The following is a 114,761-nucleotide window of genomic DNA, read 5'->3' as shown; positions in this document are numbered from 1 at the left end:
ATCCGCCAGCACACCAAGAATGATCACGTGTACCGATACTACTGGTGTCGGGGCGACCACCCAAAGGCGCATATCAAAGCAGATGTCCTAGAAAACTTGCTCGAAGAGACTTTTCTGAGCGAATGGGGGCACCTGCCTGTCAAAGAGAAGGTCTACATACCGGCAACCAATAATGGAATGGAACTGAGCGCCGCCAAGAGCGCCATCGAAGACCTGTCCGGGATGCTCGTCGGACTCAACTCCACCGCCGCCCGCGAACCGGTAATGCGCCAGATTGCCACCCTGGATGAAAAGATCACCCGACTAGAAAAGACGCCATCGCGCCCCGCATCCTTCGAATGGCGGCCGACGGGCAAGACCTACAGTCAAGTATGGGTAGCGTCCGAGTGGCCCGAGCGTCGTCAGCTGCTGCTTAAGTCGGACATTACCGTCCACGCGCGCAATATCAACGCCCTCGAATTCCATCTTTATGTACCTGCTGAGATCACAATGTCAAACAACGTAAAGACCCCTCCTATGGTGTGACTATATTACCGACTTTCGAACGGCAAGCTGCGCGCCCGCAAGGCGGGCCTACCGGCCGATGACATCACCACCGAGCAGGTTCTTAGCCGACTGGGAGCGCCGAGGCATCGCCTCGGACCGGTGCGCCTACTGCGGTGGCGCGTTCGATCACATCGAGCATATGCACCCGTTGAGTCGGGACGGCTCCCCTGGTCACGTCCTGGGGAACCTTGCCCCCTCGTGCGCCGGATGCAACAGCCGAAAAAGTCGATCACACTGGATCGAGTACATAGCAGACCGCGCCCGAGCGGCTGGTCGTCAATGAGCGACACGACGACCAGCCTCTCAGGAATTGATTATGCTGTCGCTCGAATAGTCAGGGGCACAACCGTTCCCGACTCACCCACTTCCACTACGAACGAGTGCCGCCCGCCGCCTACGAAGACAACCGGGATGGGAAGCCAATAGAAACTGTTCTCCCCGTTCGAAAAGTCCGCCGGAAGCTCGAAGTTGAGACCGCTTGCGATCTCGCCGGTTGGGGTTGCGACCTCTCGAATCCGACCAGCTTCGTCCGTGACGACGACGTTCACAGGAGTCGGCTGCCCCTCGTCGTCCGGCCCGCATTGAAGCAGCATCACCAAATTGATCATCACGGGCTGCCGCAGGGGCGCCACGAGGCCGTCAAAGACCCCGCCAAGAACATCTAGTTTGCCTTCCGCAACACGGACATGCTCGGCGAAGAAGGCTCCAGTAACTATCATGGTCCACCTCTCGAACGAAAGTGTGTCGGACCCTAACCTGGGCCATGCAGGCATGGCCCCAGGAGGCCCGGCCTACTTGAACTTCGTGGTCTTCGTGACAGTCGTGACCTTCACGGGAACACTGGTCGTCCGGGTGGAACTGCCGGTCTTGATCCGCACCGGCACGCGGACCGTGCGGGTGGACCGACTGGTGGAAGTGATACGAGTTGCCATGACGACAACCTCTCTAGCGCACGATCGCTATGACCTTTCCACCACTTCGGCACCTATCTGAGGCAAGCCGAAGCCACCATGGGTAACGTGGCGTGTGCATTGTAGGAGATGCACCACGTCAGCCCTCGATCGGCGGAAGACCTTCCCCCGGTTGAGGGCTGCGTCGTTCACCGAGACAGACACTACCCCTAGTGGGTGACAGACTCGAACACCACGACATGTTGCGAGTCACCTCAATGAAATTTCGTCACTGTAAGTCTTCCTAGGTCCAGACGGGTTAGAGCTTGACAGATTTGCTGACCCGCGAGGTGTGGCCGCCCGATCCGCCAGGAACCTGAAACGACCTGGGGTTAGGCTCAAGCTATGACAGTGGACGAGACGCGTACAACTAGGGTGATTGACCGGGTGTCGGCCATCAACTGGAATCGGGTGCCCGACGAAAAGGATGCCGAGGTCTGGGACCGGCTGACCGGCAACTTCTGGCTGCCGGAGAAGGTCCCGGTCTCCAACGACATTCCGTCCTGGAACACCCTGACCGCCGAAGAGAAGCAGCTGACCATGCGGGTCTTTACCGGGCTCACCCTGCTGGACACCATCCAGGGCACGGTCGGCGCGGTGAGCCTGATCCCCGACGCGCTGACCCCGCACGAGGAGGCGGTGCTGACCAACATCGCGTTCATGGAGTCGGTGCACGCCAAGAGCTACAGCTCGATCTTCTCCACGCTGTGTTCCACCCGCGAGATCGACGAGGCATTCCGCTGGTCGGAGGAGAACCGCAACCTCCAGCGCAAGGCCGAGATCGTGCTGGGGTACTACAACGGCGACGATCCGCTCCGGCGCAAGGTCGCCTCCACGCTGCTGGAGAGCTTCCTGTTCTACTCCGGTTTCTACCTGCCGATGCACTGGTCGTCGCGGGCCAAGCTCACCAACACCGCCGACGTGATCCGGCTGATCATCCGAGACGAAGCGGTGCACGGCTACTACATCGGCTACAAGTACCAGAAGGGCTTGGAGCTGGTCTCCCAGGCCGAGCGCGACGAGCTGAAGAACTACACATTCGAACTGCTGTTCGAGCTGTACGACAACGAGGTCGAATACACCCAGGACCTCTACGACGAGGTGGGCCTCACCGAGGACGTCAAGAAGTTCCTGCGCTACAACGCGAACAAGGCGCTGATGAACCTCGGCTACGAAGGTCTGTTCCCGAAGGACGAAACCGAGGTGAACCCGGCCATCCTCTCGGCCCTGTCCCCCAACGCCGACGAAAACCACGACTTCTTCTCCGGTTCCGGCTCGAGCTATGTCATCGGCAAAGCCGTGAACACCGAGGACGAAGACTGGGAGTTCTGAGACTTCCTCGATCTCACGCTGCCGGGCGACGGAGCAACCCGCCGCCCGCCGCAGGTCTAAAGACTTGGCAAGAACTCTGAAAAAGTTCAGAATAGTGGCATGGTTACCGAAGTGCAGTGGAGCGAGCTACAGCGCGACCCCAAAGAGGTCGCCAAGCTGGCGGATCAAGGCGCCGTCCGGGTACGGCGTCGCGACGGCGCGCCGCTGCTTCTGGTTCGCGAGGACAACGCGCAGGCAATGTCCGAAGGATCCGTCGCCGCAGCCCGCGCCCTGCGCAATATCTTTGTCCATCTTCCCCCCGATGTCGCTGCGGAATCCCTGCTGGATGAGTTTCCCTGGGTGGATGTGTTGCCGCTAAGCGCTCGAGCACGCTTCGTCACGGACTTCATCCGAGCCTTCACAGCCTCCGCGGAGCTCGGCCGCTGGTCGGTCCTAGCGCAGACCATCCAGGAATGGCGCAGCACAGCGGCGATCTACGCCGATCCTATTCTTGCCCAACAACTTTCCGAACCGATCGACGACGATTTCGGTCCGGTTCCCGAACCAGTGGGGGAATGACGAATGCCAGCCAAGCGGGGTGATCGAGTCGCGCGACCGTGACCAGGTCGAACACTTGATGGCCGAACTGATTCAGACCCAGGGAAACGTGACGACATGGCCGAAGACGAAATCGTAGATGTCTCCATCACCGCCGATGACCCGGTGTGGTTGGCCGAATTCACGCGCAGGCTCATCGCTGACGAACTGGCGGCGTGCGGCAACATCATTCCGGCCATCCGGTCGATCTACCGCTGGGAAGGGCGGATTCACGACGACGCGCAGGCGCTCGTCATCTTGCACACGCGCGCCGGCCTGGTGCCCGCGATCATCGAACGGGCCGACGCCGAGCACCCCGACGAAACTCCCCAAGTCCTCGCGGTTCCCGTAGCCAACGGCCACCCCGGCTACCGGCAGTGGGTGCTGGACTCCACGCGAGGCTGAATCCTAAAAACCCACGGCGGCAACTACGGTCGACGGCTGTGCCGGTCGCTGCTGAACCGGACGCAGCCGTCGCCCGGACGAGCGATCGGACATCGGGAGCGCGCCCGTCCGCTCAGATGCCGAGAACCAGTTTGGCCGTGGTGAAGTAGATGATCAGCCCGGTGGCGTCGACCAGAGTGGTGACCATCGGGGCCGAGACAACCGCGGGATCGATGCGCAGCTTCTTCGCCAGCAGCGGCATGGCGCCCCCGATGGTGGCGGCCCAGCCGCAGATCAGCACCAGCGTGATGCCGACGACCGAGGCGATGCGGGTGCCGACGAACACGGTGCCGATCCCCACGCCGACGGCGGCCAGCAGACAACCCAATACCAGGCCGACCCGGCATTCCCGCCAGATCACCCGGAACAGGTCCGACACCCGGACCTCGCCGACCGCCAGCGCCCGCACGCAGGCGGTGGCGGCCTGCGCGCCCGCGTTGCCGCCCGCACCGATCAGCAACGGGATGAACAGCGCCAGGTGCGCGGCCTGCTGCAAGGTGCTCTCGAAGAAGTCGGTGACGCTCACGGTCAGGGTCGCCGCGAACAGCAACAGCAGCAGCCACAGCGCGCGATAGCGGGCCAGCTGGAACACCCGGGCGGCCATGTAGTGGCCCTCCCACGGCGCGGAACCCGCTTGACGTGCGACATCCTCGCTGTCGGCGGCTTCGATCACCTCGACCGCGTCATCGATCGTGAGTAGCCCGACGAGCCGGTCCTCGCTGTCCACGACCGGGAGGTTGATGTCGTTGGTCTCGCGCATCAACCGGGCGGCCTTCTCCGCGGAATCGGTCGCGCGCGCGAAGGCGGGTTCGGTGACGACCAGCTCCGACACCATCGTGCCCGGCTCGCTGAGTACCAGCTCCCGCAGTTCGACGATGCCGGTCAAGCGCCTGCCCGCGTCGACGACGGGCAACGTGTATACCGTCTCGGCGTTGCCGCCCTTGGCCCGCACCATGCTCAGCGCCTCCGCGACGGTCAGATCGCGCGGAAGCGCCACCACCTCGGGGGTCATGTACTGCCCCGCGGACCCCTCGGGGTAGCCGAGCAGGCTCGCGGTCATCCGGCGCTCGCGTGCGCTCAGCCCGGCCAGTACCTTCTTGGCGACCTTGGCCGGCGCTTCGCGCAGCATGCGGGCCCGGTCGTCGGGTGCCATGCCCTCGACCAGCTCACGGAAACTCTGATCACGCAGACCCTGCAGAATCTGCTGCTGATCCACCGGCTCGAGCTCCTCGAAGACGGCCAAGGCCAGATCTTTGTCGAGCAGGCGGAACGCCATTCCGGCCCGCACCGCGTCCATGCGGGCGAGCTGGTCGGCGATGACGTGCGGCGGGTGGTTGCCGAGCCAGTCGAGCGCGGCGTCCACAGAACGGGTTTCGACGGCATCCTGCAGGGATTCGGACAGTGTCGTCGGACGTACTTCGATGATGTCGGTCTGCGACATGGGAGGACCTCAGCACATGCGGGAGTGAACAGGGAGCGCGAAATGCACACCGCGGGCGCGGCCCCCTGCCGTCGCAGATCAGCTAGGCATGCGAAGGGGCGGCGCCGCGCGGCATTCGACTGGGAGGTTCGCTGCGCATCGCAACCCCACCTCCTTCTCGTCGTCGCCGCGGACTCGGGTATCCGCACCATTCGAATCAACATCCGTGGGCGTCGAAAACGTCCTTGCGCAGCTTACATCGCTACGGAGGCAACGATCACCTCATAGAGGCAACGATCACCTCATAGAGGCAACGATCACCTCATAGTGAGCGCGATAACCGAATCGGTTTTCGCGCACCGTCGCCGGACGATGACTCATCTCCGTCGGAAGCGCAAGGTTTCACGCACCCGGCGTAGAACTGTTGCTCCCACGCCTGGGAACAGGGGACAGTGTGTGCCAAGCGGGCCCTCGAGTCGTAGCTCATGGGTCCTCGCCTACGCCCCAACACAGCTCACGGAGTCTCGAAGTGTCGACAGCCACAGCACTGATCCGCCGTCGCGCGATCGACCTCATGCGCATTCCGCACGGGATCTGTTGCCGCTGATGTAACGCGGCCCGGTTTCCACCGAGTCGCCGCGCCATCCCGACGCCGCCCTTCGCACCACCGTGTCCGGTGGTGTCGCCGCCGCACACCGAGTCCTCGAACTGCACGGCGCCTTCTCGTCTTCGAAAGATCGCAACATGGCCCACCCCTTATCCCCTCGGCGCGTCGCCCGCGTGCTCGCCGCCACCGTCGCCCTGTTCACCGGCCTGTCGGTGCTGACCGGTTGCGGCCAATCCGCGCCCGCCAAGACCGCCGACGGCAAGTCCGTGCTCCGCTATCAAGGCACCACGGGTCAGGTCAGCGCCTTCGAGCTGGCCGAAGATCTCGGCTACTTCTCGAAGATCAGTTTGCATTGGGAAGGTGATACCACCAGCGGCCCCGCCAATATCCAGGCCGCGGCGACGAATCAGGTCGAATTCGGCAGTGCGTTCAACGGCGCTGTGGTGAAACTGATCGCGGGCGGGGCGAAGGTCACCTCGGTGCTCAGTTCCTATGGCGCGGACGAGCAATCGTTCACCGGCTACTACGTGCGTGAGGACTCCGGCATCACCTCGGCACGCGATCTCATCGGCAAGAAGGTCGCCGTCAACACCCTCGGCGCGCACCACGAGTTCATCACCAGGGAGTGGCTGCATCAGCAGGGCCTCTCCGACGAGGAGATCAAGCAGGTGCAGCTCATCGTCGTGCCTCCGGTCAACACCGAGGACGCGATACGTAAAGGGCAGGTCGACGTCGGCGCCCTTGGCAGCGTTCTGCGCGACACCGCCCTCGGACGCGGTGGTCTTCGCGCCCTGTACACCGACAAGGCCATCTTCGGCACAGCCAGCTACGGCACCTATGTCTTCCGCGACGACTACATCGCCAAGAACCCCGAAGCGGTGCAGGACTTCGTGCAGGGCACCGCGCGAGCGACCCGCTGGCTCCAGGTGACGCCCCGCGATCAGGTGCGGGCACGCTTCAACGACATCATCGCCAAGCGCGGCCGCGCCGAGAACGCCAACCTGGTGCCGTACTGGCTGAGTTCCGGAATCCCGGCGCCCGGCGCGGTAGTCGCGGAAAAGGAACTCCAGATCTGGATCGACTGGCTGGTGCGCAACGGCGAACTGCCGAACGGCAAGCTGAAAGCCACGGATCTGTTCACCAACAAGTTCAACCCGTACGCGAACGGCACCTACCAGCCGCAGAGCGGGCCGACCGGCGAGGCGGTGGCGGCGAAATGACCACGACGGCACCGAAACTGTCCCTCACCGGCGTAAACAAGCAATTCGCGGTGCGCGACTCCCAGGAGGAATTCACCGCCCTCCAGGACATCTCGCTGCAACTGCGCGAGGGCGAGTTCCTGGTCCTGGTCGGACCGAGTGGCTCGGGCAAGTCGACCCTGCTCGACCTGCTCGGCGGTCTGAGCAAGCCGACCTCCGGTGAGATCCTGCTGGACGGCAAGCCGATCACCGGGCCCGGCCTGGACCGCGGCGTCGTCTTCCAGCAGTACGCGCTGCTGCCCTGGCGGACGGCACGGGCCAATATCGAGTTCGGGTTGGAGGCCAAGGGGTTACGCCGCAAGGCGCGGCGGGAGATCGCCGAGCACTACCTGGAGCTCGTGGGGCTCTCCGGTTTCGGCGAGCGCTATCCGCATGAACTGTCCGGCGGCATGAAGCAGCGCGTCGCGATCGCGCGCAGCCTCGCGTTCGACCCGGAGGTGCTGCTGATGGACGAGCCGTTCGCCGCGCTCGACGCGCAGACCCGAGAATCCTTGCAGGACGAGCTGTTACGTATCTGGCGGGCCACCGGCAAAACCGTCCTGTTCATCACCCACGGCATCGACGAGGCGGTCTACCTCGGCCAGCGGGTAGCTGTACTGACCTCACGGCCCGGCCGGATCAAAGCCATCGTCGATGTCGAGATCGATCGCGACGCCGGTGGTGACATCCGCTCCTCCGAACGCTTCCGGGACTACCGCCACGAGATCTGGACGCTGCTGCACAGCGAGGTCGAGCGGGCGGCCACCCTGGAACGGGAATCACTGTCGGATCACCCGGCCCATGTCGAATCCACCACCGAGAGGGCGGCCCATGTCTAGTGCAGTTCAGCTCACCGAGCGCCCGATTCAGCAGAGCGCGGCCGAACCGTCCCGTCCGGCCTCGGTGCGCCCGGCGCTCAGCGCGCCAACGTTCCTCGCGACGGCGGTGCGCGCGGTCGGCCGGTTCGCCTGGCTGCTGTTCAAACCGACGATCGTGATCGCGCTTTTCCTGCTGTTGTGGCAGCTCGCACCGACCTTGGGACTGGTGGACGAGGTGTTCCTGCCACCCTTCTCGGTGGTGGCGCAGGCATTCGCCGACCTCGTGGCGAGCGGGGAAATGTGGACGCACCTCTCCACGAGCCTGAATCGTTCGCTGGTCGGATACTCGATCGCGGTGGCTGCCGCTGTTCCGGTGGGTGTCTCGATCGCCTGGTACCGGCCGGTGGCGGACTTCCTCAACCCGATCCTGGAGCTGTTCCGCAACACCGCGGCGCTGGCCTTGCTGCCGGTCTTTATTCTGGTGCTGGGCATCGGCGAGACCTCGAAGGTGGCGATCGTGGTGTACGCGAGCTTCTTCCCGATCCTGCTGAACACCATCACCGGCGTGCGCACCGTCGACCCGCTGCTCATCAAATCGGCCGCATCGCTGGGGTTCTCGCCGCTGCGGCTGTTCCAGAAGGTGGTCCTGCCCGCGGCGCTGCCGGCCATCTTCACCGGCCTGCGGATGGCGGCCGCAAGCTCGATCCTGGTGCTGCTGGCCGCCGAGATGTTCGGGGCGAAAGCCGGACTCGGCTATCTGATCACCGCCGCGCAGCAGAACTTCGCGATCCCGAACATGTACGCGGGAATCGTGGCCATCTCGCTGCTCGGTCTCGGGTTCAACGGGCTGCTGGTCACCCTCGAACGCCGTCTGTCGCGCTGGCGCGTCCCGGCGAACGGGTAACCATGGCCGAACGTTTCGGTGTCCGCGCGCTCGGGACGCGGTCGCCATGACGCCGCTCACCAAGCGACGCGTCGTCGACTACATGCGGTTATACCGCAGCTCTTGTCGCCATGGCCGAATCCCACCGACTTCTTCGGTCCCCGCACCGATCTGATCCTCTATTCCGAAGCGAGTTCCAGCGATGACCGCCGTACACGAAAACCCCACCACCACCGACACCGTGCAGATCGTCCCGGTCGCCGGGTACATCGGCGCCGACATCTCCGGCGTCGATCTGCGCGAGCCACTGACCGCCCAGCAGGTCGAAGCGATCACCAACGCGCTGCACACCTACAAGGTGCTGTTCTTCCGCGATCAACACATCGATCACGCGCAGCAGATCGCCTTCTCCCGGCGGTTCGGCGCGGTCACCCCGTCGCACCCCTACGACGACGACGCGCCGACCGAGCACCCGGAGATCCTCGCGGTCGACAGTCGCCTGTATGAAAAGCGATTCGGCGTCCGGAAATTCAGCTACAACAATTACTGGCACACCGATGTCTCCGCGCTGGTCAACCCGCCCGCGGCCTCGATCCTGCGCGCCGAGATCGCGCCGGAGCGTGGCGGCGACACCGGCTGGACGAACCTCGTGGCCGCCTACGAAAACCTGCCGGAGTCGCTCAAGCGGTTCGCCGAAGGACTGCGCGCCGAGCACCGATTCGGCGGCAACCGGCCCGCCTGGGACTCCGATAGCGACTATGCGAAGAAGGTCGCTGCCGCACCGTTGGTGACCGAGCATCCGGTGGTCCGGGTGCACCCGGTGACCGGGGAGCGGGCGCTGTTCGTCAATCCGGGCTTCACCACACGGATCGTCGGGCTGTCCCCGAGCCAGAGCGACGCGGTACTGAAGCTGCTGTTCGACGAGGTGACCAATCCGGCCTACACGGTCCGGTTCCGCTGGGCGAAGGGCAGCCTCGCGTTCTGGGACAATCGCGCGACCGCGCACCTGGCGCCGAGCGACCTGAACCACCTCGACGTCACCCGGGTGCTGTATCGCACGACACTCGAGGGTGACATCCCGGTGGGTGTCGACGGCGAGCCGTCGAAGTCCATCGCCGGGGAGAAGTTCACCGGCGCGTAGGAAGCGGACCCGGGACCGGCCGAGCGGACGTGACGCGCTCGGCCGGTCTCGTTTCCCGCGGCTGTCATCCACACGCCGGAGTTGGAACCGGGAACAGTCCAACGATGCTCCAGTGGGCAAGCTGGGAACAGTTGGATTGGGAGCCGGGTTGTGCAATACGGCTCGACAAGGCATACACGCGAAGGAGATATCGTGCGCTTCGGCATTTTCATCCCACAGGGTTGGCGGCTCGATCTGGTCGACATCGACCCCGCGGATCAGTGGGGGGTGATACGTGATCTCGCCCAGCGCGCCGACGCGAGCGAAGCATGGGAATCGTTGTGGGTCTACGACCACTTCCACACCGTCCCCATCCCCACCGAGGAAGCCACGCATGAGGCGTGGACGCTGATGTCGGCGTTCGCGGCGTCGACGTCGCGCATCCGGCTCGGCCAGATGTGTACCGCGATCAGCTACCGCAACCCCGCGTACCTGGCGAAAGTCGCGGCGACCGTCGACCTGGTCTCGGGCGGCCGGGTCGAGATGGGCATCGGCGGCGGCTGGTACGAACACGAGTGGCGCGCCTACGGCTACGGTTTCCCGTCGGCCGGCGAACGGCTGGGCCGGCTCGACGAAGGCGTGCAGATCTTCCGGCAGGCCTGGACCACCGGATCGGCCACCCTCGACGGCAAGCATTACCAGGTGGACGGTGCCCTGGTGCGGCCGCTTCCGTTGCAGGAGGGCGGTATTCCGCTCTGGATCGCGGGCGGCGGCGAAAAGAAGACGCTGCGCATCGCGGCAAAATACGCGCAGTACACCAACTTCAGCGGCAAGCCCGAGGAGTTCACCCACAAGTCCGAGATCCTGCGGGCGCACTGCGCCGAGGTCGGCACCGATTTCGACGCGATCGTGCGGTCGTCGAACTTCAACGTCGCGATCGGCGCGACCGAAGCCGAAGCCGAAGAGCGCCTCGCGACCCTGGCCGCCCGCCTGACCCCCTTCATCGGCGCCGACCAGGCCAAGTCCCACATCGATGACCTCTACCGCGGCACCGCCACCGTCGGCACGCCCGAGCAGATCATCGAAAACCTCACCCGAGTCCGCGACCTGGGCCTGGGCTACGCCATCCTGAACTTCCCGGAGTCCGCCTACGACACCTCCGGCATCGAACTGTTCGAACGCGAAGTGATCCCCGCCCTGTCGACGCGGTAAGCGGAATCACCCCACTGAAGCGGGTGGCCTCCTGCCGGACGCCGCCCGCTTAACGGTTTGCTCCACCACCGCGATCGGGCCCACGTCGTCCGCCCGTTTGGATCAGCTGTGGCACTTTGTAGCACCAGATAGCACCCCGCTGATACGATGCGTTCATGAGTGCACAGCCTGAGATCACCCAGCGCGACCTGCGCAATCGGTCGAAGGAGATCATGGATGCCGTCCAGCAGGGTCAGGCCTTCACCGTCACCCGAGACGGACATCACATCGGTGAACTGATTCCGCTGCGCCGACGCCGGCGCTTCGTTTCCCGTGCCGAGTTCGCGGCTATGTCGCGCAGCGCGCCGGACATCTCGATCGACGCCTTCCGAGCAGACCAGGCTGCCACGGGCATTCAGGAGGCGGACGATCCGTATGCCCACTGAGTGGGAGCAGGGGCTGCTCGACACCAACATAATGATCCTGCGCCGATGGATCGATCCGGAGAAACTGCCCGAAGCGATGGCGATCAGCGCGATCACCCTGGCGGAACTGTCGGCCGGACCGCATGAGGTGCGTCGCAATGACGAACAAGACTCTTATGACGAGCACATCGAGCGCGCCCGCCGCCTGGATGTACTCCAGCGCGCCGAGAACGAGTTCGACCCGATTCCCTTCGGCGCGGAAGCCGCGCGCATCTACGGCAGAGTCTGCGCCGGCGTCGTCAGCGTCGGACGCAAACCGCGCCGCCGAGTCGCCGATCTGATGATCGCCGCGGTAGCCATCGCCGAAGAGCTGCCGCTGTTCACAACGAATCCGGATGATTTCCGAGGATTGGACGACCTACTGACCGTGGTCGCGGTGAAACGCCCCGAGGTGTCAACCGACCGCGTACTCCACCAGTGAAAGTGCGTTGACCGAGGCCGCCACCCGGGTGGTGGGCGCGACCATCGACGCCATCCGCAGAGGCCACCGACTTCCAGCGCGAAGACGGTGGCCTCCCACATAGCGGGAAGCCACCCCCTTCGAGAGCGGCACTACAGCATGCAGGACACGCAACCCTCGACTTCGGTTCCCTCCAAAGCCATTTGGCGCAGGCGGATGTAGTAGAGGGTCTTGATGCCCTTGCGCCAGGCGTAGATCTGGGCCCGGTTGAGGTCGCGGGTGGTGGCGGAATCCTTGAAGAACAGCGTCAGCGACAAACCCTGGTCCACGTGCTGGGTGGCCGCGGCGTAGGTGTCGATGATCTTCTCGTAGCCGATCTCGTAGGCGTCCTGGTAGTACTCGAGGTTGTCGTTGGTCATGTAGGGCGCCGGGTAGTAGACGCGCCCGATCTTGCCTTCCTTGCGGATCTCGATCTTCGACGCCACCGGGTGGATGGAGCTGGTGGAGTGATTGATGTAGGAGATCGAGCCGGTCGGCGGCACCGCTTGCAGGTTCTGGTTGTAGATGCCGTGCGCCATGACCGAGGTCTTCAGCTCACGCCAGTCGTCCTGGGTCGGGATGCGCACGCCCGCGTCGGCGAACAGCTGCCGCACCCGATCCGTCTTCGGCTCCCACACCTGATCGGTGTACTTGTCGAAGTACTCACCGCTGGCGTACTTCGACTCCGGGAACCCACCGAAGTAGCTGCCCCGCTCGATCGCGATCCGGTTCGACGCCCGGATCGCGTGATAGACCACGGTGTAGAAGTAGATGTCGGTGAAGTCGATGCCTTCGTCGGATCCGTAATGGATCCGCTCGCGTGCCAGGTACCCGTGCAGGTTCATCTGGCCGAGGCCGATGGCGTGCGAGCTGTTGTTGCCCTGCTCGATGGACGGCACCGAGTAGATGTGGGTCTGATCCGACACCGCGGTCAGCGCCCGAATGGCCACCTCGATGGTCTGGGCGAGGTCCGGTGAGTCCATCGTCTTGGCGATGTTCAGCGAGCCGAGATTACAGGAGATGTCCTTGCCCACCCTCGCGTAGGACAGGTCGTCGTTGAACTCCGACGGCGTGGACACCTGCAGGATCTCCGAGCACAGGTTGGAATGGGTGATCTTGCCCGCGATCGGGTTGGCCCGGTTCACCGTGTCCTCGAACATGATGTACGGGTAGCCCGACTCGAACTGCAGCTCGGCGATGGTCTGGAAGAACTCGCGCGCCTTGATCTTCGACTTGCGGATGCGCTTGTCGTCGACCATTTCGTAGTACTTCTCGGTCACGTCGATATCGGCGAACGGCTTGCCGTAGATGCGTTCCACGTCGTACGGCGAGAACAGGTACATGTCCTCGTTCTTCTTGGCCAGCTCGAAAGTGATGTCCGGGATGACCACGCCCAGCGAGAGGGTCTTGATGCGGATCTTCTCGTCCGCGTTCTCCCGCTTGGTGTCCAGGAACCGATAGATATCGGGATGGTGCGCGTGCAGGTAGACCGCACCCGCGCCCTGACGCGCGCCGAGCTGGTTGGCGTAGGAGAACGAGTCCTCCAGCAGCTTCATGATCGGGATGACGCCCGAGCTCTGGTTCTCGATCTTCTTGATCGGCGCGCCATGCTCACGAATGTTGCTCAGCAGCAACGCGACACCGCCACCGCGCTTGGACAGCTGCAGGGCGGAGTTGATCGAGCGCCCGATGGACTCCATGTTGTCCTCGATGCGCAGCAGGAAGCAATTGTGGACGACCGTACCGCGGATCGAGTAGGTGTGGGTTTCCTCGACGTGGAGGTTGTACACCTTCTCCGGAACCTCGGTGGTGTGCTCGACGGCGCGCACACCGTATACCTGGCGGCCGTGCACGACCTGGTACGTCGTGCGCTTCGCACCCTTGCGCCCGACGTAGTTGTACAGGTTCTTGCCGATGTCGAAGATGAAGTCCTCGTTGTTTCCCGGCAGGCCGGGCACGAACACCTGGCCGGTCACATTGCCTGCCTGGTTGACGTAGCTACGGACGACCGACACGATGCCGAGGCGGCGCAGGATCAGCTGCACCTGGTCGATGAGCCCGGGGTCGACCAGATCGAGCATCATGCCGCCCGAGGTGCTGCAACCATCGCCGCGGAACAGCCCAGCCAGCAGGCCGCGTTGGAAGTCCTCGTCGGCGGTGAGCACCTCACCGCTCAATTGTTTGGTGCCATAACCGGTCCCGGCCAACGACAACAGCAGTGATGCGACGACCTTACTGTTGCACACCATCCGCGTGGAGTGATCGAAGTGGTTGGTGTGCAAAGACAGGTCGACCCCGAACACCTGCTTGAATGCCATGCCGAGTTCGACGTGGTATTCGACGTCGCCCGCGCCGAGGGTGAAATGTACGCCGTTGGGCACGCTCACGTCGGTCGACCGCTTGGACACGTGGCCTTCGGCCACATACCACCCGAGAATCAGACCGAGTTCGTAGGACTCCTCGACAAAGCGGTTGACCGCGACGAAACGCTGGTTGTGGCGATGCTTCGCGTCGGTGTTCACCTTCCGGATCAGCCCGTCGACCTCTTCGTACACACCTTCGCCGGTGTGATCCATGAGGTCGAACCCGCGCCGGTCCCGCTCGTCCAATGGCGCGGTGGTCACGATGAAGTCGGTCGGGTGCACGTCCCGCGCGGCCAGCCACACGAAACCGTTGAACGGGTCGGCGCCGTCCGCGTCGATGAGCGTGTCGACCTCACGGGTGGTCCACACCAGGATCGGATGCTCAGGGGTGCATCGGATCGGTTCCTTGTGGCCGAAGTGCGAAATCTCGACCAGCGCTTGATCGTTGGGATTCTCGATCAGCGCTTCGACCGCATGATAGGAACCGTCGTGGGACAAGACCCGGTCACCTGGCTGCAGCGTCTCGATGGCGCGGGGACCGTCGATCGTGTCCACCGGCGTACCCGCCGGGAAGCAGGACACCGGCTCGCCGCGCTGCTTCTTCCCGGAGTTGAGGAAGGTCGGCGTGGCCGGCTGGAAACGCCCGTCGATGATCTCGTCCACCAACTGGGCGGCCAGCACCTCGTCACCGGCGGCGAGGGCGAGCGCGACCATGCAGACCCGGTCCTCGAACCGCTCCAAGTAGCGCTTGCCGTCGAAAGTCTTCAGCGTGTAGGAGGTGTAGTACTTGAACGCGCCGAGGAAGGTGGGGAACCGGAACTTCTTGGCGTACGCCTGCTTGAACAGTTTCTTGATGAACCCGCGGCTGTACTGCTCGAGAACCTCTGCCTCGTAGTAGTTCTCCTCGATCAAGTAGTCCAGCTTCTCGTCCAGGTTGTGGAAGAAAACCGTGTTCTGATTGACGTGCTGCAGGAAGTACTGGTGCGCGGCCTCGCGGTCCTTGTCGAACTGGATCGTGCCGTCCGGGCCGTACAGGTTCAGCATCGCGTTGAGGGCGTGGTAGTCCAGGACCTCGCCCGCTTCGGCGCCGCGGACCGGGGGCTGCTCTAAGCGAGCTGTTTTTCCGGTCGGTGCAGTCGTTGCTGTTGCCAAAACAATCCCAATCCCTCTCGGACGCGCTCGACGTCCTCAGCGGTTCCCATGAGTTCGAAGCGATACAGGTACGGCACCCCGCATTTCCGCGAGATCAGCTCGCCCGCATAGCAATAGGTCTCGCCGAAGTTCGTGTTGCCCGCCGCGATGACGCCGCGCAGCAGCGACCGGTTGTGCGGATCGTTCAGGAACTTGGCGACCTGCCGCGGTACGAAATCCTTCTCGGGACGGTTGCCCCCCAGGACGTGCCGACCGCCCCCGTAGGTGGGGACGATCAGCACGTACGGTTCGTCTACGCGCAGCGCGTCGGCGGTGTGCAGTGGAATGCGAGTCGCCGGGAGGCCCAGCTTCTCGACGAAACGATGTGTGTTCTCCGAGGCGCTGGAGAAGTAGACCAGCGCCGTCGTCTCCGACATGGTCGACTTCCTCCTCTCCGCCAGTGCCCGGCTGCGCCCCTCGGATGAACCGGAAACGGTGGACGCGCTCAGGCCGCCACGGTCGCGAGCGACTTGATGCGGTCGGGCCGGAAACCCGACCAGTGATCATCCCCGGCCACCACGACCGGCGCCTGCAGATATCCGAGGGCCATGACATAGTCACGCGCCTCGTCGTTCTCCGAGATATCGATGACCTCGTAGTCCACGCCGGCCTTGTCGAGGGCCTTGTAGGTGGCGTTGCACTGGACGCAAGCGGGCTTGGTGTACACGGTGACGGTCATTGATGTCCCTCTCTCCTTGTGCCTGATCCACAGCCTGTGATCCGTATGCAGTGCACGATCCGACATAGTGCGCAAACTCCTGGATCCGGACGCCGAGCCCCTGATCGAACCACTCGGGCGAAGCGAGGTCTCGTACCGTCTTCCAGTACCGGAGACACTACACCTAGTGGCCGACACATTCATACAACACGACATGTAGCGAGTCACAGTGATGAAATTCCACGGCGAGAAGTACCTGGATGCTCGATTCCGGCCCGAGCGTAAGAGTGATGCAGATCACATTTCAAAGAAGATGGCTAATCAATAGCAAACTCCAGAAAAGCGGCGAGGGCCGTCGCTACCGCAGTAACGACGGCCCTCGCCGAAGACCGGAAGTGGAGCTTACACGGCCGCCAGCTCGCCGCGCGCAGCCTCGGCCAGCGTGCGCACCGTAGCCGCCAGCTGGGTCAGCGCCTCCGCGTCGTCGCGCGGATGCGAGGAGCCGAAGCGCTCGCCGATGACGCCGAACTGCAGGTGCGCGGCCTCGACAACCTTCGCGCCGGCCACGCCCAGCGACTTGGCCGTGTCCCCGTTCGCCCACTGCCCCCCGTTGGGGCTGACCGACGCGCTGACCACGGCGGCGGGCTTGTCCTTGATGGACCCGGCGCCGTACGGGCGGGAAGCCCAGTCGATCACGTTCTTCAACAGCGCCGACACCGTGCCGTTGTATTCCGGCGTCACGAGCAGCAGACCGTCCGCCGCGGCGACCGCGTCCCGCAGCGCTTGGGCGGCGGCGGGTACGGAATCGGGACCGTCGATGTCCTCGTTGTAGAACGGGATGTCGGCGAGTCCGTCGAACAGGACGACCTCGGCACCCTCCGGGGCGGCCTGCACGGCGGCCTCGGCGATCTGACGGTTGATCGAGGCGGCGCGGAGGCTGCCGACAAGTGCGAGGATGCGGGTCTGGCTCATGACAACTCCTGATGTACTGAGTGTGGGTGCCTGTAGTATCACCCAGGTCAACCGGACTGCGGTCCGATTACTTCCCGCGGAGTGTGCGTGAGTGCTGTGAACTATCCCACACCGGACGCGCCCCTGCCGGGCCGGGGCCTGCTGCGGGTCGGCACGCCCCTGCCCGGCATATCAGAGCCTGCCGAACGTGCCGACGCGGCGCGCAACCGGCAGCTCCTGCTGGACGCGGCCCACGAGCTGCTGCGTGAACAAGGGGTCGACAGCCTCACGATGGACATGCTGGCCAAGCGCGCCGGGGTCGGCAAGGGCACGGTGTTCCGCCGGTTCGGCAACCGGTCGGGCCTGATGCTCGCGCTGCTGGATCACTCCGAGCGGAAGTTCCAGGAGGCCTTCATCTCCGGGCCGCCGCCGCTCGGCCCCGGCGCTGCTCCAGCGGATCGGCTCGTCGCATTCGGGCGGGCCCGGCTGCAGGACATCGAACTGGAGGGTGATCTGCACCGCGCTGCCGAAATCGGCGGGGCCGCAGAATGGTATTCCAGCCCACCCTACGGACTGCTGCGAGCCCACGTCACGATGCTACTGCGGCAGGCCGAGGCCGCCGGGGAGATCCCGCTGCTCGCCGACGCGCTCCTGGGGACACTCGCGGCGGCACTCGTGCTGCACCAGATGCACGTCCAGGGCTACACCCGCGCACAGATCGGCGACAACTGGGAGCGCCTGATCCGCCACGTTGTCACCCGTTGAGCCGCCAGTAGACTCGGGCGCCATGCGGAATGTGCGCGAACAGATCATCAGCGAATTGGGCGTCCAGCCCACGATCGAACCGAAGGCCGAAGTCCGGCGCCGGATCGATTTCCTCAAGGATTATCTGAACGCCACTCCCGCACGGGGTTTCGTCCTCGGTGTCAGCGGTGGGCAGGACAGCGCCCTCACCGGCCGGCTCTGCCAACTCGCAGCCGAAGAGCTGCGCGCCGAGGGCGCGGACGCGACGTTTCTCGCCGTCCGGCTGCCCTACGGGGTGCAGGCCGACGAAGCCGACGCGCGGATCGCGCTGAGCTTCATCCAGCCGGACCGCCAGGTCGCGGTGAACGTCCGTCCCAGCGCGAACGCGGCGGCCGCCGAGGCGGCCGCCGCGCTGGGTGTGCCCGAGCTGCGCGACTTCGTCCGCGGCAACATCAAGGCGCGCGAACGCATGGTGGTCCAGTACGCCTTGGCCGCGCAGGAAAATCTGCTGGTGGTCGGCACCGACCACGCGGCGGAGGCGGTCACCGGCTTCTTCACCAAGTACGGCGACGGCGGCGTCGACCTGACCCCGCTCACCGGCCTCACCAAACGCCAGGGCGCGGCGCTGCTGCAAGAACTGGGTGCGCCACCCAGCATCTGGTCCAAGGTACCCACCGCCGACCTGGAGGACGACCGTCCCGCGCTGCCCGACGAAGAGGCACTCGGCCTGCTCTACAGCGAGATCGACGACTACCTCGAGGGCAACGAGGTCACCGCGGAAGTCGCCGGCAAGGTCGAAGCCATCTATCTGAACACCCGCCACAAGCGGACCGTCCCGGTCACACCCCTGGACACCTGGTGGCGCCCGTAGTCGGCACACTCGCCGAGGTGGCCCCGGACGAGCCGGCCACTCACCCGCTGCGCCCCCAAAGCAACCACAGCTCAGCCGGCTTTCCGAGCGAGCAAGACCGAGCATCCCCTTGTTCGCGGCTCGGCTCGCGTCCGCGCGAACCCACCACGCCCGTGACGAAACCGGGGCCCGGGTCACCGCCCGCTACTGACCCCCGTACAGGCGAACTCTGGTCCCACGATCACGGCACAGCGCACTCGCGTCGGCCCAACTCCGACTTTCGAGCGAAGCGAGACCGCGCATTCCCCGTTCGCGGCCCGGTCGCTCGGACGCGAGCCATAAGGGGGGGCCGCGAACCCGCAGCGCCGCAGGCGCTGCAATAAAATCAGCCGCCCGCGAACGGCGGGAGTACGTCGACCCGGGCGCTGAGCACGGCTGAGGGGTCGCGGGTGAGTTCGTCGCCGATCAGGTAGGCGCACACCGCCAGCATCTTGTCCAGATCCGGGCCGTAGGTGGCCGCAAGGGTGGCGCGCAGGTCGGCCACCGTGGCGCCGGCCGGAAAGTCCATGGTCTCGATGTCCTTGCCGACCGCGTCGGCGATCGCGGCGAAGTAGCGGATCTCAACCACCGATGGCTCCCATCGTCCGCTCCGGCGGGACGAAGCCCTCCCCGTCGATGCCGTGCCCCGCCCACTTGTTCCACATCGCGCCGCGCCAGAGCGTCGCCAGTTCCTCGTCGTCGGCGCCGGAACGCAGCACCTGGCGCAGGTCGAACTCCTGATCGCTGAACAGGCAGGACCGCAGCATGCCGTCCGCGGTGAGCCGGGTGCGGTCGCAGGTGTCACAGAACTTGCGGGTGACCGTCGCGATGATGCCCACGGTGCCGGGCCCACCGTCGACCAGCCATTTCTCCGCCGGGGCCGCCGGATCGACACGTCCGGACGCGGTGAGCTCGAATCGCGCGCCGAGCACCTCGAGCAACTCGGCCGCCGTGACCATGTTGGTCCGGGCCCACTCGTGGTCGGCGTCGAGCGGCATCTCCTCGATGAACCGTAGCTCGCAGCCCTCGTCCAGGCACCAGCGCAGCAGATCCGGCGCGCCGGAGAGCGTCGCGCGCATCAGCACCGCGTTGACCTTGACCGGGGCCAGTCCGGCGTCCCGGGCGGCGCGGATACCGGCGAACACGGATTCGAGCCGGTCCCGCCGGGTCAGCTGCGCGAATCCGGCCCGGTCGACGGTGTCCAGCGACACGTTCACCCGGTGCAGGCCGGCCGCGGCGAGTCGGTGGGCGCGGTGCTCGAGCCCGATACCGTTGGTCGTGATGGCCAGCGGGATGTGCGGGACCTCCGCGTGGCACCCCGCGATGATCTGCTCCAGTTCGCGCCGCATCAGCGGCTCGCCCCCGGTGAAGCGGACCTCGCGCACCCCCAGATCGCGCACCGCGAGCCGCACCAACCGCACGATCTCGTCCACGGTGAGCAGTTCGTGCCGGGGAATCTCCGGCAGCCCCTCCTCCGGCATGCAGTAGGTGCAGCGCAGCGAGCACTTCTCGGTGATGGAGATGCGCAGGTCTCGGGCGACACGTCCGAAACGATCCAGCAAATAGGGGGTCTCGGGGCGGCCGTCGAGCGAGGGACGCCCGGAACGCACGGCGGGAATCCCGATCTCGACCAGAGTCACACGTCCATTATGACCGCCCCTTCCGATTTGTCGGCGAGCGGAATGGCCTCCGAGCGCTCACCGGGGTCCGCGCCGCCGGTAAACCGCACCCATCGACGACCGCGGCACAGCATCACTTCGGTCACCGGATCGGGCCGGCAGCGGAAGCTGGAAACGCGGAACGCCGGGCGGCTACCCCGCCTGCGCCCGGCCGACGCGATCCGGGCACGGACCCGCGGCTGTCTCTCTTCCGCTACCGCCTCCGCTCTCGTCCGCCGCGCCAGCTACGCCCCGGCCGCCATCCGTTCTATGGCCGTCACCTCCATACCCGACCCGGCGCAATCCAGGACGGCCCCCCGAGGGCGCCCGTGCCACGGCCACTACTGGCTCCCCGGCGCCCAGCGCGGCCGCCGGGCGGAGCGCGTCCGGGCACGCGGATTAGGCTGACTCGCATGAAACCCCGGCCCGCGAGCGTTTCGGCCAGGCCCGTCGACGACTACCGCGACCGCATCGAACAGCTGTTGCGGCCGCTGGCCGCGCGTGCGGTCGAGTCCGTCGCGGTGTCGCGGGCGCTGGGCAGGCAGCTGGCCGAGGACGTCCGTTCGCCGATCGACCTGCCGGTATTCCGCAATTCCGCGATGGACGGATACGCCGTGCGGGCGGAATCGGTCCTGGTCACACCGGTCACGCTGCCGCGGGCGGGCGTGGTCGCCGCCGGCGCGCCCGGCCGCACGCCGCTGCCGCACGGCGCGGCGGTCAAGGTGATGACCGGCGCACCGCTTCCACCGGGGGCGGACTGCGTGGTTCCGGTCGAGGACACCCATGCCGACGACGCCATGGTGACCATCGAACGTGGCCGCAGCACAGGCGAATTCGTGCGTGAGCCCGGTACCGACGTGCGCGCCGGCGACTTGCTCGCCCGCGCGGGAACCCTGCTGGCGCCCCGGCATGTCGCGGCGCTGGCCGCGGTCGGCCTGCCGACGGTGGCGGTGTTCGGTGCGGTGCGCGGCGCGGTGATCACCACCGGCGACGAGTTGGTAGCGGCGGGAACCGCGTTACGTCCAGGACAGATCTACAACTCCAACGGCACCGCCCTGGCCGCCGCGCTCACGGCGAACGGGGTCGAGGTCGTCTCGGTGGCGCACAGCCCCGATGATCCGGCGCGATTTCGCGCGTTGCTGTCCGCCGCGACCAAGGCTGCCGACGTGGTGTTCACCTCCGGTGGCGTGTCCAAGGGCGACTTCGAGGTGGTCAAGGACGTGCTCGAGCCGCTGGGCGGGCAGTTCGGCTCGGTCGCGATGCAGCCGGGCGGTCCGCAGGGGCTCAGTGTCATCGACGGGGTGCCGGTGCTCAGTTTCCCCGGCAACCCGGTCAGCACGATGGTGTCGTTCGAGGTGTTCGCCCGCCCCATCCTGCGCCACCTCGCCGGACTGCCCGAAGTGGACTGTTTCGAGCTTCCGCTGCTCGCCGCGGTGCCGCGCTCCCCGGAGGGCAAGCGGCAATTCCTGCGGGGCAAGTTGGTCCACGTCCAGTCGGAGCAATCCCCGCTGCCTCGGTACCCGAATGCGGTCGAGGCGGTATCGGGACCCGGCTCGCATCTGGTGGCGGGCATGGCCTGGGCCGACGTGCTGATCGACGTGCCCGCCGAGGTCACCGCATTGCCCGCGGGCGCACTTGTGCGAGTGTGGTCACTATGAGCGAGCGAACAAGGGACACCACTGGGCGCTCGCTCGTTCCGGAGCCGAACACAAGCGAGGCGCAGGGATGAGCGAGCGCAGCGACCGAACAAGGGAGACAGCCGGACTGTCCCACGTCGACAACGAAGGTCGCGCCCGCATGGTCGATGTGAGCGAGAAGAGCGACACCGCCCGGACCGCTGTCGCGGCGGGCGAGTTGCGCACCACGGCCGAAGTGGTCGCGCTGGTGCGGGCCGATGACCTGCCGAAGGCGGACGTGCTGTCCACCGCGCGCATCGCGGGCATCGCGGGGGCCAAGAAGACCTCGGAGCTGATCCCGCTGTGTCATCAGCTGGCGCTCTCGTCGGTGCGGGTCGAGTTCGAATTCACCAACACCGCCATCACGATCGAGGCCACCGCGAAGACCACGGGCCCCACCGGCGTCGAGATGGAGGCGCTCACCGCGGTCGCGGTCGCCGGCCTGACGTTGCACGACATGGTGAAAGCGGTCGATCCCGCGGCGATCCTCACCGATGTGCGGCTGCTCACCAAAGACGGTGGCAAGCGGGGACATTGGGAGCGTCCGGCCGCCGCGGAGCGGGTCGAGGCGCAGATTCGGCAGCCGGCTGACGAGATCACCTGGACCAGCAACGACGTTGCCGCCGAGGAAGACGCGGACTCCCCCGAGCGGGAACCCGAGGAGGCCGAACGCTCCGCGGTGGTGCTGGTCTCCTCCACGGGCGTCGCGGCGGGCACTCGCGTCGACACGACCGGCCCGGTCCTCGCGCAATGGCTTTCCGGTCTCGGCTTCTCGGTGCGTGGCCCACTGGTGTACGCCGACGCGGAGATCGAGTTCGGTCTGGCCGACGCACTGCGCTTCGAACCCGCGCTCGTGATCAGCACCGGCGGAACCGGCGCCTCCCCCACCGACGCGACTCCCGAGGCCACCCTCGCGTTGCTCGACCGTGAACTGCCCGGTGTGGCCGAGGCGATCCGGCAGCGCGGCACCGCGAAATTCCCGCTCGCCGCCCTCAGCCGCGGGGTAGCCGGCCTCGCGGGCCGCGCGGTGATCGTGAATCTGCCCGGATCGCCCGGCGGCGTCGAAGACGGTATCGCGGTGCTGGAACCGCTGCTGGATCATCTGCTCGCACAAGTAGCCGGAGGTGGTAGTCATGACAACGGCTGAGGCCACGGTCCGGCTCGCTCGGATCAGCGACCAGCCACTCGACCCCGCGGAGGTCGAGGCGGCGGTGACCGGACCGCACTACGGCGCGGTCGTGGTGTTCACCGGGAAGGTCCGCGATCACGATGGCGGACAGGCCGTTTCGGCCCTGGAATACTCCGCGCACCCACAGGCGCAGCGCTTTCTGCACACCGTCTGCACCGAACTCGCCGCCGCGCATGGCTTGCCGGTCGCCGCAGCACACCGCGTCGGCCCACTCACCATCGGTGATCGCGCGATCGTCGTCGCGGTGGCGGCGGCGCATCGCGGCGAGGCGTTCGCCGCGTGCGAGGAGCTGGTCGATCGGATCAAACACGAAGTCCCGATCTGGAAGCGGCAATTGTTCGCCGACGGCCTGTCCGAATGGGTGAACGCCTGCGGGTGATACCAGCACGGAGCGGGTCGCCGGCACTCGCGCCCCATCGACTCGCCTCCCTGCGCACCGGAACAGCGCGGTTCGTCATTTGCGCCACTGAGCGAATTTGGTGCGCTCAGTGGGGCGTGTATCGCCACACGCCGAGCATGCTCTGCGGGTCGAGCGGATCGGCGGCGTCGTGCACGGTCTCGTGCAGCCGGGCCAGAACTTGCTCCGTGTGCAGTCCTGCCCCGATGAGCACCAGCCGCGCCCCACGGGATTCACCCCGCGACCAGCTGCCCGGCTCGAACACGATGTGGCGGCCGACCATGTGCACGACGAATTTCCTGCGCTCGTCGGCGACGCCGAACGCGGCGAAGCCCTTGGCCCGGAACAGCCCGGGTGGCGGGTTCTCCAGAAAGCCGATCAACTTCCGTGGGTCCAGCTCTCGTCCACTGGCGAAGCAGACGCTGTTGTAGTCGTCGTGCAGATGGCGGTGCGCACCGAGATCGTCGTGGTCGTGGTCGGCGAGCAGTTCGTCGAAGCTCAGTTGTTCGGCCACCCGAGCCGTCTCCCGCGGTGGTTCGTCGAACAGCAGCCCCGGATCGATCCGGCCGTGCGTTGTCGTGTACACCGGCGCCGGACCGACGAGCGTCGCGACTTCCGCGCGCAGCCGAGCCAGCTGCTGTGCCGCCACCCGGTCGGCCTTGTTCACCACCACCAGGTCGGCCAGCCGCAGGTGCGCGATCAGCTCGGGATGGCGAGCACTGATCGCCGGGAACTGCTCGGCGTCGATCACTTCCACCAGGCCCCCGTAGCGGATGCGCGGGTTATCGCTTCCGATGACCATCCGGATCAGATTCCGCGGTTCCGCCAGGCCGCTGGCTTCCACCACGATCACGTCGATCTCGGCGCGCGGCTGCGCGAGGCGGGTGAACATCGCGTCCAGCTCGGTGACGTCGACTGCGCAGCATACGCAGCCGTTGCCCAGTGCAATCATCGCGTCGACCTGGCCCGCGACCAGCATGGCGTCGATGTTGATCGCGCCGAAGTCGTTGACCACGACGCCGATCCGGGTTCCCCGATTGTTCCGCAGCAGATAGTTGAGCAGCGTGGTCTTTCCGGAACCGAGAAAACCCGCGACGAGCAGAACAGGAATCCGGTCAGCCATTCCGCTCACCCTACTGCGCGGCGTGAACAGCTGAAAAAGCCGGACGCCATCCTCGATGTGGTGAGGATGGCGTCCGGTGGGTTCGGTGTGCGGACTATTTCGCGGGGCCCAGCAGCATTCCCGCCAGTGTGTAGGCCAGGTTGATCAACTCCGTGCTCACGGCGTCGTCGCCCATGCCGAGTGATTTCGCCAGCGGCAACAGCAACTGCATGATCGAACCCGGAGTGACGGTGAATCCGGGTACTTGCTCAGCGTTCGGTGCGTTCGGCGACTGACCGGTCCCCGGCACCTTCGGTGTCGCCGATGTCCCCGGCGCCGGCTGCGATTGCGTTGTGCCCGGGACCGACTGACCTGGCAAGCCCGGGTTGCCCTGGCTCTGCGGGTACCCCGGATTCACCTGGCTCTGCGGCTGCCCCGGACTCACCTGACGCTGCGGCTGCCCGGGGATCGTCGGGTTCTGCGACGTACCCGGAGCCGGCTGTCCCTGCGGAGTTTTCTGCTCCCCGGCTGGGTGGTCGGATGGCGTGCCCGGTTGCGGAATGTTCTGCACCGCCGACTGATCCGACGGCGCACCCGCGTACGGCGTGCCGAGCAGGTAGCCGACCAGTCCGGTCGTCAGAGCGATTGCGTGCTTCAGCTGGCCTTGCGGCGTCTCCAGCAGCCCGGCGTCCTCGGGATTGCCCCCGTTACCCATCTCCAGGAAAACGAGGGGCACCGCGGTCAACGCGGGCCCGGCGACATCCTTGCGGGTCTGCAGGCCGTCCACCACGCCGCCGTAGTTCGCCGAGACGAAGCCCGCCTGCCGGTACGCGTCGCGCACCGCCTGCGACGCGGCGAGACCCGCTCCGGATTGCACCTGATTGACGATCGCGTTCGGAACGGGCAGTTCGGGGACGATCAAGTGGAAGCCGTGATACTCCGCGGGCGCGCTGTCGGCATGAATGCTCACCGCCACGGCGGCCCCGGACTGGGTCGCCGCGTTCGCCCGATCATCGATGCAGCCGCCCCAGCCCGTGTCGTCCTGGCGGCTCAGGACCACGCGGGCGCCGAGTCCCTCCAGCGCGGCCTTGACGATCTGGCCGACGTTCCAGTTGATGGTGTGTTCCGGAACGCCATTGATCGTGGCCATGCCGGTTGTCTGGCAATCCTTCGTACCGCCACGACCATCGCTGACCGGTCTGGCAAGGTTTTCGGAGTGCTCCGACCCCTGATGTCCGGGGTCGAGAAATACGGTTCTGCCTGCGAGTTTGTTCGCCATATCCGGCGCGGCCGGTGCCGCCTGCGCGGTGCAAGGCAGCAATCCGGACAACGTCATCGTTACCGCGGCCGTGACGGCGGTACAGATTCCGGCCTTGATGATGCTTGGCTTCATAGTGCGGTCGGCGCCCCGGGACGGGGCACCCCTCCCTTCCCACTTGTAACACCAAACCCATGATTCACTCTGGCAACGCCTGTCTCAGCAAGGCAAGGCGCGTTATCGAAGTGTTACAGCCTGCGCGGCGCACATCCGTCAGGCGCGCTGCGGAAGTTTGCGCAGAGATCGCAGAGCGTAGTGGACCCGGGTCTTCACCGTGCCGACCGGCACGCCGAATTCGTCGGCAACCTCCTGGTAGGCGCGGTCGCGCAGGATCACTTCGGTCACCGCGGCCCGCTGCGACGCGGGCAGCCGCGCCAGTAGCTGGACCACCAGCACAGTGTCAAGCAGACCGTCGGTGAAGTCGGGGCGCGCGTCGTAGGCGGCGCCGAGTTCGCCGAGCTCCTCCCAGCCGCAATCACCCGGTCGTGCGGCGCGGGCGCGGTGCATGTCGACGACGACGTTGCGCTGAATCGCCAGCAGCCAAGTCCGGACCGCGCCCTTGGCCTCGTCGAACCGGGCGCACGAGCGCCAGGCCCGCAACAGCGTTTCCTGCACCGCGTGTTCGGCCAGGCCGCGGTCACCGAGCGCTTGCACGGCTCGCCAATGCAACAGCGCGCGGTCGGCGGCGAGCACGGCGGCGAGCCCGTCGTCGGTGCACAGACGCGCACATCGCGTACCGCATAACACCGACCGGCCGCGGCCGTCGGCAGGCCGAGCATCCTTCATATAGTGGATATCGCGGGGGCTCGGTCCGATGACAACATCGCGCGCGATTCGGTGCGGACGGTGGTTCGACGCTTTCCGGCCGGCGCTCGAGCCGACGGATGTCGCGTTCGGAACCGAGAACCGCGGCCCGTGCCAGTTGCCGCACACCGGATCGTCGGCGGCACAACCGCGCCGCGTACTGCGACGGCTACCGGCACGCGCCCTCCTTCACCAACGTGAACTGCATGACGTCGATATGCCCGCTACGGAAATTCGCCGCACTGCCGGTGAGATATTTCAGGTAGCGCTCATAGACCGCCTCGGACGCGATCGCGATCGCCTCGGCGCGATGCGCACGCAGCGCCTGCGCCCAGCAGTCGAGAGTCCGCGCGTAATGCAGTCGCAGTTCCTGGATCTTCTCCGTCCCGAATCCGGCGCGACCGGCGCAGCGCGTCACCTCGGCGGGCTGCGGCAGTTGGCCTCCCGGAAAGATCTCCCGCTTGATGAAGATATGGAAGAGCGCGTGTTCCCTGGTCACCGGGATATTCCGGCGCCGAAGTTCGTCGAGGGTGTAACCGACGATGGTGTGCAGGAGCATTCGGCCGCCCGGCGGCAGCATCCGATGACAGCGTTCGAAGAAGGTCGGGTAGCGCTCGCGCCGGAAATGCTCGAAGGCGCCGATGCTGACGATGCGGTCGACGTCGTCGTCGTATTCCTCCCAGCCCTGCAACCGAACCTCTACGTCCGCGAGGCGTTTTCGGTCGATCATGGTCCGGACGTGGTCGTACTGGTTGCGGCTGAGCGTCAGACCGACAACTCGGGCGCCGTACTCGGTGGCGGCGCGCACCATCGTTGCGCCCCACCCGCAGCCGACGTCGAGCAGCCGCATTCCCGGACGCAGATCGAGCTTTCGCAGCGCGAGATCGATCTTTGCGTACTGCGCTTGCTCGAGCGTCATATCGGGACGCTCGAAATAGGCGCAACTGTAGGTCATCGAGGGGTCGAGGAAAAGCGCGTAGAACGCGTCGGAGACGTCGTAGTGCGTCTGCACTTGCCGATAGAACGGCCGGAGTTCGGACATCGCGTTGCTCCTGTTCATCGGGTTCATGTCCTGATACCCGCGGACACGGCGAAGCGTTTCGGCCGAGGAATACCGATATCGAACCGACGCCGAGGTCTCCGTTGCGCAACGTCGCATCAGGGTGCCCACATCGTCCGCCGGTCGACGAGGGTGATCTCGTCCGAATCCCTCGCCCATCGGGCGTTGTCGTTGAAACCGGCGTCGCTGAAGCACAAGAGTCGCGTCCGGCCGGTGTCGTACCGGCCGGACTCAGTACGCGGGTTGGGCGGGCCGGGGTGGAACTGTCGGCTCGCCCGCATCGGGGACCTCGGTGCCGCGCAGGGAGGTTCCTGCGGTTTCCCGGAGGAAGGCCCAGGCGACCAGGCCGATGAGCGAGGCGCCCACCATGTAGAGGGCGGGGAACAGGGACCAGCCGGTTGCCTCGAGCACCGCTTCGTTGATCAGCGGGGCGGTGCCGCCGAAGGCCGCGGTGGAGACGTTGTAGGCCAGGGCGAAGCCCGCGTAGCGGACGTGAGTCGGGAAGATGGCCGGGAAAGTGGAACTGATGGTGGACAGCTGCGGCACGTAGAGCAGCCCCAGCACGATGAACCCCGTGATGGCCCACCCGGCGCCCTGCCCCATCAGCCAGTACATCGGCACCGCGAGCACCGCCAGACCCACCAATGAGAACAGCCACATGGGGCGTCGGCCGACGGCGTCGGACAAACGCCCGAAGAATGGCAGCACCAGCATCATCACGAGCTGCCCGACCAGCATCATCGCGGTGGTCGCCGACTCGCCCATGCCGATCGTGTTCTGCAGGTAGGTGGGCTGGTAGGTGAGCAGCGTGTAATTGACGACGTTGAGCGCGACGACAAGTCCGGCCAGCGTGAGGGTCTCGCGCCGATAAGTGGTCAGCACTTCGCGCAACCCGCCCGGCGGATGCTTGTGCTCGGCAACCTCGCTGAACACCGGGCTCTCGGTCAGCCTGGCCCGCAGGTACCAGCCGGTCAGCCCCAGCGGGATCGCGATCAGGAACGGGATGCGCCAACCCCAGTCGTGCATGGCGTCCGAGCCGAACGCGAGCTGGCAGGCCAGGACCGTCGCGGAGCCGCCGACGAAACCGGCGAGCGTGCCGAACTCCAAGAAGCTGCCCAGGAACCCGCGCCTGCGGTCGGTCGCGCACTCGGCCAGATACGTTGCGGCGCCACCATATTCACCGCCGGTCGAAAATCCTTGCACCACACGCAGGGTGATCAGCAGCAGCGGCGCCAGCACACCCACGGCCGCATGGGTGGGTAGCAGGCCGATGGCGCCGGTCGCGGCGGCCATGAGCAGAATCGTAGTGGCCAGCACGGCTTTTCGACCGATCCGGTCACCGAGCGGACCCCACACCATGCCGCCGAGCGGGCGGAGCACGAAAGAAATCGCGAAGCCGAGCATGGTGCCCAGCGTCCCCAGCTCGCCCGGGAAGAAGGCGTCGGTGAGGTAGGTCGCGGTGGCGGCGTAGACACCGTAGTCGAACCATTCGGTGGCGTTGCCCATAGCCGAAGCCGCCACCGAACGCCGCAGCGGGAAACTCGCCGATGCCTGATCGGTCACCGTGCACGTCCTCTCCAGCCCGTACACGGACCTCGAATCGTTCCCACCTCCGGCTCCTGACTTCCGGAGGTTCGGCACGAAATAGGGCGATACCCGCGTTTCTCATCAGGCAAACAGCGACGCCCCGGCATGACCTCGCCGACGGCGGTCCTGAACTGCCGATACCCAAAGAATGTGATGTCAGTCACAATTGATCCATCGGTGGTGCACAGCAGCAGCGCCGTTTCAGGGCCGACGACACCGTCGACAAGTTCCACATATCGGTCGCAGAATTCCGGGCCGTGCGCCGCGACGGACGGGATCGGGCCGCGAGTGGACGGCAGCGCGCGAGGGCGACCGCCGCGGTAGGGGCGCCCGAGAAGGCCGGTCCGGCGGGGGCTTGGACGCCGGCCCTACAGCGGCGTCACATACGCCCCCGCAATGCCGCCGTCGACCATGAACTGCGAAGCGGTGATGAACGAGGAATCGTCGCTGGCGAGGAACGCGACGGCCGCGGCGATCTCCTCCGGTTCCGCGAACCGCCCGAGTGGCACGTGCACCAGACGGCGGGCGGCGCGCTCGGGGTCCTTGGCGAACAATTCGCGCAGCAGCGGCGTATTCACCGGGCCGGGACACAGCGCGTTGACCCGAATGCCGTCGCGGGCGAACTGGACTCCGAGTTCACGGCTCATGGCCAGCACGCCTCCTTTGGAGGCCGTGTAGGAGATCTGCGAGGTCGCCGCGCCCAGCACCGCGACGAACGATGCGGTGTTGATCACCGATCCTTTCCCCCGCTCGAGCATGTGCCCGATCGCATACTTGCTGCACAGGTAGACCGAGGTCAGATTGACCTCTTGCACGCGGCGCCAGGCGTCGATGCCGGTGGTCAAGATCGAATCGTCCTCCGGCGGCGAGATACCCGCGTTGTTGAACGCGATGTCCAACCCGCCGTAGGTGTCGACCGCGGCCTGAAACAGCGCCTCGACCTGGGCTTCGTCCGTGACATCCACCTCGACGTACCGCCCCCCGACCTGCTCGGCGGCCGCTTCACCGCTCGCGGCGTCGATATCGGCGACGACCACTTTCGCCCCCTCCGCCGCGAAACGACGGACCGTGGCCAGTCCGATACCGCTGCCGCCGCCGGTGACGACGGCGACTCGATCCTGTAAGCGCTGCACCGTATCTCCTGTCGGATGTGCTGGGTCACCGCGTGGCGAGGAAGACGTTCTTGACCTCGGTGAACGCCAGCGCGGCGTCCGGCCCGAGCTCACGCCCCAACCCGGACTGTTTGAAGCCGCCGAAAGGCGTCCAATACCGCACGGACGAATGCGAATTCACCGACAGGTTGCCCGCCGCCACACCGCGCGCCACCCGCAGCGCCCGGCCCACGTCGCGGGTCCAGATCGATCCGGACAGGCCGTAGTCGGTGTCATTCGCGATCCGCAGCGCGTCGGCCTCGTCCTCGAACGGGAGCACCGCGACCACCGGACCGAAGACCTCCTCGGTGAGGACCCGGTCGGTGGGCGCGCCGGGCAGCACCACCGTCGGCGGGTACCAGAATCCGGGGCCACCGGGCGCGTTTCCGGTGAACGCCACCGTGGCCGACGGCGGCACGAACGCGGCGACGCGCTCCCGGTGCGCGGCCGAGATCAGCGGGCCCATCTCGGTGGACTCGTCGGACGGATCACCGACCCGAACGCCACGTACCGCCGGTTCCAGCAACTCGAGGAAACGGTCGAACACGCTGTGCTGCACCAGGATTCGGGACCGGGCGCAGCAGTCCTGCCCGGCGTTGTCGAAGACCCCGTACGGCGCGGTGGCCGCCGCCTGCTCCAGGTCGGCATCGGCGAACACGATGTTCGCGCTCTTGCCGCCGAGTTCCAGCGTCACCCGCTTCACTTGCCGCGCACAGCCGGCCATGATCTGCTTGCCCACCTCGGTCGAGCCGGTGAACACCACCTTGCGGACCGCGGGATGGGTGACGAACCGTTGCCCCACAACCGAGCCCTTGCCGGGCAGCACCTGAAAGACACCCTCGGGCAGCCCCGCTTCCAGCGCGAGTTCCCCGAGCCGCAGAGCGGTCAGCGGCGTGAGCTCGGCGGGCTTCAGCACCACCGTGTTGCCCGCCGCGAGCGCGGGCGCGAACCCCCACGCGGCGATCGGCATCGGGAAGTTCCACGGCACGATCACCCCGACCACACCGAGCGGTTCGTGGAAGGTGACGTTCACCCCGCCCGCGACCGGGATCTGATGGCCCAGCAGTCGTTGCGGCATCCCGGCGGCGTAGTGCAGCACGTCACGGACGTTGCCCGCCTCCCAGCGCGCGTTGCCGATGGTGTGCCCGGCGTTCGACACCTCGAGCCGCGCGAGGTGCTCCAGATCCGCGTCGACCGCTTCGGCGAACCGCCGCAGCAGCCGGGACCGGTCGTCCGGCGCCACCTCGCGCCACGCGTCCGAAGCGCGCTGGGCCGCGGCGACGGCAACATCGGTCTCCGCTGCGCCGACCAGCTCGACGGACGCGACGACTCGCTCCGTCGCCGGGTCGATCACTTGCGCTGTCGTCACTCGCGGCGCTCCCTTCGGTAGGCGCCCGCCGCTTCGACCAGGGCCCGGACCAGCCGGTGGCGGGTTTCCACATAGGTCGGCAAGCCGATCACGGGACGGGCTCCCGTGACTTCAGAGTCGTTCGAAACCACGGATACGCTCCCAGTCGGTGACCGCCGCGTCATAGGCGTCCAGCTCCACCCGGGCCGCGTTGCGGTAGTGCTGTACGACGTCATCACCGAACGCCGCACGCGCCACCGCGCTGTCCCCGAACAGCTGGGCCGCCTCCCGCAGCGTGCGTGGTATGCACGGCCGCTGCGAGCGGTAGGCATTGCCGTGGAATTCCGGCTCCAGCGGGAGCCGCCGATCGATGCCGTGCAGTCCCGCCGCGATCAGCGCGGCCACGGCCAGATACGGGTTCACATCCGCGCCCGGCACACGGTTCTCCAGCCGCAGCGACTGCTGCTGGCCCACCACGCGAATCGCGCAGGTCCGGTTGTCCCGGCCCCACGCGATGGCGGTCGGGGCGAAGCTGCCCGCGACGAATCGCTTATAGGAATTGATATTCGGAGCCAGCAGGTAGGTGAATTCGCGCAGGCAGTCCAGCTGGCCGGCGACGAAATGCCGCATCAGCGCGGACATTCCGTCGGCCCCGTCGCCCGCGAACACCGGCTCACCCGCCTCGCTACGCAAACTCAGATGGATGTGGCACGAATTTCCTTCTCGTTCATTGTATTTCGCCATGAACGTGAGGCTGCGCTCGTCCTGGGCGGCGATCTCCTTCGCACCGGTCTTGTAGATGCTGTGATTGTCACAGGTGACCAGGGCTTCGTCGTACCGGAACGCGATCTCGTGCTGGCCGGGATTGCATTCGCCCTTGGCCGACTCGACGTACATCCCGGCGCCGTCCATCTGTTGACGGATGCGCCGCAGCAGCGGCTCGATCCGCCCGGTACCGAGCAGGGAGTAGTCGACGTTGTACTGGTTGGCGGGTGTCAGCCCGCGATATCCGGCGTGCCAGGCCGCCGCGTAGCTGTCGTCGAACACCAAGAATTCGAGTTCGGTCCCGACGAACGCGCGCAGCCCACGCTCGGCCAGCCGGTCGAGCTGCCGGCGCAGCACCTGGCGCGGCGATGCGGCGACCGGCCGCCCCTGCGGCACCACCTGCTCCACATCGCACAACACCAGCGCCGTGGCGGGCCACCACGGCGCCATCCGCAACGTGCGCGGGTCCGGCCGAAGCACGACGTCGCCGTACCCGGTCTCCCAGGACGAGAGGGCGTAGCCGCCGACCGTCGCCATATCCACGTCGACCGCGAGCAAGTAGCCGCACGCCTCGGTCGCGTGCTCGAGCACCTCGTCCAGAAAATAGCGTGCCGCGCAACGCTTCCCCTGCAATCGGCCTTGCATGTCGGTCATCGCGACCAGCACCGTGTCGATCTCCCCCGCGTCGACCCGGTCGCGCAACTGCGCCGCACTCAGCATCCCGCTACGCATCCACGACCCCTCTCGGCACCAACCGTGCTCACGCTAGAGCAAAGCGGGCACCTTTGTGACGGGACACACAAATGCACTTGTGCCGAGCAGCCGATCGCACCCGAAACATTCGCATAGCGGACGGGCGCATCACGACCCCCACCGCTTGAATTCCGCAGATACGGAAACGAGCTGCCATCCATGTCGAATTCGCGGATCAGCGAAGCGGCCACGCTGCTCGGGGTCAGCGAGGTCCGCGCCACTGGCTCTGCGGTCACGCAGTGGTGTCGACACCGTCATCTCCCGCCCCCGACCGTGCGCGACGGGCCGGAGCGTCGTTGCCGGGCCGCGATCCAACCGGGAGGTTCGGTCTCGATGGCGAATACCGATCCTTGCGCGATATATCCGGATTCGGCTGGCGATAATTCGATTTCGAATTGCGGACGCCGTGCGGATACCGCGATCAAAACTTTCGCTATGAAATAGCTCGGCGCCTACCGCGTTACGCGGTAGGCGCCGGCTGACGCATCAGAGGTACGCGCCTCAGAGGTACGCGCCGCACACGGGCCAGGCGCCCGGGCCCTGGGTGGCGAGCACGTTCTCCGCTACGCGGATCTGCTCAGCCTTGCTCGCGCCGGATGGGCGGCCGCTGCCGCCATTGGCCTCCCAGGTGCTCTGGGTGAACTGCAGGCCACCGGAGAAACCGTTACCGGTCTCGGTGTTCCAGTTGCCACTGCTCTCGCACTGCGCGACAGCATCCCAGTTATGGGCCGACGCGGTGGCGGTGGACAGGCCGAACGGAACGGCGACGAGGGCGCCGAAAGCCGCGGTGAAGCCGAGGACACGAGTGGTGATTTTACGGTGTTGCGACATGTGGATTCCCGCCTGCGCCCACCGACTCGGCGAAGTTCGCCGCGTCCCTGCCCCCAGGTGATCTCGGGGATACTCGAACCACGGGACAGGGTTTCCGGCGTTCAGCGATTCGAGCTCGATCTCGGTGTTTATCCGAGCCGAGAACGACGTTAGCGGAAAATTCGCGACAGATCACGCACAGATAACATCCAATAGTGTTGACCACTGGTTGAGATCGAACGCCATTTCCGCTGGTCGATTGCGGGAAAAGTAGGCCACGGGAACACCCTGTTATGTACCCGTTATGTGTTGGAGATCACTCCGAAATGCTGAAACAGATTGCATTTGCCCTGGTCCGAGAGCTGCGCGTGCAGACCGATCCGCGCTCGTTCGCACACACTCACGGCGAAGCTTGCACCTGCGAGGTTCGATTCGTTATCTACGCTACCGATTCGGGGATAGTCCCGTGACCCTCTGCACCGGAGCCCGCGCCACGTGGGGACGGCTTCCTCGATCGCACCGCTGACCTGCCGCAACGAGCCCAACCCCGCGCATTTTCACACAGATCACGGCCCTGTTACGCAACGCGTTCATTCGCTTCGGCGAGCATCCCCGGGTCGCCGGACACCGAGCGCGCATCAGCGCGGAGGGCTCGCGCCCCAAGATCTCCGCGACGGTGGACAGGACGCGATTCATCGCCCCGCCTGTTCGGCGCCGTCGCCTCAGCGCGAGGCGGGAACAAGTTCCCGCGCGATGGCGGCGACGAAGTCCGGTAGGTCGCCCGGGTTGCGCGAGGTGAGCAATGTCCAGCCGCCCTCGGCGGAGCGGACCGCCGGTTCGTCGACCCACGCACCACCGGCGTTCACCAGGTCGGCGCGCAAGGAGAAGTACGAGGTCAGCGTCTTACCAGGGATCAGCTCGGCATTCACGAGCAGCCAGGGACCGTGGCAGATCGCGGCGATCGGCTTGCCCGCGCCCGCGAACTCCTCGGCCAGCTCGACGGCCCGGTCGGTGACCCGCAGTTTGTCCGCGTTCACCGTGCCACCGGGCACTACGAGCACGTCGAAGTCCTCGACGGAGACCTCGTGCAGCGACGAATCCGGTTGCACGACAGTATCTTTGTCGACATCGTGCCGGAACGTCTGCACTTGTTCGCGCTTCGGCGCGGCGTGGGTGACCCGCGCGCCGCGCTTACCCAGCTCATCGCGCGGCACCAGCAGTTCGTCCCGCTCCACCCCGGTGTTCGAGGTGATGATCAAAACCCTCGTGCCGTCCAGCTGACCGGCCATGAGCAATTCCTTCCCTTCGGAACGTTCCTCCTTCGGGCATGCCGCGCAACGCGGCGGCTAAACCTCGCCAGTTGCGCGTGCTGCGCCGTCACGCGGCGGCAACAACGTGCTGGACAGATGTTCCTGAGCCAAGCGGCGCAGCGCCGACAGCAGGGTGTCGCCGAGGATGGTTCCGACGATCGCGGTTTCGGTCATCCGCTCGAGGCCGGTCTCGCTGCCGACCAAGGCCAGGTCGGTAGCGGCGATGGCTTCGCTGGCGCCGGCGTAGTCGTCCATCGCCGCGACCACATCGGCGTGGCCCAGTTGTAGTAACGCGGCGCAAACGTCGATCAGAGCGCCCCGGGCAGGGCTGTCTTCATGGATACGCCAGGCGCGCCGCTCGAGCAGTGCCGCGACGTCTCGGGCGGCTGTCTCCCGCTGCTCGTCACCGACCGGCGACCGGCGCCCGCCGAGGGCGTACTGCATATGGCCGAGGGCCTCACGCGCGGACAGGCTGCCGCTATCGAGCAGTGTGAGCAATTCCTTGGCCGCCTCGATGGACACTCCACCGATATCGACCAGCGCCCGGATCAACCGGAGGCGGCTGACATGGTCGTCACTGTATTCCGCCTGGTTTCGGTGGGTTCGCACACCCGAAGGCAGCAGCCCCTCGCGTACGTAGTACTTGATCGTCGCGGGAGAAACGCCGCTGACGCGGCTGAGTTCGGCGATCCGCATCGGACTCCTCGGTGTCGGTCTCTTGACAGTGGAAAGTACAGCTATCCATAATGCATGCCGATAGCACAACTATCGATAGTTTAACTCTCACAAAGGCGGAACTCGTGACCTCCCTGCTCGAGCGCTATCCCGCGCTGTCCTGGCATCGCCCGTTGATGCTGCTCGCCGTCGCGATGACGGCGCTCGCCGGCTGGTCGCTGGCAGGCCTGGTGGTCGACGATCGCACCCTCACCGGGCTGCCGATCTGGGCCAAATCCGGCAAATTCGCCGTTTCCGTGGTGATCTACGCCGTGACCTGGGCGTGGTTGATCGCCCAGCTCACCCGCTGGCGACGGATCGCCTGGTGGGCGGGCACGATCGCGGCGCTCGGCCTCGCGCTGGAGTTGGTCATCATCGTCACTCAGATCGTGCGGGGCACGACCAGCCACTTCAATATCTCGACGCCGCTCAACGCGGCGCTGTGGACGACAATGGGCTCGACGATCATGGTGGTCTGGCTCGCCACCCTGGTCGTGTCGGCGGCGCTGTTCGTCAATCCGACGGCCGACCACGCCCGCAACGCGGCGATCCGATGGGGCACGGTGCTGGCGCTCGTAGGCGCCGCGCTGGGGTTGTCGATGACGCGGGAAACACCGCAGCAGCGGGCCTCGGGTGGCTCGATCAGTGGTGCCCACACCGTCGGGCTCTCCGACGGCGGACCAGGGTTGCCACTGCTCGGCTGGAGTACCGCCGGAGGCGATCTGCGGGTTCCGCATTTCATCGGAATGCATGCGTTACAGGTGATTCCCCTGGTTCTGATCGCGCTGGAGCTGGCGGCGCGACGCATTCCGGTGCTGCGATCGATGCAGGCCAGACGAACCCTCGTCGTCATCGCCGCGGCGACCTATGGCGCCGTGCTCGCGGTACTCACCTGGCAAGCGCTGCGCGGGCAATCGGTGGTGCGGCCCGACGCCGTGACACTGCTCGCCTTCGGCGCCATCGCAGTTGCCGCCATCGGCGTCCTGCTCTACCTGCTCATCCGAGCAACGAAAGCGCCGGTGCCCAACCGGTCCGTCCCCATGGAGGCATGATGGAAGCCCTGCTCGTTCTGCTGACCACGCTGCTCGTGTTGCGCGCGGCCGGCGCCCTCGGCGCTCGCCGGTTCGCCGATTGGCCCACCTGTGCGGCGTACGCCCTCGGCGTGATGCTGATCATGACCGGCACCACGCACTTCCTTCCCGAGTCATTCGCGGACACTCCCGTGCCGACACACGCGGACCTCATCCCCATGGTGCCGCCGTTCGTGCCGTTCCCGAGCCTGATGGTCTATCTGACCGGAGTTTTCGAACTGCTCGGCGCGCTGGGCCTTTTCCTCGGCAAAACCCGTCGACCGGCCGGGCTCGCACTCGCCGTGCTGTTCGTCGTGATGCTGCCCGCCAACATCTACATCGCCGTCGCCGACGTGCCGTTCCATGGCGCACCCGCGACACCGCTGTGGGCGCGAATCCCCGAGCAGGTGTTGTACATCGGCATCGCGCTGTGGGCGGCCGGAGCGCCGCGGTTCGTGCGACGAAGCGGCAACCGAACCGTCCACGCAGCCAACCACGGAATTGCCTGACGCCGTCGGCCCTTGCCTGTACCCGGCTGCCAGCGGGGACGCCACACTTCGCCGTGGTCGAATGCGCAGGCGCAGCCGAAGGGACCGGCCCGGGAATCGAGTCGGTCCCTTCGGTGATCGCCGATAACTCCCGCTCAGACCGAAGCCCGCGCGGGCGCTGCCATCAGCTGTAGGTGTAGGAGACCCCCGTGCCGATACCACCCGGGGTGGCGACCGTGACGGGTACCGTACCGAGTCCCACCGGAGTGACCGCGGTGATCTGCGTCGCCGAGTTGACCGTGAACGACGTCGCCGGAAGGATGCCGAAGAACACGGCGGTAGCACCCGCAAGGCCCGTACCGGTCAGCGTGACCGTGGTCCCCCCGGTCACCGAACCAGAAGCCGGAGCGATCGACGTCAATGTGGGAGCGGGCACGTACGTGAACGAAACGCCCGCACTCGTACCCACCGCCGTCGTCACCGTAACCGGCACCGTCCCCGCTCCCGCAGGAGCGATCACGACGATCGACGTATCGGACAACACGATGTAGAACGCCGCCGCGGTGGCACCGAAATGCACAGCGGTAGCACCCGTGAACCCCGTACCGGTCAAGGTCACCACAACACCGCCGGTCACCGGACCCGCGCTGGGGCTGATCGAAACAATTGTGGGAACGCCGACATAAGTGAACGGCAACCCATTGCTCGGACCCGACGCCGTAGTGACGGTCACCTGCACCGTGCCCGTCCCGGGCGGAGCGACTGCGGTGACCTGCGTATCCGACACCACCGTGAACGAAGTCGCCGGCGTAGCACCGAAATTGACCCCGGTGGTGCCGGCCAGACCCACACCGGTGAGAGTCACCACGGTGCCCCCGGCTTGTGATCCCACCAGCGGACTCGCGAAAAACAGGATCGGCGGCAGCACGTACGTGTAGGAGACCCCGTTACTCGTACCACCTGGGGTTGTGACGGTGACGGGCACCGTACCGAGCCCCACCGGAGAGACCGCCGTGATCTGCGTCGCCGAGTTGACCGTGAACGACGTCGCCGGAAGGATGCCGAAGAACACGGCGGTAGCACCCGTGAACCCCGTACCGGTCAGCGTGACCGTGGTCCCCCCGGTCACCGAACCAGAAGCCGGAGCGATCGACGTCAACGTCGGAGCGGGCACATACGTGAACGAAACGCCCGCGCTCGTACCCACCGCCGTCGTCACCGTAACCGGCACCGTCCCCGCTCCCGCAGGAGCGATCGCGACGATCGACGTATCGGACAACACCGCGAAGAACGTGGCCGCGGTGGCACCGAAATGCACAGCGGTAGCACCCGTGAACCCCGTACCGGTCAAGGTCACCACAACACCGCCGGTCACCGGACCCGAACTCGGACTGATCGAAACCACCGTGGGCACCCCCTGATACGTGAACGACAACCCATTACTCGAACCCGACGCGGATGCGACCGTTACCTGCACCGTGCCTGTTCCGGCCGGGGCAACCGCTGTTACCTGGGTATTCGAGACCACCGAAAACGAAGTCGCCGGTGTAGCACCGAAACTCACCCCGGTCACGCCGGACAGACCGGTGCCGGTAAGTGTCACCACAGTCCCGCCCGCGGTCGGGCCTCCAGTGGGACTGAGCGAGGTCAGGGCAGGAACCTGAACATAGGTATAGGGCACCCCGTTACTCGTTCCACCCGCGTTGGAGACGGTGACCTGCACCGTTCCCGAACCCGGCGGAGCGATCGCCGTTATCTGCGTCGAGGAATTCAGCGTGAAAGTGGTCGCGGTCGTGCCGAACCGGACGGTGGTCGGACCGGTGAACCCGGTACCGGTGATAGTTACGCTGTTACCTCCGGACGTCGGTCCCGAGATCGGCGAGAGAGAAGTGATAGTAGGCATGACGCTGCTGCCTCCTTGTTGCTGGTTTCTCTGCACCGGGGGGTGCGCAACCTTTTTGGTGGCCCGGCTCTACACCATTAACGGCTTTGACCAGCAGTCGGGGCAATGCGTGCGCTGCTCCGTTTTCGTCCGTTTTCGGATTTGCTGTGGGCATTGACGATACCGGAGCGGACGAGACGGACGTCCGATTCGCCCACCTAATCCGTTGCGGGACAACATTTTTGATGATCGACTCGACCAGATCGGACTGATCGCATTTGCGATGAAATGCGCTCCCAGCAGGCGCCACAGGTATGCCTGAACCCCGTTCCCCAGTGCATCTTTCGATGCGTGGGCGAACGGCTGCCGGCACGGTGGGCGGGCGCCGCCTGGTTCAAAGACCCTCGTCGAACGGGTATCGCGCACCGAGCGCGGACCGGTCGCCGAGGCCGAAGTTCATTACGAGGTCGTCGGCGACTTGGACCAGCACATCACGGCCCTCGACCACACTTGCCCACTCCATCGGCAGCGCGTAGACGCCATGGACCGCGCCGATCAGGTTGCCGGCAACCGCACCGGTGGAGTCGGAGTCACCGGAGTGATTGACCGACAGCAGCAACGCCCCGCGCACATCGCCGGTCCTCGCGGCGTAGAGGGCGCAGTACACCGCGATGGCCAGGCACTCCTCGGCGATCCATCCCGCGCCGACCTGCTCGACCTGTTCCGGGGCAGCCGGCTGCTCGGACAGCTCGACGGCTCGGCTCAGTGCGGCCACGGTTTCCGCACTCGCGGGAAAGGCGGCGAGCTGAGCGACCGTCTCCTGCACCGCGATCGGCAGCTCGTCCCCGCTCACCACGCGATCGATCAACGCAGCGAGCGCACCGGCGGCGAGATATCCGGTCGGATGCCCGTGGGTCAGCTGCGCGGCCCGTGCGGCCGCCGTGAACGCATGATCAGGTCCCACCCCGGCAAGTCCGAACGGTGCGGACCGCATCACCGTGCCGCATCCCTTCGAGTGCGGATTCACCGGGCCGGCAGCCCCGATAACATCCGGTGCCAGATATCCGTACGCCTGCCGGCCGAGCCCCGACATGCATGTGTCGCCCGGCGCGCGCACCGCGTACAGAAATGGCAGGCTCGCCAGCCAGCCATCCGCCTGTGCCGCGGGCTCCTCTTGAAGCTGGGTCTGCAACCAACGCAAATACGCTCGGCGCAGCGCCGGCACCGGGTCTGCGCCCGGTACCGACCGCAACAGCCCCTCCGCGGTGAACAACGTCATCTGGGTGTCATCGGTAATCTGCTGCGGCGCATCCTCGGCATGCTGCGGGAGAAAACCTGTCACTCCCTGCGCGCCATACCGTTCGCGAATCTTGTTCCAGCCGCAGGAATTCGATCGGCCACCCGAGCGCGTCACCGATCGCCCCACCCAGTAGAGAACCCCTGACCCGATCGAAAACCGCCGTGTAATCCACCACAAGACACCATCATCGCATCCAGCCGCAGGAGGAGATCAGCAGCCGTGCACGCCTCCGGCATCCTGGTTTCGGCATTGATACCCTGCCTCGGTCTCGGACAGGATCGCTTACATGACAACGCACAAGGACCGCATGTTGCGCGGAGAACTCTATCGTGACAACGATCCGGACCTGATCGCCGAGCGCCGGAGCTGCCAGGAACTTCTGGATCAGTTCAACGCGACGCGCGCGGGAGAGGATCAGCAACGCCGCGAGATCCTCGAGAAGCTACTCGGCGCCATCGGTGCGGGCTCCTGGATCATGCCGCGCTTCCAGTGCGACTATGGCCATCTGATCCGCCTGGGCCGCAACAGCTTTCTGAACTATGACGCGATCGTGATGGACTGCGCCCCTGTCATCATCGGCGATGACGTGTCCATCGGTCCCCGCGTCCAGTTACTGACGGCCCTGCATCCTATGCACGACCACGAACTGCGCCGCCAACGCTGGGAGTCCGCCGCTCCGATTGCCATCGGCGACAACGTGTGGCTCGGTGGCGGCGTTATCGTCTGCCCCGGCGTGACGATCGGCGCGAATACCGTCGTCGGTGCGGGAAGCGTCGTCACCAGGGATCTACCGGAGCATGTTTTCGCCGCGGGTAATCCGTGCCGGGTTATCCGGCAGCTGTAGGTTTCCGGCTGGGGGTGCACGGCGATGGAGAGGGCGAGTGCCGAGCAGTACCTCAGTCGCCGGCGGGCGCCAAAGCAGAACTCCTTTGCCGACGTGCCGCTGAAAGGCGCCGCCCGATCACACCCTGGCGGGGCGCGAACAAATACACCGCCGTGAAGGCGAGGCCCTGGACCACGACGACCATGCCGCCCGGCGCGGTGTCGAGGTGGTAGCTCACGTACAGGCCGGTCACGGCGCAGACTACCGAGACCGTCGGGGCGATGATCAGCATCCGGCCGAAACGATCGGTGAGCAGGTAGGCGGTCGCACCGGGGATGATGAGCATGGCCACCACGAGAACGACGCCGACCGCCTGGAGGGCCACCACGGCCGTCAAGGCCAGGAGGCCGAGCAGAGCGGTGCCGAGCAGCCGGGGACTGATACCGATGGCGTGCGCATGGGTGGGATCGAAGGCGTACAGCGTGAAGTCGCGGCGTTTGAGGATCAACGCGGCGAGAGTGATCGCGGCCAGGAGCACGACCTGCACCAGCTCGGCGCGGCTGACGCCGAGCAGGTTGCCGAACACGATGTGGTTGAGGTCGGTCTGGCTGGGCGTCACCGACACGAGCACCAATCCGAAGGCGAACAGCGTGGTGAAGACGATGCCGATGGCGGCATCCTCTTTGATCCGGCTGGTGTCCCGCACCACGCCGATCAGCGCTACCGCCAAAAAGCCGAAGACGATCGCGCCCACCGCGAACGGCAGCCCGAGGATATAGGCCAGCACCACGCCGGGCAGGACGGCATGGGAAACCGCGTCCCCCATCAACGACCATCCGATGAGCACCAGCCAGCACGACAGCACCGCGCACACCACCGCTGCCGTCACGGTGGTCGCCAGCGCGCGCACCATGAATTCGTAGCGCAGCGGGTCGACGAAAAATTCGGTGAGGTTCATTGTCCAGTCTCGCATTCCGCCGGATTCACACCCGGTCCATCACATCCAGGCCGAACGCCCTGGCCAGATTCTCCGGTTTCAGTACCGAATCGGGATCGCCGTGCGCGAGCACCGAGCGCATCAGCAGGACCGCCTCGTCCGCGAGGCCGGGAAGGGCGTGCAGGTCGTGCGTCGACACCAGGATCGTCGCGCCGTCGGCGGCGAGCTCACGCAACAGCGTGGTGATCGTGGCCTCCGAGCGTTTGTCGACGCCGGCGAACGGCTCGTCGAGCAGCAGCACCGTCGCGCCTTGGGCCAAGCCGCGTGCCACAAACGCGCGCTTCTTCTGCCCGCCGGAGAGCTGGCCGATCTGCCGGTCGGCGAGGTCGGTCAACTCCACGCGCTCCAGCGCGTGTGCGACGGCCTCGCGATCGGCCTTGCGCGCGCGGCGGGTGAACCCGAGGCGGCCATAACGACCGGTCATCACCACGTCGCGCACCGAGAGCGGGAAGCTCCAGTCGACGTCCTCGCTTTGCGGCACATAACCGAGGATGCCGGCCCGCCGCGCCGCCACCGGCGGACCGCCGTTGATCCGCACGCTCCCGCCGTCGGGCTGGACCAGACCCATGATGGTCTTGAACAATGTCGACTTGCCCGAGCCGTTCATGCCGATCAGACCGCAGACGCGGCCGGAATCCAGGGTGAGGTCGACCCCGTCCAGCGCCAGCACGTCGCCGTAGCGGACGGTGACGCCCTGCGCCTCGATCGCCGGCGTGCTCATGGCCTGCGTCCCGTCAGCGCGGAACCGATCGTCTGTGCGTCGTGACGCAGCAGCGCCAGATACGTCGGCACAGGGCCGTCGGCTTCCGACAGCGAATCGACGTAGAGCACGCCGCCGAACGCGGCCCCGGTGGCCTCGACCACCCGCCGCATCGGCGCGTCCGACACGGTGGACTCGCAGAACACGGCGGGCACCTGGTGCTGCCGGACGAAGTCGATCGCCGAGGCGATCTGCTGAGGCGTGGCCTGCTGCTCGGCGTTGACGGCCCAGATGTACTTCTCGGTGAGACCGGCATCGCGAGCCAGATAGGAGAACGCGCCCTCACAGCTCACCAACGCGCGTTCGTTCGGGGGCAGCGCGCTCAGGGTGCTGACGAGTTCATCGCGCACCTTGCCCAGCTCGGTCTTGTACCGCTCGCCGTTGGCGCGGAAATCGGCCGCGTGCTCGGGTACGAGTGCGCCGAAGGCACGCACCATGTTGTCGACGTAGATCTGCGCGTTCTGCGGCGACATCCACGCGTGCGGGTTCGGTTTGCCCTGGTAGGCGTCCTCGCGGATGCCGATCGGCGCGACGCCCTCGCTGACCACGACGTGCGGCACGCGCGCATCCGAGACGAACTGGGCGAACCAAGCCTCCAGGTTCAAGCCGTTGTCGAGGATCAGATCGGCCTTCGCCGCCTTCTTGATATCGCCGGGAGTCGGCTCATAACCGTGGATCTCCGCGCCCGCCTTGGTGATCGACTCGACGGTCAGGTGGTCGCCGGCCACGTTCCGCGCGATATCGGCGAGCACAGTGAACGTGGTGAGCACCACGGGGCGATCGTTACGCTCGGCCTCACCTACCCCGCAGGCGGTGAGGGCCAATGACAGAGCGCCCACGGCGGCCGCCGCGACCAACCGGCGCGGGGGCGGAGCAAGCAAACGGAACAGCCGAACCTTCATGCACCCAGATCATAATGTTCGCCTCGCCGAACTTTCAAGTTCGAAAGGTTGAAACCCGCAGCTTCCCCATCGGAGAGTGGCGGGGACCGCGGAAGGGCGACCCGGCCGAGCAGTCAGCGATCGGCGAACCATGCGTTGCATGGGCGGATCGGCTGCGCCCTCGAGGACGAAAACCGGGGACGGAAACGTCGCCATCCGAATTCCGAGCTTTCGGACAAGAACCCCTCTGAGGCTATACAGATTCCAGGACCTGCGTATCGCAAACGGCTCGAAGAAAGGGAACTCGTCGACGCCTACGCCGACCCACGGAATCCGGGCTTGCCGAGCCGAACCCGTCTCGCCACCATACCGCGTCCGGGCGCGCGGATTTGCTATAGAATTGCCAGATATTCGACTCGAATGCCTGATCGAAGGCTGATCGCACCCATTGCCGGGGGGATGGCGCCGAGGGGATGGCGCCGGGGGTGCGGCGCTTGGTGCGCGACCTGCGCGACCCACGGACGGCACCGCGCAGAACTCCAACACGAGGACGGCTTGCCATGACGGACGTCGACTATTGCGTGATCGGCGCGGGATTCGCGGGTTTGACCGCCGCACTGCGGCTGAAACAGGCAGGTCGATCGGTGGCTGTGCTGGAAGCGCGCGACCGGCTCGGCGGGCGGACGTTCACCGAAGTCCGTCCGGACGGGTCCTGGATCGATCGCGGCGGCGCCTGGATCGGGCCGGGGCAGGACCGGATCCAGGCCCTGATGACCGAGTTCGGAGTACCGAGCTACCAGCAGTACGCCGACGGTGCGGCCATGATGGTGGTCGACGGCAAGCAGCACCGCTACACCGGGACCATCCCCTGGACGATGAGCCCCTGGGCGGCGATGAATCTCGGCGCGGTGCTGCTCGAGCTGGGACATCTGTGCAAATCGGTTCCGCTCGAAGCTCCGTGGACGGCGAAGAAGGCCGACAAGTGGGATCAGGTCAGCCTGGCGCAGTGGCTGGATGGCAACGTCCTGTCCAAGCCCGCCCACGACCTTTTGGAGACCGCCATCTCCGGCTGCTATACCTCGGCCGCCTCGGAGGTCTCGTTGCTGTTCGTGCTCTATCAGATGGCCTCGGGCGGCGGCCCCGGCTTCGTCCTCGGCATCCGGGACGGCGCGCAGGATGCCCGCCCGGTCGGGGGCATGGGAGCCATCTACCGGCCGATGGCCGCTGCGATCGGCGACTCGATCCGCCTCTCGCAGCCCGTCCGGCGCATCGAGCAGGACCCTGACGGAGTCACCGTTCGGACCGATCAGTTGAGCGTGCGCGCACGTCGAGCGATCGTGGCCGTCCCCATGGCAGTCGCGAGCCAGATTCTCTACGAGCCGATGTTGCCGGTCGATCGATCGTTCCTGCACCAGCGCATGCCGAGCGGTTCGATCATCAAAATCGCCGTGGTGTACGACGAACCCTTCTGGCGCCGGGACGGGCTGTCGGGTCAGTCGGCCGCGCCGGGATCACCCGCGACCATCACCATCGACGCCTGCACGAATACCGGGCGCCCCGGAGTCCTGTGCGTCATCGTGGAGGGACCCATCGCGCGGCAGATCGGAAAGCTCGACGAGTCCGAACGAAGGACGGCGATTCTCAGCGAATTGGGCGACCGGTTCGGCGATCGGGCTCGCTCCCCCATCGACTACATCGAGCAAGACTGGAGCATCGAGCGTTACTCCGGCGGCGGGATGCTCAGCCACGCACCCACCGGCGTGCTCACCCAATTCGGCCATGCCCTCCGCGAACCGTGCGGCCGTATCCATTGGGCCGGAACGGAGAGTTCCGCCGTGATGTGCGGTTGGGTCGACGGCGCCGTCCGTTCGGGCGAGCGGGCGGCGAGCGAGGTGCTGGAACACGAATGGGCGGCGGTGGGCTGAGTGCTGTCAGTTCGAACCGTAGCTGTTGCTCCCGTATAGCAATCGGAAAGAATATGGCCGCTCTGGGCGTTTGCCTTTATTGAGAAGAAGTTTCGTAGCGAACGTGAGCGACCGGCGGTGTTCGGGTTCTACGACTCCGGTTATGTGCTGGCTCGGCTGGTCTTCGAGCGGCTGCTGGGTCTGGTGTACCTCATCGCGTTCATCTCGACCGTGGCCCAATTCCCGACGCTGTGCGGTGATCGAGGGTTGCTGCCCGCGCCGCGATATCTGCGGGCCGCGGGGTTCCGGCGCTCGCCCAGCCTCTTGCATCTGCATTACTCCGACCGGCTGGCCGCCGCTCTGGCCGCGCTGGGTGTGGTGCTGTCCGGCGCGGTCGTGCTCGGTCTGCTCGACAGGACGCCGCTGCCGGTGGCCATGGCCGCGTGGGCGGTGCTGTGGGTGCTGTACCTGTCGTTCGTCAATGCCGGGCAGGCGTTCTACGGCTTCGTCTGGGAAATGCTGCTTTTGGAGGCCGGCTTCCTGGCGATCTTCCTGGGAAACGCGGCCACGGCCCCACCGATCGCCGTCGTGTTGCTGCTGCGCTGGCTTCTGGTGCGGCTCGAGGTGGGAGCGGGCCTGATCAAGGTCCGCAACGATCCGGCGTGGCGCGACCTCACCGCGCTCTGCTACCACCACGAAACCCAGCCGATCCCGAACCGGTTCAGCTGGTACTTCCACCATCTGCCCAAGCCGATCCATCGCCTGGAAGCGGTGGGCAACCATGCCGTGCAGCTGATCGTGCCGTTCGGGCTGCTGTGTCCCCAGCCGGTCGCCTCGGTAGCCGCCGGGATCATCATCGTGACGCAGCTGTGGCTGATCATCAGCGGGAACTTCGCGTGGCTGAATCTGCTCACGATCGCACTCGCCACGCTGGCACTCGACGGGCGGTTCCTCGCGGCACTGCTCCCCATCGAGCCGACCCCGTCGCCGGACGGGCCGATGTGGTTCACGATCCTGGCGACGATCCTGACGCTCGCCATGATCGCGCTCAGCTGGGCGCCGGTCCGCAACATGGCATCGCGGCACCAGGTGATGAACGCCGCCTTCAACCGGCTGTATCTGGGCAACACCTACGGCTTGTTCGGACATGTCACCCGCACGCGGCTCGAGCTGGTCATCGAGGGCACCGACGAGCAGCCGGGGCCGGACGCGACGTGGCAGGCATACGAATTCAAAGCCAAACCCGGAACCCTCACCCGGCGCCCGCGGCAGGTGGCGCCGTATCACCTACGCCTGGACTGGCTGATCTGGTTCGCGGCGATGTCACCGATGTACGCGGAAGCCTGGCTGCTGTCGATGGTGGTCAAAGTGCTGGAAGGCGACCGGGCCACCCTGCGTCTGCTGGCGGCGAACCCGTTCCCTCGGCAACCGCCGAAGTACTTGCGGATCCTGCTGTACGTCTACCGTTTCACCACCCGCGAGGAACGCCGTCGCACCGGGGCCTGGTGGACCCGCCGCTTGGTCGGCGAGTACCTGCCGCCGGCCACACTGCGCGCTCCCCCCGATCCGTCCCGGTCCGCGCAGACACCGGGCTACGCCGGGCCCGAGGGTCCGGGTCCGCCCGATCGCCCCGCCCCGGAAGCCGGATGAGAATGTGGGAAGCCGGCGCCGATCGACCGGGACAAGGTGCGGCAAGCCACCGAGCCGATGCCCAATTTCGTTAATGATGGTTTACCGAAGACAGGACAAGCCGGTCGCTGCGGTCGACCAGCCCCTACCTGACTGGGTCACGGCCGCCTGATTATCATTTCCTTCGGCAAAGACTTCATAATTAGTCAACGACGACTAACATGATGACAACTGCCGTCGACAGGATCGGAGAGGTAGACCATCATCGAGCAGACGATCGGCGAGGTTGGGCCACCGCCCCGGGTCCGCGACCCCGCACGCAAGGACCGAATCCTGACCGCCGCCGCCGACCTGGTCGCGCGCAAGGGGTTTCACGCGGTGTCGATGTCGGACATCGGCCAAGCGGCGGGCATCACCGGGTCGGGCATCTACCGCCACTTCGACGGCAAGTCCGCCGTGCTGGTCGCCCTCTTCGACCGCGCGATCGATAACCTGCTGCGCGACGAACACCGCATCGTGGAGACGGTCGACGACCTGCCGCAGGCGCTCGACCGGCTCATCGAGGGCCAGGTCGACTTCGTTGTGTCCGATCGCGAACTGGCGCAGGTCTATCACAACGAGATCAACAACCTGCCCGACGAGGACAGCCGCCGTCTGCGGCGCAAGCAGCGGATGTACCTCGAGGAGTGGGTGCATCTGCTCGACGAATTGCGCGCGGATCTCTCGGACGCCGACGCCCGAGCCCTCGTCCACGCCGCGATCGGCGCGATACAGTCAACACTGTTCCACAACACCGGTCTACCCGAGGACCGCCTGCGCCAACTGCTGGCCGCGGCCGCACGGGCCGTGCTGGCCGTATGACCGTTCACAATAAGCTGCTGGAATGCTTTGGGTACGCATGCCACCGGCACGCAGCATCGGCGAGCAACTGCCCTATCAGAGGAACTCAACGACTGATCGGATCGAGTAACCGATAACCCCTTGGCCGGCCGGCTGGGTTCCGGTGCTGCGACACCTTCCGTCGAATCAGCGACTGCTCCGTTGTGCGGCAGCCGGAGCGGGAGGTCGGTCACCCGAAAGAGCCGAATCATACGGCGCCCGTTCGCCGGCGAACGACCACGCGATCGCCTGGGCACGGTTGGCCGCGCCGAATTTCCGAAGAATGTGTTTGACGTGCGATTTCACCGTTCCCTCTGTGATGACCAGATGATCGGCAATGGCGCGATTGGTGGCCCCGGCGACCATCAGCTGGAATACCGCCGCCTCCCGCTCGGTGAGATCCGCTACGTTTCCATACCCGGCCGGATACAGAATCGGCTCGGGTTCATGGCCGTCGGATCGGCGCTGGCGCGCAACGTCCATTCCCGACTCACACAGCACATCCATGCGGTCCACGGCGGCCGCGATGACATCGCGGACCCGATCACGATGATCATGCAGCCGTTCCAGCAGTACTGCTCGTTCGTAGATGTGACTGAAGCCTTCGGTGAAGGCCCACAGCACATCCCGGTCGCTCTCGTCGGTACGGCGCGTCAGTGGGTAGTGATCGGCGTGGATGAATCCGAGGACGTCGTCACCGTGCAGGATGGGGGCCGCGACATACGATCGCGACTGCCCGGCGTCCATAATCGGCCGATATACCGGGGCCTCGGCGGTGTCGTACACCAGCGACGGACGACGCTCGGTCAGCAACTGTGCCTCGGGAGCCCGCGAATCGAGCGGAATCCTCTGGTTCACCCAGTCCACGAACCAGGAATTCGCCGCGCGGTCCAGGCCGAAGTGCGCCATCGACGGTCGCCACGACCGGCCCTCGACGCGGGAGAGCACGGCCCGGTGGAACCCGCAGCGAAGCACGATCTCCGCGCAGGCCACATCCAGCAGCGCTGTCGTGTCGGGGATGGTCCGCAACCGGCTCAGCCCCGCGGCGCAGTCGGCGAGGCGCTGACTGCGCTGACCGGTGTCGTGCAGGTAAAGGTCCATCGCAAGCTGCTGGAGCTGGAGAATCAACCCGCACAGCTGCTCGGCGACGAGGGTATCGGCGCTGCGGACGTCGCGTAGCCGCGCGATACAGAAATGGATCAGGTTCGCGACGGCCTCAGCCGAGCGCCACGCGCCGTCCGAATCCTCCAGCGGCAAGGCAGCCGCCGCGCCTGCCGCCTCGAAAACCTCGTCCCGCAGCAGGGCCAGCCGGGCGAGAAGTTCCCCCTCCCGCCGCCGCCAAACCTGCCGAATGCCGCCGACCGAACTGGTGCCGGCCACATCGCTCGCCATCACAATCGCCATTCGTCAGCTCCGCCACTCGTTTTTCCTGGCGCGCATATACCGCGCGATGGCGCTGGCACGATTCGGCGCGCCGAGTTTGTGCAGAATATGTTTCACGTGGGATTTCACAGTGCTCTCGGCCAGGGTGAGCCGGTCCGCCACCTGAGCGTTCGTCGCGCCGCCGGCCAACAGTGCGAGCACCTCCCGTTCGCGCGCGGTGAGCTGGGACAGGCCGACGGGTTCCGGCCGGGCGGAGATCTCGGGCGCTGTGCATTTGTCGGGTGCTACCGCGGCAGCGCCGGGCAACACGGGACCGGACAGCCGAACCGGCTGATCGGCTGCCGTGTCGACGATCTGCTCGACCTCCCGGAACACCTGCGCCAGATGTTCGCGCTGGCGGGCCAGGCGACGCTCGAGAACCGCCCGCTCGTAGATCACGCCCACACCCTCGGCGAAGGTCCGCAGACAGTCTCGGTCGACCGTGGTGAGCGGTCGGCGCGAGAGATAGGTATCCACATGCAACAGCCCCAGCACCGCACCCTCGCCCACGATTGGCGCCACCGCGTATTCGCGCGTTCGTGACGCCTCCATCAGAGGACGGAAGGTCCGTATCTCATGCTGTGCGTCGAGGACCAGAGCGGGCAGGCGACGGCGCACGACCTCCGCTTCCACCATCGGCGAGGACAAGGGGATCTCCAGATCGGCAATGTAGTCACTGAGCTCGCGATTGACGCGGCTATCGTGGCCTTCGGCCAGGAAAATCATTCGGGGTGCCCAGATCGAACCGCGGATACCCGAGATCATCGCGCGATCGAAGCCGGCGGTCGCGCAGAGTTCGGCGGGCGCGGCGTCGAGCACCTCCTCGGCGGTGGCCTTTCGCCGGAGGCGTGCGAATGCTTCGAAGATGCGCGCGGGTGTGTAACCCGGCTGTGTCAAGGTGTGCTTTCGCAATGTCGACTGCGCCGCGCTGACATCGGTGAGCAGTTCGCACAGATCGTTCGTATCGAGCGACCCGGCACGGACTACGGCAAGGCGGCGGGCCACACGCTCCAGAGTCTCCCCGAGCAGCTGCGTATCCGGGCCGTCGGCGTACCCCTTCGTCGCCTGCGTGGCCAGCTCGCTCACCCGCGCGTTCAGCTCCGAGATCCGGTGCACCAGCGTGGCGAACTGCGGGCTCGATACTTCCGGCGCCCGCGTTGTTTCTCCAGATCGCTGAGCTTCTCGAGATCGCTGACCGCCGACCCGGATTCCCGCTCGACGTCCGGTTTCGTGTAGAGCCACTCCTGATACCTTGTTCTCTTCCCGCGCTGTGTTAAATATGTGTTGCGCGATTTACTACCGCCCCATGATCAGTGATACACATCACGGTGTCAAGTCAATGCTATGGGGACCTGGGCGATAGGAGATCGCAGCCGCGTGGGAGGCCCGCCCAGAGCACGATGCCGCCATACGGCGAGGCATGCTCCAATGTGATTGGTGATTTACTTTCCTCATGGCGCTTCCCCGTATCCTCTCCGAGCGACTGACCATCCCCGCCATCGCCGCCCCCATGACCACTGTGTCCGGGCCCGAATTGGTGATCGCGGCGTGCCGCAGCGGGGTCGTCGGCTCGTTTCCGACCCACAACGCCGCCAGCACCGACCAACTGGACCACTGGCTGTACCAGATCCACGCCGCCCTCGACGGCAGCGGCCGCCGCGCCGCCCCGGTAGCACCGAACCTGGTGGTGCATCGGACGAACGAACGCCTGCGCGCGGATCTCGACTGCCTGGTGCGACACCGCGTCGAATTGGTGATCACGAGCGTCGGGTCGCCGAAGCCGGTCATCGCACCGCTGCACGACATCGGCTGCCTCGTCTTCGCCGACGTCGCCGGCGTGACGCACGCGCAGCGTGCGCTGGAGGCAGGCGTGGACGGGCTCGTCCTGCTCACTGCCGGAGCGGGCGGACAGACCGGATGGGCGAACCCCTTCGCTTTCGTGCGCGCGGTACGGCGCTACTTCGACGGACCGATCGTGCTCGCCGGGGGGATCAGCGACGGCACCTCGATCCTCGCCGCACAAGTCCTGGGCGCCGACCTGGCGTACCTGGGAACACGGTTCATCGCGACGTCGGAGAGCAATGCCGGCGACGACTACAAAGCCGCCCTGATCGGGTCGACTCTCGATGATGTGCGGCTGTCCACCCGCGTCGGCGGCATTCCCGCCAGCCTGCTGGCCAGCTGGCTGGCACTCGACGACGCAGCAAAACCCGACGCAGCAGAATCCGGCGCAGCCGAAACCGGCGCGGACGACTCGGCCGGCTTCGCGCAGGAACGGTTGCTGCGCAACCGCACAGCCTGGAGCGCCGGGCACAGTGTGGCGGGCGTCGATGCCATCACCTCGGTCGCCGACCTGGTCGACACCATCGCCCAGCAGTACGCACAAGCGCGACACGGGCTGTTCGGCCGACTCGTCGACGGTGGCCCCAGTGCGGGTCCGCAGGTCCTGCCGATGGCCAAGCACTAGTTGCTCATAAATCACTACATCATCCAGCGCGCGGGACATGGCGCGAGAACCAGGAGATTTTCCGCAGCGAATGGCGTCTTCCTCCGAGTTGGCGCATGAGTTAGTATATGACCATTCACTAACTCGGCGGTTGGCCGATCCTCGCAGGGGGAGTGATCGCGACACTGGAATCGAAAGGCATACGGATGCCCGTACTCAAATCCGAGGTCGACACCGCATCGTCGACGTATCTGGAAAACCATCGCGTGCAGGCGGATGCCGTGGCGGCCCTGCAGGAGCAGCTGGGATCGGCTGCCGCCGGCGGCGGCGAGCGGTACGCCAAGCGTCACCGCGATCGAGGCAAGATGCTCGTCCGGGAGCGGATCGAGCTGCTGATCGACCGGGACGCTCCGTTCCTGGAGCTGTCGGCTCTTGCCGCCTGGGGCACCGAGTTCAACGTCGGCGCGGCGATCGTCACCGGTGTCGGCGTGGTCTCCGGCGTCGAATGCATGATCATCGCGCACGATCCGACCGTCCGCGGCGGCACGATGAATCCCTACACGTTGCGAAAAAACCTGCGCGCGTTGGAAATCGCCCGCACCAATCGGCTGCCGGTGGTCTATCTCGTCGAATCGGGTGGTGCCGACCTGCCGACACAAGCAGAGCTTTTCGTGCACGCCGGGCGGATCTTCCACGAACTGACCAAGATGTCATCGATGGGCATACCGACCATCGCGCTGGTGTTCGGCAACTCGACCGCCGGCGGCGCCTACGTACCCGGCATGTGCGACTACTCGGTACTGGTCGACAAGGGCGCGAAAGTCTTCCTCGGCGGCCCGCCACTGGTCAAGATGGCCACTGGTGAGGACGCCGACGACGAGCAGCTCGGCGGCGCGGAAATGCACTCGCGGGTGTCTGGACTGGCCGACTACTTCGCCGTCGACGAGACCGACGCCATCCGCATCGGCCGTGACATCGTGGCCCGCCTCAACTGGCGCAAGCTCGGCCCCGGCCCGTCGGTTTCGGCCGACGATCCGCTCTACAGTGCCGAGGAATTGCTGGGCATCGCGTCCGGCGACCCGCGCATCCCATTCGACCCACGCGAGGTCATCGCCCGTATCGTCGACGGCTCGCGTTTCTCCGAGTACAAGCCGCACTGGGGCACCAGTATCGCGACCGGCTGGGCTTCGATTTACGGCTTCCCGGTCGGCATCCTCGCCAACACCCGCGGCGTGCTGTTCAGCGAAGAAGCGAAGAAGGCAACAGAATTCATCCTGCTCGCCAACCAGGCCGACACCCCCCTGATCTTCCTGCACAACGTCACGGGCTTCATGGTCGGCACCGAATACGAGCAGGGCGGGATCATCAAAGACGGCGCCAAGATGATCAACGCCGTAACCAACAGCGACGTCCCGCACATCAGCGTGAACATCGGCGGCTCGTTCGGCGCCGGGAACTACGGAATGTCCGGCCGCGCCTACGATCCCCGCTTCATGTTCACCTGGGCCAACGCGCGCCTGGCCGTGATGGGCGCCCAGCAGCTCGCGGGCGTGCTGTCCATCGTCGGCAAGGCCGCCGCGGCCGCCGCGGGCCGAGAGTTCGATGTCGAGGCCGATGCGCAGCGCACCGCCGCCATCGAGCGGCAGATCGAGGCCGAGTCGCACCCGTTCTACGTCTCCGCGCGCATCTATGACGACGGCGTGATCGATCCGCGCGACACCCGGTCCGTGCTCGGCATGGCCCTGTCCGCAGCCCATTCCGCCGAGGTCGCCGGTCGCCGCGGCTTCGGCGTCTTCAGGATGTGAGTACACGTATGTCTTCGACCCTCCAGCGGCGTTCGATCACCAAACTGCTGATCGCCAACCGCGGCGAGATCGCCGCCCGGATCATCCGCACTGCGCGGCACATGGACATCGCCACGGTGGCGCTGTACTCCGATGCCGACCACGACGCACCCTATGTATTGCAGGCCGACGAATCGATCCATCTGCCCGGCACCGCCCCCGCCGACACGTACCTGCGGGCCGATCTCGTCCTCGCCGCCGCCCGCCGAGCCGGGGCGGACGCCATCCATCCCGGCTACGGATTCCTTTCCGAGAATGCGCAATTCGCGCGCGACTGCGCCGCAGCCGGGGTGATATTCGTCGGTCCGAGCCCAGCGGCCATCGCCGCGATGGGCTCGAAGATCGAAGCCAAACGCGTGATGGCGGCCGCGGGTGTCCTGGTCCTGCCCGGCACGACAGTGGCGACCGAGTCGGACGAAGATCCGGAACGCTTGCGTGCCGCGGCCCAGGAGATCGGGTTTCCCATCCTGGTGAAAGCAGCCTTCGGCGGCGGCGGTCGCGGGATGCGTATCGTGTCCGCCGAAGCCGGACTCGTCGAGGCGGTGCGCGATGCCCGGCGCGAAGCGGCCTCCGCCTTCGGCGACGGCACGGTCTTCCTGGAAAAGTTCATCGAGTCGCCACGGCACATCGAGGTACAGATTTTCGGTGACAGCTATGGCAACGTGGTGCACCTCGGTGAGCGGGAATGTTCGATCCAGCGGCGATACCAGAAGATCATCGAGGAGTCCCCGTCGACCGCGGTCGACGACGCGCTGCGGGACGAGTTGGGCCGCGCCGCGGTCGCCGCGGGCAAGTCGCTGGCCTACGAGGGCGCGGGCACCGTGGAGTTCGTCCTGGCACCGGACGGTCGCTTCTACTTTCTGGAGGTCAACACCCGTCTGCAAGTCGAGCATCCGGTCACCGAACTCGTCACCGGCATCGATCTGGTACGCGGCCAACTGCTCGTCGCCGCAGGTGAGCCGCTCCCCGAGGAAATGCTCGACGTATCACCGACCGGGCACGCGGTAGAGGTCCGGCTGTACGCCGAAGATGTCGCGGCGGGCTTCATTCCCACCTCGGGGACGCTGACCACGATGGAATTCCCCGACTTGGCGGGCGTCCGGATCGACGCGGGATTCGCCTCCGGTTCGCAGCTGAGCACCTACTACGATCCCATGCTCGCCAAGGTGATCGGCTACGGCGCCGACCGCACCACCGCCTGTGATCTGGTGGCCCGGGCGCTGCAGGAGACCCGTCTGCACGGCGTGACCACGAACCGGGACCTGCTCATCGGCATTCTCCGCGAACCGGAATTCCGTGCCGGCGCGATCGACACCGGCTATCTCGACCGGCACGACCCGGCGCAGCTGATGGTGCGCCGTGGCGTCACCGCACCCGTCGCCAGGGTCCACGCCCTGGTTGCCGCGCTCGCCGCGCAGGCTGATCGGCGTGCCGGGTCGCCGATTCTGCCCGGTCTTCCTTCCGGCTTCCGAACGCTGCACAGTGCCCCGCAATCGGTGTCGTTCCACTGCGGCGACGAACAGATCGACGTCGAGTACCGCTTCGACCGCACCGGACTCACGGCCCGCTGCGGTGATTGGGCACCGCACACCCTGGTTCTCAACGAAACGACCGCCGAACTCGTCGACGCCGTCATCGACGGTGTCCGTCGGCGGTATCGCGTCGCGACCACCGGCACAGCGTATTTCGTCGACAGCGCCCTTGGTGGCACCGAACTGCGTGAGGTGGAACGCTTCCCCGACCCGAGCCGAGCGCAGCAGGCCGGATCACTGCTCGCGCCGATGCCGGGAACGGTGGTCCGGATCGAAGTGACCGAGGGACAGACCGTTTCGGCCGGTGCCCCGGTCATGGTGCTGGAGGCGATGAAGATGCAGCATGTCATTCGCTCGCCCGCGGATGGCGTCGTCGTGGAATTGCCGGTGGACGTAGGCACGCAAGTCGAGTCCGGGCAGGTGCTCGCCATCGTCCAGGACGGAGCCGAGTGATGAACGACGAGGTTCGCTACGAGGTTCGCGACTCCATCGCCTGGCTGACGATCAATCGGCCCCAGGCGCGCAACAGTCTCAACCAAGCCGTCCGGGAAGGGCTCTTCGAGGGCGTACGCCAGTTCAACCACGACGACCAGGCCAAGGTCCTCGTACTCACCGGCGCCGGCGAGAAAGCCTTCTGCGCCGGCGGTGATCTCAGGGAGATGTCCGAGGCGAAACTGACGATCCCGCCGGTCGATTTCGTGCCACAGTTCGGACGCAACATCGAGGTCGGGAAACCGACGATCGCGGCGGTCAACGGCGCGGCCTTCGCCGGCGGCTTCCTGCTCGCGCAGACCTGCGACCTGTGTGTCGCCTCGACCACCGCGACATTCGCGATCTCCGAGGTGAAGGTCGGCCGCGGATCGCCGTGGGCCGCACCACTTCCGCTGATGATCCCGCGGCGGGTGGCGATGGAGATCGTGCTGACCGGTGCGCCGATGACCGCGCAGCGCGCCTACGAGATCGGCTTCGTCAATCAACTCGCCGAACCCGATGAATTGCACGAGCGTACCCAGGCGCTCGCGCTGCAGATCGCCGCCAACGCGCCGCTGTCGGTTCTGGCGGGCAAACGGACGATGGCGCTCACCGCGGAACATCCATTGCAAGACGCTTTCGAACGCGCCGAAACAATTTGGGCGCCCGTCTATTCCAGCGCTGATGCCCAAGAAGGGATGGCGGCCTTCGTCCAGAAGCGCACTCCGAAATGGCAGGGAGAATAATGGCCCTCGACTACACCGCACTACTGCACGACCTCGAGCGCGAGGGAGACTTGCTCATCAACTGCCTGTTCTCCTCGCCCCCACAGGTCTGGGAGACAGCGACGCCCGCCGTCGGCTGGGCTATCCGAGATCAGGTATCGCATCTGGCCTTCTTCGATGACTTCGCCCTGCTTGCCCTGACCGATGCCGACCGGTTCCGGTCCGAAGCCGCCCGCCTGACCGGCCGCGGATCGGATTTCCCCGACCGCGTCGCGGAGGACTACCGGCAGATGGCGCCGGCCGATCTGTTCAACTGGTTCATAGATTCCCGTTCGCGGCTCATCACGGCATTCGCCGGAGAGGACCCGCGTCGGCGACTGCCCTGGTTCGGCCCCGATATGAGTGTGGCATCCTCGGCCACCGCTCGGCTGATGGAGACGTGGGCGCACGGCCAGGACGTGTACGACGCCGTGGGTGTCGATCACCCGGTCGGCCCGGGAATACGCAGTATCGCTCATCTCGGCGTGAGCACCTTCGCTTTCGCCTATCGCCTCAACGGCCGCCCTGTTCCCGACGACCCGGTGCGGGTCGAGCTGAACGCACCGGACCGCGACGAGGTCTGGACCTGGGGACCCGACGATGCGGCAAACCGGATCACCGGACCCGCGCGAGATTTCGTTCTCGTGGTCACTCAGCGACGGCATGCCCAGGACACCGAACTGATCATCCACGGCGAGGTCGCCTCGTCCTGGATGGATATCGCGCAGGCCTTCGCCGGTGCGCCGGGCCGCAAACGTGCCCGTCCCGCCGTCACTCCCGGAAAGAAGATCTGGACATGACCGACACGACGACACCGCGGCGACCGGTTCGCATCGGCAACGCTTCCGCGTTCTACGGCGATCGGATCGCGTCGTTGCGCGCGATGGTCGAGGGTGGACCGGTCGATGTGGTGACCGGCGATTACCTGGCGGAGCTCACCATGCTCATTCTCTGGAAGGCGAAACAGAAGGATTCCGAACTCGGTTACGCGAGAACCTTTCTCACGCAATTCGCCGAAGTCGCCCGCACGTGCGCCGAGCGCGGTATCAAGATCGTGGTCAACGCCGGCGGATTGAACCCGGCTGGACTGGCCGCCCGGGTACGCGAGATCGCGCACATGGCGGGTGTGCAGCTGTCGGTGGCGCACCTCGAAGGCGATGACGTCACCGATCGCCTCCCGGCGCTGCAGGCAGCCGGTCACCCGTTGCGCCATCTCGACAAAGGGATCACCCTCGCCGAAGCGGGCGCGAAACCGGTCTCGGCGAATGCGTATCTGGGCGGTTGGGGAATCACCGCTGCCCTGTCCCGCGGCGCCGACATCGTCATCACACCGCGGGTAACCGATGCGGCGCTGGTATCGGGAGTCGGCGCCTGGTGGCACAGCTGGTCTCGAACCGACTTCGACGCCCTCGCCGGGGCGATCGCCGCCGGGCACATCATCGAATGCGGACCACAAGCGACCGGTGGAAACTACTCCCAGATTCACGAGATCACCGACCGCCGCTACCCGGGTTCGCCGATCGCCGAGCTGGCGCACGACGGCAGCTTCGTCATCACCAAACACGACGGCACCGGCGGATTGGTGTCGCCCGGCACGATCACCGCCCAGTTGCTGTATGAAGTCGATTCACCGGTCTACCTGAACCCGGATGTCGTCGCCCATTTCGACAGCCTCCACGTGAGCCAGGACGGAAAGAACCGTGTCCGGGTCACCGGCGTCGTAGGCACTGCTCCGCCGTCGACCCTCAAGGTCGCCATGAACTACATCGGCGGCTACCGCAACACGATGACCCTTGTGCTCACCGGGCTCGACATCGAGGAGAAGGCGCGCTGGGCGGTCGATGAGCTGTTCGACATCCTCGGCGGGCGCGACCGCTTCGACGAGGTCGCCGTGCAGCTGCTGCGCTACGACGTCCCCGAGCCGGTCCGGTTCAGCCAGGCGACGGCACATCTGCGGGTCACCGTCAAGGATCGCGACCGCACCAAGGTCGACCGCGCGTTTTCCAACGCCGTGCTCGAATTGGCGGTCGGCGGCTACGCCGGCTTCCACACCACCACCCCGCCCACCTCCGCGAGCGAATTCGGGGTGTACTGGCCAACTGTGCTGCCCGCGACCGAGATCGACCATGTCGTCGTTCACGCTGACGGCACCCGTGAAACCATCCCACACTGCCCGCAGACCGACGACAAATACTGCGGCATCCCCGAAATTTCCGAATTGCCCACTACCACAGAGGATTTCGGACACTGCACACGCAGACCTCTGGGTTCCGTCGTCGCCGCTCGCTCCGGGGACAAGGGCGGCAAGGCGAACGTCGGAGTCTGGACCGACACCGAGCAGCGGTGGCACTGGTTGCGTTCCCATCTCACCACCGAGAAGTTCACCGAATTGGTCGCCGATGCACAAGGATTCGAGGTCCGTCGCTACGAGTTCCCGAATCTGCGCGCACTCAATTTCGTCATAGTCGGCTTCCTCGGCGACGGTGTCGCGTCCTCGACCCGCACCGACCCGCAGGCGAAGGGTCTCGGCGAGTTCCTGCGCGCCACCTACACCGACGTCCCCGACAGGCTCGTCGGTTCATGATACCCACCTGAACGGAGATTTCCGCTCCGATCGGAATCGCCATCAGTAGATTCTCGCCCGATCGAAATTGTTCCGGGCGAGATTCTATTTCCGTTTCGGCAACAAGGACGATACTTTCATAACTTTTCCAGTCCGTTGCGGATGGAATTGTGCGCGGATTCATCGGCCTTGCCGCCGCCGACCGCACCCGCGGCATCATTCGACCTGGCCCGAGCTCGATCCCGCCGATCTCGGGCCGCTGTGCCACGCGGTCCACGCCATGCGCATACTTCGCGCGGCCGTCGGCGACCGCGGCCGGCGTCATCATCGCTCGCAAAAGTGGCGCAGGGTGACCGATACCAATGGCATCTTGCACACGACGAAATCGGGCCACATGGTGGCAGCCGCACCGCGCTCTCGTCGGCGCTTCTCGGCCCGCCGGCCGAGTCGATGGGCGCCGCCAAGGCCTGGAGGCGCCGGATTCGATTCTGCCAACCCTGTGGCAGGATCCCTGTCCATGGCTCTCTCGACGTCTATCACGATCAGCGGCAATGCGGTTCAGATCAGTGATGAGCAGATCTTCCTCGCCACCCGTGACCAGACACCGGGGAAGCCGCGGCTGTATGCAGTACTTGTCAACAACGTCCTTTGGCCGCCGAAACAACTCATCGGATTGGCCACGGGAGTGCCGGGAAGCTCCGGTGCGACCACGAACTACAACTCGCACGCCGCACTGAAAGCTTTGAACGAGCTGGGCTTCGTCACGTTCGAGCGGGTGGAATACGACGCGCGGGGAGCCGTAGTGGTGCGCGAAAGCCGCAAGCGCACCTAGTTCTGGACTGGCACCGCTGTTAAATTATCCATACCCGCTGGTAGCGGGCCATTTGTGGGGCGGGCGGGGCTCGAACCCGCGACCAATGGATTATGAGTCCACGGCTCTAACCGACTGAGCTACCGCCCCGTGCCGCGAAGATTTCGCGAGCGTTGGGCATGCTACCGGGTCGAGTGGGGTTGAGACCAGTCCGAGGGCCGGTGGGCTAAGGTTGGCGGCGGAAACTTACTGGAGGGTCAGGTATGGCTGATCTGTTTACGCAGGTGCTGAAGGCGCATCAGTGGGTGTACGAGAACTCCGGTGGGTTTGTGGGGCATCGGCTGTTGCTGGGAAATCCGACGCTGCTGTTGCGGACCGTGGGACGCAAGAGCGGCAAAGAGCGGATCTCGGCGTTGACATACGCGCGGGACGGCGAACAGTACCTGGTGACGGCGTCCAATGGTGGCTCGCCGCGACCGCCGGGGTGGTTGGCGAATCTGAAGGCGCGACCGGAGTGTGAGATCCAGGTCGGGCGGCGGAAACTGGCGGTGCGGGCGCGATCTACGCTGCCGGACGATCCCGATTACGCCCGGCGCTGGGCGATCGTCGACAAGGTGAATCGGGGTCGCTACAGCGCCTATCAACAGCGCACCAAGCGGCCCATCGCTGTGGTGGTGCTGACCCCGAGCGAGCGGGGTCAGCGGTCGCGGTAATCCTCGTCCCAGTCGGCCTCGTAGTCCTCGGCGTCGTCGCGATCCCATGACTCGGCGTCCTTGGGCGGCCGACTGCCGAAGTGCACAACTGCGACGACGAGGCCGAGGACCGCGATGACGATAACGACGACGAGCAGAGTTTCCACCCCGGCACCCTAGCGCCGACGCCCGACCGGGCGCACTACGTCGATTGTCCGGATCGGGACGATGTGCACACCGCTGACGGTCTGCCCACAGCAGCCTCGACTCGATGGCGGCATGCGCCCGATCGGCTCGGCCGCGGGAGAACGGCTAGCCGCCGCCGACCTCCAGGCATCCGGCGGCAACTCGACCTGAGCAGGAATCTGGCATCGTCGAGCCGGGCCTGGGTGCCGTAGGCGGGTTCGCCGTTCACGTCCAGCAATAGTGGATAGACGCCCGGCTCAGTGCGGTCGAATCGCGAGTCAGGACCCGCCGCCGCAACTGCTGCCACCGCCACAACTGGAGCTACTGCCTCCGCCACAACTGGAGCTGCTACCTCCGCCGCAGCTGGAGCTACTCCCGCCGCCGCAACCACTGCTACTTCCCCCGCTACAACTACTGCCGTGGTGGTGATGATGATGCCCGCCCCCGCCACAGCCCGTCGGCTGACCCGGATCATTCCCGCCGATCAGCCCGGCACCGCCCGCGGCCCAGAACGGGTCACTGGATCCGCTGTTGTCGTAACTCCCTCCGGCCCAGGATCCGCGCCATGGTCCATTCGGCGGCGGCAGATACCGGTTGCTTTGCGAGCGAACGACAGCGAACACCACGATGATCGGAGCCGCGACGAGAAGCAGCACCATCAGCACAAGGAGAACAACGATGAGTGCGGCCATACCCAAACCGTAGCGGCACACCTGCACGCACGTACAGTGAACTGTGGCGTTATTCAGCTTCCGCCGGTCGCGCGAGATCGACTTGGCGGCTGTCCGCTTCGCCGTCGACGCGCTGGTACTGCCCGACGCCGTGTACAAGACCTGCCCCTGGCAGCCACGGGAACTGGTGGACAAGGGATTACGGCAGTGGCTGCTCTGCTGCGGCGCGGCCCTGCGCGACGACCAGGTCATCGGCATGCCCTCGCATGCGGTCGACGAAGCGTGGCACGGCTTCATCCTGTGTACGAAGCGCTACTCCGACTTTTGCGCGGGGGCCTACGGCCGTTTCCTGCACCACTTCCCCGAAGGTGCCGGGCCGCCGGACAGTACGCACGGAACCATGGCCGAGCAACTCGGCCGCACTGTGGTGGCCTGGTCTCTCGTAGCGGCCCCGAACGAGCAATGCGTGCTGTGGGATCTCGATCGCCGGGTCGGTGTCGAGCACCCGTGGGGCGTCTCGACCGAGCGAGTCGAGGCCGTCGAAGCCGAGCTCGCCCGAACGGCTGTCCGCTGACCACAAACGAGAACGCATTCTCGCTTATTCTCGTGCAATTACTGTCGCCAGATACGCCCCTGTAGATTCCCCTCGGCCGCGCCGCCGAGCCGGCCGAGGTCTCCGCGCTGGTGGCGTTCCTGGCCGGCGACGAGTCCCCGCCTACTCGATGAGAGCGGAGTTCGTCATCGGATGGTGGCCTGACCGTGGACATTCCGCACAAGAGCTTCGACAGCTGAGCTCGGCCGTCGGTGGTGAGCTGCGAGAACGACACCACCGCGCGGCAACCGCGGCTTTTTCCGCTCGTCCCCTACAGTGACCAGGTCCGGGCACCGGTCGCAGCGATCGGTATTCGGAGCATTCGACTTCAGCAACGTCCCGCAGAGCACGTACTGATGAAGGGGTCGACGAAAAGCCATGCTTCGATTAGGTCTTGCCACCGCCGCAGCCGTGCTTCTCGCGGTTGCCCCGTCGGCTGCCGCACAACCGATCTATCCGACCCCAGATCCTGATCCGTTCTACGCCGCACCGGCGGACCTGGATCGCGCCGCGCCGGGCGAGGTCCTCGCCGTCCGGAAGATGCCAGGACTACTCACCTTTCCGGGCGCGACGATCACAATGATCAAGTTCCGCTCCAGCAATTCCGCGGGCAGGCCGATCGCGGCCACCACCACCGTCCTGACTCCGGCGAATCGCACCAACGGCGCGCCGCTGTTGTCCTATCAGCACATCATCAATGGCCTCGGCACCCAGTGCGCGGTGTCGCGTGTGCTCTACACCAACGACCCCAATCTGACTGTGCGCGAAGCACCCGCGCTGAACGCCGTATTGCTGCGCGGCTGGTCGGTGGCCCTGCCCGACCACCTCGGCCCGACCAGCGCCTATGGTGCGGCGAAGCTCGGCGGCATGATTACCCTCGACGGCATTCGCGCCGCACGACAAGTCGCCGAACTGGGGCTTGCCGACAGTCCGGTCGCTATGCTCGGATACTCCGGCGGCGGCATGGCGACCGCCTGGGCCGCCGCGCTCGCGCCGACCTACGCGCCGGAACTGCCGCTCGTCGGCGCCGCCGCTGGTGGGGTGCCGATGAACCTCATCAAGATGATCGAAGGTCTTGGTTACACCCGGCACGCGGCATTCGGCCTCGCCTTCGCGGCCGCGATCGGCCTGGAACGGGAGTACCCGGCACAATTGCCGATCAGCGATTACCTGAACTCGTTCGGCTTGGCGTTCCGCGACCGGATCGCCAACGGTTGCACCAACGACATCCTGCTGGCGGGTGCGGGGCGCAGCGTCATGGACTTCGCTACCTCGGTTTCGCTTCTCGACGACGAACGCGCACTCGCGGTGCTCGAGGAGAACAGCCTGGAACTCTACGGCGGCATCCCCACCACGCCGATCTTCCAGTGGCGCGCAGTGGACGACGGACTGGTCCCGGTGGCATCGGTCGACAGCACTATCCGGCGGTATTGCGCGGCGGGAGTCCGGCTCCAATACGAGATGGTCCCCATTCCGGACCATCTGTCGACCGCGGTATTGGGTGTGCCGTCGGCGCTCGGATGGCTCGAGGCGCGCTTCCGCGGCCTGCCCGCGCCGAGCAATTGTTGATCGGCGAATTGCCGATCGGCGATTACTGATCGCTGCGTGTCTCGCGAATATGGCGACCCAGTAGCGACACAATGCCAACCGCAGCACGACATTCATGACCTGGAACCTGCATTTGGCCCGAATGCTCAAGAGCGACAATGAATCCCAGCACATGGCAACCGACGTTCTGAATGAGACACCGGCTGCCGCTTCGATTTCGAGAATCCCGCCTACCGGTAGCTGCCGGACAAGGCCGACCGCTCCTTCCCTCTTCATCGTATAGCGCAACCGGGGGCTTGCGGCAAGACCCGGGTCGTACTGCAGAATCGCTGGCCAAAGCCAGAACCTGCGCCGTGGCCGCGACGCCGCCGCTCGACGCTCAGTCGAGAGTGGGTGTCCGAGGGAACCACGGGGAACCAGATGGGATCGCGGGCCAGGAGAAGGAGGGGCAACGTGTCGACGCAGCAGTACGAAGACGAATTGCGGTCCGAGCAGAGCTACGTGGCCGGGCTCTACGCGCGGCTCGACGCCGAGCGCGTGCGAGTCAAGACCAAGTACACCGCAGCGTTGCGCGAAAACGGCAAAGCACTCGTGGAACGGGATGCCGAGGTGCGTGCCCTGGCCAAGGAGGCGAGACGGCTGGACGTTGCGGACAATGGGCTGTGCTTCGGCCGGTTGGACACCGTCTCGGACGAACAGTGCTACATCGGCCGGATCGGCATTTTCGACGAGGAGAACGAGTACGAACCGCTGTTGCTCGATTGGCGCGCGCCGGCGTCGCGCGCGTTCTACATCGCCACCGCCGCGAACCCGGAGAACATGCATCGACGCCGCCAGTTCCACACCCGCGGGCGTCAGGTGGTGGATTTCACCGACGAAGTCCTCGGCCGCCCCGGTGGCGCCGAGCGCGGAGACGCAGCCCTGCTCGCGGCGGTCAACGCGCCGCGCGGTGCCGGGATGCGCGACATCGTAGCCACGATCCAGGCCGAACAGGACCAGATCATCCGGCTCGATCACCCAGGGGTGCTCGTGATCGAGGGTGGTCCGGGCACCGGGAAGACCGTGGTGGCGCTGCACCGCGTCGCGTATCTGCTCTACATCCAGCGGGAGCAGATGGAGCGCAATGGTGTGCTCGTGGTCGGGCCGAATCCGGCTTTCCTGAACCATATCGGCCGCGTTCTGCCGTCGCTGGGCGAGACCAACGTGGTGTTCATGACCACGGGCGACTTCGTGCCCGGATTGCGCGTCACCGCCGAGGACACCGCGCAAGCCGCGCGGCTCAAGGGCTCACTGAAGATCCTGGACGTGCTCGCGGCGGCGATCGCCGATCGGCAACGGCTGCCGGAGGATCCGGTGCTGATCGAACTGGCGGACGTCACGGTGCGGATCGACGCCGAGACCGCGGAGTGGGCCCGGGAGGAGGCGCGCGCGAGCGGGCTGCCGCACAATGAGGCCCGCGCCGTCTTCACTGAGATCGTCACGTGGGTGCTCACCGAACGGGCGATCACCCGCATCGGCCGGGGTTGGCTGACCAGGGCGGACCGCGAAGCATGGGAGGATCTGCGGGCGGACCTGCGTAAAGAACTCGCCGACCACGACGCGTTCACCGCCGCGCTCGACGAACTGTGGCCGATACTGACGCCGGAAACCCTGTTGGCGCAGCTGTACACGTCTTTCGAACGACTGCGAGCGGCGGGCGCCGACCACTCGCTTTTGCGCACCGATGGCGACGCTTGGACGGTGTCGGACGTGCCGCTGCTCGACGAACTGGTCGATTTGCTGGGCCGGGACAACGCGACCGATCGGGCCGCCGAGCGCGAACGGACGCAGCAAGCCGAGTACGCCGCGGGCGTGCTCGACCTTATGATCCGCCGCGAAGATTTGATGGACGACGAAGACCACCTGATCGCCCAGGACCTGCTCTATGCCGAGGATCTGGCCGATCGCTTCCTCGAGCGCGACAGCCGGGAACTCGTCGAACGCGCTGCCGCGGACCGGGACTGGACCTACCGGCACGTCGTGGTCGATGAGGCGCAAGAACTGTCCGAAATGGACTGGCGCGTACTGATGCGGCGCTGCCCGGGCCGATCCTTCACGGTGGTCGGCGATCTCGCCCAACGCCGGTCGGTCGCGGGAGCCACCTCGTGGTACACGATGCTGGAGCCGTACGTGCCCGGCCGCTGGGTCTACCGGTCGCTGTCGGTGAATTACCGCACGCCGGCGGAGATCATGACTGTCGCCGCCGCGCTCCTCACGGAGTTCGCACCCGGCATCCGGCCGCCGGAGTCGGTCCGCGCGTGCGGCGTGCGGCCCTGGTCCAGACGGGTGACGCAGGACGAGCTCTCCTGTGCCATCCAGGAATTTGTGCGCGACGAAGCCTGCCGCGAAGGTACCAGCGTCGTGATCGGTCCACCGGGCGTCCCGGGCGCGGTGGCTGCCTCGCAGACGAAGGGCCTGGAGTACGACGCCGTCCTGGTCGTGGAACCAGAACGGATCCTCGCCGACGGCCCACGCGGCGCCGCCGAACTCTACGTCGCCCTCACCCGCGCGACTCAGCGCCTCGGCGTCCTGCACCTGGGCCCATTGCCGCAGGCCCTGACCGGACTCGCCGAAACAACCGACGGCGTCCGAACTCCGCCGACTACCGTCGGTCACGCTCGGTGAGCAGAGCCGCCTCAGCTGCGGCGAGCTGGTCCCACCCTTGCCGGCGGCAGGTCACGATCATCAGGAGGGCAGCAAGCGGGCCCGTGATGACCGGCCCGTCGCCGATTCGGCCACGCGCTGGCCGTGAAGGCCGTGCGACGAAGTCCCCGGCGCCCAAGCAACGCGGCCGGGGCTTCGTTGCAGCGAATCCGGTTCAGCTCTTGGCAAATTCGGGGATTGTCTCGGTCTCCTCGAATTGTTCCCGGGCAACGGCCCGACTCGGCAGCAACACCGCCATGATGACCACGATCAGCGCCAAGGCCGCAGAGACGAGGAACGCCAGGCGCATACCGTCGAGGTGGGCCGTGACGGCGTCGGCGCCCGACTCGACGAGCGTCGTGCTGCGGGCCGACATCACTGTTACCACCAGCGCGGTGCCGAACGCTGCGGCGACCTGCTGCAGAGTGCCGAGCATGGAGCTGCCGTGCGAGTACAGATGCTGCGGCAGCGCGCCCAGACCGAGAGTGAAGACGGGGGTGAAAGCCGCGGCCAGCGACAGCATCAGCAGCACGTGCAGGCCCAGCAGCTGCCAGTACGGCATCGTCATCGAGATCTGGGTGAACCCGGCCAGCGACGCCGCGATCCCGATCGATCCGGGGATCACCAGCAGGCGTCCACCGAACCGGTCGAACAGGCGACCGACGGTCGGTCCCAGCAGACCCATCGCCATTCCGCCCGGCATCACCAGCAAACCGGTCGCCAACGGGCTCAGCCCCCGCAGGTTCTGCAGGTACAACGGCAACAGGATCATCGACCCGAGCATCGCCATGAACGCGACCGACATCAGGACCAGCGCTTTGGTATACGTGCCCGACAGCAGCACCCGCAGATCCAGCAGCGGAGTGCCGCTGCGCTGCAGACTCAACTGACGCAGCACGAACCCAGCGATCAGCGCCGAGCCCGCGGCGACGATCAGCGCCGGACTGGTGAAATTGCCGCTTTCGAACCGGCTGAGCCCGAACACCAGTCCCCCGAACCCGAGCGCGGCCAATGCCACGCTGACCGAGTCGATCTGCCCGGCGCGCGGTTCACCGACGTTCTCCAGCTGGCGCAGTCCCAGCCAAGTGATCACCCCCGCGATCGGCAGCACCAGCACGAAAAGCCAACGCCACGAACCGATCTGCAGTACCGCTCCGGAAATCACCGGCCCCATCGCCGGTGCCACCGAAATGGCCAGGGTGACATTGCCCATCACCCGGCCGCGGTCGTGCTCGTGCACCACCGTCATCAGCGTGGTCATCAGCAACGGCATCATCACCGCGGTCCCGCCGGCCTGGATGATCCGTCCGAGTAGCAGCACCGCGAACGACGGCGCGGCGGCCGACAGCGCAGTACCGGCCAGGAAGACCCCCATCGCCACCGCGTACGCCTGCCGCGTCGACACTCGCTGCAGGAACCAGCCGGTAGTCGGAATGATCGCCGCCATCGTCAGCATGAATGCGGTGGACACCCATTGCGCGGCCCGATCGCTGATCGCGAGGTCCACCATGAGCCGCGGGATCGCGTTGATCATGATGGTCTCGTTCAGGATCACTACGAACGTCGCGAGCACCAGCACCCGGATGACGGTCGGTGTCCGGCCTCCCGAGACGGGAGCGGATGGTTCGGCGAACATCGGATACCTCCGGAGTAGGGGCAGAAGTAGGTGGCCCGTCACCGAGTCACGCGGATCGCGTCCCGGCGCCACAGTGGTTGAGACGGAATCGACTACTCGAACTCATCGGGCGCGGGCCAGTATTCCGGTAGGCACCGACACAAACCACCCAATTTCCCGCCCTATACGAAGAAATCGCTGGTCAGGGGCATTTTATTCGATCTGCCGGTACCGGATCCGAGCCTGGTCACCTGACCGCGTCGCCACCGACCCACGACATCTCAGGCGGTGCCCGGTCTCCGACACCCATCGCCGCCTCGGCAACAGCACCAACGGCGGTCACTCTCCGACGCTGCACCTCAGCGTGCGTCGGACGACGACGATCGTCACCATACGATCACTCGAGCGAACACGTGCCAGCCGCTCTGGAGACGAATCAGGGATGGACACGGCAGTGCGTCCATCATGCGTCCCGATCGGTGACCACCGGCAGCTCGAGCGTCGTCTCGGAGGCCATCTCGAAGTGCGCAACGCTGTGCCGCCGAGGCAGGCGGGGTGTCGAGCGACGACGGCCGAGCATGAAGCCGAGTACGAACGACACGACCACGGCGAGGGCGTAGACCGTCACGACTCCCGACCCCAGAAACGGACAAACCAGGGTCGAATTGACGCGTTCGCCCTGGTCACAGCTCCCCCATCTGGACTCGAACCAGAAACCTGCCGATTAACAGTCGGCTGCTCTGCCAATTGAGCTATAGGGGATTGTCCTCGGCTCGTCCGGTGGCTACCGGGCGGACCGAGGTGAAACTTTAGCGTATCGCTGGGCAGGAGCCCAAATCGCGTCGCTACCTGCTGACTTGTCCCCGGCTGCGGGGGCGCTGACAGCGGGGATCCGGATCGACATGCGCGGGGGGCGTCGGGCAGGATGGTGGCGGCGAACTGGCAACTGGGAGGAGCACATCGAGATGCTGCGGTTGATCATCGGCGTGGCGGCCGGGTACGTACTCGGCAGCAAAGCCGGGCGGGCTCGCTACGAACAGATCAGCGCCGCGACGCGTGCGCTGACCGAGAGCCCGGTGACCCGCAAGCTCGTGCTGGTCGGCAGGCAGAAACTGGCGGATAAGCTCAGCACCCGCCCCCGCCTGGAGCCGATGGAGCCGCTGGACGAGCGGACCACCGTCCTGGTGCCGCACGACCAGCTGCGGCGCTGACCAGGCGCTATCCGAGCTCAGCACGCGGCTCGCGCCCGGTCGAACGAGGTGTGCGGAATCACTCCGCCGCGTAGCCCCTACGCTCCGGTGGCGAAGTCGCTGTGGTTGCCCATGGCCTGGGTGAGCAGGCTCTTACGGTACTGCTCCAGTGCGACGAGGTCACCGAACAGGGCGAAGTAGGCCTCTGGCTGCTCGGTCGATGACACCCGCTGCAACTTGGACTTGAGTTCGGCGATCTGCCTGCCGACCCAGGCCTCCTGGGTGCGTGCCAGCACACCGGCGACGAAGCGGGGGATGTCCGCCTCCGACTTCACCGGTAACGGCTCGGTGGCCAGCTCCGAGAGCAGCGCGCGCACGGTCAGGTCGTCGGTGCGGTCGGCGACGGCGTTGACCCACTCGGCGCCGCCGAGCCCGGCCGCCGTACCGCCTGCCTCGCCGATCAGCGTGCGAATGACCGTGTACGCGGGATGGGTGAAGGCATCGGACTCGAGCGCGTCGAAACCCGCTCCCGCCATAGCCGGGTACTGCAGCGCGGCGGCGAGCACCTGTCGTTGCGGCAGGAGGGTGGGATCGTTCGGGTTGGGCCGTGCCGCAGGATGTTCGGCGACCACCTGGCGCGGCGCGGGCGCTCGCGCCCCGGGACGTCCACCGCCGCCGCCGTTGCGATGCCGCTTGGCCTCCTCGCCGACGCGACGCACGACGGTCTGGATATCGTCCCAGCCGACCCAGCCGGCCAGTTTGGTCGCATACGCCTTGCGCAGCGCGTTGTCCTTGATCTGGGCAACCACCGGCACCGCGCGGCGCAGCGCCTCCACCTGACCCTCAGCGGTATCCAGGTTGTGGTCGGCGAGCAGCCCGCGAATCACGAACTCGTACAGCGGTGTTCGGCGGGCAACCAGGTCGCGCACGGCGTTGTCGCCGGAGTGCTGACGCAGGTCGCACGGGTCTTGCCCATCCGGCGCGATGGCGATGTAGGTCTGGCCCGCCAGTTTCTGGTCGCCGGAAAAGGCTTTCAGCGCCGCGGCCTGGCCGGCCGCGTCGCCGTCGAAGGTGTAGATGATCTCGCCGCGCCAGAAATTGTCGTCCATCAGCAGGCGGCGCAGTAGCGCGAGGTGCTCGTCGCCGAAGGCGGTGCCGCAGGACGCGACGGCGGTTTTCACACCGGCCAGATGCATCGCCATGACATCGGTGTAGCCCTCGACCACGACCGCCTGGTGGCCCTTGGCGATCTCGCGCTTGGCGTGGTCGAGACCGAACAGCACCTGAGACTTCTTGTACAGCAAGGTCTCCGGCGTGTTGATGTACTTGCCCGGCATCGTGTCGTCGTCGAACAGCTTGCGCGCGCCAAACCCGATGACGTCGCCGCCGAGGTTGCGGATCGGCCACAGCAGACGCCGGTGGAAGCGGTCGATCGGGCCGCGCTGGCCCTGTTTGGACAGCCCGGCGGCCTCGAGTTCCTTGACGTCGAAACCCTTGCGCAGCAGGTGCTTGGTGACGGTGTCCCACCCGGTGGGGGCATAGCCGCAGCCGAACTGCTGGGCGGCAGCCGCGTCGAAATTGCGATCGGTGAGGTACTTGCGGGCCGCCTCGGCACCCGGCTCGCGCAGCTGGGCCTGGTAGAACTCGTGCGCCACCGCGTTCGCCGCGACCAGCCGGGCACGGGTGCCGCGATCGCGTTGCACCGAGGTGCCGCCGCCCTCGTAGTTGATCCGGTAGCCGACCTGGTCGGCCAGCTGCTCGACCGCCTCGACGAAGCCGACGTGCTCGATCTTCTGCAGGAAGGCGAAGACGTCGCCGCCCTCGCCGCAGCCGAAGCAGTGGAACAGGCCGTGGTTGGGCCGCACATGGAACGACGGCGACTTCTCGTCGTGGAACGGGCACAGACCTCTCATGGAATCAGCGCCCGCGCGTTTCAGCGCGACGTACTCCCCCACCACGTCTTCGATCCTGACGCGTTCACGTATTGTCGCGATATCGCGATCAGGAATTCGGCCGGCCACGGCAGAGATTCTAGGCGAAGGCGGGGGCGACGCGCCCGTGCGGCTCGTCGCACCGGACGGTTGCCGCGCTTTTGATCAACTGTCGCGCAGCCTGCGTACGGACGGCTTCGTCCGGGGCGTGCACTAGGAGCCCAGATCGACGGCGATGCGCTCCAAGCGGCTTTCGGTGTACGAGGCGATCTGGTCGACGATGACACGGACGCGGGCGGCATCGTCGGTGGCGGCGTCCCAGAACGGCAGCAGGACCGCATCGAGGCCGTGCGGGGCGGTGGCCAGCAGCCGATCGGCCACGGTGAGGAGGCGTTCACGCTGGGCGGCCTGCCGCAGCCGGTGCGCCGGATCGGACATCACGTAGCGCAGCGCGACCGTCTTCAGCAAGGCCACCTCGGCGGCGACGATGCGCGGAACTTCCAGGTCGGCGGCATACCGGGACAGCGGCTGCGGCCCGGCGACCGCCCTGGTCGCCATGATCGCGGCGGTGGCGAAGCGGCCGACGAGTTCGCTGGTGAGGCGCTTGAGCGCAACCGAAGCGGCGAACGTGCCGTCGTACCCGGATGCCGCCGCGACGACCGGTAGTTCCGACAGCCGTTGCGCCGCGGCGATCAACTCGTCGGCCGCGAGCGAATGCTGGAACTGGCCGAGCGCCGCCAGCGCGTCCTGTTCGGCAGGATCGGCCAGCGCGCGCAGATCGATCCGGCCGGCGAGTACGCCGTCCTCGACGTCGTGCACCGAGTAGGCGACGTCGTCGGACCAGTCCATGATCTGACACTCCAGGCTGCGCCGCCGGTCCGGCGCACCCTTGCGGATCCATTCCAGACGGTCCGTGTCGATGTCGTACGCGCCGAATTTCGTGCCGGAACCCGTTCGGCCCCACGGGTATTTCAGCGCCGCGTCCAGGGCGGCCCGGGTCAGGTTGAGACCGGCGCTGCCGGTCGCGCCGTCGGCCTCGAGCACCTTGGGTTCGAGCCGGGTGAGGATGCGCAGGTTCTGCGCGTTGCCTTCGAACCCGCCGTAGGCGTCGGCGAATTCGTCCAGCGCCGCCTCGCCGTTGTGGCCGTAGGGCGGGTGGCCGATGTCATGGGCGAGGCCGGCCAGGTCGACCAGGTCCGGATCGCAGCCGAGCCCGTCGGCGATGCTGCGGCCGATCTGGGCGACCTCGATCGAATGGGTGAGCCGGGTGCGTGGCGTGTCGCCATCGCGCGGGCCCATCACCTGCGTTTTGTCGGCCAGTCTGCGCAGCGCGGCGGAGTGCAGCACGCGGGCGCGGTCGCGGGCGAACTCGGTGCGGTGGCCGGTCTCGAATTCACTGCGCGGCGGGCCGAGACCAGCGGTCTTGGCACCCTCGACGACGAGGCGCTCCCGGTCGTGCTCGGTGTATCGGTCGCTCATCGAATCTCACTGTCCCGCTGTGTAGCTGAAGTCCGCCGAGAAGTGGGTGAGTTGATACCACAGCAGCGCGCCGGTCTCCCGGGCGATACCGTGCGCCTGTGATTCCCGGGTGTAGACCGCGGGACCGGTCCTGGTCGGCGCGGTCCAGGCGGACAATCCCTCGTCGCGCGCCATGGTGCGGGTGCGCAGCGAATGCCACGGATCGCTGACCAGCACCGCCGAGGACATATCCCGCGCCCGCATCGCCGTGGCGACCGCCTCGACGCTGCGCAGCGTGTCCGAACCGGTCTCGACGGCCAGGATCTTGTCGCTCGGCACGCCGCGGGCTTGCAGGTAGTTCTTGCCCGAAGCCGCTTCGGTGAACAGGTCGCCCTCTTGCTTGCCGCCCACGGTGATGACGCGGGGGGCAACGCCGGCACGGAACAGCCGGTACGCCCGGTCCAGCCGCGCTTCGAACACCGAGGACGGCGTTCCGGAATATTGCGCGGCACCGAGCACGACGATCGCGTCGGCTTTCGTGTAGTCATCGATGCGCGCGACCTGCCATACGCGAAACGCCGTTCCGCCGACCAGCACCGCCGCCATCACGACCGAGCCGCCGACCAGTCGCCGCGTCCAGCGCAGCAGCCCCGCGCCGAAGCCGCGCGGCGGTACCGGGCCGGGAGCCGAAACGGCTCGGGTGCGCATCGTTGGCAAATCCACCCCCCAAGTCTGCCAGGAGCGGTGCCGAACCCCCGGATAGCTGATATCACCCGCGCCGAACCCCGCATGGCTCGCCGACCTCTCGCATCCGCGCGGACGGTGACCACCAGAGGTTCGGCGTCTCGGCGCCGCTCAGCAACAGTATGCGATCCAGTTCCGGACGGTAGCCCGGCCGCACCGACGCGGCCGAGCTCACCGCTTCGTCGGTGTCTCCGGCGTCCGGCCGAGCACCACGAGGCGCACACGAGCGACACCGACCGGGCTGTGTCCGTTCGCGAGACGCCCGGAACTACCAGCCTCGGGCCTGCCAGGCAGGAAGTTGAGGGCGTTCGTTTCCGAGCGTGGTGTCGTCGCCGTGGCCGGGATATACCACGGTGTCGTCGGGGTAGCGGTCGAAGAGTTTGGTGGTGACGTCCGTGAGCAGGGAGGTGAATGCCTCCGGGGACGCGGTGCGGCCGATGCCGCCGGGAAACAGGGAGTCGCCGGTGAACAGGTGCGTGCGATCGTCGCCGTCGGTGAGGGCGAGGGTGATCGAGCCGGGCGTGTGGCCCTGCAGATGGATGACCTCGAAGACCAGGTCACCGATACGGACAGTGTCGCCCTCGGCGAGCAGCCGGTCCGGGCGGGCCGGGAGCGCATCGGCGTCCAGCGGATGGGCGGCGGACGGGGCGCCGGTGGCGGCGATGGTCTCCGTCAGCGCCAGCCAGTGGTCACGGTGCTGGTGGGTAGTGACGATCAGCTGGACTTGCCCGGGCACTTCCTGCTCGAGGAGAGCGGCGATGCGCGGTGCCTCGTTGGCGGCGTCGATGAGCACCGCGGCGCCGGTGTTCGCGCACTGCACCAAGTAGCAGTTGTTGTCCATCTGGCCGACGGACATTTTGACGATGCGGGCGCCCGCAACGTCGCGTTGCTGCGGGTTCGAGTCCTGCGACACGTGGCCGGTGTACGGACGATCGATGGTGATCACGAAACGATGTTAGCTACACAGCGGCCGCGCCTTCGCCTCGCTTGCCGGCTCGCGATCCGCGTGGCGCCGGAATTCTCGGGGCGCTCGAGCGCTGGACCGGCGCGAACGACCTCCGCGGCACCGGTACCAGCCACGAGGTGAGCTTGGTCTCCACCGCGGACACGGCAGGCGCAACCGCCAGTTGCGAGAGTCCATCCAGCTGCGGTGGGACCAGGCGCTCAGCGGGCACAGACCGCCGACAGCGCGGTCAACTCGGACCGTACCGCCGCGAGCAGACCGCCGGCGGGCACACCGCCGCCGAGCACGCCGACGATCAGCTCACGCGCGAAGGTGTAGACCAGGAAGGTGACCGCGGCCGAGCCGCCGGCGGAAGGGCGGGGGTGTGCCGAGAGATAGACGATCTCGTAGTCGGTCAAATGAATGGCCGGCGGTACACGCAGTTGCGGGACGACGCCGGTGTTGGTCACGGCGATATGCCCGGCCAGGGAATGAATTCTGTTCTCGCCGTAGTAATCCGGGAAATGCAGGACGGACTGCTGCACGATTCCCTCGGACAAATCGTGCGCCAGCCGCGCCGAAATACTCTGTGCCAGCTCGAGAAAACTCGCGGCCGGATCCACCTGCGCCGCAAACGAAGCCAACCCGGCCATATTGGTGCCCGCCGATGCGGACACCGGTGGTTGGAGCCGGGTGCGCAGATCCACCGGATACAGACAACCCAGCCGGGTCGCGCCCCCCGCGGTCTCGCGCGCGTACGCGCGCAGCAGTGCGGCGGTGATCAGTCCGTTCATCGGCACTCCCCCGGTGCGGCCGAGCCCCACGATCCGCGCGGTGACGTCCGCGTCCAGCCGCACGCGGCGTGGGCGTGCCAGAGTGCTCGCACCGGACCGCGCGCTGCCGGCAGGCACGTCCCGCGCTTCTGGCGGGAGAGGATTGGTCACATCCTCGAATCCGGACACGGCAGCCCTGGCGATGCCGCGCGCCGCGACCTGCCACTCCAAAGATCGAGGAAGGTCATGTGGCACAACGGTTATCGGCACTCGCTGGACGATGTCGGTGTAGTACGCCCACAGTCGCGTCAGCAGTTCGACGCAAAGCCCGGCGTCGGCGACGCTGTGGTGGACGAACAGCGTGACACGCCAACGGTCCGCGCTCGCACGGACGACGTCCACGTACGCCAGCTGGACCACCGGGTCCACCACCGGAACGCCGATCTCCGTCACGTCACCCTCGCGTACCGACGCCGGGACCCATGCCCGCTCGTCCGCGCACAGCAGATATCCCTGTCCCACAGCGTTTTCGATGATGCGGCAGCCCACCACCGGATAGGCGCGCCGCAACGTCGCGAACGCCTCTTGCAGCGCTGCGGGATCGAGCGCTCCCCGCACCGACACCGACCGGCCCGTGTAGGTGCCGTGCCGCACGAACCGCTGTTCAGAAGGCGCCAACACGCGAACCAGATCGTCCTCATCCCATGACACTCCGCAAGGGTGCGGCACCATCGCGATGTCTGCAAACCGACCGGGCGGCCGGATGCGGAAGACTGCCGGTATGAGTCTCTCGGCACATCTGGAGGACATCGGCCTGCTTGCGGTCGAGGAACAGCTCGCCCACCCCACCGTGGTCGGCATCGCGGAAGGCACCCTGCCCGAATCGACCTTCCGGTCCTGGCTGGAGCAGGACTATCTGTTCCTGCTCGACTACGTCCGAGTGTTCGCCCGCCTCGCCTGGCAGGCCCCGGCAGCGCACCTGGGCGACTTGGTCGACCTCGCGCACGCTACCTACCACGAGGAGCTGTCGCTGCATCGCTCGCTGGCCGCCGAGTTCGGCGCGGACTTGGAAGGCGCCGTCAAAGGCTCACCATGCGCGGCCTATACCGCGTTCCTCCTGGAATCCGCCGCGTCCTATGGCGAAGGCCTCGCCGCCCTCTACCCCTGCATGTGGGGGTATTCGACGCTCGGAGCGCGGCTGGCCCGCAACCCTCCCACCGAGCCGCGTTATCGCCGCTGGGTCGACACCTACGCCGATCCGGGATTCGCCGCCCTCACCGACCGCTGCGCACAGATGATCGATGAGTCCGGCGCCGACCCGGCACGCGCCGAAGACCTGTTCCGTACGGGAATGCGGCACGAGCTCGCATTTTGGGACGTGCCGTGCTGAACCCGGTGCCGCACTGCTCATTCCGACCACGATCGGAATCATCGGGCGCAAGAACGCTTCCTGAGCGATCACGCCCCGGGACCGATCACGCCCCGGGGCGTGCCGGAAATCAGGCGCCGATCAGGTGCTGGGCGAGGTAGCCCTCCACCTTGTCCAGCGCGATGCGCTCCTGGGTCATGGAGTCGCGCTCGCGGATGGTCACCGCCTGATCTTCGAGCGTTTCGAAGTCGACCGTGACGCAGAACGGCGTGCCGATCTCGTCTTGGCGACGGTAGCGGCGGCCGATGGCGCCCGCGTCGTCGAACTCGACATTCCAGTTCCTGCGCAGCCGGTCCGCGAGGTCTTTCGCCTTCGGCGTCAGATCAGCGTTGCGCGACAGCGGAAGCACAGCCGCCTTCACCGGGGCGAGTCGGCGATCCAGCCGCAACACCGTGCGGGTGTCCACCCCGCCCTTGGCGTTCGGCGCCTCGTCCTCGGCATAGGCGTCGACCAGGAACGCCATCAGCGATCGGGTGAGACCCGCGGCCGGCTCGATGACGTACGGGACATAGCGCTCGTTGGTGGTCTGGTCGAAGAAGCTCAGCTCGGTGCCGGAGTGCTCGGAGTGCGTCTTCAGGTCGAAGTCGGTGCGGTTGGCGATGCCCTCCAGCTCACCCCACTCGTTGCCCTGGAAACCGAAGCGGTACTCGATGTCGGTGGTGCCCGCCGAGTAGTGCGAGAGCTTGTCCTTCGGATGCACGAACAGCCGCAGGTTGTCGGGGGTGATGCCGAGATCGGTGTACCAGGACAGCCGCGTCTCGATCCAGTACTTGTACCACTGCTCGTCTTCGCCCGGCTTGACGAAGTACTCCATCTCCATCTGCTCGAACTCACGAGTGCGGAAGATGAAATTGCCCGGGGTGATCTCGTTGCGGAAGCTCTTGCCGATCTGGGCGATACCGAACGGCGGCTTCTTGCGCGCGGTGGTCATCACGTTGGCGAAATTCACGAAGATGCCCTGCGCGGTCTCCGGCCGCAGGTAGTGCAGGCCTTCCTCGGACTCGATCGGGCCGAGGAAGGTCTTGAGCATCATGTTGAAGTCGCGCGGCTCGGTCCAGCGGCCGACGGTGCCGCAGTTCGGGCAGGCGATGAGTTCCATCGAGACCGTGTCCGGGTCGTCGAGCTTGTTCTTCAGCGCGTACGCCTCCTGCAGGTGGTCCTGCCGGAAACGGTGGTGGCAGTGCAGGCATTCGACCAGCGGGTCGTTGAACACACCGACGTGGCCGGAGGCGACCCACACCTGGCGCGGCAGAATCACCGAGGAGTCGAGGCCGACGACATCCTCGCGGCTGGTGACCATAGCGCGCCACCATTGCTTCTTGATGTTCTCCTTGAGCTCGACACCCAGCGGACCGTAGTCCCATGCCGACTTGGTGCCTCCGTAGATCTCACCGCACGGGTACACCAGACCCCGGCGCTTGGCGAGGTTGGCAACGGTGTCCACCTTCGACTTGGGTGCCACTCGAGAATTCTCCATCCACTACGAGTCGGATTATTGCGTGTACGCGACGCGAGAGCTTTGCGTGCACGCTGCGATTGCGCCAAGCCTATCGGCTTTGCGATTGCCGGCCTCAACCGCACGGTAGCGGCGCGCCCGGTTGACATGCGCACCCATGCATACGCAAAATGGTAATGCTTTCCATTAAGGAGTTGGTGACATGACTGCCGAGACCGCCGCGGCGCCGCCGCACAATCCCTATCGGTCGCCCGGCCCGGCGCTGGTACCCGCGCGAACCGTGCTGGAGGACGCGGGTGAATTGTTACGGGCGCTGGCGGCGCCGGTTCGTATTGCTATCGTGCTGCAGTTACGCGAGTCGCCGCGCTGTGTGCACGAATTGGTCGACGCCCTCGGCGTCACCCAACCACTGGTCAGCCAGCATCTACGTATCCTCAAGGCCGCTGGCGTCGTGCACGGTGAGCGGTCGGGTCGCGAGGTGCTCTACGAACTGGTCGACGACCATCTCGCGCATATCGTCGTCGACGCCGTCGCACACGCCGAGGAAGGGTGATTCGTGCCAGAGAACACGGCCGCCGCCGCACAGAAACCGGTCGGCATCCGCAGCACCAGGCAGCGCAGCGCCATCGCCGCGTTGCTCGGAGACATCGACGAGTTCCGCTCCGCCCAGGAGCTACACGACGAGCTGCGCAAACGCGGCGAGGGCATCGGCCTGACCACGGTCTACCGGACGCTGCAGTCGCTGGCCGACGCGGGCATGGTGGATGTGCTGCGCACCGACTCCGGCGAATCGGTCTACCGCCAGTGCTCCACCGGCCACCACCACCATCTGGTGTGCCGGCACTGCGGCCGCACCGTCGAGGTGGAGGGCCCGACCGTCGAGGCATGGACGGAAGCGATCGCGGGCGAGCACGGCTTCACCGAGATCAGCCACACCCTCGAGGTATTCGGCACCTGCACGTCCTGCGGGACGGCGCTGCGCCGCGACCGGTAATCGGCCCGATTCCCGGCGTGTCGGGTTAACGCGGCTGCGACCAGCGGAGATTCACCGGCGAGATCCTCGAAAGGCCCGGGCCGATCCGGGTTCGATACGGAGGATTCACCTCTGCTGGGAGGCAGCGTGTCAACGATCATCGACTCATCCGTACGCCCGGTGCGCCGCCGGGCCGTGACCGTCGCCGGCGCCGCGCTCGTCGTGGCCTCGGCGCTGTTGCTTTCGGCGTGCCAGGACGAGCCCGGCACGCCGGTGGCGGTCCCGGCGACCACCGCCACCGGAGTCGCCGCCGAGCCGGGCGGGACGAACGGGCAGTCGACGGTCCGCACCGTCGGCAAGACCGGCTGGTACGACGGATTCGACATCACCGTGGACAAGGCGACCGTCGTGCCGGACGAATACGGCGGCGCGAAGGTGCGCATCGACATCACCTACAAGAACACCACTCTCGACAACCACACGCTGAGCATCACGCCGTCGCTGCTGGTCGGCAAAGAGGTGGACGGTGGCGCGATCTTCGACAGCCCGACCGTGCCCGGCAACGGCTCTGCGACCGGCACCGCGACCACGTCGTTCAAATCGGCCAAGGACGCTGAGCACCTCATCGACACGATGACCATCGTGTACGGCCAGGCCGCCGACAACCAGACCAAGATTCCGCTCGCCGCGGCAGGCAAGGTGGACAGCGTCCAACCCAAGCCGCTGGCCGTCACCGGCACCCTCGTGCAGGACCAGACGACCATCCAGGTCACCGGCGGGCGGATCAGCCCGAGCTACACCAAGAACGAGAACGGCAAATCCGATCTGGCACTGCGGATCAAACTGGTCGGCGGGCCCGGCATCGCCGCGGGCGGAACGAACATCTTCTACGACTACTTCACCGTCCGGACCCCCGACGGCCAGACCGTGGCCGCCGATGTCCGCGGCCCGATCAACGAGTTGCTCAACGCGAACGAGACCATCGACAACCCGAAGAACTACGTGATCTTCGTGGTGCCCTCCCCCGGCACCGGCCCCTACACGGTGACCTACAACGCCCAGAAGCAACCGGGCGCCGCCACCGCACCCACCCTGTCGTTCACGGTGGGCTGAGCCGAGCCGTCGCGCCGCACGAGGACGGGCCGGCGCGACGGCACAGCAAACCCTGGGTGCGGAAGCTCTTGCGCAGGTCGCGCAGTACGACGGCTGGCATGTGTGCCGCGTCGGACTCGGGACCGCGGCGGTCGTTGCTGAAGTCATGCCTCTACGGTCGCGGGAAACCCGGTCCCCAACCTCGCACGGCTGTCACGACTTCGGCACGACCGATGTCATGCCCTCAAGGCAGAAGTCCCTGGCGCGCGCGACTCGCATTGGACAGCACGAGCAGCAGCATCGTGGTCAAAGCCTGGTCGTCCAATCCCGCGGCGGGGAAGGTGTAGCGCAGGATGACGTCGGCGAGTTTGCCGTGGCCGATCACCGTGAGCGAGCCGAACTGCAGCGCGTTGTTCCGCTCGGCGACGCGCTTGTGCAGCTGCGGCTTCAGCGGACGGTCCCAGGCGAGCACGCAGGTCAGGGTCAATACGTCCAGGCCGGGCGCGAGATTCACCGCGCGCAGTGAGCACAGCGCGCCCTCGTACTGATATCCGAGCGACCCGTCGGGGTCCACACGCACACCGATCCCATACTGCGATAGGCACGCGCCGGCACGGGCCTGCAGTTCCTGGTCCGGGGTGACCGCTGCGTCCATCTCCGCGCCGCCGTTCACTTGGCTCCGCCGAACCGGCGGTCTCGCGACGCGTACTGCAGACATGCCTCCCAGAGGTTGCGCCGGTCGAAATCGGGGAAAAGCGTGTCCTGATAGACATATTCGGCATAGGCCGACTGCCAGATGAGGAAGTTGGAGCTGCGGAACTCGCCCGACGGGCGCAGGAACAGATCCACGTCCGGCATATCGGGCTCGTCCAGGTACTTCGCCACCGTCGCTTCGGTCACCTTCTCCGGATCGATCTCGCCCGCCGCCACCCGGCGCGCGATCTCCCTTGCCGCATCGGCTATTTCGGCGCGACCGCCATAGTTGACGCACATCGTGAGGGTCATCACCGTGTTGTTCCTGGTGAGTTCCTCGGCGATCTCCAATTCCTTGATCACGCTGCGCCACAGGCGCGGCCTGCGACCGGCCCAGCGCACGCGCACGCCCATCTCGTTCATCTCGTCGCGGCGGCGGCGAATCACGTCACGGTTGAAGCCCATGAGGAAACGCACCTCCTCGGGACTGCGCCGCCAGTTCTCGGTGGAGAAGGCGTAGGCCGACAGCCACTTCACACCGATCTCGATGCAGCCCTCGACGGTGTCCATCAGCACCGCCTCCCCGCGCTCGTGACCCGCGGTGCGCGGCAACCCACGCTCCTGGGCCCAGCGCCCATTGCCGTCCATCACCAGCGCGACATGATCGGGCACCAGTTCCGACGGCAACTGCGGCGGCCGAGCTCCGGACGGATGCGGCGCGGGTGGGCGGACCACGCCCGCGGTGTTCGGCGCGGTCGCGGTAGCGGAGTCTCGGCGGAGGATCACGGCCTCCATCCTGCCTGATCGCCGCCGACGACCGTACTGCCGCGTTGCTTCCTGATGAATTCCACACTTCGCACCGGCAACAGTGATTTATTCTTGTCCTTATCGTGACACTGGGGAGGGGTTTCTCGAACGTGACCGATTTACCAGGCACCGGAACCGCCGCCGGCTTCCGGGCCACACGCGAATTACTCGGCCTTCCGGTCCCCTGGTGTGCGCGGTTCTTCGCGGTCGCGGAGCGCACCGTCGAGCGATGGGAGAAAGGGGCGTTCCAGATTCCCGACCTCGTCGCCCGCGATCTCGCCGCCATCGCGGATGAGACCGAGCAGGTCGTCGAGGCCATGGTCGAAGCCATCGACTCCGGGGAGATCTCGCCCCGCCTGCATACCTACCGGACCAACCACGACTACAGCAAACACGAGCCCGATACCCGCTACCCAGCCACCTGGCACCGCGCGGTGTGCGCTCGGGTCATGATCGAGCTGCCCCAGGTAGAGCTGCAATTCGTAGAGTGACGCCGGGGCAGCCATGCAGGCGGCGATCCGTCCGGCGCTGTGGCTCACCTGCCGGTAGCCGCCATCGTGGAGCGCTCGATCAGCGGCAGCGTGCGCAACTGACGCTCCAGATGCCACTGCAGATGCGCCGCGACCAGCCCGCTGGCCTGTTTGCGTACCGCTTCGGGCACCGTCTCGACATACGCCCACTCCCCCCGCCGCAGTGCGACAAGCAGGTCGAGTACGCCGGGAGCGGGTGTCGCCGCGCCCGGTGGACGGCAGTGCACGCACACGGCGCCACCCGCCGCGACGTGGAACGCCCTGTGCACACCCGGCGTCGCGCACTTGGCACATTCGTCCAGCGCGGGCGCCCAGCCCGCGAAACCCATGGCGCGCAACAGGAATGCGTCCAGAATCAGTTCGTGCGGCCGCTGCTTGGCCGCGATCGCGCGCAGGGCGGCGGCGGTGAGCGCGTGCAGCCGGGGCGCGGGCGCGCGTTCCTCGCCCGCCAAGCGTTCGGCGGTTTCCAGCACCGCGCACGCGGTGGTGTAGCGGCCGTAGTCGTCGATGATGTCGGCGGCGAACGACTCCATGGTGTGCACCTGAGTGACGGTGTCGAGCGTGCGCCCCGGGTGCAACTGCACATCAATGTAGGAGAACGGCTCCAACCGAGCCCCGAACCGCGACTTGGTGCGCCGCACCCCCTTGGCGACCGCGCGCACCAGGCCGTGCCGGCAGGTGAGCAGCGTGACGATGCGATCCGCCTCGCCCAGCTTGTGCTGGCGCACCACCACCGCCTCGTCCCGATACAAACGCACGTGCCGAGTCTAATTGCAGTGCGCGCTCCGCTGCGTGTTCGCGGCCGATGTGCACGGCCGGCGTCGGCAGGAATGCGTCCACGGAGCGTCGAGATGGGGCGTGCGACGTCAGGCGCAGCCTCGTGGCTCGCTGCACCGTCGAGCAACTGATGCGGGCCACGGCGCGAAAAACGTCATGCGGCGCGCATGAGTACTTCGCAAACAGTCGTGGATCGCATCGAAGTGATGCCGTGCGCCGTCGGCCGCGCCGAGCCGACGGCTGTCGCGTCGGGGCATGACCCCGACCCGGCGATACCGAACACTCAGAACCCGAGTTTGCCCAGCTGCTTCGGATCGCGCTGCCAGTCCTTGGCCACCTTCACATGGAGGTTCAGGTAGATGCGGGTGCCGAGGATGTGTTCGATCTGTTTACGGGCGTTGGTGCCGACCTCCTTCAGCCGGGAGCCGCCCTTTCCGATGACGATCGCCTTCTGGCTGGGGCGCTCGACGTAGAGCAGGGCGTGCACGTCGAGCATGTCCGCCCGGTCCTCGTAGGGCAGCACCTCCTCGATGACAACGGCCAGCGAATGCGGCAGTTCGTCGCGGACGCCCTCGAGCGCTGCCTCGCGGATCAGCTCGGCCATCAACGTTTCCTCGGGCTCGTCGGTGAGCTCGCCATCGGGGTAGAACGCCGGGCCCGCCGGCATCTTCGAGGCGATGACGTCCACCAGGACCTCGACCTGCTCGCCCTCGACTGCCGACACCGGCACCACGTCGGCCTCCGGGCCGAGCAGCTGGGCGAGCGCCAGCAGTTGCTGGGCCACCTGCTCGCGGCCCACCTTGTCGATCTTGGTGACCACGCCGAGCAGCGTCGTCTTCGGCGCCATCTGCTTGACCTGCTGCACGATCCAGCGATCGCCCGGACCGATCTTCTCGTCGGCCGGGATGCACAGCGCGATCACGTCGACCTCCGAATACGTATCCCGCACAAGGTCGTTCAGGCGCTGGCCGAGCAGGGTGCGCGGACGATGCAGGCCCGGGGTGTCCACCAGAATCAACTGCGTATGCGCACGGTGCACGATGCCGCGAATGGTGTGCCTGGTGGTCTGCGGGCGCGAGGAGGTGATCGCGATCTTCGCGCCGACCAGCGCGTTGGTCAGCGTCGACTTACCGGTGTTCGGGCGGCCGACGAAACAGACGAAGCCGGAACGGAATTCGTCCTCCCGGGTCGTCGACCGATCACCCACCGTGCACCTCACCCGAGTCGGCGGACACCGCGTCGGCGGCATCGGCCGAATCGTCGACGATCTCGAATACCGCACCTTCGCGGTCGGTGAAGATGATCCGCGCCTCCGCCGAGACCTCCCGCACCGCGGTGACACCGAAATCGGACAACCGCCCACCGACCACAACCGCCGCCTCGAACCCCTCTGCCCCGCTGGAAAGGGCAGCGGCGACCGCGGCTTGCAGCGCAGTCAGCCGCAGCGCGGTCAGGTTCACCTCGCCGGCGGCGTAGGTGCGCCCATCCGTATCGCGGATGGCGGCGCCACTCGCGCCACCTGTGCGGCCGAGCGCCCCACGGGCCAGCACGACCAGCTTGTTATCCTCGGCGTCCAGTTCGGTCATTCGGTGTCTCCGTCCTTGTCGCGATCGGCCGGGGTCTCCCGCTCCGATCCATTGGCCTTTCGCTTGCCATGGGGATTGTCGCCGTTGGCGTTCCCGGCCGGGACCTTCTCGCGCGATTTGCGGACCACCACCGTGTTCACTCGCATCCGTCCCCGCGCGTCCGCGCCGCCTTCGCCGCGCAGCACCAGCCCGTGCACCTGGACCTTCGAACCGGGCAGCGGCACCCGCCCGAGTTCGTGCGCCATCAGGCCGCCGACTGTGTCGACGTCCTCCTCCTCGATATCCAGCCCGTACAGCTCACCGAGATCCTCCACCGACAGCCGGGCCGATACCCGGTAGCGTCCGTCGCCGAGATCTTCGATGGGCGGGGTCTCGTCGGTGTCGTACTCATCGGCGATCTCACCGACGATCTCCTCGAGCACGTCCTCGATGGTCACCAATCCCGCGATGCCGCCATACTCGTCCACCAGCAACGCCATGTGGTTACGTCTGCGTTGCATCTCGTCGAGCAAGCTGTCCAGCGGTTTGGAGTCGGGCATGAACACGGCGGGGCGCATGACCTCGCGCACCCGCACCTTTCGACTACGATCCGCGTACGGCACAAGGTCTTTCAGGTAGACCACGCCGAGGATGTCATCGACGTTCTCGCCGATCACCGGGATGCGCGAGTGTCCGGAGCGCACGGCCAGCGATATCGCCTGCGCCGCGGTCTTGTCCGCCTCGATCCAGACCATCTCGGTGCGCGGCACCATCACGGCGCGGGCCGTGGTGTCGCCGAGTTCGAAGACCGACTGGATCATCCGGCGTTCGTCATCGGCCACCACGCCGCGCTCACCGGCCATCTCGACCACCTCGCGCAGCTCGATCTCGGACGCGAACGGACCGTTGCGGAAGCCCTTGCCCGGGGTGATCGCGTTGCCGATCAGAATCAACAACCTGCTGAGCGGGCCGAGCAACGCGCCGATGAACTGCAGCGGCAGCGCCGCGGCCAGCGCGATCGAGTACGCGTGCTGCCGGCCCAGTGTGCGCGGACCGACTCCGATCACCACATAGGACACCAGCACCATCACCGCCGCGGTGACCAGCAGCGCCCAATTCTGCGGCCAGACCGTCATCAGCCCCGCCGCCAGCAGTACCGTGGCGCCGATCTCGCACAGAATCCGAAGTAGCACCATGAGATTCACATAGCGCGCCCGGTCGGCGACGATCCGGGTCAGCCGCACCGCACCGGGCCGGTCGGCGCGCACCATGTCCTCGACGCGCGCCCGCGAGATCGTGTTCAGCGCGGAATCGATACCCGCGAAGACCCCACCCACCAAGATGAGCAGGACCGCCAGCAGAACCAGAGCCAGGGAATTCACGCGGGATCCCGGGAATCACCCGGTGTGGTGAAGCCCGCCTTACCCAGCAACCGGGCGTCGCGTTCGGCGAGCTCGGCCTGCCGCTGTGCCTCCTGCAGGCTCTCGTACCACTCCTCGAGCAGCGTGGCCTGCAACGCGAACATCTCTTTCTCCTCCTCCGGCTCGGCATGGTCGTAGCCGAGCAGGTGGAGCACGCCGTGCACGGTGAGCAGCGCGAGTTCGTGGTCCAGCGAGTGGCCGGCCTTGCGCGCCTGGCCGGCGGCGAACTCGGGGCACAACACGATGTCGCCCAGCATGGACGGGCCTGGTTCGGGGCTGTCGGGCCGTCCGCCCGGCTCGAGTTCGTCCATCGGGAAGGACATGACATCGGTCGGACCGGGCAGTTCCATCCACCGCATGTGCAGGTCGGCCATGGTGTCGAGATCGACGAGCACCATCGACAGCTCCGCGGCGGGGTGCACGTCCAACCGGGCGATCACGAAGCGCGCGACGCTGACCAGCTCTTCTTCGGGTACGTCGATGCCCGACTCGTTGGCGATCTCGATGCTCACCCGCATAGCCTACGGTCCCGGCGATCGCGTCGGCGGAGCGGAGCCCCGCCAGGCGAAACGCGTTATCGGCGGTCCGTCCGGCCAGCGGCGCGCCGCTGGGCCCGGTTGCCGCCGTAATGCGGGGAAACCGGCAGACGTGCGTCGGCTTCGGCCCGATCGTAGGCGTCGACGATGTCCGAAACCAACCGGTGCCGGACCACGTCGCTGCTGGTGAGCTCGGCGAAGTGGATGTCCTCGATTCCGGTGAGGATCTCGCTGGCCGCCCGCAGGCCCGATCGCGCGCCGGTGGGCAGGTCGACCTGGGTGACGTCACCGGTCACCACGATCTTCGAGCCGAACCCGAGCCTGGTGAGGAACATCTTCATCTGCTCGGCGGTGGTGTTCTGCGCCTCGTCGAGGATGATGAACGAGTCATTCAGGGTGTTATGCGTCAGCAGGAAATCCTCGGTGACATAAAGCGAGTCAGCAGCAGCAACCCGAATGCACACTGCTTCCTCGGTGCCCGCGGTCTCGATCCGGTCGATGAAACGCATGGGCCGGCCACCACCGCACTCCTGGTACTTAGCCGCCTTGCGAGCCAGCCGGAACGGTGCGACACCTTCCGGCAATCGGATGTCGAGAATATGCGCGTCCGACCGATGTGCTACCGGCCGCCCTTTTGCCAAGCCAGGCTTCCGGCCTTCGGCGGCCCTCGTACGAACGTTGACGATCCCGCCGAGTGACTGGACCAGGAACACGACGTCGTCACGCAGCTGCGCCGATACGGTTGTGAATTGGATGCGGCAAGTTCGACCACTTTGCGTAACCGGACCACCATCCGAGTCGAGCAGTCCCTGCAGAACGCCCAATCTGACTTCGTATCCGTTGAGCAAGTACTCACCAGGAACGAACTTCGTAGCGGATCGGGTACCGGCGAGTCCGAGCTGCCGGGCTATCGCGGTTACCGGGTTGACGGTAGTGACCGGCTCACCCGGACGCTTGACTCGGCTGATCACGTAGTCGACCGCCGACTTCTGGCGCAGCACAATGCCAGGGATCGCTTGTTCGACCGCTGCGGCCAGTTCGGGATCGTTGGTAGCAAAGCTCGGCGTCGTCGTACCCGTGAGACAACCGTCGCCGAGTAGCAATCCCAGCGCGTACGGATCCATCGGCACCGCGCGAGACTCGAAACGAACAGGTCCGCTCAGGACCGGCAGCTCGTAGCGATGGTAGTGAGCCGCTCGGAGATTGCCGATCATCTCCTTTGTTTGCAGCACACGCGGCGGTTTGCCCCGACGACGGTCGGAACGCGTGTACACCGACCACAGGTGATCGCCGGAGGCAAGCGTTGATGCGCCATCCTGCGTGTAGACCCGATAGATCTCCTTGAAACCCTGCGGATAGACGCCCACCACCTCGGTCGGATGCCCGTCCGACCCGATGACGAAGTCTCCCACCCGAAGCTCCCCGATCGGACGGAATCCCTCCGGGGTCAAGACCTTCGTACGAAGAGGCTGCGCCCGGCCGCGCATGTATGCCAGCGGCGCGACCTCGATGACACCGGCCGCCATCAGCTTCGGAATGGCCTCCGGATCCATCATGTCGTGCAGCGCGTCGTACAGCGGGCGCAGATACGGGTCGATCTTCTCGTTCAGCGTGCCGGGCAGGAAGCCGAGCCGCTCCCCCGCCTCGACCGCGGGCCTGGTGAGAATGATCCGGTTGACCTGCTTGGATTGCAGCGCCTGAACCGCCTTGGCCATCGCCAGATAGGTCTTGCCGGTACCGGCGGGCCCGATGCCGAACACGATGGTGTTGGCGTCGATCGCGTCGACGTAGCGCTTCTGGTTGAGCGTCTTGGGCCGGATGGTCCTGCCGCGTCGGGACAGGATGTCCAGGCTGAGTACCTCCGCGGGAGAGTCGCTGGAGCCCTCGGTGAGCATCGATACGGTGTGGCGTACCGCCTCGGGAGTCACCACGCGGTTGCGGCCGGTGAGCGCCACCAACTGCTCGATGACCCGCTCGGCGAGCGCGACGTCGGCCGCTTTGCCGGTGAGGGTCACGGAATTGCCTCGGACGTGGATGTCCGCGTCGAGCAGGGATTCGAGTTCACGCAGATTCTGGTCGGCCGAACCGAGGAAGGGGAACACGGATTCGGGAGCGAGTTCGATACTCGAGCGCACGGTGCGCGCTGCGGGACCCGAACCGTGGTCGCCGGCACCGATGCTTGCCGTAGGGTTGGTCGGGTCGCCGATCTCACCTTGTGCTCTCAAAAGTGGCTATAGCCTGCTTTCCGGTCTCGACTGCTGCTGTGTTGAGAAAAGTTTAACGCGCCCCACCGACACCGCCCAGTAAATAAGCTGCCGACCAGGTTCGGTGCGCACCGGATCCCCCACGCCGATCCTCGGTGAAATCGCGGCAGCGCCGCACCGCGTGGGATACACCGGCACCGCAGCTCATACGGGAACCCGACGGACCGGTGGTCGAACCCGCGCCGCGGAACCCGCTCTCACCAGCGTGAGGTCAAGGCACCCAGCGCGCCCAGGGCGACGGCCGCCGCGGTGGACGTACGTAAAACTGTAGGGCCGAGCAGGGTGACGTTCGCGCCTGCGTCGGCCAGGGCCGCTACTTCGGCATCGTCCAGCCCGCCCTCCGGGCCGACCACAAGGACGATCTCGGCGGCGTCGGCGAAGGGCAGTTCGGCGAAGCGCGCGGTGCCGGATTCGTGCAGCGCCGCGACGATCGCGCCGTCCGCCGTGGCCTTGCGGACCAGCTCGAGCAGGTCCTTGGTGCGATGCAGGTCGGCGACTTCGGGGATGTAGGCGCGGCGAGACTGGCGCGCGGCCGAGCGGGCCGCGGCGCGCCACTTGTCGACCGCCTTGGCCGCCTTTGCTTCCCAGTTGGCGACGCAACGCGCCGCCTGCCACGGGATGACGACATCCGCGCCGGCCTCGGTCATCAACTCCACCGCGAGTTCCGAACGGTCGGATTTGGGCAACGCCTGGACGACGGTCACCTGCGGTGCCGCCGGGGCGGCCAGTACCCGAGCGCGCACCGCCAGCTCGAGCCGGTCGCGGTGCGCCGCCACGACGTCCGACTCGGCCAGCACACCACGTCCGTCGGAGAGTGTGACCGGCTCGCCGACCCGGATGCGGCGCACCGTCGCGGCATGCCTGCCCTCCGGACCGTCGAGCACCGCGATCGCGCCCGGCTCGGGCACCTCGTCGAGGTAGAAGACGGTCGCGGCCACCTAGCGCCCGCTGAACGACGCGCGCAGCCGCGCGAACAATCCGCTGTTGTGCTCGGACTGCGCCGACATCACCTCGGCGCGCTCGCGATCGCGCATCCCCTTGAAGGTGCGCAGCATGTCGGTCTGCTTGCCGTCCAGCTTGGCCGGAATCACGATGTCCAGGTGTGCGAGCAGATCGCCGCGCACACCCGAGCGCAGCCGCGGCATGCCATGACCACGCAGCACGGCGACCTCGCCGGGCTGGGTGCCCGCCGCAATGGTCAGCTCGGTGGGACCGTCCAGGATGGTGTCGATCACGACGGTCGTGCCCAGTGCCGCGTCGACCATCGGAACGCGGACGGTGCAGTGCAGGTCGTCACCGTCGCGGACGAAGACGTCGTGCGGCTGCTCCACGATCTCGACGTACAAATCACCCGCGTGACCGCCGCCGGGACCGACCTCGCCCTGCGCGGCCAACCGCACCCGCATGCCGTTCGCGACGCCTGCGGGGATCGGCGCGGCGATCTCCCTGCGCGCCCGCACCCGGCCGTCACCGCCGCACTTCTGGCACGGGTCCGGGATGGTCTCGCCCGCGCCGCGGCAGGTCGGGCACGGACGCGAGGTCAGCACCTGGCCGAGGAAAGAACGCTGCACGGACTGGACTTCGCCTGCGCCGCCACAGGTTTCGCAGCGCACCGGCCCGGATTTGCCATTCGCGCCGGAGCCCTGGCAGAGGTCGCACAGGATCGCGGTGTCCACGGTCAGGTGCTTGGTCACGCCGACCGCGCACTCGGCCAGGCTCAGCCGGGTGCGGATCAGCGAATCGGCGCCCGGCTGGACCCGGCCGCGCGGCTTGCGCGCACCGGTCGATCCGCTCATACCACCGAAGAACGCCTCGAACACGTCGCCCAGACCACCGAAGCCCGCGCCGCTGAACCCGGCACCGCCGGCAGCGCCGGATTCCAGTGGGTCACCGCCCAGGTCGACGATGCGCCGCTTCTCCGCATCCGACAGCACCTCGTAGGCGGTCGACACCTCCTTGAACTTGGCCTGCGCCGCTTCGTCGGGGTTGACGTCGGGGTGGAGCTCACGCGCCAGCTTGCGGTATGCCCGTTTGATCTCCTGGTCGGTCGCGTTCTTCGCGACGCCGAGCAGTCCGTAGTAGTCCCGTGCCACTTGAGTTCTCTAGTCCTTGGTCGTTTTCGACAGTGCCGCCGCGTGCGCGCACGCGGACCACAGCATTAGTCTTGTGCACTCAACTTTATCCGGCCGAAAGTTCGAGCGTAGCAGTGGCGTGGGTGGCGCCACGTCAGCGCTCGGCCAGGACCTCGCCGATATACCGGGCGACAGCCGCCACCGAGGCGATCGTCCCTGGGTAGTCCATCCTGGTGGGGCCCAGTACGCCCATCCCGCCGAGCACCGCGCCCGCCGCGCCGTAGCCGGTCGACACCACCGACGCGCCGCGCATCTGCTCGACCTGCGTCTCTTCACCGATCCGAACGGTGACCGTCCCCGGCTGCTGGGCCGCGGCCAGCAACTTGAGCACGATCACCTGTTCCTCCAACGCTTCCAGCACGGCGCGCAGCGAGCCCGGAAAGCCGAAGTCGGCGACGTTGCGGGTGAGGTTTGCGGTGCCGCCGAGCACAAGCCGTTCCTCTGGATGCTCCACCAAGGTCTCCACCAGCACCGTGGCCACGCGAACCAGCACGTCACGCAGTCGCACCGGCGCGTGCTCGGGCAGCTCCGCGACCGCGGCAGAGGCCGTGGCCAGGCGCTTGCCGTCCATCGCGCCGCCGAGCATGCCGCGCAGCGCGGCCAGATCCTCGTCATCGATCACGGTGCCGAGATCCACCAGGCGCTGATCGACACGACCGGTGTCGGTGATCACCACCAGCAACAGTCGCGCCGGATTGAGCGCGACCACCTCGATGTGCCGGACCGTGGACGCCGACACCGTGGGGTACTGCACCACCGCGACCTGCCGGGTCAGCTGGGCCAGCAACCGCACCCCACGGCGCAGAACGTCATCGAGATCGACGCCCGACTCCAAGAACTCCATGATCGCCCGGCGCTCCGCGGGCGACAGCGGCTTCACCTCGGAAATCCGGTCCACGAACTGCCGGTAGCCCTTATCGGTCGGGATCCGCCCGGAGCTGGTGTGCGGCTGGGCGATGTACCCCTCGGCCTCCAGCACCGCCATGTCGTTACGCACGGTCGCGCTGGAAACACCCAGGTTATGCCGCTCGACCAGGGTCTTCGAGCCGATCGGCTCCTTGGTCGCGACATAGTCCGCGACGATCGCACGCAGGACCTCGAAGCGCCGGTCGTCAGTGCTCGACATCGGCCCCACCTCCTCGCATTCGTCTCCGGTCGCGCCAAACTACCGGTGCCCACCAGCCGTTTCAGGCGGATTCCCGATTCGTCTGTTTATCCAGTCTAATTTGTCGGCAGTGGAATCGTTCGGCTGCGCGACGGGTGCGGGTCCACCCCGAGCCGGCGGTGTCGTCGCGCGTGCATCTCATCGGTAGCCGACGACACGTCCGAATCGGCGTAGCGATCAGCGGGGCACGGCGGCGTCGACGACCGCCGCGACAGATTCGGGTTGCGAGACCAGGGACGCGTGGGAGGAATCGACCTCGCTGGTCCGCGCGCCCATCCGCTGAGCCATGAATCGCTGGGACGACGGTGGGATCACCCGGTCGCCGGCCGAGACCAGATACCAGCTGGGGGTGGACGACCAGGAGGGTGGGCCGGACGGTTCGAGATTGGCCGCCAACGCGATGGATCGCTGGTGGGCAAGCATGTCGGCGGCGGTCGCCGAGTCGACGTCCTGCGCGAAGACGCTGTTGAAGCTCGCCGGCGCGACGTAACCGTCGACATTCTTACCCGCGATGCCCTGCGGGTCGTCGACGATCTTCACCTGCAGCGCGGGCGGCAGCAGCTGACTGCCGGGAAAGCGGATCGGGTCGAGGGCCGCCTGGGCGATCTCGCCCTGTCCCGGCGCGAACGCGGCGATGTAGACCAGCGATTCGACCCGCGGGTCGTGCACATTGCTGATCACGAAGCCGCCGTAGGAGTGGCCGACCAGTACCATCGGACCGGCGATAGTGTCCAGCGTGCGTTGCACGGCGGCGGCGTCGTAGGCGGGTCCGCGCAGCGGGTTGTCCGGGGTCACCACGCGATAGCCACGCTCGCGCAACAGCGCGGCGACGCGATCCCAGCTGGTGGTATCGGCGAAGGCGCCGTGCACGAGCACGATGGTGGGTAGTGTCTGCGCCTGGGCGGGGCCGCCGGACACGGCGGCGACGAGCACGATGGCGAGCGCGGCCATCTGGCCGCGTATGGTTCGTCTGCGCCGCATCGCTTCGGGTCTCCTCACTTCTTCAGGAAATCGAGCAGGTCGGCGTTGAACGCCGCTTCGAAGGTTCCGCATAGGCCGTGCGGCGCACCGGGATATACCGTCAGCTCGGCCCGCGGCAGCAACTTCACGGTCTCGGCCGCCGACGCCGCGAACGGGACGATCTGGTCATCGTCACCGTGCGCCACCAGGATCGGGATGTCGATGCTCGGCAGCTCCGCGGTGAAATCGGTCTCGGAGAAGGCCCGGACGCAGTCCAGCGCGGCCGGCAGCCCGGCCTGCATGCCCATCAGCCAGAAATGATCCCGAAGCCCTTGTGAGACAGTCGATCCCGCCCGATTGGCACCGTAGAAAGGCGCGGACAGCTCTCGGTAGAACTGCGAGCGGTCGGCGGCCACACGCAGGCGAATGTCATCGAAGACATCCATCGGCAAACCTCCGGGATTGGCGTCGGTCCGCACCATCAGCGGCGCAACGGCGCCGAGCAGAACAGCTTTCGTCACCCGGGAGCTACCGTGCCGAGAAAGATATCTGATGACCTCACCGCCACCCGTGGAGTGCCCGACCAGCATCGTATCGGTCAGGTTCAGCTCGTTGAGCACGTCGGCGAGATCGTCGGCGTAGTGATCCATGTCATGCCCGTGCCATGCCTGGCCGGACCGGCCGTGACCGCGCCGATCGTGCGCGATGGCGCGATAGCCCCGGCTCGCCACCAGGTTCATCTGGCTGTCCCAGGCATCGCTGTTCAGCGGCCAGCCGTGGCTGAACACCACGGGACGTCCCGAACCCCAGTCCTTGTAGTAGATCTCGACGCCATCAGTGGTTGTGATCGTTGGCATGGACTCTCCCTTCGATCCGGAATGGATGTCGGGCTACGACTCGCTGGGCACCGGACGGAGGTGCCCGGTCGCCGAGGCCAGGTCGAGGGCAATGCGTCCACCGACCAGCAAACGAATGCCACGGGACGTGATTCTGGTCGCGCCACCATGCCTCCTATGGCGAAACGGGAGTCGAGCCCTGCCGATCACCGTTCGACAGCGTATGACGGGCGCCGACCGGAGAAATGACTCTCCGTGCACGATCTTCGGCTCAGAATGCACGGCCCGAGGGGCGGGTCCGTGCGAAGATTGCCGAATCTGTCCCAATTGCGACGGAGGCTGCTATGACGGTTGTGTTCAATTCGGACACCATCGCACCGCACCAGCGGATGGACGCGGTGGCCACGGCAATGCAGGAAGCGTCGGTGCCGTCCCACGTCGTGCTCGATGGGCCCGCGGAGCGGGTGCACGCCACGTTCGATCTGTGGCAGTTCGGCGAAGCGAGTATCTTCCGTGCCCGCACCTCGGGGATCCAGCTCGTCCGCACCCCGAAACAGGTGCGCAGCTCACCCGCGCCGGTGCTGGCGGTGGCGGTGCAGCAGGCCGGTGACGGGCGGTCCGAACAGGGCGGTGTCGAGCGGGTGGTGCGGCCGGGAGAACTGCACGTGATGGACCTGAACGCACCCTACGACTTCGGCTGGCGCGGCGACGGTGCGTCCACCTGCCTGCTCGCGCCCCTCGATCAACTCGGCCTACCCGCCGAGCTGATCAGCCAGGCCGCGCGCCGGGTGCAGGACAGCCCACACTATCGGCTGGTGGCCAACCACATCGTCCAGCTGACCGCCGACGCCGATGCGCTCAGCGCCGACCCGGCGGCCGCGCTGTCGGGCTGCGCCAGCATCGAGTTGATTCGGGGACTGCTGTTGTCGGCGGGCAGCGATGACGCCGGCGCTGTCGTCCCGTCGTCGGACATCCTGTTGTCCCGCATCCGAGCCTACGTCCGGCGCAACCTGGCCGACCCCGGTCTGGGCGCCGAACACATCGCGAAGGCGCACAACATGTCGGTCCGGCAGTTGTACAAGATCTGCGCGCACGCGGAGTACCGCCTCGAGCAGTGGATCATCAGCCAGCGGTTGGCGCAGGTGCGCGCCGATCTGACCAATCGCGACCACCGACATCGGACGATCTCGACGATCGCACGACGCTGGGGTTTTCGCGATCCGTCCCACTTCGCCCGGCGCTTTCGCGCCGCCTACGGCATCTCACCTCGGGAATGGCGCAGGGTCGCGCTGGCCGCGGACGGCGTCAGCGAGTCAGCCGTGGTCGGCGGCTCCGGCCTGCTTGCCCGCACGGGCGTCCAGGCCGAGCATCGCCAATAGCGACTGGCAGTCGGCGACGTCCTCCGCATAGCTGGCTACGGTGCGGGCGGCGACCGCGCACTGGCGTGCGTTCTCCGCTTTCTCCGCCGCCCGGGCTTCGGCGAACTCGCCCGGTTCCTGGATAAGAGTGATGTGTCGTGCCGACGCCATGAGTCTCCTTGGGGTTGGTCGCAGCCTACGTGGCCGACCGGCGGCGCGTAACCCGAACCGGACGCGAAGTTCGCTGAATCCCCGAATCCCCGAATCCCCGACCTCGAGTCGGCCGGGACGAGTGTGACGCACTCGTACACGAGCGACGTCCCGGTATGCGTGTCGCCGCGGACATCCGCATGGACTCGCTGCCGAGTTACCTTCGAGGCAAACGGAATGCGTCGTCCACCGACACAGTCCGCCGGCCGATTCGCGGTGGGCCTGGCCTCCGGCGCTGCGGCCCGAAGGTGTTGTAGGTGGCCGGATACGACGATCCGTCAGAGCAAATGCCTTATGGCGCTGGGGAATCGCGGTGCGGCGGTTCGGGTGCCGAGGCAAGTCAGACGAGCAGGTCGCGGACGACACCGTCGGCGAGCAGGCGGCCGCGGTCGGTGAGGACAAGGCGGTCGCCGGCGCGGCGGACGAGTCCGTCGGCCAGCACCCGGTCGGCGGCGCGCTGGGAGGTGGCGGCCAGGTCGCTCAGGGGCAAGCCGGTGCGTAAGCGAACGGCGAGCATGATCCGTTCGGTGTACCGCTCGTCGTCGGTGAGCGCTTCCCAGCCTGCCGCGGGCAAGCCGCCCGCTCGGACGCGGTCCGCGTAGCGCGCCGGGTGTTTCACGTTCCACCAGCGCACTCCGCCGACATGGCTGTGCGCACCCGGCCCGGCGCCGAGCCAGTCCCCGCCGTCCCAGTAGCCGATATTGTGCCGGCAGATCGCGGCGTCGTTCGCCGCCCAGTTCGATACCTCGTACCAGTCGAGCCCAGCCGCGCGCAGCCTGGTGTCGATGCGTTCGTAGCGCGCGGCGAGCACATCGTCGTCGGGTGCGGGCAGTTCGCCGCGGCGCACCCGCCGGGCCAGCGCGGTGCCGTCTTCCACGATCAGCGAGTAGGCCGAGACGTGGTCGACACCCGCGCCGAGTACCGCGTCCAGACTGGCGTCGAGATCGGCGTCCTGCTCGCCGGGCGTCCCGTAGATCAGATCGAGATTGACATGCTCGAATCCGGCGGCGCGCGCCTCGCGTGCGGCGGCCACCGCCCGCCCCGGGGTGTGCGTGCGATCGAGCACTTTCAGCACGTGCGCCGCGGCGGACTGCATCCCCAGCGACACCCGGGTGAACCCGGCCGCGCGAATGCGCTCGAAGAATTCCGGTGACGTGGATTCCGGATTGGACTCGGTGGTGACCTCGGCGTCGGCGGCCAGGGTGAACTCGCCGCACACGGCAGCCAACACCGCGGCAAGCCCGTCACCGCCCAGCAGCGAAGGCGTCCCGCCGCCGACGAAAACGGTGGAGACCTCCGGTGTCGCGGCCGGCAACGCCGCGAACTCCCGCGCGGCGGTGGCCAGCTCACCGCGCAACGCTTCGAGCCACGACTGCGGCGACGCCGAGGTGCCGAGTTCGCCCGCCGTATAGGTGTTGAAGTCGCAGTATCCGCACCGCGTCGCGCAGAACGGCACGTGCACGTACACCCCGAACGGTCCCCGCCCGAAATCGCGCAGCATCGGTGCTGCGGCGGTGGCGCTCAGAGACGCGGGGGCGGAAGAACTCACCTGTCCAGTGTGAACGTCACCGTGTCGGCACCGACATCCGGGACCCGAGGACAGCGATGGGCGCGACCGGCGGCTCAGCGCCGCCCAACCAGCGACCGCCGCGCGAATGGCTTCGACCTCAGCGCCGGTGTCGATAGCCGTTGCGCTCAGCACAACCGGCCCGCTCCCTCGGGCCGACTCGAGGTCGAGCGGCGTGCGTGGCGTCACAGCCGGCCGATCGGACGTATCACACGCCCCCGAGCAGTCGCGGACTATGACTGCCGTCACAAACGAGGTCCAGCGTCCAGGGGATTTCCCGCCATATTGCGGAAAATGCTGCCCATGGGGTCGGAAGGCCCTCGTTGACGTGGCACAATAGGCCGCATGCGCGCTTTGGGAGTACGACTGGTGGCACGTCGCCACGTCGATTTCAAGCGCGTCTGCAGCGCCTGCTGTCTGCCCGGTTCCCTCCGGTAGCTCAGCGGCGCCCGATCCCGGCTCCCCGGCGATCCCCGATTTCCTCGGTCCGCTGACACCGTAGGCGTGAGTCAGCCCCTCACGCCCTCAGCAGGATGTTCCACCCACCCCGCAGGAGCGACCCCCATGACGTCGAGCACCGACGCCGGTCCGACCGATCAGCCCACGCCCGAATCCCGGCCGGGGCCCCTCGCCCGCCCCGAGCGTCCCGCCTCCGAGCGCCGCGTCCGTCCGGACCGCCCGCGCCGCGAGGCGCCCGCCGCGCCGCGGGCCCGGACCGGAAAGCCCGTGCGGCGCAAGGCCGAGGGCCAGTGGGCGCTGGGCTACCGCGAGCCGCTGAACCCCAACGAGCAGTCCAAGAAGGACGACAACCCGCTCAACGTCCGCGCCCGGATCGAGAACATCTACGCGAAGACCGGATTCGACGGCATCGACAAGGGCGATCTGCGTGGCCGGTTCCGCTGGTGGGGTCTGTACACCCAGCGTGAGCAGGGCTACGACGGCAGCTGGACCGGCGACGAGAACATCGACATTCTCGAAGCCAAGTACTTCATGATGCGCATCCGCTGCGACGCGGGCGCGCTCAACGTGGCCCAGTTGCGCACGCTCGGCGAGATCTCCACCGAGTTCGCCCGCGACACCGCCGATCTGTCCGACCGCGAGAACGTGCAGTACCACTGGATCGAAGTGGAGAACGTTCCCGAGATCTGGCAGCGGATCGAGGCGGTCGGACTGAAGACCACCGAAGCGTGTGGCGACTGCCCGCGCGTGGTGCTCGGTTCCCCGCTGGCGGGCGAGTCGCTGACCGAGATCATCGACCCCACTCCCGCGATCGACGAGATCGTGCGCCGCTACATCGGCAAGAAGGAGTATTCCAACCTGCCGCGCAAGTTCAAGACGGCGATCTCCGGCCAGCAGGACGTGGTGCACGAGATCAACGACGTCGCGTTCGTCGGCGTGGTGCATCCCGAGCACGGCCCCGGGCTGGACCTGTGGGTCGGCGGCGGCCTGTCCACCAATCCGATGCTCGCGCAGCGCGTGGGCGTGTGGGTGCCCCTGGACGAGGTTCCCGACGTGTGGGAAGGCGTCGTCTCGCTGTTCCGTGATTACGGCTACCGCCGTCTGCGCACCAAGGCCAGGCTGAAATTCCTGGTCAAGGACTGGGGCATCGAGAAGTTCCGGCAGGTGCTCGAAGACGAGTACCTGAAGCGAAAGCTGATCGACGGACCCGCGCCGCAGCAGCCGACCAAGCCGATCGACCATGTCGGCGTGCAGCGCCTGCGCAACGGACGCAACGCCGTCGGGTTCTCCCCCATCGCGGGCCGGGTGTCGGGCACCATCCTCACCAAGGTCGCCGACGCGGCGGAGCGGATCGGCTCCGACCGCATCCGGTTCACCCCGTACCAGAAACTGATCGTGCTCGATGTGCCCGACGACAAGGTCGACGCGCTGATCGACGAGCTGGAACCGCTCGGCCTGCAAGCCCGCCCTTCGCTGTGGCGGCGCAACCTGATGGCCTGCTCCGGCATCGAGTTCTGCAAGCTGTCCTTCGCCGAGACGCGCAAGCGTTCCCAGGTGCTGGTGCCCGAGTTGGAGCAGCGGCTGGCGGATCTCAATGCCCAGCTGGACGTACCGATCACCATCAACATCAACGGCTGCCCCAACTCCTGTGCCCGCTCGCAGATCGCCGACATCGGCTTCAAGGGTCAGCTGGTCGACGACGGCACCGGGAATCAGGTGGAGGGATTCCAGGTTCATCTCGGTGGCAGCCTCGGCCTCGACAGCGCTTTCGGACGCAAGCTGCGTCAGCACAAGGTGACCACCGACGAGCTCGGCGACTACATCGAGCGGGTGGTGCGCAACTTCGTCAAGCAGCGCGCGGACGGCGAACGATTCGCGCAGTGGGCGGTACGCGCCGACGAGGCCGACCTGAGATAAGTGTCGACGGGAGATCAACTGTGACAACCGAACTCGCGGACAAGCTGTCCGAGGACGAGCTGCGCGCCATTGCCGCGCGCGGGGCGGCCGAACTCGATGGCGCCTCGGCCACCGACCTGCTGCAATGGACCGAGGACACCTTCGGCCCGCGCTACATCGTGGCCGCCAACATGCAGGACGCGGTGTTGGTGCAGCTGGCCGCCGAGGTTCGCGCCGGCGTGGACGTGCTGTTCCTGGACACCGGCTACCACTTCGCCGAGACCATCGGCACCCGTGACGCGGTGGCAGCGGTGTACGGCGTGAACGTGGTCAACGTCCAGCCGGAACACACTGTCGCCGAACAAGATCAGCTACTGGGCAAAGATCTGTTCGCCCGCGAACCGAACGAATGCTGCCGGTTGCGCAAGGTTGTCCCGCTGCAGCAGACGCTCGCCGGGTACAACGCCTGGGTCACCGGCATCCGCCGGGTGGAGGCGCCGACGCGGGCGAACGCACCGCTCATCTCGTTCGACGAGGCGTTCGGGCTGGTGAAGATCAACCCGATCGCCCCATGGTCCGACGACGACATGCAGGACTACATAGCCACCCACGGCATCCTCGTCAATCCCCTGGTAGAGGAGGGGTATCCGTCCATCGGCTGTGCTCCGTGCACGCGGAAGCCGGAGCCGGGAACAGATCCGCGAAGCGGCCGTTGGGCCGGCCTCGCCAAGACCGAATGCGGGTTGCATCAATCATGACCGAAACGATTCGTAGCGAGCGTTCGCTCGGCATCAGCGATTTCGACACGCTCGCGGCGCTGGAGTCCGAGTCGATCCATATCTTCCGCGAGGTGGCGGGCGAATTCGAGCGGCCGGTGATCCTGTTCTCCGGCGGCAAGGATTCCACCGTGCTGCTGCATTTGGCGCTCAAGGCGTTCTGGCCCGCTCCACTGCCGTTCGCGCTGCTGCACGTGGACACCGGGCACAACCTGCCCGAGGTGCTGGAGTTTCGCGACAAGATCGTGGAGCGGTACGGCCTGCGCCTGCACGTGGCGAAAGTCGAGGACTATCTCGCCGACGGCCGCCTCGCCGAGCGGCCCGACGGAATCCGCAACCCGCTGCAGACCGTCCCGCTGCTGGACGGGATCAGCGAGAACCGGTTCGACGCTGTGTTCGGCGGCGGCCGCCGCGACGAAGAGCGCTCGCGGGCCAAGGAACGGATCTTTTCGTTGCGCAACGCTTTCGGGCAGTGGGACCCGAAGCGCCAGCGTCCCGAGCTGTGGAATCTCTACAACGGGCGCCACGCGCCGGGCGAGCACGTGCGCGTGTTCCCGCTGAGCAACTGGACCGAGCTGGATATTTGGCGTTACATCGCCCGCGAGGACATCGATCTGGCGAGCATCTACTACGCGCACGAGCGTCCGGTGTACCTGCGTGACGGCATGTGGATGACCCCGGGCGTGTGGGGCGGCCCACGCGACGGCGAGGTGCTGCAGACCCGCTCGGTGCGCTACCGCACCGTCGGCGACGGATCCTCCACCGGTGCCATTCTTTCCGACGCGGCCGACAACGAGGCCATTCTGGCCGAGGTGGCCGCGTCCCGACTGACCGAACGCGGTGCGACCCGAGGCGACGATCGAGTGTCCGAAGCCGCGATGGAAGACCGCAAACGAGAGGGTTATTTCTGACATGTCCGACCTATTGAGGCTGGCCACCGCCGGTTCTGTCGACGACGGCAAGTCCACCCTGGTCGGACGCCTGCTCTACGACACGAAATCCGTACTGGCCGACCAGATCGACGCCGTCACCCGCGCGTCGGTGGACAAAGGTCTTGCCACGCCGGATCTCTCGCTGCTCGTGGACGGGTTGCGCGCGGAACGCGAACAGGGCATCACCATCGATGTCGCCTACCGCTACTTCGCCACGCCGCGCCGCTCGTTCGTGCTCGCGGATACCCCCGGGCACGTGCAGTACACCCGCAACACCGTGTCCGGTGCGTCCACCGCGCAGTTGGTGATCCTGCTCGTCGACGCACGCAAGGGCGTCATCGAGCAGACCCGTCGGCATGCTGCGGTGCTCGCGCTGCTCGGCGTGCCGAAACTGGTGCTCGCCGTGAACAAGATCGACCTGGTCGATGACGCCGCCACCGTGTTCGCCGACATCTCCGCGGAGTTCAACGAGCTCACCCGGACGCTGGGCTGGTCGGATGAGGACGTGCTGGAGATTCCGGTCTCGGCGCTGCACGGCGACAATATCGCCACCCGGTCGGACAAGACCCCGTACTACGACGGTCCCTCGCTGATCGAGCACCTGGAGTCGGTGCCGGTCGACGCCGACAGCACCGGCAATCACGCACTGGGCCTGCGTTTCCCGGTGCAGTACGTGATCCGGCCGCGCACCGCCGAACACCCGGACTACCGCGGCTATGCGGGTCAGATCGCCGCAGGCGCGGTCGCGCCGGGCGACGAGGTCATCGTGCTGCCCTCCGGCGTTCGTACCACCGTGGAGCGCATCGACACCCCCGACGGCGAACTCGCGGTGGCGCAGACCGGCCGCAGCGTCACGCTGATCCTGACCGATGACGTCGACATCTCGCGTGGCGACATCATCGCCTCGGCTGCCGATGCGCCGGAGCCGATCGACACGTTCGACGCCACCGTGTGCTGGCTGGGCGACAAGCCGCTACGCCCCGGCGCCCGGCTGCTGCTCAAGCACGGCACCCGGACCACCCAGGCGATCGTCGGCGCGCTGCTGGAACGCTTCGACGAGCAGCGCCTTGCCCCCGACCCGAGCCCGGAGTCTTTGGAGCTCAACGACATCGGGCGTATCTCGGTGCGGGCCGCCGAGCCCATCGCGGCCGACGACTACCGCGCGAACCGGCACACCGGCAGCTTCCTGCTGATCGACCCAGCCGGCGGAAACACGCTGGCCGCTGGTCTGGTCGGCGATGTGCTGACCGCGGTCGAGGTCGGCACCGGAGCCTGACATGGCGGTATCGCGAGCCCCGTTCGGCGCCCGGATGGTCGCGAACACGGTGGGCCGCACGACATCCTGGTTCGACCACGCGCCAACGAGACTCGGGCGGGTCACCGCGGAACGGCCGCCCGCGCTGATCGCCGTCGCGCACGGAAGTCGCGATCCGCGATCCGCGGCGACCGTTTCGGCTGTTGTCGCGGCCGTCGCTGCCGCGCGTCCGGACATCGAGGTGCGCGCGGCATTCCTCGACCTTACCGCGCCTTCGGTCGAGCAGATCGTGGATTCTCTTGCCGCCCAAGGGTATTCGCACGCAGTGGTCTCGCCCCTGCTGCTCGGCAGCGCCTTCCATGCCAGGGTTGATCTGCCCGGTCTGCTGGCCGCCGCCCGCGCCCGCCATCCCCAGCTGCGGTTGACGCAGGCCGCTGTTCTCGGCGCCGGCACCTTGCTGATCGACGCGCTGCGTGATCGGGTGCTCGCCGCCCGCGATGGTGAGCACGCCTCGCCCGGCCATCGGATCGGCGTCGCCGTCGCAGCGGTCGGATCGTCGTCCGCCGCCGCCAATGCGCGCACCGCGCAGGTGGCCGCCCAGCTCGCCACTCGCACCGGCTGGCTCACCGAGATCTGCTTCGCGACCACTGAACCGTCGGTCGTGGCGGCGATTTCGCGGCTACACGCCCGTGGCGCCGACCGCGTCCTGGTCGCGCCCTGGTTCCTGGCGCCCGGCCTGCTGACCGACCGCCTGCTCCACGCGGCGCCCGAAGTCGTCCACGCCGACGCACTCGGCTCGCATCCGGCTCTCACGGATGTCATTTTGGATCGCTACCATGCGGCCATCACCGAGACGCCCGCGCTATCGGCTTGAATAACCGAGACCGGATCTCGCCGATCTCTTGCACTGGGCTCCCACACCGAAGCATGCGAAAGTCCGGCAGGAAACCGACGAATATACGGGTTCAAATCCGGAGCAGCATCCAGTCCGGAGCACCCTCGAGTCCGGAGCAGCGGAGCGCCCCGGACCCTGGCCGGATCAACTATGGAATCAGAAGCATTCCAAAGAATTCGGAGACCATACGGGCAACTTGGTCGATGAAACGCGGAATCATCAGGTTTCCTCCTGCCGTCCAGTGAAATTACCAACCAGACCGTACTGAATCTGCTATCCAGCAACGGATTACAAGGAATTCGTTGCCGACCATCCAAAGGATGGAACCCGCCGCTTGTTCACCTGGCGCTGCCGTCGAAATTCCTGCTCATCGCACCACCTATATCGATCAATTTGCTGCGTAATAGCTCGATGTGCAGTGCCCCTTCGCAATTCACGAACACGTCCCGCGCCACTAGCTGCCTTCGACGGCCCGCAGCAAACCGCCATACGCGACTTCTGAGGTGTTCGGCGCACCCGTTCCACCAACGACTATCGCCGCCGCGATCCGCGACTTGCGGGCCAAAGATCTGCCCACGGCATTGCTCAGGATGCGCCGCCGGATCGCGCCTTCATGGCCGGGAGTTCTCCGCGACCGTCGTACGTCTGCCACTATGGCCGGAACTGACCGACGAGCAGGTCGCCCGCGTCGTCGCGTCGGCGGAACAATTGCGGCGAGAATGCGACGCGCACTGAATGATTCGATTCGCGCAGCAATACTTCCTAGCGGCCGCGATCTCGGCCACCCGTGCGGCCGTTACCCGCCGCCGACCCGCCCGGCTTCGATCCGCCGACCGGGCCGGACCGGCTCGACGATCCGCCGGACGTCGAGGCGTCCGAGGAGTGCCCGGTTGCCGAGCCACCCGACGATGCGGAACCTCCGGTCGAGGAACCACCAGCCGATCCACCAGACGACCCGTGGCCGCCCGACCCACCAGACGACGCATGACCGGCCGGCCCACCTGATGACCAATTTCCGGTTGCACCGCCCACCGATGTCGGGCCGGTCACCGTTTCGTCGGAGGTTCCCGAGGGGACTCCCCCGGTGGCAACACCGCCCGGCGAAGAGCTATCTGGTGAACCCTTTCCGGGGAAACTCCCTGGGCCGCCCGACCCTGTTCCGGAACCCTGCGTGCCGGACGTGCCGTTATCCGTCAAGTCCGGGCTCGTCGCCCCCGGAACGATCGGAGCGGGGGCATGGTTCGGATCCAAAGCTGTCGGTTCACCCTGCGGTATAGGCAAATTCATGCTCGGCACGAGTACGGCTACTCCGGGGTGCGGTGCGGGTTGCTGCCCCGGCCCCGCAGGCCGATCGGGCAGACCGGCCCCGGGAACCTGGACGACAGGACCACCCGGTTGACCTGGCGCGGGAGGCCCGGCAGGGTGCTTGGGCGCGGGGCGGACGACCGGCTCGAACAGAAGCGGATTCGCGAAATCGGCGGGATCGCTGCGGTGCCGCGGTCCGCCGGAAGTGCAGCAGTCTCGTGGTTCCCCGTGTAAGCCGATCCGTGACTCGGGTACCGAAGGACCGTGGCCCGCGCTGTACGGTTCCGGCGTAATGAATCGGGTATAGGCGGAGGTCTGCGGAGTCAGGTGGGCGGGCGGCACGCGGGTCGAGTTCCATCCCGTTGGCGACATCCGCGACCAAGCCTCGGCGACGTGCTCGCCGCCCATGTCGAACAGCAGATTGTCGGCCGGCATCTCGAGGTTCGGTACACGATCCAGCACGGGCGACAACTCTGGAACGTCAGGTCCCCCGAACACAGTGACCGCCGACATCGCGACCGCGGAAACCACGGCCGCACTGGAGAACACGGCCGTGCGGGGCGCACCGCGGCGCTCGCTCGCGGCGCCCAGCGCCATGGTTCGCGCCGCCATGAGGGCGGCGCCCGCGGCGACGGTCTGACCCGGATCTGCCGAAAGCACCACCGGGCGACCGAGTTCGGCGAGCGTGCGTGCCACTTCAGCGGGGCGCGACGCGCCGCCGACCAGCAGGATACGACTGATGTCGGACATCGTGATGCCCGCCGACCGAACACAGTCACGGACCAGGTCGAGGGAGTCCCGCACGTGCGCGACACGGAGTCCGTCGATGTCGACCAGGGCGCTGATCGGCAGGCGGGCGGACTCCGACGACACATCCGGGGCGTACCGCGCGATCATCGCACCCAGCGGCCGACCGCCGAAGTCATAGGAGCGCAGCGGTTCTCCGACCATCGGATGGTTGTCCCAGTCCGGCCCGACCCGCACGATCGTCACGTCCAGACTCGTGCCGCCGAGGTCGTAGACAAGTACGAAGCCCGTTTCCAGCGGGCCGTACTCGTGTTCCAGCCACTGCGCCGCCGCGACAGGTTCCGGCACCAGCAGTACGTCACCGGCCCCGGACAGCTCCAGCGCCTGGCGCAGCAGCGCGACCTGCTTGTCGGAGTATGTCGCCGGGTAGGTCGTCACGACTCCCGCCTCGGAGGCAGCGGGCGCGATCGCGCGGAGTTCGTTCACCACCGCCGCGATGAGGCCGGCCGGCGACCAGATGCGCCCGCCGACGATGACCGTGTCGGGATCGCTACCCAGATCGGCGAAATCGGTGACCGCCACGCTGAATTGCGCAATACCCCCGAGTCGCAGTCCGCCGCCGCTGTCGAACGTCACCGCGGTGCGCCGCGACCGCACCACTGGCCGCACACGTTCCGTGGTGACCCACGCCGTCACGGAGTTCACTGTACCGATGCTGAAGCCCAGACCTGTCGTCATCCGCTATCCCGTCAACGCACCGTGACCACGTCCATCACAGGGCACTCTCCAGTGGCCGCGGTCGTCTTCCAAACAGCCACCACAGGTTAGCTGTTTCGCGTCTATTGGGATGCGCAATTGACGTAGAAGGTTGCGCCGATCGCCACGATCGCTCGAAATTCCAAGTAAATTCCCAGGAAATGCCTTGTTCAGCCCTCTCGACTAGGCCAATCCAGCTGCAGTTCACAATATTCCGCTACTTTATAGCGATCTCGTTTTTGGGAGCTCGAGCCAACCTGGAGATGGTTTTCCGCGCCGAACCACACCACGCGACAGACACTTACTGGTCGGTTACTAAAGTGTTGCCCCAACTGCGGATTCGCAGCGGACGAGGTCGGAGACAGCTAGTTTCCAGGCGCCGCCGAGGCGGGGTTCACGCGCGAGCCGACGGACGACGGAACGCTGCCGGAACAGCGGCGCCGCCGACTCGGACCGCCCGCTGACGCCTACGCACCAGCGGTCGAATTCGGCAGCGGTTGAGGTGGTTCCGATAGCCGGCCCGCATCGAAGTCCGCGACCACCCGCCGCACTGCCTCCTGGGCGCGGGACTTGCCGGCGCCGATGAAGCCGGTGGCCCTGCACTTGATCCAGTCGGTGACGTAGCGCCTCGGGCCGTCCGGCGATGCGCGCCCTCATCACGCGCATCGCCGGACGGCTCACATATCGCGGCCCGTTCTGCATCCGCCGGGCACGTCCGCGGCCCCGCCACCTAGCCCATCAGCACCCCGTCCCCTGCCGCCATCAATGATGTCGCCAAGCCGGTTGTCCACACCCCCGTGACGACGGCCGCTTTACCCAACCGACGCCTGGTCCGGCGGGACAGCATCAGGGCGCGGGCGGCTGCCCGGCGACGGGCGCGGCGACGCCTGCTGCGCCGTTTCTCCGCCGCGGCTTCGGCCGCCGCCGCGGCCTCGCGGCCCAGTATCGCGGCGCCCTCGGCAATGGTCCGTTCGGGATCCGACGCGGTGATCACCGGCCTGGCCAATTCGCCCGCGAGAACCTGGGCGACCTCGACGGGACGTGCCGCACCGCCGACCACGAGGACGCAGTCGACATCGGCCATGGTGACATCCGCGACGCGCAGACATCGATAGATGAGCTGGACGGATTCCCGAATATGGCGGGCGCGCAGCTCGTCGGCGGCCCCGGCGGCGACCGACCGCGAGACCGAGGACGTGGGCAGCCCCTGCCCGGCATGTTCGGCGACCAACGCACCGAACGCGCGCCCGCCGAATTCGGTGGAGCGCAACGACACCCCGACGATCGGATTGCGCGGGCACCCTGCCCCGACCCGGACCAGGGTGACATCCAGTCCCGCCCCGCCGAGATCATAGACCAGTGCCAGGCCGGGCATCATCGGACCGCGATCAGCTTCCAGCCACGCCGCCGCCGCGACCGGCTCGGCGACCAAGGCCACCTGTCCGAGTTCGACGTCGTGCAGCGCGGCGCGCAGTGCGTCGACCTGTTCGTCGGCATAGCGCGCGGGATAGGTCATCGCGATGCCGATACCGTCGCCGCTGGCCGGGTGATCCTCCAATACCTCGCTGACCAGGCACTTCGCGACCGTGGCGACGAGATTGGCCGGCGCGAGCGCCCGGTTGCCGATCCGTGCCCAGGTGCTGGAACGCTGCGTGAGGTCGGCGAACTCGGTCACCGCGCGACCGTGCCTCGGCAGCATGCCGACCCTGGCCACACCGGTGCTGTCGAACGCCAGCATCGTCCGGCGCGTGCTGATCTGCGGGTGCGGCGCTGTGCGGCGCCCCGGCGGAGCCTTGGCCGAACCCTCCTCCGCGAGAACGGAAACCGTGTTCACCGTACCGATGCTCAACCCGAGACCAACCGCCATCGCAATCCACCCGATCGCCGTGCCGATTTGCTTCGAACGTCGTCCAGGCAACCACTCCGCGATCTTCGTGCCAAGGCCGGACAACCGATTGTCCGCAACCCGCCTGTCGAACGTGTCGCCTCACAGACGATCGCCGACGCGCTCACCTGCATACACCAGCGCAGAATTCCGTCCAGTCGGATTTCGTTGCGACACGCGGAGTTCGACACATGCCCGGTTATGGTTTGCTAGGGAACGGCTCGCACGCCGCTTCGTCCGGATCAACACCCTCGGACATGCGGAGACAACCATTGACACATCGAAAAGACGGAGTGCGGATGGTTAGCGATGGCGAGGGATACCTCGATCGGCTGCGTACCGGCACATCCGCTCATAGGCCCTGGTCAACGCGACCATCGCCGATGCGGCGGGCACGGCCGCCACGCCAGCAACGGGCCCCTTGCCGCGCCGGACCGGAGCACGGAAACACCGCCTACGAAGTTCCGAGAAGGGCAGCGACTTTTCAGCAAACAATTTCTGGCGCTATCCGAAACCCGCTAGCGCGCAGGAAGTTCCGGAATACGGGTGGCCCGGGCGTAGACCGTCTCGCCATCCGAGAGCCGCAACGCCTCCGCGTCACCGCGAGTAACCTGCGCGGAAAACAGGTCGCCGGTCGCGGCGTTGCGCAGTTCCACCCGCACCTCGAAGCCGAGATGGACCACGCGTTCCACCGTGGCCCTGGTGACCCCCGCGGATTCCGCGGTGCCCTCGTGCTCGGCGAGCGCCATGCTCGGGTCGCGGCCGACCCGAATGTCGTGTGGACGCACCAGGTGTCCGTTGAGCCGGGCCACCGCGCCGAGGAACGACATGACGAACTCGTTGGCCGGCCGGTCGTACACGTCCTCGGGCGTGCCGATCTGCTCGATGCGGCCCTTGTTCATCACCGCGATCCGGTCGGCGACATCGAGCGCCTCCTCTTGGTCGTGGGTGACCAGCACGGTGGTCACATGGACCTCCTCGTGCAGGCGACGCAGCCAGGTACGCAAATCGGCGCGAACCTTGGCATCCAGCGCACCGAACGGCTCGTCCAGCAGCAACACCTGCGGATCGACGGCGAGCGCGCGAGCCAGCGCCATGCGCTGGCGCTGGCCACCGGACAGTTGCGCCGGGTACCGGTGCTGGAAGCCATCCAGTCCGACGATGCCGAGCAACTCGTCGACCCGCTTGCTGATCTCGTTCTTCGGGCGCTTACGGATCTTCAGGCCGAACGCCACATTGTCGCGCACGGTCATATGCTTGAACGCCGCGTAATGCTGGAACACGAAACCGATGTCGCGCTTCTGCGGCGCCACCCGGGTGACGTCGCGTCCAGCGATGCTGACCACGCCCGAGTCCAGCGACTCCAACCCCGCGATCGAGCGCAGCAGTGTCGACTTGCCCGAGCCCGAGGGCCCCAGCAGCGCGGTCAGCTCACCGGAGGGGATGTCGATGGTGACGTCGTCGAGGGCCGCGAACGAACCATAGTTCTTGTTCGCGTTGGTCACGGTGATCACGTTGTGCTCCGCTTACGTTCGAGGAGGGTCATCAGCAGAAGGGTGACGAGCGCGATGCCCATCAGCAAGGTGGCGGCGGAGTAGGCGCCGAAGGTGTTGTGGTCGTTGATGTACCGCCCGTGCACGAGCAGCGTCAGCGTCAGCGACTGGCCCGGCAACGCGGAGGACACCATGATCACCGCGCCGAACTCGCCGAGCGCGCGAGCCACGGTGAGGACCACGCCATAGGTCAGACCCCACCGGATCGCGGGCAGTGTGATCCGCCAGAAGGTCTGCCATCGAGAAGCACCGAGCGTGGCCGCCGCCTGCTCCTGGTCGTCGCCGATCTCATGCAGCACCGGTTCGACCTCGCGCACCACGAACGGCAGCGTGACGAAAATGGTGGCGATCACCATGCCGGGCAGGTTGAAGATCACCTTGAAACCCAGGTCTTCCAGCCCGCCGAACCAGCCACCCGCGCCCCAGAGCAGAATCAGCGAGACGCCGATCACGACGGGTGACACCGCGAACGGCAGGTCCACGATGCCCTGCACCAGGTTGCGGCCCGGAAATTTGCCACGGACCAGCGCGAGCGCCGTCACGATGCCGAAGACCACGTTCACCGGGACGGTGATCGCGACGATCAGCAGGGAGAGCTGGAACGCCGAGATCGCGGCGGGTGTGGTGATCGACTCGACGAACGCGCCGACGCCGCGTTCGAAGGTGCGCCACAGAATGATGATCAGCGGCAACAGCAGCAGCACGAACAGGTAGCCGAGGGCTACCGTCCGCAACGAGATGCGGGTCAACGCGGACAGTTTCATCGGGCAGCCTGTTCCTTGCGCGCGCTGCGCTCGGCGAGCAGCCGCAGCACGAGCAGCGTCGCGAACGAGATGGCCAGTAGTGCGACCGACACCGCCGCCGCGTTCACCGGCCGGTCGATCTCGATCTGCTTCTGGATGTACTGGGACGCCATCTCGGTCTTGCGCGGGATCGCGCCGCCGATCAGCACCACCGAGCCGTACTCACCGATCGCGCGAGCGAAAGCAAGCCCGCCGCCGCTGATGATCGCGGGCGCCAACGCGGGCAGCACGATTCGGCGGAACGTGGTCCAGTTGTTCGCACCGAGCGAGAGCGCGGCCTGCTCGACCTCGCGGTCGGCCTCGATCAGCACCGGCTGCACCGAGCGCACCACGAACGGCAATGTCACGAACGCCAGCGCCACCACCAGGCCCGGCTGGGTGGCATTGAGGTGGATGTCGATCGGGCTCTGCGGGCCGTACAGCGAAAGCAGCACGATGCTGGCCACGATCGTCGGCAACGCGAACGGCAGATCGATCAACGCGTTGACCACGCCCTTGCCGGGGAACTCGTCGCGCACCAGCACCCAGGCGATGAGTGTGCCCATGACCACATTGACCAGCGCCACCACCACCGAGACGACCACGGTGATCCGCAGCGAGTCCAGCGCGGCAGGCGCGGTGACCGCGTCGATGAAGCCCGACCAGCCGTTTTCGAAGCTGGTCACCGTGAGCGCGGCCAGCGGCAGCAGCACGATGATGCTCAGCCACAACACTGCCGTGGCGATGCCGAGCGGGCCCACGGAGCCGGTCACCCGCAGCCACGACCAGTTCCAGCGCCCGGTCCGGGGCGCGGCGTCTGCGACGCCGAGACCGGCTGCCCGCGCGGTCTCGGCGTTACTGCTGTCAATCACAATCGTCCAATATCCCGTGTTGCGGCGGTCACCCTGCTACTTGGTCGCCTTGTCGTAGATCACTGCGACGGAACCGGTGTTCGGGGTGAACAGCTCCTTGTCCACGGTCTTCCAGCCGCCGAGATCAGCGATCGTCCACAGCTTCTGCGGGGCCGGGAAGTCCTTGGCGTAGTCGGCGGCGACCTTCGGGTCGACCGGGCGGAAACCGGCGGCGGCCCACGCCTTCTGGCCCGCGGGAGTGAACAGGAAGTCACGGAAGGCAACGGCCTTCTGCGGGTTCTTGCTGTTCTTCAGCACCGCGACCGGGTTCTCGATCTTGAAAGTGACCGGCGGGACGAAATGCTCGATCGGATCGCCGTTGCGCTCGGCGAAGATCGCCTCGTTCTCGTAGCTCAGCAGCACGTCACCGGTGCCCTGCAGAAAGGTCTCGGTCGCCTCCCGGCCGGACTTCGGCTGCACCTTCACGTGCTCCTTGGAGACCAGCTGGCTCAAGTAGTCCAGGCCCGCCTGCGGGTTCTTGCCGCCGTCGCTCTTGGCCGCGTACGGCGCCAACAGGTTCCACTTGGCCGAACCGGAGCTGAACGGGTTCGGAGTGACCACCTCGACGCCCGGCTTCAGCAGGTCGTCCCAGTCCTTGATGCCCTTCGGGTTGCCCTTGCGCACCACGATCGCGACCACCGAGCCGAACGGGACTCCCTTGGTGGCGTCGGCGTTCCAGCTCGCGTCCACCAGACCGGCGTCGACCAGGCGGGTGATATCGGGCTCGACGGAGAAGTTGACGATGTCGGCCTCGGCGCCGTCTTTCACCTTGCGGGACTGGTCACCGGAGGCGCCGTAGGACTGCTGGATCTGGACGCCCTTGCCCTGCTCGGTCTTGTTGAACTCCGGGATCACCTTGTCGAAGCCGGGCTTCGGCACGGCGTAGGCGTAGAGGTTCAGGGTGCCGGCGCTGCCGTCGGCGTTGTTTCCCCCGACTGTGTCGCTCGCCCCGCCGCCGCATGCCGTCAGCGCGACCGCGGCCAGTGCGGCGAGGGCGACGGCGCTATAGCGTCGACGCGGCGAGAGCCAAGATTTGCGAGCCATCGGGGTGGACCTTTCTTGCGGACCGCCAGTTGTCCGGGAATACATCGGTGGCGGCGACGTGGTGTAGATCAGTAGAGCTACCGACGAATCAAGACGGCAGTGGCGCGACGATCGGCCATCAGGGCCGGGAGGACGAGCACGTCTGCGGAAAGCGCGCCAGCCTACTGGGAAACGAGACGCGGACGTACCCGAGCACGATCAGCGACAGTAGACGTCCGCGACCGCGAGGTCACCTACAGCAATCAACGCCAACTCATGGCGGACCTGTGGGACTGCGCTCGAAGACACGGGCCGACTGTAGCAGAGCGCCCGGTGGAGTTCGAATCGAAGATGCCAGCAAGAGCGGGGTTTCTTCGCGCGGTCACCGGCCCGGATCGGGGGCGTTACCAGGCCCGTCGCAGCAACGCCGACACCGGAAAAATTCGCTGACCGCGTGGCCCTGGTTATCTTGCGGTCACAGCCGGTGAGCCACTCGGTGCCGTGCCCGATGTGTCGCGTTTGCCGCCGAACCGTCGGCACGACCGCGGTCCGGCCACACGGATTACGCCACCAGGATCACCGATGTGGCAGCGCGTGGCCGAAATCCGACCGCCGGCGAGGCCCCGCACGCGCGTCGGATCGGCGCGACCGTCGCGAAGACCAGCCCGTCACGAAGACCAGCCCGTCACGAAGACCAGCCCGTCACGAAGACCAGCGATGCGCCGGGGACGGTGCGAGCTCCGGTGGCGCCGTGCTCAGCGGGTGATCAACCAGGCGACGACGACGAGCACGAGCAGTGCGAGCAGCGCGAGCTGAACCTGCGAACGAGGCATCAGCGCGCTCCGCTCTGCACGGGCCGGCGGTCGTCCACCTGCTCTGGTTCGGATATCTCCGGGGCGGCGATCGGCGCGGACCGCACCGGCACGGTGGCGGCGGCGTACCGGCTATCGAGCATGCGTAGCACGGCACGCAGGACGCGGTCGAGCCCGTACGCGATCGCGAAACTGATCGGGACCATACCCATGAGGACCACGAGGAACTGGGGAATGAACGGCAGTCCGGCGACCCACAGCTCGAACCCGTCCCACCATCCTGCGATGCGCTGCACGACTCCAGCCTAGTCGGTTCGCCGGCCGGCTTCGTAGCACGTGCGACCACCGCGGTGACCGAACAGTGGACGACAGGCGTCCATCGACCCCAAGATGGGTTATGGCGTCCTCAGCTGACCTCATCGCCAACGATGCCGATGGCATGCCGTCGAACCTCACCGAGCCGCACCACCACGGCACCCACCCGCCGATCGACGACTACGCGTTCCTCTCCGACTGCGAGACCAGCTGCCTGGTCGCCAGCAACGGCGCGGTGGAGTGGATGTGTCTGCCGCGGCCGGACTCGCCGAGCGTCTTCGGCGCGATCCTGGACCGCAGCGCGGGGCACTTCCGGATCGGCCCCTACGGCGTCAACGTGCCCGCCGCCCGCCGCTACCTGCCCGGCGGGATGATCTTGGAGACCACCTGGCAAACCGGCACCGGCTGGCTGATCGTGCGCGACGCGCTGGTGCTCGGCGGGTGGCACAACCTCGATCAGCGCAGCAAGACCCACCGGCGCACCCCGATGGACTGGGATGCCGAGCACCTGCTGCTGCGCACGGTGAAGTGCGTGAACGGCACCGTCGAGCTGGAGATGAGCTGCGAACCCGCGTTCGACTACCACCAGGCCACCGCCCGTTGGGAGTACACCGGCAAGGTGTACGAGGAGGCGACCGCCGTCCGCAGCGACGACCCGAGCGCGGGCCCGACCCTGGTACTGACCACGGATCTGCGCCTGGGCCTGGAGG

At 66.7% G+C, this 114,761-nt stretch carries 106 protein-coding genes, 2 tRNA genes and 4 pseudogenes (2 of these 112 running past the window's edge); 48 read left to right on the top strand and 64 right to left on the bottom strand.

Annotation, left to right across the window (positions count from 1 at the left end; genetic code table 11):
* Positions 1-525, top strand: the 3' portion of a protein-coding gene (locus tag ACT86A_RS01850) for a recombinase family protein (protein ID WP_445090187.1). It extends 891 nt beyond the left edge of the window; 525 of the gene's 1,416 nt are visible here — the last part of the coding sequence; its start codon lies off the left edge, out of view; its stop codon occupies positions 523-525.
* 58 nt (positions 526-583) lie between these two features.
* Positions 584-829, top strand: a complete 246-nt coding sequence (locus ACT86A_RS01845; RefSeq protein WP_445090186.1) for an HNH endonuclease — start codon at positions 584-586, stop codon at positions 827-829.
* A 31-nt stretch (positions 830-860) separates the two neighbouring features.
* Here the strand turns inward: ACT86A_RS01845 and ACT86A_RS01840 are convergent, their stop codons facing one another.
* Entirely contained in the window at positions 861-1,265 is a 405-nt protein-coding gene (locus ACT86A_RS01840; protein ID WP_445090185.1) for a DUF6941 family protein, read from the bottom strand.
* A 72-nt stretch (positions 1,266-1,337) separates the two neighbouring features.
* Complete coding sequence (locus tag ACT86A_RS01835) at positions 1,338-1,478, bottom strand: hypothetical protein (RefSeq protein WP_445090184.1); 141 nt, start codon at positions 1,476-1,478, stop codon at positions 1,338-1,340.
* A 363-nt stretch (positions 1,479-1,841) separates the two neighbouring features.
* Between ACT86A_RS01835 and nrdF the strand changes: the two genes are divergently transcribed.
* From nrdF to cutA, 3 genes are all read left to right on the top strand, one after another.
* Positions 1,842-2,828: a class 1b ribonucleoside-diphosphate reductase subunit beta gene (gene nrdF / locus ACT86A_RS01830; RefSeq protein WP_445090183.1), complete on the top strand. Its 987-nt coding sequence runs from the start codon at positions 1,842-1,844 to the stop codon at positions 2,826-2,828.
* Positions 2,829-2,927: 99 nt separating this feature from the next.
* On the top strand, positions 2,928-3,386 hold the full coding sequence (locus ACT86A_RS01825; RefSeq protein ID WP_445090182.1) for a hypothetical protein: 459 nt from the start codon (positions 2,928-2,930) through the stop codon (positions 3,384-3,386).
* 96 nt (positions 3,387-3,482) lie between these two features.
* Positions 3,483-3,809 carry a divalent-cation tolerance protein CutA gene (gene cutA, locus ACT86A_RS01820; protein ID WP_445090181.1) on the top strand — a complete coding sequence of 109 codons (327 nt, stop codon included), beginning with the start codon at positions 3,483-3,485 and terminating at the stop codon, positions 3,807-3,809.
* A gap of 112 nt (positions 3,810-3,921) precedes the next feature.
* Here cutA and mgtE read toward each other — a convergent pair whose 3' ends face one another.
* Positions 3,922-5,289 (bottom strand): magnesium transporter, encoded by a 1,368-nt coding sequence (gene mgtE / locus ACT86A_RS01815; RefSeq protein ID WP_445090180.1) that lies wholly within the window; start codon positions 5,287-5,289, stop codon positions 3,922-3,924.
* 723 nt (positions 5,290-6,012) lie between these two features.
* On the opposite strand from mgtE, the gene ACT86A_RS01810 reads away from it, so the two are divergent.
* The 7 genes from ACT86A_RS01810 to ACT86A_RS01780 all read left to right on the top strand — a co-directional run bounded on the left by ACT86A_RS01810 (position 6,013) and on the right by ACT86A_RS01780 (position 12,031).
* Positions 6,013-7,095 carry an ABC transporter substrate-binding protein gene (locus ACT86A_RS01810; protein ID WP_445090179.1) on the top strand — a complete coding sequence of 361 codons (1,083 nt, stop codon included), beginning with the start codon at positions 6,013-6,015 and terminating at the stop codon, positions 7,093-7,095.
* A complete protein-coding gene (locus ACT86A_RS01805) occupies positions 7,092-7,952 on the top strand; it encodes an ABC transporter ATP-binding protein (protein ID WP_445090178.1) in 861 nt (286 codons plus the stop codon). The genes ACT86A_RS01810 and ACT86A_RS01805 overlap by 4 nt, the downstream gene beginning before the upstream one ends.
* Entirely contained in the window at positions 7,945-8,835 is an 891-nt protein-coding gene (locus ACT86A_RS01800) for an ABC transporter permease (protein ID WP_445090177.1), read from the top strand. Before ACT86A_RS01805 ends, ACT86A_RS01800 begins: the two co-directional genes overlap by 8 nt.
* Positions 8,836-9,016: 181 nt before the next feature.
* Positions 9,017-9,955, top strand: a complete 939-nt coding sequence (locus tag ACT86A_RS01795; RefSeq protein WP_445090176.1) for a TauD/TfdA dioxygenase family protein — start codon at positions 9,017-9,019, stop codon at positions 9,953-9,955.
* A gap of 192 nt (positions 9,956-10,147) precedes the next feature.
* Entirely contained in the window at positions 10,148-11,146 is a 999-nt protein-coding gene (locus tag ACT86A_RS01790; RefSeq protein WP_445090175.1) for an LLM class F420-dependent oxidoreductase, read from the top strand.
* A gap of 155 nt (positions 11,147-11,301) precedes the next feature.
* Positions 11,302-11,571, top strand: coding sequence for a type II toxin-antitoxin system Phd/YefM family antitoxin (locus tag ACT86A_RS01785; protein ID WP_445090174.1), 270 nt, complete (start codon positions 11,302-11,304; stop codon positions 11,569-11,571).
* Positions 11,561-12,031 (top strand): type II toxin-antitoxin system VapC family toxin, encoded by a 471-nt coding sequence (locus tag ACT86A_RS01780; protein ID WP_445090173.1) that lies wholly within the window; start codon positions 11,561-11,563, stop codon positions 12,029-12,031. The genes ACT86A_RS01785 and ACT86A_RS01780 overlap by 11 nt, the downstream gene beginning before the upstream one ends.
* 131 nt (positions 12,032-12,162) lie before the next feature.
* On the opposite strand, the pseudogene nrdE reads toward ACT86A_RS01780, so the two are convergent.
* The 6 genes and pseudogenes from nrdE to ACT86A_RS01750 all read right to left on the bottom strand — a co-directional run.
* Positions 12,163-13,779 (bottom strand): annotated as a pseudogene (gene nrdE, locus ACT86A_RS01775) (class 1b ribonucleoside-diphosphate reductase subunit alpha); the annotation flags it as partial.
* 276 nt (positions 13,780-14,055) lie between these two features.
* Positions 14,056-14,994, bottom strand: a pseudogene (locus ACT86A_RS01770) (LAGLIDADG family homing endonuclease); the annotation flags it as partial.
* A pseudogene (locus tag ACT86A_RS01765) lies at positions 14,983-15,480 on the bottom strand (ribonucleotide reductase N-terminal alpha domain-containing protein); the annotation flags it as partial. The pseudogenes ACT86A_RS01770 and ACT86A_RS01765, both read right to left, overlap by 12 nt.
* A gap of 38 nt (positions 15,481-15,518) precedes the next feature.
* Entirely contained in the window at positions 15,519-15,980 is a 462-nt protein-coding gene (nrdI, locus tag ACT86A_RS01760; protein WP_445090172.1) for a class Ib ribonucleoside-diphosphate reductase assembly flavoprotein NrdI, read from the bottom strand.
* Between the two features lie 68 nt (positions 15,981-16,048).
* Positions 16,049-16,282, bottom strand: coding sequence for a redoxin NrdH (locus tag ACT86A_RS01755; protein ID WP_039799742.1), 234 nt, complete (start codon positions 16,280-16,282; stop codon positions 16,049-16,051).
* A 381-nt stretch (positions 16,283-16,663) separates the two neighbouring features.
* Entirely contained in the window at positions 16,664-17,233 is a 570-nt protein-coding gene (locus ACT86A_RS01750) for an NAD(P)H-dependent oxidoreductase (RefSeq protein ID WP_445090171.1), read from the bottom strand.
* A gap of 96 nt (positions 17,234-17,329) precedes the next feature.
* On the opposite strand from ACT86A_RS01750, the gene ACT86A_RS01745 reads away from it, so the two are divergent.
* Positions 17,330-17,977: a TetR/AcrR family transcriptional regulator gene (locus ACT86A_RS01745; RefSeq protein WP_445090319.1), complete on the top strand. Its 648-nt coding sequence runs from the start codon at positions 17,330-17,332 to the stop codon at positions 17,975-17,977.
* 22 nt (positions 17,978-17,999) lie between these two features.
* Complete coding sequence (gene nadE, locus ACT86A_RS01740; protein ID WP_445090170.1) at positions 18,000-18,827, top strand: NAD(+) synthase; 828 nt, start codon at positions 18,000-18,002, stop codon at positions 18,825-18,827.
* Positions 18,828-19,191: 364 nt separating this feature from the next.
* On the opposite strand, the gene ACT86A_RS01735 is transcribed toward nadE, so the two are convergent.
* Both ACT86A_RS01735 and moaA read right to left on the bottom strand, forming a co-directional pair.
* Positions 19,192-19,434 carry a MoaD/ThiS family protein gene (locus ACT86A_RS01735; RefSeq protein ID WP_445090169.1) on the bottom strand — a complete coding sequence of 81 codons (243 nt, stop codon included), beginning with the start codon at positions 19,432-19,434 and terminating at the stop codon, positions 19,192-19,194.
* Positions 19,427-20,485, bottom strand: a complete 1,059-nt coding sequence (moaA, locus tag ACT86A_RS01730; protein ID WP_445090168.1) for a GTP 3',8-cyclase MoaA — start codon at positions 20,483-20,485, stop codon at positions 19,427-19,429. The genes ACT86A_RS01735 and moaA overlap by 8 nt, the downstream gene beginning before the upstream one ends.
* A 431-nt stretch (positions 20,486-20,916) precedes the next feature.
* Here moaA and ACT86A_RS01725 point away from each other — a divergent pair, with 431 nt between their 5' ends.
* The 3 genes from ACT86A_RS01725 (at position 20,917) to ACT86A_RS01715 (ending at position 23,747) form a co-directional block, all read left to right on the top strand.
* Positions 20,917-22,161 carry a molybdopterin molybdotransferase MoeA gene (locus ACT86A_RS01725; RefSeq protein ID WP_445090167.1) on the top strand — a complete coding sequence of 415 codons (1,245 nt, stop codon included), beginning with the start codon at positions 20,917-20,919 and terminating at the stop codon, positions 22,159-22,161.
* 67 nt (positions 22,162-22,228) lie between these two features.
* Positions 22,229-23,326, top strand: a complete 1,098-nt coding sequence (moaCB, locus tag ACT86A_RS01720; protein ID WP_445090166.1) for a bifunctional molybdenum cofactor biosynthesis protein MoaC/MoaB — start codon at positions 22,229-22,231, stop codon at positions 23,324-23,326.
* Positions 23,313-23,747: a molybdenum cofactor biosynthesis protein MoaE gene (locus ACT86A_RS01715; protein ID WP_445090165.1), complete on the top strand. Its 435-nt coding sequence runs from the start codon at positions 23,313-23,315 to the stop codon at positions 23,745-23,747. The genes moaCB and ACT86A_RS01715 overlap by 14 nt, the downstream gene beginning before the upstream one ends.
* Positions 23,748-23,853: 106 nt before the next feature.
* Here the strand turns inward: ACT86A_RS01715 and ACT86A_RS01710 are convergent, their stop codons facing one another.
* The 11 genes and pseudogenes from ACT86A_RS01710 to ACT86A_RS01660 form a co-directional block, all read right to left on the bottom strand.
* Entirely contained in the window at positions 23,854-24,888 is a 1,035-nt protein-coding gene (locus ACT86A_RS01710) for a CobW family GTP-binding protein (RefSeq protein WP_445090164.1), read from the bottom strand.
* Between the two features lie 94 nt (positions 24,889-24,982).
* On the bottom strand, positions 24,983-26,203 hold the full coding sequence (locus ACT86A_RS01705; protein WP_445090318.1) for an N-acetylmuramoyl-L-alanine amidase: 1,221 nt from the start codon (positions 26,201-26,203) through the stop codon (positions 24,983-24,985).
* Between the two features lie 195 nt (positions 26,204-26,398).
* Entirely contained in the window at positions 26,399-26,971 is a 573-nt protein-coding gene (locus tag ACT86A_RS01700; protein WP_445090163.1) for a sigma-70 family RNA polymerase sigma factor, read from the bottom strand.
* A gap of 187 nt (positions 26,972-27,158) precedes the next feature.
* Complete coding sequence (locus ACT86A_RS01695; protein WP_445090162.1) at positions 27,159-28,031, bottom strand: cyclopropane mycolic acid synthase family methyltransferase; 873 nt, start codon at positions 28,029-28,031, stop codon at positions 27,159-27,161.
* A gap of 249 nt (positions 28,032-28,280) precedes the next feature.
* Entirely contained in the window at positions 28,281-29,555 is a 1,275-nt protein-coding gene (locus tag ACT86A_RS01690) for an MFS transporter (RefSeq protein WP_445090317.1), read from the bottom strand.
* 449 nt (positions 29,556-30,004) lie between these two features.
* Entirely contained in the window at positions 30,005-30,769 is a 765-nt protein-coding gene (locus ACT86A_RS01685; protein ID WP_445090161.1) for a 3-oxoacyl-ACP reductase, read from the bottom strand.
* A 25-nt stretch (positions 30,770-30,794) separates the two neighbouring features.
* On the bottom strand, positions 30,795-32,156 hold the full coding sequence (locus ACT86A_RS01680; RefSeq protein WP_445090160.1) for an aldehyde dehydrogenase family protein: 1,362 nt from the start codon (positions 32,154-32,156) through the stop codon (positions 30,795-30,797).
* Between the two features lie 111 nt (positions 32,157-32,267).
* Positions 32,268-33,632, bottom strand: a complete 1,365-nt coding sequence (locus ACT86A_RS01675) for a glutamine synthetase family protein (protein ID WP_445090159.1) — start codon at positions 33,630-33,632, stop codon at positions 32,268-32,270.
* Between the two features lie 525 nt (positions 33,633-34,157).
* A pseudogene (locus ACT86A_RS01670) lies at positions 34,158-34,484 on the bottom strand (transglycosylase family protein); the annotation flags it as partial.
* A 701-nt stretch (positions 34,485-35,185) separates the two neighbouring features.
* A complete protein-coding gene (locus tag ACT86A_RS01665) occupies positions 35,186-35,752 on the bottom strand; it encodes a type 1 glutamine amidotransferase domain-containing protein (protein WP_445090158.1) in 567 nt (188 codons plus the stop codon).
* Between the two features lie 57 nt (positions 35,753-35,809).
* The gene (locus ACT86A_RS01660; protein WP_445090157.1) at positions 35,810-36,469 is read right to left on the bottom strand and encodes a MerR family transcriptional regulator; all 660 of its coding nucleotides are present in this window, start codon (positions 36,467-36,469) and stop codon (positions 35,810-35,812) included.
* Positions 36,470-36,573: 104 nt separating this feature from the next.
* Between ACT86A_RS01660 and ACT86A_RS01655 the strand changes: the two genes are divergently transcribed.
* Both ACT86A_RS01655 and ACT86A_RS01650 read left to right on the top strand, forming a co-directional pair.
* Positions 36,574-37,539 (top strand): hypothetical protein, encoded by a 966-nt coding sequence (locus tag ACT86A_RS01655; protein ID WP_445090156.1) that lies wholly within the window; start codon positions 36,574-36,576, stop codon positions 37,537-37,539.
* The gene (locus tag ACT86A_RS01650; protein ID WP_445090155.1) at positions 37,539-38,066 is read left to right on the top strand and encodes a DoxX family protein; all 528 of its coding nucleotides are present in this window, start codon (positions 37,539-37,541) and stop codon (positions 38,064-38,066) included. Before ACT86A_RS01655 ends, ACT86A_RS01650 begins: the two co-directional genes overlap by 1 nt.
* 163 nt (positions 38,067-38,229) lie before the next feature.
* Here the strand turns inward: ACT86A_RS01650 and ACT86A_RS01645 are convergent, their stop codons facing one another.
* The 3 genes from ACT86A_RS01645 to ACT86A_RS27530 form a co-directional block, all read right to left on the bottom strand.
* A complete protein-coding gene (locus ACT86A_RS01645; RefSeq protein ID WP_445090154.1) occupies positions 38,230-39,948 on the bottom strand; it encodes an IPT/TIG domain-containing protein in 1,719 nt (572 codons plus the stop codon).
* 373 nt (positions 39,949-40,321) lie between these two features.
* Complete coding sequence (locus ACT86A_RS01640) at positions 40,322-41,269, bottom strand: ADP-ribosylglycohydrolase family protein (RefSeq protein WP_445090153.1); 948 nt, start codon at positions 41,267-41,269, stop codon at positions 40,322-40,324.
* Positions 41,214-41,399, bottom strand: coding sequence for an ADP-ribosylglycohydrolase family protein (locus ACT86A_RS27530; protein WP_508104357.1), 186 nt, complete (start codon positions 41,397-41,399; stop codon positions 41,214-41,216). Before ACT86A_RS27530 ends, ACT86A_RS01640 begins: the two co-directional genes overlap by 56 nt.
* 114 nt (positions 41,400-41,513) lie before the next feature.
* On the opposite strand from ACT86A_RS27530, the gene ACT86A_RS01635 reads away from it, so the two are divergent.
* Positions 41,514-42,071, top strand: coding sequence for a sugar O-acetyltransferase (locus ACT86A_RS01635; RefSeq protein ID WP_445090152.1), 558 nt, complete (start codon positions 41,514-41,516; stop codon positions 42,069-42,071).
* 52 nt (positions 42,072-42,123) lie between these two features.
* Here the strand turns inward: ACT86A_RS01635 and ACT86A_RS01630 are convergent, their stop codons facing one another.
* The 3 genes from ACT86A_RS01630 to ACT86A_RS01620 are packed head-to-tail and all read right to left on the bottom strand — an operon-like array spanning position 42,124 to position 44,709.
* Positions 42,124-43,008 (bottom strand): metal ABC transporter permease, encoded by an 885-nt coding sequence (locus tag ACT86A_RS01630; RefSeq protein WP_445090151.1) that lies wholly within the window; start codon positions 43,006-43,008, stop codon positions 42,124-42,126.
* A gap of 25 nt (positions 43,009-43,033) precedes the next feature.
* Positions 43,034-43,768 (bottom strand): metal ABC transporter ATP-binding protein, encoded by a 735-nt coding sequence (locus tag ACT86A_RS01625; RefSeq protein ID WP_445090150.1) that lies wholly within the window; start codon positions 43,766-43,768, stop codon positions 43,034-43,036.
* Positions 43,765-44,709, bottom strand: a complete 945-nt coding sequence (locus tag ACT86A_RS01620; RefSeq protein ID WP_445090149.1) for a metal ABC transporter substrate-binding protein — start codon at positions 44,707-44,709, stop codon at positions 43,765-43,767. The genes ACT86A_RS01625 and ACT86A_RS01620 overlap by 4 nt, the downstream gene beginning before the upstream one ends.
* Before the next feature lie 539 nt (positions 44,710-45,248).
* On the opposite strand from ACT86A_RS01620, the gene ACT86A_RS01615 reads away from it, so the two are divergent.
* The 3 genes from ACT86A_RS01615 (at position 45,249) to ACT86A_RS01605 (ending at position 49,082) form a co-directional block, all read left to right on the top strand.
* Entirely contained in the window at positions 45,249-46,613 is a 1,365-nt protein-coding gene (locus ACT86A_RS01615) for a flavin monoamine oxidase family protein (protein WP_445090148.1), read from the top strand.
* 117 nt (positions 46,614-46,730) lie between these two features.
* Positions 46,731-48,242 carry a lipase maturation factor family protein gene (locus ACT86A_RS01610; RefSeq protein ID WP_445090147.1) on the top strand — a complete coding sequence of 504 codons (1,512 nt, stop codon included), beginning with the start codon at positions 46,731-46,733 and terminating at the stop codon, positions 48,240-48,242.
* Positions 48,243-48,482: 240 nt separating this feature from the next.
* Positions 48,483-49,082 carry a TetR/AcrR family transcriptional regulator gene (locus ACT86A_RS01605; RefSeq protein ID WP_445090316.1) on the top strand — a complete coding sequence of 200 codons (600 nt, stop codon included), beginning with the start codon at positions 48,483-48,485 and terminating at the stop codon, positions 49,080-49,082.
* A gap of 165 nt (positions 49,083-49,247) precedes the next feature.
* Here ACT86A_RS01605 and ACT86A_RS01600 read toward each other — a convergent pair whose 3' ends face one another.
* Together ACT86A_RS01600 and ACT86A_RS01595 are read right to left on the bottom strand one after the other, a co-directional pair.
* Complete coding sequence (locus ACT86A_RS01600; protein WP_445090146.1) at positions 49,248-50,504, bottom strand: LuxR C-terminal-related transcriptional regulator; 1,257 nt, start codon at positions 50,502-50,504, stop codon at positions 49,248-49,250.
* A 3-nt stretch (positions 50,505-50,507) separates the two neighbouring features.
* Positions 50,508-51,764, bottom strand: a complete 1,257-nt coding sequence (locus tag ACT86A_RS01595) for a LuxR C-terminal-related transcriptional regulator (protein ID WP_445090145.1) — start codon at positions 51,762-51,764, stop codon at positions 50,508-50,510.
* Between the two features lie 211 nt (positions 51,765-51,975).
* Between ACT86A_RS01595 and ACT86A_RS01590 the strand changes: the two genes are divergently transcribed.
* From ACT86A_RS01590 to ACT86A_RS01560, 7 genes are all read left to right on the top strand, one after another.
* Positions 51,976-52,989, top strand: coding sequence for an NAD(P)H-dependent flavin oxidoreductase (locus tag ACT86A_RS01590; RefSeq protein WP_445090144.1), 1,014 nt, complete (start codon positions 51,976-51,978; stop codon positions 52,987-52,989).
* A gap of 185 nt (positions 52,990-53,174) precedes the next feature.
* On the top strand, positions 53,175-54,773 hold the full coding sequence (locus ACT86A_RS01585) for an acyl-CoA carboxylase subunit beta (RefSeq protein ID WP_445090143.1): 1,599 nt from the start codon (positions 53,175-53,177) through the stop codon (positions 54,771-54,773).
* An 8-nt stretch (positions 54,774-54,781) separates the two neighbouring features.
* A complete protein-coding gene (locus ACT86A_RS01580) occupies positions 54,782-56,797 on the top strand; it encodes an acetyl/propionyl/methylcrotonyl-CoA carboxylase subunit alpha (RefSeq protein ID WP_445090142.1) in 2,016 nt (671 codons plus the stop codon).
* Positions 56,797-57,561, top strand: a complete 765-nt coding sequence (locus ACT86A_RS01575; protein ID WP_445090141.1) for an enoyl-CoA hydratase/isomerase family protein — start codon at positions 56,797-56,799, stop codon at positions 57,559-57,561. The genes ACT86A_RS01580 and ACT86A_RS01575 overlap by 1 nt, the downstream gene beginning before the upstream one ends.
* Positions 57,561-58,379, top strand: coding sequence for a TIGR03084 family metal-binding protein (locus ACT86A_RS01570; RefSeq protein ID WP_445090315.1), 819 nt, complete (start codon positions 57,561-57,563; stop codon positions 58,377-58,379). Before ACT86A_RS01575 ends, ACT86A_RS01570 begins: the two co-directional genes overlap by 1 nt.
* Complete coding sequence (locus ACT86A_RS01565) at positions 58,376-60,163, top strand: acyclic terpene utilization AtuA family protein (RefSeq protein WP_445090140.1); 1,788 nt, start codon at positions 58,376-58,378, stop codon at positions 60,161-60,163. Before ACT86A_RS01570 ends, ACT86A_RS01565 begins: the two co-directional genes overlap by 4 nt.
* Positions 60,164-60,659: 496 nt before the next feature.
* On the top strand, positions 60,660-60,974 hold the full coding sequence (locus tag ACT86A_RS01560; RefSeq protein WP_445090139.1) for a hypothetical protein: 315 nt from the start codon (positions 60,660-60,662) through the stop codon (positions 60,972-60,974).
* Positions 60,975-61,029: 55 nt separating this feature from the next.
* Here ACT86A_RS01560 and ACT86A_RS01555 read toward each other — a convergent pair.
* A tRNA-Ile gene (locus ACT86A_RS01555) sits at positions 61,030-61,103 on the bottom strand.
* 113 nt (positions 61,104-61,216) lie between these two features.
* On the opposite strand from ACT86A_RS01555, the gene ACT86A_RS01550 reads away from it, so the two are divergent.
* Positions 61,217-61,666, top strand: coding sequence for a nitroreductase/quinone reductase family protein (locus tag ACT86A_RS01550; RefSeq protein ID WP_445090138.1), 450 nt, complete (start codon positions 61,217-61,219; stop codon positions 61,664-61,666).
* On the opposite strand, the gene ACT86A_RS01545 is transcribed toward ACT86A_RS01550, so the two are convergent.
* A complete protein-coding gene (locus ACT86A_RS01545; RefSeq protein WP_445090137.1) occupies positions 61,651-61,812 on the bottom strand; it encodes a hypothetical protein in 162 nt (53 codons plus the stop codon). The two genes, ACT86A_RS01550 and ACT86A_RS01545, sit on opposite strands and share 16 nt — an antisense overlap.
* A gap of 754 nt (positions 61,813-62,566) precedes the next feature.
* Here ACT86A_RS01545 and ACT86A_RS01540 point away from each other — a divergent pair.
* The 3 genes from ACT86A_RS01540 to helR all read left to right on the top strand — a co-directional run bounded on the left by ACT86A_RS01540 (position 62,567) and on the right by helR (position 67,306).
* On the top strand, positions 62,567-63,076 hold the full coding sequence (locus tag ACT86A_RS01540) for a UCP032817 domain-containing protein (protein ID WP_445090136.1): 510 nt from the start codon (positions 62,567-62,569) through the stop codon (positions 63,074-63,076).
* A gap of 396 nt (positions 63,077-63,472) precedes the next feature.
* Positions 63,473-64,663 carry a lipase family protein gene (locus tag ACT86A_RS01535; RefSeq protein WP_445090135.1) on the top strand — a complete coding sequence of 397 codons (1,191 nt, stop codon included), beginning with the start codon at positions 63,473-63,475 and terminating at the stop codon, positions 64,661-64,663.
* A gap of 432 nt (positions 64,664-65,095) precedes the next feature.
* Positions 65,096-67,306: an RNA polymerase recycling motor ATPase HelR gene (gene helR / locus ACT86A_RS01530; RefSeq protein WP_445090134.1), complete on the top strand. Its 2,211-nt coding sequence runs from the start codon at positions 65,096-65,098 to the stop codon at positions 67,304-67,306.
* Positions 67,307-67,499: 193 nt separating this feature from the next.
* Here helR and ACT86A_RS01525 read toward each other — a convergent pair whose 3' ends face one another.
* The 3 genes from ACT86A_RS01525 to ACT86A_RS01515 all read right to left on the bottom strand — a co-directional run bounded on the left by ACT86A_RS01525 (position 67,500) and on the right by ACT86A_RS01515 (position 69,701).
* Complete coding sequence (locus tag ACT86A_RS01525) at positions 67,500-68,960, bottom strand: MDR family MFS transporter (RefSeq protein WP_445090133.1); 1,461 nt, start codon at positions 68,958-68,960, stop codon at positions 67,500-67,502.
* Positions 68,961-69,402: 442 nt separating this feature from the next.
* The gene (locus ACT86A_RS01520; protein ID WP_445090132.1) at positions 69,403-69,567 is read right to left on the bottom strand and encodes a hypothetical protein; all 165 of its coding nucleotides are present in this window, start codon (positions 69,565-69,567) and stop codon (positions 69,403-69,405) included.
* A gap of 61 nt (positions 69,568-69,628) precedes the next feature.
* Positions 69,629-69,701 (bottom strand) — tRNA-Asn (locus ACT86A_RS01515).
* Between the two features lie 203 nt (positions 69,702-69,904).
* Here ACT86A_RS01515 and ACT86A_RS01510 point away from each other — a divergent pair.
* Positions 69,905-70,150, top strand: a complete 246-nt coding sequence (locus ACT86A_RS01510) for a hypothetical protein (RefSeq protein ID WP_043688781.1) — start codon at positions 69,905-69,907, stop codon at positions 70,148-70,150.
* A gap of 77 nt (positions 70,151-70,227) precedes the next feature.
* On the opposite strand, the gene dnaG is transcribed toward ACT86A_RS01510, so the two are convergent.
* The 5 genes from dnaG to ACT86A_RS01485 all read right to left on the bottom strand — a co-directional run bounded on the left by dnaG (position 70,228) and on the right by ACT86A_RS01485 (position 76,659).
* Positions 70,228-72,150: a DNA primase gene (dnaG, locus tag ACT86A_RS01505; protein WP_445090131.1), complete on the bottom strand. Its 1,923-nt coding sequence runs from the start codon at positions 72,148-72,150 to the stop codon at positions 70,228-70,230.
* 123 nt (positions 72,151-72,273) lie between these two features.
* A complete protein-coding gene (locus ACT86A_RS01500; RefSeq protein ID WP_445090130.1) occupies positions 72,274-73,539 on the bottom strand; it encodes a deoxyguanosinetriphosphate triphosphohydrolase in 1,266 nt (421 codons plus the stop codon).
* A gap of 6 nt (positions 73,540-73,545) precedes the next feature.
* A complete protein-coding gene (locus tag ACT86A_RS01495) occupies positions 73,546-74,226 on the bottom strand; it encodes a YdcF family protein (protein WP_445090314.1) in 681 nt (226 codons plus the stop codon).
* A 304-nt stretch (positions 74,227-74,530) separates the two neighbouring features.
* Entirely contained in the window at positions 74,531-75,208 is a 678-nt protein-coding gene (locus ACT86A_RS01490; protein WP_445090129.1) for an MBL fold metallo-hydrolase, read from the bottom strand.
* A 218-nt stretch (positions 75,209-75,426) separates the two neighbouring features.
* Positions 75,427-76,659, bottom strand: coding sequence for a phthiocerol/phthiodiolone dimycocerosyl transferase family protein (locus tag ACT86A_RS01485; RefSeq protein ID WP_445090128.1), 1,233 nt, complete (start codon positions 76,657-76,659; stop codon positions 75,427-75,429).
* Between the two features lie 100 nt (positions 76,660-76,759).
* Between ACT86A_RS01485 and ACT86A_RS01480 the strand changes: the two genes are divergently transcribed.
* A complete protein-coding gene (locus ACT86A_RS01480; RefSeq protein ID WP_445090127.1) occupies positions 76,760-77,368 on the top strand; it encodes a TenA family protein in 609 nt (202 codons plus the stop codon).
* Positions 77,369-77,477: 109 nt separating this feature from the next.
* Here ACT86A_RS01480 and ACT86A_RS01475 read toward each other — a convergent pair whose 3' ends face one another.
* Entirely contained in the window at positions 77,478-78,869 is a 1,392-nt protein-coding gene (locus ACT86A_RS01475) for a glycine--tRNA ligase (protein WP_445090126.1), read from the bottom strand.
* Positions 78,870-79,065: 196 nt separating this feature from the next.
* Between ACT86A_RS01475 and ACT86A_RS01470 the strand changes: the two genes are divergently transcribed.
* The 3 genes from ACT86A_RS01470 to ACT86A_RS01460 all read left to right on the top strand — a co-directional run bounded on the left by ACT86A_RS01470 (position 79,066) and on the right by ACT86A_RS01460 (position 80,949).
* Positions 79,066-79,416, top strand: coding sequence for an ArsR/SmtB family transcription factor (locus ACT86A_RS01470; RefSeq protein WP_445090125.1), 351 nt, complete (start codon positions 79,066-79,068; stop codon positions 79,414-79,416).
* A gap of 3 nt (positions 79,417-79,419) precedes the next feature.
* Positions 79,420-79,857, top strand: a complete 438-nt coding sequence (locus ACT86A_RS01465) for a Fur family transcriptional regulator (RefSeq protein WP_445090124.1) — start codon at positions 79,420-79,422, stop codon at positions 79,855-79,857.
* A 126-nt stretch (positions 79,858-79,983) separates the two neighbouring features.
* Positions 79,984-80,949, top strand: a complete 966-nt coding sequence (locus ACT86A_RS01460) for a hypothetical protein (protein ID WP_445090123.1) — start codon at positions 79,984-79,986, stop codon at positions 80,947-80,949.
* Between the two features lie 223 nt (positions 80,950-81,172).
* On the opposite strand, the gene ACT86A_RS01455 is transcribed toward ACT86A_RS01460, so the two are convergent.
* Positions 81,173-81,583 (bottom strand): YbjN domain-containing protein, encoded by a 411-nt coding sequence (locus ACT86A_RS01455; protein WP_445090313.1) that lies wholly within the window; start codon positions 81,581-81,583, stop codon positions 81,173-81,175.
* Positions 81,584-81,597: 14 nt separating this feature from the next.
* Positions 81,598-82,416, bottom strand: a complete 819-nt coding sequence (locus tag ACT86A_RS01450) for an isoprenyl transferase (RefSeq protein ID WP_445090122.1) — start codon at positions 82,414-82,416, stop codon at positions 81,598-81,600.
* 122 nt (positions 82,417-82,538) lie between these two features.
* Between ACT86A_RS01450 and ACT86A_RS01445 the strand changes: the two genes are divergently transcribed.
* Complete coding sequence (locus ACT86A_RS01445; RefSeq protein ID WP_445090121.1) at positions 82,539-82,919, top strand: Aca2/YdiL-like domain-containing protein; 381 nt, start codon at positions 82,539-82,541, stop codon at positions 82,917-82,919.
* Between the two features lie 44 nt (positions 82,920-82,963).
* Here ACT86A_RS01445 and recO read toward each other — a convergent pair whose 3' ends face one another.
* The 11 genes from recO to ACT86A_RS01390 all read right to left on the bottom strand — a co-directional run bounded on the left by recO (position 82,964) and on the right by ACT86A_RS01390 (position 94,635).
* The gene (recO, locus tag ACT86A_RS01440) at positions 82,964-83,716 is read right to left on the bottom strand and encodes a DNA repair protein RecO (RefSeq protein WP_445090120.1); all 753 of its coding nucleotides are present in this window, start codon (positions 83,714-83,716) and stop codon (positions 82,964-82,966) included.
* A gap of 302 nt (positions 83,717-84,018) precedes the next feature.
* Positions 84,019-84,942, bottom strand: a complete 924-nt coding sequence (gene era, locus ACT86A_RS01435; protein WP_445090119.1) for a GTPase Era — start codon at positions 84,940-84,942, stop codon at positions 84,019-84,021.
* A complete protein-coding gene (locus ACT86A_RS01430; protein WP_445090118.1) occupies positions 84,935-85,321 on the bottom strand; it encodes a cytidine deaminase-like protein in 387 nt (128 codons plus the stop codon). The genes era and ACT86A_RS01430 overlap by 8 nt, the downstream gene beginning before the upstream one ends.
* Positions 85,318-86,682, bottom strand: a complete 1,365-nt coding sequence (locus ACT86A_RS01425) for a hemolysin family protein (RefSeq protein WP_445090117.1) — start codon at positions 86,680-86,682, stop codon at positions 85,318-85,320. The genes ACT86A_RS01430 and ACT86A_RS01425 overlap by 4 nt, the downstream gene beginning before the upstream one ends.
* Positions 86,679-87,233, bottom strand: coding sequence for an rRNA maturation RNase YbeY (gene ybeY / locus ACT86A_RS01420; protein ID WP_445090116.1), 555 nt, complete (start codon positions 87,231-87,233; stop codon positions 86,679-86,681). Before ybeY ends, ACT86A_RS01425 begins: the two co-directional genes overlap by 4 nt.
* Positions 87,234-87,295: 62 nt before the next feature.
* Entirely contained in the window at positions 87,296-89,392 is a 2,097-nt protein-coding gene (locus ACT86A_RS01415) for a PhoH family protein (protein ID WP_445090312.1), read from the bottom strand.
* A 326-nt stretch (positions 89,393-89,718) separates the two neighbouring features.
* Positions 89,719-90,459: a 16S rRNA (uracil(1498)-N(3))-methyltransferase gene (locus tag ACT86A_RS01410; protein ID WP_445090115.1), complete on the bottom strand. Its 741-nt coding sequence runs from the start codon at positions 90,457-90,459 to the stop codon at positions 89,719-89,721.
* The gene (dnaJ, locus tag ACT86A_RS01405) at positions 90,460-91,614 is read right to left on the bottom strand and encodes a molecular chaperone DnaJ (protein ID WP_445090114.1); all 1,155 of its coding nucleotides are present in this window, start codon (positions 91,612-91,614) and stop codon (positions 90,460-90,462) included.
* A gap of 133 nt (positions 91,615-91,747) precedes the next feature.
* Entirely contained in the window at positions 91,748-92,779 is a 1,032-nt protein-coding gene (gene hrcA / locus ACT86A_RS01400; RefSeq protein ID WP_445090113.1) for a heat-inducible transcriptional repressor HrcA, read from the bottom strand.
* A gap of 216 nt (positions 92,780-92,995) precedes the next feature.
* Positions 92,996-93,799, bottom strand: coding sequence for an alpha/beta fold hydrolase (locus tag ACT86A_RS01395; protein WP_445090112.1), 804 nt, complete (start codon positions 93,797-93,799; stop codon positions 92,996-92,998).
* Between the two features lie 14 nt (positions 93,800-93,813).
* Complete coding sequence (locus ACT86A_RS01390) at positions 93,814-94,635, bottom strand: alpha/beta fold hydrolase (protein ID WP_445090111.1); 822 nt, start codon at positions 94,633-94,635, stop codon at positions 93,814-93,816.
* 323 nt (positions 94,636-94,958) lie between these two features.
* Here ACT86A_RS01390 and ACT86A_RS01385 point away from each other — a divergent pair, with 323 nt between their 5' ends.
* On the top strand, positions 94,959-95,993 hold the full coding sequence (locus ACT86A_RS01385; protein ID WP_445090110.1) for an AraC-like ligand-binding domain-containing protein: 1,035 nt from the start codon (positions 94,959-94,961) through the stop codon (positions 95,991-95,993).
* On the opposite strand, the gene ACT86A_RS01380 is transcribed toward ACT86A_RS01385, so the two are convergent.
* On the bottom strand, positions 95,928-96,143 hold the full coding sequence (locus ACT86A_RS01380; protein ID WP_445090109.1) for a hypothetical protein: 216 nt from the start codon (positions 96,141-96,143) through the stop codon (positions 95,928-95,930). The genes ACT86A_RS01385 and ACT86A_RS01380 overlap by 66 nt on opposite strands.
* 379 nt (positions 96,144-96,522) lie before the next feature.
* Positions 96,523-97,683, bottom strand: coding sequence for a radical SAM family heme chaperone HemW (gene hemW / locus ACT86A_RS01375; protein WP_445090311.1), 1,161 nt, complete (start codon positions 97,681-97,683; stop codon positions 96,523-96,525).
* Between the two features lie 411 nt (positions 97,684-98,094).
* On the opposite strand from hemW, the gene ACT86A_RS01370 reads away from it, so the two are divergent.
* From ACT86A_RS01370 to ACT86A_RS01345, 6 genes are all read left to right on the top strand, one after another.
* Positions 98,095-98,187, top strand: a complete 93-nt coding sequence (locus ACT86A_RS01370) for an Ms4527A family Cys-rich leader peptide (RefSeq protein WP_445090108.1) — start codon at positions 98,095-98,097, stop codon at positions 98,185-98,187.
* 126 nt (positions 98,188-98,313) lie between these two features.
* Positions 98,314-100,125 carry a nitrite/sulfite reductase gene (locus tag ACT86A_RS01365; protein ID WP_445090107.1) on the top strand — a complete coding sequence of 604 codons (1,812 nt, stop codon included), beginning with the start codon at positions 98,314-98,316 and terminating at the stop codon, positions 100,123-100,125.
* A gap of 20 nt (positions 100,126-100,145) precedes the next feature.
* Complete coding sequence (locus ACT86A_RS01360) at positions 100,146-100,862, top strand: phosphoadenylyl-sulfate reductase (protein ID WP_445090106.1); 717 nt, start codon at positions 100,146-100,148, stop codon at positions 100,860-100,862.
* On the top strand, positions 100,859-101,791 hold the full coding sequence (gene cysD / locus ACT86A_RS01355; protein ID WP_445090105.1) for a sulfate adenylyltransferase subunit CysD: 933 nt from the start codon (positions 100,859-100,861) through the stop codon (positions 101,789-101,791). The genes ACT86A_RS01360 and cysD overlap by 4 nt, the downstream gene beginning before the upstream one ends.
* A gap of 1 nt (position 101,792) precedes the next feature.
* Positions 101,793-103,088 carry a sulfate adenylyltransferase subunit 1 gene (locus ACT86A_RS01350; protein WP_445090104.1) on the top strand — a complete coding sequence of 432 codons (1,296 nt, stop codon included), beginning with the start codon at positions 101,793-101,795 and terminating at the stop codon, positions 103,086-103,088.
* A gap of 1 nt (position 103,089) precedes the next feature.
* Positions 103,090-103,941, top strand: coding sequence for a sirohydrochlorin chelatase (locus ACT86A_RS01345; protein ID WP_445090103.1), 852 nt, complete (start codon positions 103,090-103,092; stop codon positions 103,939-103,941).
* 783 nt (positions 103,942-104,724) lie between these two features.
* Here the strand turns inward: ACT86A_RS01345 and ACT86A_RS01340 are convergent.
* From ACT86A_RS01340 to ACT86A_RS01305, 8 genes are all read right to left on the bottom strand, one after another.
* On the bottom strand, positions 104,725-106,752 hold the full coding sequence (locus ACT86A_RS01340) for an Hsp70 family protein (RefSeq protein ID WP_445090102.1): 2,028 nt from the start codon (positions 106,750-106,752) through the stop codon (positions 104,725-104,727).
* 748 nt (positions 106,753-107,500) lie between these two features.
* Complete coding sequence (locus ACT86A_RS01335; RefSeq protein ID WP_445090101.1) at positions 107,501-108,604, bottom strand: Hsp70 family protein; 1,104 nt, start codon at positions 108,602-108,604, stop codon at positions 107,501-107,503.
* A 569-nt stretch (positions 108,605-109,173) separates the two neighbouring features.
* Positions 109,174-110,169: a sulfate/molybdate ABC transporter ATP-binding protein gene (locus tag ACT86A_RS01330; protein ID WP_445090100.1), complete on the bottom strand. Its 996-nt coding sequence runs from the start codon at positions 110,167-110,169 to the stop codon at positions 109,174-109,176.
* The gene (cysW, locus tag ACT86A_RS01325) at positions 110,166-110,972 is read right to left on the bottom strand and encodes a sulfate ABC transporter permease subunit CysW (protein WP_445090099.1); all 807 of its coding nucleotides are present in this window, start codon (positions 110,970-110,972) and stop codon (positions 110,166-110,168) included. The genes ACT86A_RS01330 and cysW overlap by 4 nt, the downstream gene beginning before the upstream one ends.
* Entirely contained in the window at positions 110,969-111,769 is an 801-nt protein-coding gene (gene cysT, locus ACT86A_RS01320) for a sulfate ABC transporter permease subunit CysT (RefSeq protein ID WP_445090310.1), read from the bottom strand. Before cysT ends, cysW begins: the two co-directional genes overlap by 4 nt.
* Positions 111,770-111,898: 129 nt before the next feature.
* Positions 111,899-112,945 (bottom strand): sulfate ABC transporter substrate-binding protein, encoded by a 1,047-nt coding sequence (locus ACT86A_RS01315; protein WP_445090098.1) that lies wholly within the window; start codon positions 112,943-112,945, stop codon positions 111,899-111,901.
* A gap of 198 nt (positions 112,946-113,143) precedes the next feature.
* Complete coding sequence (locus tag ACT86A_RS01310; protein WP_321210233.1) at positions 113,144-113,233, bottom strand: Ms4533A family Cys-rich leader peptide; 90 nt, start codon at positions 113,231-113,233, stop codon at positions 113,144-113,146.
* Positions 113,234-113,756: 523 nt separating this feature from the next.
* Positions 113,757-114,032, bottom strand: a complete 276-nt coding sequence (locus ACT86A_RS01305; protein WP_445090097.1) for a hypothetical protein — start codon at positions 114,030-114,032, stop codon at positions 113,757-113,759.
* Positions 114,033-114,133: 101 nt separating this feature from the next.
* Between ACT86A_RS01305 and ACT86A_RS01300 the strand changes: the two genes are divergently transcribed.
* On the top strand, positions 114,134-114,761 hold the 5' portion of the coding sequence (locus ACT86A_RS01300) for a glycoside hydrolase family 15 protein (RefSeq protein WP_445090096.1). It continues 1,355 nt past the right edge of the window; the window shows 628 of its 1,983 coding nt (coding positions 1-628); the start codon lies at positions 114,134-114,136; its stop codon lies off the right edge, out of view.

This window comes from Nocardia glycosmidis (genome assembly GCF_052545115.1).
The sequence above is the reverse complement of the archived record's forward strand: the minus strand, read 5'-3'. Positions and strand labels throughout refer to the sequence as shown.

Excerpts from the sequence above, each read along its gene's own strand:
- ACT86A_RS01845 (WP_445090186.1), top strand. The coding sequence starts at position 584 with ATGACATCACCACCGAGCAGGTTCTTAGCCGACTGGGAGCGCCGAGGC.
- ACT86A_RS01840 (WP_445090185.1), bottom strand. The coding sequence starts at position 1,265 with ATGATAGTTACTGGAGCCTTCTTCGCCGAGCATGTCCGTGTTGCGGAA.
- ACT86A_RS01835 (WP_445090184.1), bottom strand. The coding sequence starts at position 1,478 with ATGGCAACTCGTATCACTTCCACCAGTCGGTCCACCCGCACGGTCCGC.
- nrdF (WP_445090183.1), top strand. The coding sequence starts at position 1,842 with ATGACAGTGGACGAGACGCGTACAACTAGGGTGATTGACCGGGTGTCG.
- ACT86A_RS01825 (WP_445090182.1), top strand. The coding sequence starts at position 2,928 with ATGGTTACCGAAGTGCAGTGGAGCGAGCTACAGCGCGACCCCAAAGAG.
- cutA (WP_445090181.1), top strand. The coding sequence starts at position 3,483 with ATGGCCGAAGACGAAATCGTAGATGTCTCCATCACCGCCGATGACCCG.
- mgtE (WP_445090180.1), bottom strand. The coding sequence starts at position 5,289 with ATGTCGCAGACCGACATCATCGAAGTACGTCCGACGACACTGTCCGAA.
- ACT86A_RS01810 (WP_445090179.1), top strand. The coding sequence starts at position 6,013 with ATGGCCCACCCCTTATCCCCTCGGCGCGTCGCCCGCGTGCTCGCCGCC.
- ACT86A_RS01805 (WP_445090178.1), top strand. The coding sequence starts at position 7,092 with ATGACCACGACGGCACCGAAACTGTCCCTCACCGGCGTAAACAAGCAA.
- ACT86A_RS01800 (WP_445090177.1), top strand. The coding sequence starts at position 7,945 with ATGTCTAGTGCAGTTCAGCTCACCGAGCGCCCGATTCAGCAGAGCGCG.
- ACT86A_RS01795 (WP_445090176.1), top strand. The coding sequence starts at position 9,017 with ATGACCGCCGTACACGAAAACCCCACCACCACCGACACCGTGCAGATC.
- ACT86A_RS01785 (WP_445090174.1), top strand. The coding sequence starts at position 11,302 with ATGAGTGCACAGCCTGAGATCACCCAGCGCGACCTGCGCAATCGGTCG.
- ACT86A_RS01780 (WP_445090173.1), top strand. The coding sequence starts at position 11,561 with ATGCCCACTGAGTGGGAGCAGGGGCTGCTCGACACCAACATAATGATC.
- nrdI (WP_445090172.1), bottom strand. The coding sequence starts at position 15,980 with ATGTCGGAGACGACGGCGCTGGTCTACTTCTCCAGCGCCTCGGAGAAC.
- ACT86A_RS01755 (WP_039799742.1), bottom strand. The coding sequence starts at position 16,282 with ATGACCGTCACCGTGTACACCAAGCCCGCTTGCGTCCAGTGCAACGCC.
- ACT86A_RS01750 (WP_445090171.1), bottom strand. The coding sequence starts at position 17,233 with ATGAGCCAGACCCGCATCCTCGCACTTGTCGGCAGCCTCCGCGCCGCC.
- nadE (WP_445090170.1), top strand. The coding sequence starts at position 18,000 with ATGCGGAATGTGCGCGAACAGATCATCAGCGAATTGGGCGTCCAGCCC.
- ACT86A_RS01725 (WP_445090167.1), top strand. The coding sequence starts at position 20,917 with ATGAAACCCCGGCCCGCGAGCGTTTCGGCCAGGCCCGTCGACGACTAC.
- moaCB (WP_445090166.1), top strand. The coding sequence starts at position 22,229 with ATGAGCGAGCGCAGCGACCGAACAAGGGAGACAGCCGGACTGTCCCAC.
- ACT86A_RS01715 (WP_445090165.1), top strand. The coding sequence starts at position 23,313 with ATGACAACGGCTGAGGCCACGGTCCGGCTCGCTCGGATCAGCGACCAG.
- ACT86A_RS01710 (WP_445090164.1), bottom strand. The coding sequence starts at position 24,888 with ATGGCTGACCGGATTCCTGTTCTGCTCGTCGCGGGTTTTCTCGGTTCC.
- ACT86A_RS01705 (WP_445090318.1), bottom strand. The coding sequence starts at position 26,203 with ATGACGTTGTCCGGATTGCTGCCTTGCACCGCGCAGGCGGCACCGGCC.
- ACT86A_RS01700 (WP_445090163.1), bottom strand. The coding sequence starts at position 26,971 with ATGAAGGATGCTCGGCCTGCCGACGGCCGCGGCCGGTCGGTGTTATGC.
- ACT86A_RS01695 (WP_445090162.1), bottom strand. The coding sequence starts at position 28,031 with ATGTCCGAACTCCGGCCGTTCTATCGGCAAGTGCAGACGCACTACGAC.
- ACT86A_RS01690 (WP_445090317.1), bottom strand. The coding sequence starts at position 29,555 with ATGGGCAACGCCACCGAATGGTTCGACTACGGTGTCTACGCCGCCACC.
- ACT86A_RS01675 (WP_445090159.1), bottom strand. The coding sequence starts at position 33,632 with ATGCGTAGCGGGATGCTGAGTGCGGCGCAGTTGCGCGACCGGGTCGAC.
- ACT86A_RS01665 (WP_445090158.1), bottom strand. The coding sequence starts at position 35,752 with ATGGCCGGTCAGCTGGACGGCACGAGGGTTTTGATCATCACCTCGAAC.
- ACT86A_RS01660 (WP_445090157.1), bottom strand. The coding sequence starts at position 36,469 with ATGCGGATCGCCGAACTCAGCCGCGTCAGCGGCGTTTCTCCCGCGACG.
- ACT86A_RS01650 (WP_445090155.1), top strand. The coding sequence starts at position 37,539 with ATGGAAGCCCTGCTCGTTCTGCTGACCACGCTGCTCGTGTTGCGCGCG.
- ACT86A_RS01645 (WP_445090154.1), bottom strand. The coding sequence starts at position 39,948 with ATGCCTACTATCACTTCTCTCTCGCCGATCTCGGGACCGACGTCCGGA.
- ACT86A_RS01635 (WP_445090152.1), top strand. The coding sequence starts at position 41,514 with ATGACAACGCACAAGGACCGCATGTTGCGCGGAGAACTCTATCGTGAC.
- ACT86A_RS01630 (WP_445090151.1), bottom strand. The coding sequence starts at position 43,008 with ATGAACCTCACCGAATTTTTCGTCGACCCGCTGCGCTACGAATTCATG.
- ACT86A_RS01625 (WP_445090150.1), bottom strand. The coding sequence starts at position 43,768 with ATGAGCACGCCGGCGATCGAGGCGCAGGGCGTCACCGTCCGCTACGGC.
- ACT86A_RS01620 (WP_445090149.1), bottom strand. The coding sequence starts at position 44,709 with ATGAAGGTTCGGCTGTTCCGTTTGCTTGCTCCGCCCCCGCGCCGGTTG.
- ACT86A_RS01615 (WP_445090148.1), top strand. The coding sequence starts at position 45,249 with ATGACGGACGTCGACTATTGCGTGATCGGCGCGGGATTCGCGGGTTTG.
- ACT86A_RS01600 (WP_445090146.1), bottom strand. The coding sequence starts at position 50,504 with ATGGCGATTGTGATGGCGAGCGATGTGGCCGGCACCAGTTCGGTCGGC.
- ACT86A_RS01590 (WP_445090144.1), top strand. The coding sequence starts at position 51,976 with ATGGCGCTTCCCCGTATCCTCTCCGAGCGACTGACCATCCCCGCCATC.
- ACT86A_RS01585 (WP_445090143.1), top strand. The coding sequence starts at position 53,175 with ATGCCCGTACTCAAATCCGAGGTCGACACCGCATCGTCGACGTATCTG.
- ACT86A_RS01580 (WP_445090142.1), top strand. The coding sequence starts at position 54,782 with ATGTCTTCGACCCTCCAGCGGCGTTCGATCACCAAACTGCTGATCGCC.
- ACT86A_RS01575 (WP_445090141.1), top strand. The coding sequence starts at position 56,797 with ATGAACGACGAGGTTCGCTACGAGGTTCGCGACTCCATCGCCTGGCTG.
- ACT86A_RS01570 (WP_445090315.1), top strand. The coding sequence starts at position 57,561 with ATGGCCCTCGACTACACCGCACTACTGCACGACCTCGAGCGCGAGGGA.
- ACT86A_RS01565 (WP_445090140.1), top strand. The coding sequence starts at position 58,376 with ATGACCGACACGACGACACCGCGGCGACCGGTTCGCATCGGCAACGCT.
- ACT86A_RS01560 (WP_445090139.1), top strand. The coding sequence starts at position 60,660 with ATGGCTCTCTCGACGTCTATCACGATCAGCGGCAATGCGGTTCAGATC.
- ACT86A_RS01550 (WP_445090138.1), top strand. The coding sequence starts at position 61,217 with ATGGCTGATCTGTTTACGCAGGTGCTGAAGGCGCATCAGTGGGTGTAC.
- ACT86A_RS01535 (WP_445090135.1), top strand. The coding sequence starts at position 63,473 with ATGCTTCGATTAGGTCTTGCCACCGCCGCAGCCGTGCTTCTCGCGGTT.
- ACT86A_RS01525 (WP_445090133.1), bottom strand. The coding sequence starts at position 68,960 with ATGTTCGCCGAACCATCCGCTCCCGTCTCGGGAGGCCGGACACCGACC.
- ACT86A_RS01510 (WP_043688781.1), top strand. The coding sequence starts at position 69,905 with ATGCTGCGGTTGATCATCGGCGTGGCGGCCGGGTACGTACTCGGCAGC.
- ACT86A_RS01500 (WP_445090130.1), bottom strand. The coding sequence starts at position 73,539 with ATGAGCGACCGATACACCGAGCACGACCGGGAGCGCCTCGTCGTCGAG.
- ACT86A_RS01495 (WP_445090314.1), bottom strand. The coding sequence starts at position 74,226 with ATGCGCACCCGAGCCGTTTCGGCTCCCGGCCCGGTACCGCCGCGCGGC.
- ACT86A_RS01480 (WP_445090127.1), top strand. The coding sequence starts at position 76,760 with ATGAGTCTCTCGGCACATCTGGAGGACATCGGCCTGCTTGCGGTCGAG.
- ACT86A_RS01470 (WP_445090125.1), top strand. The coding sequence starts at position 79,066 with ATGACTGCCGAGACCGCCGCGGCGCCGCCGCACAATCCCTATCGGTCG.
- ACT86A_RS01455 (WP_445090313.1), bottom strand. The coding sequence starts at position 81,583 with ATGGACGCAGCGGTCACCCCGGACCAGGAACTGCAGGCCCGTGCCGGC.
- ACT86A_RS01450 (WP_445090122.1), bottom strand. The coding sequence starts at position 82,416 with ATGGAGGCCGTGATCCTCCGCCGAGACTCCGCTACCGCGACCGCGCCG.
- ACT86A_RS01430 (WP_445090118.1), bottom strand. The coding sequence starts at position 85,321 with ATGACCGAACTGGACGCCGAGGATAACAAGCTGGTCGTGCTGGCCCGT.
- hrcA (WP_445090113.1), bottom strand. The coding sequence starts at position 92,779 with ATGTCGAGCACTGACGACCGGCGCTTCGAGGTCCTGCGTGCGATCGTC.
- ACT86A_RS01395 (WP_445090112.1), bottom strand. The coding sequence starts at position 93,799 with ATGCGGCGCAGACGAACCATACGCGGCCAGATGGCCGCGCTCGCCATC.
- ACT86A_RS01390 (WP_445090111.1), bottom strand. The coding sequence starts at position 94,635 with ATGCCAACGATCACAACCACTGATGGCGTCGAGATCTACTACAAGGAC.
- ACT86A_RS01385 (WP_445090110.1), top strand. The coding sequence starts at position 94,959 with ATGACGGTTGTGTTCAATTCGGACACCATCGCACCGCACCAGCGGATG.
- ACT86A_RS01380 (WP_445090109.1), bottom strand. The coding sequence starts at position 96,143 with ATGGCGTCGGCACGACACATCACTCTTATCCAGGAACCGGGCGAGTTC.
- hemW (WP_445090311.1), bottom strand. The coding sequence starts at position 97,683 with ATGCTGCGCGATTTCGGGCGGGGACCGTTCGGGGTGTACGTGCACGTG.
- ACT86A_RS01370 (WP_445090108.1), top strand. The coding sequence starts at position 98,095 with ATGCGCGCTTTGGGAGTACGACTGGTGGCACGTCGCCACGTCGATTTC.
- ACT86A_RS01365 (WP_445090107.1), top strand. The coding sequence starts at position 98,314 with ATGACGTCGAGCACCGACGCCGGTCCGACCGATCAGCCCACGCCCGAA.
- cysD (WP_445090105.1), top strand. The coding sequence starts at position 100,859 with ATGACCGAAACGATTCGTAGCGAGCGTTCGCTCGGCATCAGCGATTTC.
- ACT86A_RS01350 (WP_445090104.1), top strand. The coding sequence starts at position 101,793 with ATGTCCGACCTATTGAGGCTGGCCACCGCCGGTTCTGTCGACGACGGC.
- ACT86A_RS01345 (WP_445090103.1), top strand. The coding sequence starts at position 103,090 with ATGGCGGTATCGCGAGCCCCGTTCGGCGCCCGGATGGTCGCGAACACG.
- ACT86A_RS01340 (WP_445090102.1), bottom strand. The coding sequence starts at position 106,752 with ATGACGACAGGTCTGGGCTTCAGCATCGGTACAGTGAACTCCGTGACG.
- cysW (WP_445090099.1), bottom strand. The coding sequence starts at position 110,972 with ATGAAACTGTCCGCGTTGACCCGCATCTCGTTGCGGACGGTAGCCCTC.
- ACT86A_RS01315 (WP_445090098.1), bottom strand. The coding sequence starts at position 112,945 with ATGGCTCGCAAATCTTGGCTCTCGCCGCGTCGACGCTATAGCGCCGTC.